Source organism: Streptomyces sp. NPDC052101 (assembly GCF_040680235.1).
Taxonomy (GTDB): domain Bacteria; phylum Actinomycetota; class Actinomycetes; order Streptomycetales; family Streptomycetaceae; genus Streptomyces.
Genome location: NZ_JBFAWH010000004.1, coordinates 1 through 112,665, shown reverse-complemented (window position 1 = coordinate 112,665; position 112,665 = coordinate 1). Strand labels below are relative to the sequence as shown.

Genomic DNA, 112,665 nt, shown 5'->3' with positions numbered 1-112,665 from the left:
GGTATGCCGCCCCACCTGGTCCGTTGGCATTCCGGCTGGCGTCGGTGCAGGCGCCGCTCTGGGCCATTGGCTCAGCGATTCGAATCACACTTGAGCCACTGACCTCGGTGATGCTCTTATGGACATGTCGATGGCGCTGCGGGTCCCCGCGGCGCCTTTTCTGTGCCGGTGTTCCATGGGGAGGGCAGCAGTGCTGAAGAGGATGTTCGTGGCTCCGGACCCGGGCCGGGCGCGGTTGCGCTTCGCCGCGCGGGCCGTCCTCGGCATCGGCCTGGCGGTCGTGGTCTGCCTGCTCGCCGGACACTCCCTCGTCGGCGCGGTCACCGGCGGGCTCGCCGCCCTGCTCACCCTGTTCACCGTCACCGACCCGACCGTGCGCGGACAGGCGGTCACCACCGCGCTGCTGCCCGCCGTGGGCGTCCCGGTACTCGCCGCCGCGGCCGAGCTGCACGACGTCCCCGTCGCGCGCGACCTCGCCTTCCTGGCCGTCGTCGGCGCCGGGGTGTACGCGCGCCGCTGGGGCCCGCGCGGGCACAGCCTCGGCGTATTCGCCTTCATGACCTTCTTCGTGGCCCAGTTCCTGCACGCCACCCCGGCGCAGCTGCCCGAGCTGTACGTCGCCGTGCTGCTGTCCGTGCTCAGCGCGGCCGTGGTGCGGTTCGGGTTGTGGTGCTACGAGCGCCGGCTGCCCCCGGCCGCCGTACCTTCCCCCACTCTCGGCTCCGCTCGAGCGGGGGGACCCGCATCGCTCGCCGGGAGCGGCCTGGCCCGGGTGACCACGCGGCAGGCCGTGCAGGCGACCGCGGGCGCGGGCTTCGCGCTGGTCGTCGGCCAGCTGGTGTCCGGACAGCGCTGGTACTGGGCTGTCGGCGCGACCTGGTGGATCTTCGTCAACACCGCCTCGCGGGGCGAGACGCTGGTCCGCGGCTTCCGCCGGGTCCTCGGCACGCTGATCGGTATCGGCCTGGGCTTCCTCGTCGCCGTACCCCTGGACGGCGCGCCGGTCGCGACGGCCGTTCTCGTCGCCGTGGCCGTCTTCGGCATCTTCTACACGGCCGCCGTCTCCTACACCTGGATGATGCTCTGGGTGACCCTGCTCGCCGAACTGCTCTACGGCCTGCTCGGCGTCCTGAGCCCCGGCCTGCTCGCGCTGCGCGTGGCCGAGACCGGGGTGGGCGCGCTCGGCGCCGCGCTCGCCGTGCTGTTCGTCCTGCCGGTCACCACCCACGCCATCACGGACGCCTGGATCCAGCGCGCCCTGCGCTGCGTGCACGTCTGTACGGCCGAGGCCGCGGCCCGGCTCGCGGGCTCCCCGACCGCCGACCCGGCGCCGCACGTGGCCGAACTGGAGCAGCTGCTCGGCCGGGTCCGGCTCTCGGTGGCCCCGCTGGTGCACCCGCTGAACCCGATGCCGGCCCGCAAACGGCGCGCCCGCCGCGTGCTCGCGCTGCTCGACGACTGTGCCCGCGAGGTGCGCGGCCTGGTCGCGGTCGCGGCCGACCCCGAGGCCTCGCACGACGCCCGGCTGGCTGCGGCCTGCTGGCGCGTGGAGGCCGCGGTCGAGGCGCTGATCGAGGGCCGCGCCGAGCCCGTCCGCAGCCCCGCCGAGCCGCCCACCGAGCCGGCCCTGGCCCACCTGCACGGCCTGGAGCAAGCCCTCGCCGACCTGGCCGAGCCCCTCCGAGCACCGTCGGGGTCACGACCGGTGGATGCCTGAGACGGCTGAGGGAATGGGCGCCTGAGACGGCCGAGGGCATGGGTGCGTGAGACGGCCGAGGGAAGGCGAACGGCCGGCGATGGGTCTGCACCGGTGAGCGCAGCGGCCGGGCGGCTGGGCATCTGGGCGGCTGGTGGGGTCTGAGCCGGTGAGCGCGGGGGCGCGGCTGGTGGGGGCTGAGGCGCTCCGGCGCGGGGGCGCGGCCGCTGCGGGCCTGGGTGGGGGCGGTGTCACCCCAGGGCCATGGAAGGCGGTCGGTCTCAGGGCGCGGCTGTCCGTGGCTCTGGGCCGGTCATCGTCGTAGGGCATGGCTGTTAGGGGGATCCGCGCCAGCATCGCCAGAGGCGGGGCTGGCGCGGGCGTGATGCGGTGCTCGGCTGGAGACCGGGCGGGGAGGAGCGGCGGCAGGCAAGCCGTGCACTGCCCAGGACCCCACACGCCCGAACGAAAACGACCCCAGGCGCGTTCGCCGCCCTTGGTCTAGACCGGCTTGATCGACTGCTACCGTCGGCCTTGGACGGGCTCGACCGAGAGGGGACAGCGGTGGCACAGGGCGGCAGAGCCGGCAGGCGCCGGGCGTTCATCGGCTCGTTCACGGCGGCGGGCGGTCCCGGCCTGGTGACCGCCGAGGTCGCGCCGGACGGCGGCGCCCTCACTCTCGCCGCCGCCGCGAACGACGTACGCGACCCGTCCTATCTGGTCCTGTCGCCGGACGGGAGGACGCTCTATGCGGTCAGTGAGATCGCCGAGGGCGCCGTCGCCGCCTACCGTGTCGACGGCGACCGGCCGGAACTCGCCGGACCACCCGTACCGGTGGACGGCAGCGGACCGACCCACCTCGGCCTGTACGCGGGGCACGTGCTGACCGCGAACTACGGCTGCGGCAGTGTCACCGCCGTACCCCTGCGTCCGGACGGCGCGCTCGCCGCCAAGCCCTCCGGACGGCTCCAGCACAGCGGCTCCGGCCCGCACGACCGGCGTCAGCGCGGCCCGCACGCCCACCAGGTACAGGCCGACCCGAGCGGCCGATGGGCCGTGAGCGTCGACCTCGGCACGGACTCGGTGCGGGTCTGCACCCTCGCGGACGGCGCCCCCGCCCTGCATCGAGAGTTCGCCCTGCGCCCCGGCTCCGGCCCCCGCCATCTGGCCTTCCATCCGGACGGCGGGTACGCCTACGTCGTCAACGAACTCACCCCGACGGTGACCGTATGCCGCTGGGACGCCGAGGCGTGCTCCCTCAGGCCGCTGACCGAGGTCCCGGTGCTGCCCGGCGCCCCGGCAGGCGACGCCTATCCGTCCGGGATCGCGGTCTCGCCCGACGGCCGCTTCGTATGGACCGCCACCCGTGGCGAGGACGTCCTGTCGGTCCTCGCCGTCGAGGGCGGGGGACTCCGGCTGATCGGCACGGTGCCCTGCGGCGGACGCTGGCCGCGCGCGCTCACCGAGCACAACGGCTATCTCTATGCGGCCAACGAGCGTTCCGGCGATGTGACGTGGTTCGACGTGGACGAGGCGACGGGGCTGCCCCGCTACGACGGGTCGGTACAGATCCCCGCGGCCTCGTGCGTGGTCTTCGGCTGAGGCGCGACCCTCCGGGACTCACGGGACTCACCGGACATCCGGGCTTCCGGGGCGCGGCGCCGTCGGCCCAAGGCGCGGGGCAAGACGAAGGGCCCGCTCCGGAGTGGGGAGCGGGCCCTGTGTCGTACGGGTGCCGTGGGGTGCCGGCGTGTGGTCGGCTCGGGTCAGCGGACCGGCATGCCCTGCGGCTGCGGCGGCGCGATGCCCAGCGCCGTCGTGTACTTGGCGAGGGCGAGCTTGCCGATCGTCGGGTACGCGCCCAGCGCCTCGGCCGTGGCGCAGCCCGCCTCCTCGGCGGCCGCCGCCAGCAGCGCCGGGTCGATCTCCGGGCCGATCAGATACGGCGCCAGGGCCAGCTGCTGCGAGCCCGAGGAGCGCAGCTGTGCGGCGCCGGAGGCGATCGAACCCTCCTGGTCCAGGGCCGCCGCCATCACCGGTACGGCCAGGCGCGCGGCGAGCAGCATGCCGGTGATCCCGGCCGCCTGCACCGCCTCCTCGCCACCCACGGACGCCAGGATGATGCCGTCCGCGGCCGTGGCCACGGTGAACAGGCGCGCACGGTCGGCACGGGCCAGACCCGCCTCGGACAGCCGCACGTGCAGCGCCTCGGCGAGCAGCGGGTGCGGACCGAGGACGTCGGTCAGGTCGGCGGCGACCCGGCTGTCCATCACGGACTGGCGGATCTGCCGCAGCAGGGCGCTGTCCGGACCGGCCAGCAGCGGGACGACGACGGCGACCGGGCCGTCGGGCTCCTTGACCCCTTCGATGCCGACCGCGACGGCCTGCTCGTAACGGGCCGTCCGCTCGTCGGCGGCGCGCACCAGCACGGACCGGAGCGTGGGGAACTCGGCGTCGTCCCCGTCCAGGTACCCGATCCGGGCGTCCAGGCCGGGCAGCTCGGAGCGGGCGATGCTCACGACCTCCTCGGCGAGGGCGCGCGAGGCGGCGCTGGGCGCACCGGGCACCGCGAGGGCGAGCGCGGGCGCGCCCTCGGGAGCCACCAGCGGTTCCGGCCGGCGGTGCCGTCCGGGCTGGCGGGGTCGCGGCATTCGAACTGGCAGGCCGGACTCGGGTCCAGTGGGGGAGCTCATGGCGCCGCATGTTACTGGCTTCGGGGGTTCCCCCGTTCGGGGAGGGTGCAGGTGAGCGGTATCCGTCCTGTTTTGTCTGATGAGTTACGCAAGGAGAACGCGTGCACGACACATGTTCCGGGCACGTGCCGAGAACATGGGACGACAAAGGCTCCCCAAGGGGGAACAATCCGCTTTTGCGAGGAACTCAATCTCGTTGTACGGAGATCACATGGAGCATGGTCGGTTCACCCGGCAGGGTGAGCCGGTCGACCGCCAGGTCCGTCGCGATCCGTACCGAGCCGTGCAGCGGATCGCCCTCGGCCGGCACTTGCAGGGCGTGCGGCAGCCTGGCAGCCAGCTCCTCCCGCAGGGGTTCGAGGAGGGGGCCGCCCAGGCGGAGCAGCCCGCCGGTGAGCGCCACCGGGGGCGTCCCGGCCACCGGGCACACGGCCGCGGCGGACTCGGCCATGTGCCGCGCCGCGGCGCGCAGGATGCCCGCGGCGACCGGGTCGTGCGCGGCGCACGCGGCCACCTGGGGCGCGAACGACGCCAGTACGGCGGGCCGGTCGGAGCGGGGGTAGAGCTGCCCCGGCAGACCGCGCACCGGGCCGAACTGCTCCTCGGCACGGCTCAGCAGCGGTGCGGAGCCGCCGTCCCGGCTGTCGTGGGCGCGCAGCGCCGCCTCCAGGCCGGCCCGTCCGATCCAGGCGCCGCTGCCGCAGTCACCGAGCAGATGCCCCCAGCCGTCGGCCCGCCGCCAGGACGTCAGATCGGTGCCGACGGCGATCAGCCCGGTGCCCGCGGCGAGCACCGCGCCCGGCCGCGGCCCGAGGGCGCCGACATAGGCGGTGACGGCGTCGGCGGCGAGCGCCACGCGCCGTACGCCCAGCTCCCGGGCGAGGGCGCCGGGCAGTTCGGCGCGCAGGCCGTCGCCCAGGGAGGCGAACCCGGCGGCGCCGACGACGGCCGTGGCCGGCTCGCCCACTCCGGCCTCCGCGGCGCAGGCGCGGGCCAGCGGGACGAGCTGGGCCATCAGATGCTCGGGATCGATACCCCGCGCGCCCGTGCGGACCGGTTCCCGTGACTCCCGCTGGGCCGCGGGCGTCCGGCCCGGCACGCCGACGGCGACCCGGAGACCGGAGCCTCCGGAGTCCACCGCCAGATAGCCGGGGACGGTCACGGCAGTCGCCAGTCCACCGGCTGTCCGCCCTGCTGGACCAGCAGGTCATTGGCGCGGCTGAACGGGCGCGAGCCGAAGAAGCCGCGGTCGGCCGACATCGGCGAGGGATGCGCGGACTCCACCGCGGGCAGGCTGCCCAGTAGCGGCCGCAGATTGCGGGCGTCCCGGCCCCACAGGACGGACACCAGCGGCTTGCCGCGGGCCGCCAGCGCCCGGATCGCCTGCTCGGTGACCTCTTCCCAGCCCTTGCCGCGGTGGGCGCCCGGGCTGCGCGGCGCCGTGGTCAGCGCCCTGTTGAGCAGCAGGACGCCCTGCCGGGTCCACGGCGTGAGGTCGCCGTCGGCCGGCTGGGGCAGCCCCAGGTCGGTGTTCAGCTCGCGGAAGATGTTGATCAGGCTGGGCGGCAGCGGGCGTACCTCGGGCGCGACCGAGAACGACAGGCCCACCGCGTGCCCCGGGGTCGGATACGGGTCCTGACCGACGATCAGGACCCGTACGTCGTCGAACGGCTGCTGGAAGGCCCGCAGGACGTTGGGTCCGGCCGGGAGGTAGGTGCGTCCCGCGGCGATCTCCGCGCGCAGGAAGTCGCCCATCCCGGCGATCCGTCCGGCGACGGGTTCGAGGGCCTTCGCCCAGCCCGGTTCGACGATTTCATGCAAGGGTCGTGGTGCCACGGGCATCACCCTACTGCCGCACCCGGGCACGTGATCAACCGATGGCCGAAGGTCGGCGGAGGCGCCGCCTGCGGCCCGCACGCGTGTGTCAGCCGATCACCGCCGCCCGCACGCACAGCACGTCCGGCAGATGTGCGGCCAGCTGCTGCCAGCTGTCGCCGTCGTCGGCCGACGCGAACACCTCGCCGTTGCGGTTGCCGAAGTACACGCCCGCCGGGTCTGCGTCGTCCGTGTACAGGGCGTCGCGCAGCACCGTGCCGTAGTGATCCTCCTCCGGCAGGCCCTTGGAGAGCGGCTCCCAGGTGCGGCCCGCGTCCGTGGTGCGGAAGACCCGGCACCGGTGCTCGGCGGGCACCCGGTCCGCGTCGGCGTTGATCGGGAAGACGTACGCCGCGCCGGCCCGGTGCGGATGGGCGGCCACGGCGAAGCCGAACGTGGACGGCAGATCGGCGCCGATGTCGGTCCAGTGCGCGCCCGCGTCGTCGCTGCGGTACACCCCCCAGTGGTTCTGCAGATACAGCCGGTCCGGGTCGCCCGCGTCCTTGGCGATCTTGTGCACGCACTGGCCGAACTCCGGGTTCGGATCCGGCAGGAACACCGCGGACACCCCGGAGTTGGACGGCGCCCAGCTCGCGCCGCCGTCGGTGGAGCGGAACACCCCGGCCGTCGAGACGGCCACGGTCACCGCGGCGGGATCGCGGGCGTCCGTGATCACGGTGTGCAGGCCCTCACCGCCGCCGCCCGGCACCCACCGCGAGCGGGTCGGATGCTCCCACAGCGGTCTGACCAGCTCGAAGCTCTCGCCGCGGTCCTCCGAGCGGTACAGCGCCGCCGGTTCCGTGCCCGCGTAGACCACGCCGGGCTCGGCGGCGGCCGGGTGCAGCTGCCAGACGCGCTCCAGGGAGGCGCCGGTGTCCTTGGGGAACTTGACGGCCGGCCGCGGCGGTTCGGTCCAGGTGCGGCCGAGGTCGTCGGAGTGGAAGACCGACGGGCCCCAGTGGGCGCTGTCGCCGCCCGCCAGCAGGCGCGGCCGGTCCTGCCGGGTGTCGATCGCGACCGAGTAGACGGCCTGTGCGTTGAAATACGGGGCGTCGTCGAACTCCCAGGCGTCGCGGCCCTTTCGACGCCCGATGAACAGGCCCTTGCGGGTGCCCACCGCCAGCAGTACCTCGGTCATGCCGATCACCTCCGGGACGCCTTCGTCCAGGTAGTCGTGAGACAGGTAGTCGTCGGTTATCGGCCAGTCTGCACCCCACCACTGACACTCTGCCCTGGACCGCGCGTTCTCGCAGGTCACAGAGGTGTCGTCGGGATCTGACGCAGATCGTCCACGGCCCGTTGCGGCATGCGCCTGCGCGAAGGCGGGCTCTCGTGCGAGGGTCGAGGGAACGGCTCCGTGAGCAACGGGGCGACCTCCCGCGTATGGGAGGGCGTTCCGGCCGGTCGGTGCGCTCGTGAGGAGGATGCCTTTGAAGGCGTTCCGTGGTCCGAAGGTGTGGCTGTGGCGCTGGCGGCGGAATCCGCTCAGACGCCGGGCCGACGTGCTGGAGGCGTGGGTGGTGCTCGGCGCCTGGCTGCTGACCGTCCTCGCGGGGGTCGCGGCCGGTCTCGTGGCGGCCCGGTCGGTGGAGCACGGACTCGCGCAGGAGCGGGCGGACTGGCGTCCTGTCGTGGCCCGCGTCGTGGGACGGGCGCCCGGAACCTCCCCTGCGCACGGCCACAGCTCCGCCGGTGAACGGGTCTGGGCCAAGGTCCGGTGGACCGTGGCCGACGGCTCCGCCCACACCGGACAGGTCCGGGTGCGGCCCGGCGGCAAGGCCGGTACGCCGGTCACCGTCTGGACCGACCCGCAGGGCCGGCTCGTCGGTCGTCCCACCTCCGTCTCCGAGGCCGCCTTCCGCGGCGCCCTGATCGGCTGCCTGGTGGGTGTCGGTGCGGCGGCCGTCCCCTTCGTCGGCGGCCTCGCCCTGCGCGGCCGTCTGGAACGGCGCCGCATGAACGCCTGGGACACGGAATGGGCGCGGCTCGGACCACAATGGGGCGGATGGTCCGATCATGGCCGGAGATCCGGCTGAGGTGAGGCCCACGGCCGCGGGTCTCGCCGAGTGCCGCGGCCGGAGGTGCGGCCGAGCCCCGTCGTATGCCCGGCGGCGGCCTGCTCCGCGCGGGCGCGAGAGGCCGACCTGGTCCTTGTGGGCTGACGAGTTCCCGGCGCGCGGTGAACAGCCGCGTACCCCGAACTCCCTTGCCCGGGCCGGTGTCTGCTCTGTTGTAGCCCTTACATCGCCGCAAGCGCCTTCCGGCACGCTCTCAGCAGCGCCTCGTCCTCCGGGATGCCCCGGCCGCCGAATCCGCCCGTGTGGGCCTGGTGGCGGCGCGGGTTGGTCAGTTCCGCCACCACCAGGTGCTGCAGCGGCGCGGCGGCCGGGCCCATCGCCGTGAGGCAGCGGGCGATCTGGCCGCGGGTGCGCGGGTCCTCGGCCCAGGCCGACCGGAACACGGGCAGGACCGGCTCCGGATCCGCTTCGATGCGCCACAGCGCGCACGCGGCCGCCACCCCCTCCCGCGCAGGCCACGACCGGGCCGTCCGGCGCAGCGCGGGCAGCGCGGCACGCGCGGCCGGACCCAGTCTGCCGAGCTGCCCGGCGGCCAGACACCGGTTCGAGGCATCACCGTGGGCCAACTCCCGCTGCAGCACGGGCAGGACGACCGAGGTGTCCCGCTGCGCCGACCAGAGCGCGCCGGCCGCGGCGGCGGCGTGCCGGGTGTGCAGCAGCGCGAGGAGCGCCCGGGTCGCCTGAGCGGCGGCGCCCAAGGTCTCCAGCGTCCCGATGGCCCGGCCCGCGACCGCGTCCCGTCCCCCCAGCCCGTCGGCGGCGCCCGACAGCAGCCGCAGCACCTCCGGAACCGCGTCCTCGTCCCCGACAGCCGCGATCGCGGCCAGCAGCGGGGCGGCCAGCCGGGCGGCGGAGGGGGCGGCCAGAGGGATCCGGCCGAGCCGGTTCCGTAGCGCCGGGGCGAGCGGGGCCGCCGCGGCTCCCAGGTGGGCCAGTTCGAACCCCAGGTCCACCGGCGCGGCCGGGCCGGCCAGCAGCTGGGCCAGGGCTGTGACCGCACGCGGATCGCCGCTCCTGGCCAGCGCCTTGAGCGGGCCGCCCAGCGTGGGGGAGTCGCGCTCGAAGCGGTGCGTCCACAGGTCGGGCCGGGCACACACCAGCGCGTGCAGGGCGTCCGCCGCGGGAGCGGCCGATGTGAACAGCTCCGCCAGGACCGCCACCGCCGCGTCCTGCAACCGGTCCTGCTCCGCGCCCAGTTGGGTGCCGAGCAGCCGGACCGTTCTGCTGTGGTCGCCGCGCCAGCCGCGCAGCAGCGCCCCCGCCATCCACACCGCGTTGCACCGGTCCACCGGGTCGGGACTGGTCAACTGCCCGCTGAGCAGCGCGGTCCGGTCCTCGACGCGGTCGCCGAGCGCGGTGTGCACCGTGCGCAGCAGCCGGGAGCCCTCCTCGTCGGACGGGCGCAGCCGCCGCAGGCGCCCGACGAGGGTGTGGGCGGCGGAGGGATCCGGCATCCGGGCGCGTTGCGCCGAGCGCTCCCGCAGGAGCCGGACCGCCGTCGGCACCGGATCGGCGGGCAGCCGGGCGGGCGCGACAAGTGCGAGCTGCCCGAGGGCGGCGAGCCGCAGCCCCGGCGGGTACGGCGGCGCGCTCTGCTCGGCCAGGAGGCCCACCGCGCCGTCGGCGTGCACGGGATAACGGCGGACGAACAGGCCGAGCGCCTCCGTGAGGGCGAGCAGCACGCGGTCGTCCCGCTCGGCCCGCAGCCGCTGCCGCAACAGGCCCAGCACCCGCGCGGGCGCGGTCGGGAAGTGCACGAGGGCCCGGGCGGTCGCCCGGCGCACCGCGGAGTCCGGGTCCTCGGCGAGCCGGACGAAGACCTCGGCACCCGCGCCCACCGCCTCCCGTGCGCGCGGGTCCCCGTCCGCGCTCTCGGCGCCGATGCCGATCAGCAGTTCCACGATGCCGCCCCGGTCCGGCAGCTCCTCGCGGGCCACGAGCGAGAGCAGGAAGGGGACGCAGGCCAGCGTCGAGTCGTACACATACCCCTGGTGGTGCAGTGCGCCGTACATCCCGTCGAGCGCGGTCGCCCGCTCGGCGGTGTCCGCGGAGGCCAGGGCCCGTAACCATCCGGGCACGTCCTCCGCGCTGCCGTGCGCGTGCTGCAGCGAGGCCCAGTCCACCTCGTCGATCCCCGTGAACACGTTGTCCTCCCCAGACGAGTGCCACCTGATCGCGAGTGTGCACCACGGCACTGACAACGGTGCGGAACCGCGCGCTGACTGTGTGCGATCCGTCGGCTGTCACCGGCCAGGGCGCGAGCGGCCCGTACCGGGTCGGCGGGAGGAGCGCCCGGGGCTCGTACTCGCCCCGGGCAGGGGTCAGTTCAGGCCGGGCAGCGCGCGTTCCAGGATCGTGTCGAGGCCGGCTCCGGCGGGCAGGGTGCCGAACGCGTGCCCCCAGTCGCCGCCCAGCCGGCTCGCGCAGAAGGCGTCCGCGACCGGGTGCGGGGCGTGCCGGACCAGCAGCGAGGCCTGCAGGGCGAGGGCCATCCGCTCGACCAGCCGCCGCGCGCCGACCTGGTCGGTTTCGGTCAACTGGCCCTTGAGCGCGGCCACGGCCGCGTCCAGGCGGGTGTCCGCCCCGCGCGCGAGGGCGAGTTCCGCGAACAGGGCCTCGGCAGTGGCCGGTTCGCGGCCGAGGGCGCGCAGCACGTCCAGCGCGTTGACGTTGCCGGAGCCCTCCCAGATCGACAGCAGCGGAGCCTCCCGGTAGTGCCGGGGCATGCCGGAGTCCTCGACGTAGCCGTTGCCGCCCAGGCACTCCAGCGCCTCCGCGGTGAACGCCGGGCCCCGCTTGGTGACCCAGTACTTGCCGACGGCGGTGGCGATCCGCCGGAAGGCCTGCTCCCCGGCGTCCCCGCGCACCGCCCGGTCGGCCGCACCGGCCAGCCGCAGCGTGAGCGTCGTCGCCGCCTCCGACTCCAGCGCCAGATCGGCCAGGACGTTGCGCATCAGCGGCTGCTCGGCGAGACGTGCGCCGAACGCGCTGCGGTACCGGGCGTGATGGCCCGCCTCGACCAGGGTCTTGCGCATCAGCGTCGCGGAGGACATCACACAGTCCAGCCGGGTGCAGTTGACCATCTCGATGATGGTCTTCACACCCCGCCCCTCAGGGCCCACCACCCAGGCCACGGTCCGGTCGAACTCCGGCTCCGAGGACGCGTTGGAGCGGTTGCCCAGCTTGTCCTTCAGGCGCTGGATGCGGAAGGTGTTGCGGCTGCCGTCCGGCAGCACGCGCGGCACGAGGAAGCACGACAGGCCCCCCGGGGCCTGCGCGAGCACCAGGAAGACGTCGCACATCGGCGCCGACGTGAACCACTTGTGGCCGCGCAGGGTGTACACCCCGGGCTCACCGGTGGGCGTGGCCACGGTGGTGTTCGTGCGGACGTCCGACCCGCCCTGCTTCTCGGTCATGCCCATCCCCGCGAGCAGGCCCGGCTTCTCGGTGGGCACGCGCAGTTCCGGGTCGTACTCCCGGCTGGTGAGCAGCGGTTCGTAAACCTTGGCCAGATCCGGCTGTGCGCGCAGTGCGGGCACGGCGGCGTACGTCATCGACGTCGGGCAGCCGTGCCCGGCCTCCGTGTGCCCCCACACCAGTCCGCCCGCCGTACGGGCCACATGGGCGCCGGGTCGCTCGTCCGCCCACGGCGCCCCGGCCAGCCCCTCGGCGACCGCCGTCCGCATCAGGTGGTGCCAACTGGGGTGGAACTCCACCTCGTCGACCCGGTGGCCGTAACGGTCATGGGTGCGCAGGACCGGCTCGTACCGGTTCGCCAGCTCGCCCCACTCCTGCGCCTCCGCGCTCCCGGCGCGCGCCCCCAGCCGCCGGATGCCGTCCTCGGCCCACCCGGCGCCCTCCCGGCGCAACCCCTCCAGCAGGGCCGCGTCGGCGGAGGCGTCGTACGGAGCCAGGGGCGGGGGCTGGTTGGTGACGTCGTGGGTGGCGTACTGAGACTGAGGTTGCGGCGGCACCTGTGACTGCGACTGTGCGGGAATCGAGACCATGTGAGCATGTTGCACTCTCCGTGCGGCTGTAACAATAGTGCAACAACAAGGCGGCACGTACAGTACGTGCCCATGCGCATGAACGTCTCGCCCGAACCGGAGGAGGCAGGCCTGCGGCCGCTGTCCGCGCGATCGGTCGTGCTGAGCCTCCTCCTCGGCGCGCACCCGGCGGAGCTGCCGGTGAAGGACCTGGTCCGGCTGGTGGAGCCCTTCGGCGTCGGCGGCTCCACGCTGCGGGCCGCGCTGAGCCGGATGGTGACGGCCGGGGACCTCCGCCGCACCGACGCCGTCTACCGGCTCAGCGACCGGCTGCTGGCCCGTCAGCGGCGCCAGGACGAGGCACTGCACCCCGGCACGCGCGCGTGGAGCGGCGACTGGGAGATGGTGGTGATCACGGCGACCGGCCGCGGCCCCGCCGAACGCGCCGATCTGCGCGCCCGGTTGACCGCCCTGCGCCTCGCCGAACTCCGCGAGGGCGTGTGGCTGCGCCCGGCCAACCTCGACCGCGCCCTGCCGGACACGCTGAACCCCGTCACCCGGACCTACGCCGCGCGCCCCGACGAGCCCGCCTCCGACCTGGTCGCCCGGCTATGGCTCCTGGACGCCTGGGCGGCCACCGCCCGGATGCTGCTCTCCCGCACGTCGGCCGCCCGGACCCCGGCCGACCGCCTCACCGCCTACGCCGCGGCCGTACGCCACCTGCTCACCGACCCGGTCCTGCCGCCCGGACTCCTCCCCGCCGACTGGCCGGGCGAGGCCCTGCGCACCGCCTACGCCGGCTACCAACGGGAGTTGGCCGCGTCGGTGGGGCGAAGAGAGCGTGCCGCATGACGGCCTCGGCCCTCGAACGGTTTCTGCGCGCCCGGTTCCAGGAGGAGGAACGGGTGGCCCGGGACGCGATCGCCGGTGCGCCCGGCGCCCTCTGGGGCGTCATGGCCGACGAGATCGAGCAGGTGCTCACCTCCTGGGACGGCCCGACCACGCACACGCCGATGGTGCAGTTCGGCGCCGACGACCCGGTGCGGCTGCTCACCCATGTGGCCCGGCACGATCCGGCCCGCGTGCTGCGCGAACTCGGGGCAAAGCAGGCGCTGTTGGAGGAGCACCGGATACGGGACGACGGCAGGTGCGGCACCTGCCGCGAGGAGGCGAGCCCCCGCTCGCCCTGCACCACACTGCGCCTGCTCGCGGTGCCGTTCACCGGTCATCCCGGATACGACGACTCCTGGCGCCCCTAGGCCCTGTCGTCAAACTCCCGCCTGCTCGGCGGCGTTTGGCACGCACTCCCCCACGCTCGGCTTCGCTCGCGCGGGGGGACCCCCACGCGGCGTTGCCGAACGGGCGCCGACCGGTGGCCCGCGGTCCCCTACGGGGAGGAACGGTCCTGCGCGAGTGCGCCGGGTCCGGAGTCGGCGACGTCGCCGAGGGGCGCGGCGGAGTCCTCCCCGGCGGCGCCGGATCCGAAGCCCAGCCGGGTCTGTTCCTCCGCGACGATCCGGCGTGCCATCTCCGAGTCAGAGACGTCGACGGCGTCCGGGGTCGCCTCCGCCACCTCGCTTCGGCGCGCGTATCGGTCGAACAGGCGGGCCTTCCGCTTCAGCATCTCCACCAACTGCTCGTCCACGCCGCCCGGAGCCAGCAGGCGGTGCACCCGGACCGGCCGCACCTGGCCCATGCGGTGGGCCCGTGCCACCGCCTGCTGTTCGACGGTGGGCTTGATCTGGGGCTCGCAGATGATCACGACGGAGGCGGCCTGGAGGTTGAGCCCGACGCCCGCCGCCTGGATCTGGGCCAGCAGCACCGCGGGACCGGACACGGCCGTGAACTCGTCGACGAGCAGCTGGCGCCGCTCGGGCGGCACGCTCCCGGTGAGCGGGCCGACCACGGGGGCGCCGGCCCGCGCCCCGGCGTCGAGCGCGTCCTTCACCACGCCCAGGACATCCCGGAAGTTGGAGAACACCACCACCTTCAGCCCGTTCTCGCCCGCCTCGTGCACGATCTCGCGGAGCCGGACGAGCTTGGCGGACTTCTCCGGGCGGGCGTAGGCGGCCCTGCGCATCGCCATGAAGTTGCCGGAGCGCACCGCCTCGCGGTACGCCTCCTCGTCCGAGGCACTCGGTTCCTCCCACTCGTCCGTCTGCTGCAGGGCGGGCAGTTCGGCGAGCACGTCCACCTGGTTGCGGCGCAGATAGACGGGGGCGACCGCCTTGCGGAAGGCCACGGAGCCGGGCAGCCCGGCCTGGTCACCGACGCGGCCCGCCACGGTCTCGTCGAGCATCCGGACCAGGTTGCGGAACTCGGCCACCCGGTTCTCCATCGGTGTGCCCGTCATGAACAGGACCCGCTCGCACTGCCCGGCCCACTGGGCGACGGCCTGGGAACGCAGGGCCTTGGGGTTCTTCACGGCGTGCGCCTCGTCGACCACCAGCATCCCGATCTCCCCTCCGCCGGGGACCGGGAAACCGCGCAGGGCCTCGAAAGTCGTCACGGCCACGCCGCCGCGCCCCTTCCAGTAGGCGAACGCGTCGCGCCGGTCCGGTCCGTGCAGGGGAGTGACGTGGAGCGGGGTGCGCGACTCGATCTCCCGGGTCCAGTTCACCAGGACGCTCGCCGGGCAGACGACCATGAAGTGGCTGCGGCCCTCGGCGGCCAGATGCGCCAGCGCCGCCATGGCCTGGACGGTCTTGCCGAGCCCCATCTCGTCGCCGAGGATCACCCGGCGCTGCGCCAGGGCGAAGCGGGCGCCGAACGCCTGATAGCCGCGCAGCGACACCCGCAGCCGGGAGTCGTCGAGTTGCTGGTCCCGCACCCGCTCGGCGATGCCGTCGGGCAGGAAACCCTCGGCGGCGGCAGTGTCCGGAGCGCGCCCGCAGACCTCGGCGAGCAGGCCGTAGTACTCGGCCGAGCGCAGCTCGAAGTCCACCCAGGCGGCGAGGTCGTTCGACGTCCCCCGCAGCACGTCCACCGACGCCTGCGCCAGCGCCTCGGGGGTGCCGGCCTGCGCCGCCCGGGCCATCAGCGCCCGCAGCTCCTCGACCGCCTCCAGCGCGCGGGCCTTCCTGGCCTGCCCGGCCATCACCATGCTCAGCCGCCCGGCGGCGGGCCGGGCGTCGGCGAGCAGGGGGCCGAGCCGCTCGGCCAGCACGGCGGCCGCCTCGACGGCGCGCCGCGCCTGCGGTCCGGCCTCCACGAGCACATGCAGGGCCGTGACGAGCGCGGTCGTGCGCGGCTCCGGGTGATCGACGTCGATGTGTACGGCTACGGTGTCGTGCACGGCGTCGGACAGCCGACGAGCGGCGGCGACGATCTGGTCCGCGGTGAGCTGACCGACCCCGGGGATCTGCCGCAAGCGGTACGGACCGGCGTCCAGCACCTGGCGGACCGTACGCAGTCCGCTCTTCTCGACGCTGCCCAGCCGCAGCCGTCCGCCGGTGGCGTCCTGCAGCCGTGTCACCGGTATGGCGTCGAGCGCCTGCTCCACCGCCGCGTCCTGGATCGGCCTGAGCGCCGCTCGTACCGCCTCGACGGCCTTGCCGTGGTCGTCGGCCAGCGCCCGCGCCGCCTCGTACAGCCCGGCCGCCCGCGCGACCGCCTCCCGCTCCCTACGCCCCATCCGCCCTCCCTGCCGCCACATCCTCGCATCGCGCGGCTCGGGCCCGAGAAGACGGCAGGGAAGAGATGGCAGGGTGAAGGCCGGGGTGGTGTCCGGGGATGGGTGTGTCTGGGTGGTGCGGGTGACGGGCGTGGTCCGGGGCGTTCCCCGGCAGGGGGACTCTCGGGAGAAACGGGGGATGACCAGCGTGGTAAGGGGCACTCGGTGAGGTGCGTAAGGCGATCTCACCCGAGGAGAGTCATGGCTGAGCAGAAGCCGTCAGCAGCCCTCACGGCGCCCCTGCGCGGCGCGGCCTCGGTACTGCGCAGGGTGCCCGGCGCCGAGCTGGTGACCAGGGCTGCCGACGAAACCCTGGACAAGGTCGGCGCGGTCTCGCCCCGCGGCCGGCGCATCGCGGTGTACGCCGGGGCCGGACTGCTCGGTGCCGCAGGCGTGGTGGAGTGGCCCGTGGCCCTCACCGGAGCGGCCGTGGCCTGGCTCACCCAGCCCCGGCCCGCCCATCCGGACGACAGCGAGGACGCGACCGCACACCGCCCCGAACCTGCCCATGACCTGGGCACCGCGACCCTCAGGTCCGGCCACCGCGCCGATGGCGCGGAAGGCACGGGAGGGGCGGCGTCGGCGGGAGCAGGGGCACCCGGCAGCGGGGCGACGGGTGACACCTGGGCGGCTGACGGAGCCCAGGAGGCCGCAAGCCGCCGGGCATCCAGGAGAGTCAGGAAACACAGCGTGACCAGGGCATCTGGCCGTGCCAGGGGGTCCGGTGCCGGCCGGACCGCCCGGGACGCCGAAGGCTCCGCGACCGAACGCTCCGCAACCGAAGGCTCCGCGGTCAAGCCGTCGTCCACGAGGACCGGGCCGCTCGGTCCTACGGCGCGGCCCGGTCGCACCGTGATCTGAGGTGAGCGATGGGGCTCGGACTGCTGACACTGCCCGCGGCGGCCGGCCGGCTGCTGGCGCCGGCGGTTGGGGTGGCCGCCGGTGCCGCGGCGGAAACGGCGCGCGCCGGAGTGCGCGGCGCGGACGCCGCCGTACGGGTGGCCCGGGTCGCGCGGAACGCGTTCCCCGGCGCCGATGGCCACTGGCGGGCCGGCGCCCGCGCCCACCTGGCGCTGCGGCCCGTGGAGAAGGAGCGGGTGCGGCGTGCGGGCGGCACGGCGCGGCTGGCCCGCCGCGTGGCGCGGACGCTGGCCGAGCGACCCGATGTGCTCGTCGCGTACTGGGACCAGGGGCTCGCGCGGCTGGTGGTGACCGCGACCGGGGAGGAGGCCGCCGACCGGGTCCTGGAGCACGCCGCCGACCTGGCCGAGCGGCACGGACTGGCGCTGTCCGGCGGCGATGTGGACGAGACCACACATCCGGCCGACCCGGCAGGGGCCCGCGCGGCCGTGATCGCGCTCGCTGCCGATGCCGTGGGCATCGGCGGCGCGCTCACCGCGTACGCGCTCCGGTTGCCGCCCTCGCCCCGCCTGGCGACCGCGGTGGTGACACTGCTGCGCGAGAACCCGCACTTTCGCGCCCGGCTGCGCGCCCGCCTGGGCGACTCCCGCATGGACCTGGTCCTGGCCTGCGCGAACGCCGCCGTCCACGGGGCCGGGCAGACCCCCGCGTCGCTCGTTCTGGACGGTGCCCTGCGGGCCTGTCAGGTGGCCGAGACGGTAGCCCGTGCCGCCGCCTTCGACGCGGTGCACGACCAGTTGTGCGCACCCGGTCGCATCAGCCTCCCGGAGGACGGCGCTCCCCGCCCACCGCTGCGGGAGTCCCCGGCCCAGGAGTACGCCGACCACGCCGCCGCGGGCAGCATGCTGGGCGCCGCGGCCACCCTGCTGGTCAAGCACGACGGCACCGAGGCGGCGGAGGCGGTCCTCGCCGGCTCGCCGAAGGCCGCCCGCTACGGTCCCGCCGCCTTCCACGCCGTACTGAGCGCCGCGCTCGCCCGCACCGGCGTACTGGTCCGTGATCCGGACCGGCTGCGCCGGCTGGAGATGGCCGGCACGGTCGTCCTGCACCCCGGCGTGCTGCGCACCGACGAGGGCGAGGTGGACCCGTGGGCCGAACCGGTGCTGGACGCGGCCCGCCGGGCCGGCCTCCGGGTGGTGCTCGTGGACGACCCGGCCCTGGAGGACTTCACCGGTCTCGCCGACGAGGTCGTCGACGCGCGCCGGCCCTTGGACGACGTGGTGTGCCAGGCGCGCGGCGACCCGGGTGCGGTGCTCGTCGTCGCCCGGGTGCGCGGGGCCGACGAGCACGCGGTCATGGCCGGGCTGCGCGCCGCCGACATCGCCCTCGCCGTCACCGACCACGACGGCGCCGTGGCCTGGGGCGCGGACATCCTGGCCCTGCACGGGCTGCCCGATGTGTGGCGGGTGCTCCTCGCGATCCCGGCCGCCCGCACGGTCGGCCGGCACGCCCAGACGCTGGCCCGCTCCGGCGCCGCACTGTCCGGCCTCCTCGTGGCCGTCGGCGAGTCGGGCCGTCGCCGGGGACGCCGCGCCGCTCTGCCGGGGCTGCGGCACGCCCCCGTCGATGCCTGCGCCGGAACCGCCCTGCTGTCCGGGGTGCGCGCCGCGCTCGGCGTGGCGGCCGCCCGGCCCCCGCACCCGCGTCCGCGCGTGCACTGGCACGAGCTGGACCCGGAGCAGGCCCGGGAGCGGCTGGAGCACGAAACGGCCGACGAGGGCGGCGCGTCCGAAGCGCTGACCGCCCGCGTGCGCAAGGCCGCCGCCGGTGTCGCCCGGTATCCGGCCGCCGCGCCCGTGCGCTGGTCCTACAGGCTCGGGCGGGCCGTACACGGCGAACTCCAGGACCCGCTGACCCCCGTCCTCGCGGTCGGCTCGGCGGCGTCGGCGATCCTCGGCTCGGTCGTGGACGCCCTGCTCGTCGTCGGCGCCCTCGACCTCAACGCCCTGGTCGGCGGCTTGCAGCGGCTGCGCGCGGAACGGGCGCTGTCCGGGCTGGTCGCGGAGCAGCAGCAGAAGGCGAGGGTCGTGCCACCGGAGGCCGAGGCACCGGCCGGCGGCACCCGCACCGTGGAGGCGGGCGAGCTGGATCCGGGCGATGTGATCCAGCTGAAGGCGGACGACGTGGTGCCCGCGGACGGCCGGCTGCTGTGGCAGGACGGCCTGGAGGTCGACGAGTCGGCCCTGACCGGCGAGTCGCTGCCGGTCGAGAAGCAGACGGATCCGACCCCGCACGCCCCGGTCGCCGACCGGCGCTGCATGGTCTTCGAGGGTACGACCGTGGTGGCGGGCGAGGCCCGGGCCGTCGTGGTCGGCACCGGTGAGCGCACGGAGGCCGCCCGCGCCGTCCACCTGGCCGCCCGCACACCCCCGGCCGGTGGTGTCCAGGCCCGGCTGCGCGAACTCACCCGCGAGGCACTGCCGTTGACCCTGGCGGGCGGCGGGGCGGTCACCGGACTGGCGCTGCTGCGCCGCGCCCCGGTCCGGGATGCGGTCAGCGGTGGTGTGGCGGTGGCCGTGGCAGCCGTACCGGAAGGGTTGCCGCTGGTGGCCACGGTCGCGCAGCTGGCGGCCGCCCGGCGGCTGAGCCGCGGCGGTGTCCTCGTCCGCACCCCGCGCACCCTGGAGGCGCTCGGCCGCATGGACACCATCTGCTTCGACAAGACCGGCACGCTCACCGAGAACCGGCTGCGCCTGGTGCGCACCGCCGATGCCGACGGCACGGTCCGCGGGGCGCAGGACGCCGGTTCCGCCGACACCGTCTGCGCCGCCGCCCGTGCCTGCCCGCATCCGGACGGCGATGCCGGGCAGCCGGTGCACGCCACCGACGAGGCCGTGCTGGCGGCGGCGGGCTCCGACCCGGACTGGACGCCGGTCGCGGACCTGCCGTTCGAGGCGGCGCGCGGATACGCGGCCGCCGTCGGCCGCAGCGGTGACGGTCCGCTCGTGCTCGTGGTCAAGGGCGCCCCGGAGACCGTGCTGCCCGCCTGCCGCGGGCTGCCCGCACAGGTCTCGGAGGCGGCGCAGACGCTGGCGGGGGACGGCCTCAGGGTGCTGGCGGTGGCCGAACGGCCGCTCGGCGCCGACGAGCAGGAGACCCACGAGCAGGAGGCCGGCGTGCTCGAACAGCCGCTGCGGGAGCTGGAGTTCACCGGTCTGCTGGCCCTGTCCGACGTACCGCGCGAGACCTCCACCGCGCTGGTGGAGGGGCTGCGCAAGGCGGGCGTACGGCCGGTCATGCTCACCGGCGACCATCCGCAGACCGCGCGGGCCGTCGCCGCCGATCTGGGCTGGCCCGCGGAGACCGTCGTGGTCACCGGGGACGAGCTGGCGGCGGCGGACCGCTCGGCCCGGGCCCGGGCGCTGCGGGACGCGGGTGTGGTGGCGCGCGTGGCGCCCGAGCAGAAGCTCCACGTCGTCGAGGCGCTGCGGGAGGCGGGACGGGTGGTCGGGATGGTCGGCGACGGCGCCAACGACGCCGCGGCCATCCGCGCCGCCGACATCGGCGTCGGTATCAGCGCGCGCGGCTCGGCCGCCGCGCGCAACGCCGCCGACATCGTCCTCACCGACGACGATCTGACGGTCCTGATCGACGCGGTCGGTGAGGGCCGGGCGCTGTGGCACAGCGTGGCCGACGCGATCGCCATCCTGATCGGCGGGAACGCGGGCGAGGTCGGATTCGGGCTCCTCGGGGCGCTGTTGTCCGGCCGGGCGCCGCTGTCCACCCGGCAGATGCTCATGGTGAACCTCTTCACCGACCTGTTCCCGTCGATGGCGGTGGCGGTGACCGAGAAGCCGGACGAGCCCGGCGCGGTACGGGCCCGCGGCGGTGCGCCCGAGGACGCCTCCGCCGTCCTCGGCGCGCCGCTGCTGCGGCAGATCCGGCACCGGGCGCTCACCACCTGCCTGGGCGCGGTGACGGCATGGCTGATCGGTCGCTTCACACCCGGCACCGCACGCCGCTCCAGCACGATGGCGCTGTGCGCGGTGGTCGGCACCCAGCTGGTGCAGACGCTGCTGGACCGGCGCGAGAGCCGTCTGGTGCAGGTGACCTGCCTGGGTTCCGCCGTGGCGCTGGTCGCGGCGGTGCAGACCCCGGGCGTCAGTCACGCCGTCGGGTGCACCCCGCTCGGGCCGCTGGCCTGGGCCGGGGTCCTCGCCGCGGTCGCCCTGGCGCCGGCGGGGCAGCGGGTGCTGCCCCGCCTGGAGGAGACGGTCGGGCGGCTGCTGCCCGGCTGACCGGCCGGGCTCAGACCGAACGGTGGTACTGGTCCGGCACGTTGACCTCGCCGCCCAGCTCGCGGGCCGCGTGCCGGGCCCAGGACGGGTTGCGCAGCAGCTCACGGCCCAGCAGCACGGCGTCGGCCTCACCGTTGGCGACGATCTTCTCGGCCTGCTCGGCCTCGGTGATCAGTCCCACGGCGGCGACGGGCAGCGGCGTCTCGGCCTTCACCCGGGCGGCGAACGGCACCTGGTAGCCCGGCCCGGTCGGGATGGTCGCCCCGGAGGCGTTGCCGCCGGTGGAGACGTCCAGCAGGTCGACACCGTGGGCGTGCAGATCACCGGCGAAGCGGACGGTGTCCTGCGTGGTCCAGCCGCCGTCCTGGAGCCAGTCGGTGGCCGAGATACGGAAGAACACCGGCTTGTCCTCGGGCCACACCGCCCGTACGGCGTCGACGACCTCCAGGGCGAACCGGGTGCGGTTCTCGTACGAGCCGCCGTAGGCGTCGGTGCGGTGGTTGGAGTGCGGCGAGAGGAACTCGTTGATCAGATAGCCGTGGGCGCCGTGGATCTCGGCGATCTCGAACCCGGCGGCGAGCGCCCGGCGCGCGGCGGCGGCGAACTGGCCGACGATCTCCTGGATCTGGTCCACCGTCAACTCGTTGGGCACCGGATGGCGTTCGTCGAAGGGCAGCGCGCTCGGGGCGACCGGCTGCCAGCCGCGCGCCTCCGGTCCGACCGGGGCGCCGCCCTTCCAGGGCCGGTCGGTCGACGCCTTGCGTCCGCCGTGGGCCAGCTGGATCGCCGGTACCACGCCCTGGGAGGTGAGGAAGCGGGTGATCCGGCGGAAGGCCTCCATCTGTGTGTCGTTCCACAGGCCGAGGTCGTAGGGGGAGATCCGGCCCTCCGGCGAGACCGCGGTGGCCTCCACGATGATCAGACCGGTGCCGCCGGTGGCGCGCGCCGCGTAGTGCGCGAAGTGCCAGTCGTGCGGGGCGCCGGCGAGCGGCCCCTCCGGCTCGGCCGAGTACTGGCACATCGGGGGCATCCACACCCGGTTCGGGATGGTCACTTCGCGCAGAGTGATGCTCTCGAAGAGCGCGATCACGACAGACTCCGTTCGTCACGGGACCACTGTTCGACTCATACGATAATCCTCGTACTACGAGGAATGTCAAACTACGATGTGTCTCGTACAATGGCATCCTGTCGACCCATGGCATCCTGTCGACGATTCCCGTGACGAAGGGCAGCCGCCGTGACCGACACCGCCGCCACCGGCCGAGCACTGCCGCACCCGGCGCGCGAGGAGATCCGCCTGGAGGCCGTGCTGCACGCGCTCTCCGATCCGATGCGGCTGCGGATCGTGCGTGAACTGGCCGCCACGGAGGCCGAGTTGTCCTGCTCCCAGTTCGACGTGCCGGTGACCAAGTCCACGACCACCCACCACTTCCGGGTGCTGCGCGAGAGCGGCGTCATCCGGCAGGTCTACCGCGGCACGGCCAAGATGAACGCCCTGCGCCGGGACGACCTGGACGGCCTCTTCCCGGGACTGCTCGACAGCCTCCTCGCGGCCGCGGACCGACAGTCCACCCGCCTCAGCCACGGCACCTGATCCCAGCGCGACCTAGGCGGCCCCTTCCGCCTCGGCGACCGCGGGCGAATCCGAACTCGCCCTCGAAGGAAGGTGGTTGAAGAGCAGGTTCAGCGCGATCGCGGACAGGCAGCCCGCGCTGATGCCGCTGTTCATCACCGTCTGGAACCAGTCCGGGAACTTCTCGTAGACCGTCGGGACACCCACCGGCAGCATGCCGATCGCGACCGAGACGGCCACCACGGTGAGGTTGTTGTTGCCGTTGAAGTCGACCCGGGCCAGCGTCCGCAGCCCGCTCGCCGCGACCGTGCCGAACATGACGAGCCCGGCGCCGCCCAGCACCGGTGCCGGGATCGCCGCGACCACCGCGCCCAGCTTGGGCAGCAGGCCGAGCAGCACCAGGATCCCGCCGGCCGCCGCGACCACCCAGCGGCTGCGTACCCGGGTCATCCCGACGAGGCCCACGTTCTGTGCGTACGCCGTGTACGGGAAGGTGTTGAACACCCCGCCCAGCACCGTCGACAGACCGTCCGCGCGCAGCCCGTCCGCGAGCGAGCGCGGCTCGACCTTCCGGCCGGTCAGCTCGCCGACCGCGATCAGGTCACCGGTCGTTTCCGTCATCGTCACCAGCGCCACCACCAGCATGGACACGATCGCTGACGCCTTGAAGTCCGGCGCACCGAAGTGGAAGGGCGTGCTGATGCCCACCCAGTCGGCATCACCGACCCCGCCGAAGTCCGTGAACCCGAACGGCACCGCGACCGCCAGGCCCACCGCGATGCCGATCAGGACGGCGATCCGGCCGAGGGCGGCGGGCGCGAACCGCTGCACGGCCAGCACCACCAGCAGCACGAAGGCCGCCAGTGCCAGGTTCCCGGGCGCCCCGAAGTCCTTCGCGCCGGCCCCGCCCGCCGCCCAGTTGCCGGCGACCGGCAGCAGCGAGACCCCGATGATCAGGATCACCGTGCCCGTCACCAGCGGCGGGAAGTAGCGCAGCAGCCTGCCGAAGACCGGCGCCAGCAGCATGATCGCCAGACCCGCGACGATCACCGAGCCGTAGATCGCGGGAAGTCCGCCGCCCGTCGTCCCGATGAGCACCATCGGTGACACGGCCGCGAACGTACAGCCCTGCATGATCGGCAGCCGTACGCCGAACCGCCAGAAGCCGACGCACTGGATCAGCGTCGCGATCCCGCACACCAGCAGGTCGGCGGTGATCAGATACGCCAGGTCGGCGGGCGACAGCCGCATCGCGCTGCCCACGATCAACGGCACGGCGACCGCACCCGCGTACATCGCGAGCACGTGCTGCAGCCCGAAGGCGGCCAGCTGCCGTACCGGTGGCATCTCGTCGACGGGGTGGACGTCTCGGGTGGTGGCCATGGGGACTCCAACGGTGCCGGGAGGAAGGTGACTTCCGAACAGGACGAGACCGTAAGCTTCTTGAACAGTTTGTTGATTTCCGGCCTGTTGCCGCTGTGTGTCCTGCCCGCCGGGCCGCCGGGGATTCCCCGGCCGCCGGACCTACGCCGACCGGGCCGCCGAGAGCAGGGCGTCCCAGTCGGCCAGCTTGACCACGCCGCGCCCGAGCCGGGCACCCAGCGCGGCCTCGGCCCGCTCGATCGCCAGCCACCCCGTCCAGGTCACGGGGGCGATCCCGGCCGCCCGCAGCGCCGCCACCGGATCCTCGGGCACCGGCTTCGTGAGCAGCGCGGGAGCGTCCGCGAGGAGGGAGGCCACGGTCTCCTTGGCGCAGGGCCGGTTGGTGCCGATCACACCGGTCGGGCCGCGCTTGATCCACCCGGCCACGTACTCGCCGGGGGAGGGGGCGCCGTCGCGTACGACGCGCCCCGCCGCGTTCGGCACCGTGCCGCTCGCCGCGTCGAACGGAAGCCCGTCCAGCGGCACTCCGCGATAGCCCACCGAGCGCAGCACCACCTGGGCCGGTACGTCCTCGAACCGGCCCGTGCCGCTCACCCCGCCGTGCCCGTCCGGCGCCGTCCGCTCGAAGCGCACGGCGCCCACCCGGCCCGCGTCGTCCGCGAGCAGTTCCACGGGGCGCAGGAAGAACCTGAGGCCGATCCGGCGCGCGGCGGCGGCAGCGGACCGGCCGGCCCAGCCGCGCAGCACCTCCAGATTGCGGCGCTGCACGGCGGGCAGGGTGGCGGGGTCGGCCGGATCCAGCTCCAAGTCGGCCGCATCGACGGTGACTTCGGTACCGGGCAGCACGCCCAGCTCACGCAGCTCCTTGGTGGTGAACCGGGCCTGCGAGGGGCCGCGTCGGCCCACCATGTGCACCTCGGTGATCCCGCTCGCCGCCAGCGTGTCCAGCGCTGCCTGCGGAATGTCCGTCGGGCGCAGTTCGGCGGCACCCCGCACCAGCATCCGCGTGACGTCCACCGCCACATTGCCCACGCCGATGACGACGGCCGACCGCACGCCGTGCAGGAAGCCGGCGTCGGCCGCGTCCGGATGCGCGCTGTACCAGGCCACGAAGTCGGTCGCCGACCAGCTGCCCGGCAGCTCCTCGCCCGGTATCCCCAGCCGGCGGTCGGTGGCGGCGCCCACGCAGTACACCACCGCGTGATACAGCTCCCGCAGCCGTGCCACCGGCAGCCCGCCGGGGCCGCCCACCCGGACCCCGCCGAGGAACCGCACCCGCTCGTGCTCCAGAACCGTCCTGAGGCTGCCCTGCAGGGACTTGATCTTCTCGTGGTCCGGGGCGACGCCGTAACGGACCAGGCCGTACGGGCAGGGCAGCCGGTCCAGGACGTCCACGCACACCGCGGGATCCTGCTGAACCAGGCTCTGGGCGGTGTAACACCCGCTCGGCCCCGAACCGACGACGGCGACACGCAGCACAGCGGTACTCCTCGCCCGAAGGAGATGGTGTGCGGACGGCTCCAGCATGGCACCCCCGGGCCCACGACGGCAGGGGCCGGCGGGGTGACTGCGACGCGTGTCCGTTCGTATGGAATGCGATCATGCGGTTACGTTGCGTGTGTGCTAGAAGCATCCTTGCTTAATCTTTCCGATCGGAACACGGAGGACGGCGCGGTGTCCGTGTGGCCCGCGTGGAAGGTGCGGGAGCACGGCGGCACCACCTCCTGGTTCCAGGTCCAGCTGGCCTTCCCCGACGGCGCCCGGGTCGACGCCCTGGCCGTCCTGCACGCCGGATGCGTGTCCATCGAGGACGTCAGCGCGCAGCCGGCCCTGTCCCTCGCCGACCTGACGGCGCTCGCGCACTGGCTGGAGGGCCCGCTCTTCGAGTCCTGCGGGGTGGCCGCCGAGCCGCCGCACGAAGCCGCCCGCGACGAGTGCCCCGAGGAACGGCACGAAAGTGAGTGCCTGCGGGGGCCGCACGAGGGCGAGCCCCCGGTGATGCGGCACGTGAGCGAGCAGCCGGAGGAACGGTACGCCTGCACGCGCCCCGAAGTGGCGCACGCAGGCGAGCCTCCGGAAGGTCTGCGCGAAGTCCATCCCCTGGAGGGTCTGCGGGGAGTCGAGGCACCGGAGGAGCCGCGCGAAGGCGGGCGTCCGCAGCGGCGGCCCGAGCCGGAATCCGGCGGTGCGCAGGTGATCGTGCTCGGCGCGGGTCCGCGGCGCGCGCGGGCGGGCTGGCCGCGTGGCGTCGAGGGCCGTCGGCTCGTCGCGCGGGAGTACCGCGCCGCGCAGCAGGGAGGCGTCGACCCGGTCCTCGCCGTGATGAGCGCGACCGGACGCAGCCGCCGCCGCTCCCTCCGGCTGATCGCCCAGGCACGGGACGCGGGTTTCCTGACGCCGCGTCACGCCCGCCGCCGCTGAGACGAGTTGCCGCCCGGACAGCCCTCAGTGGTCGCTCGGGCGCTCCTCCGTGGCGAAGAACCGGGACAGATCGCGCACCGGCGTCTCGGTGCCCGTCTCGCTCTCCGGCGGCACCCCCGACTCCCAGTCGAGTCCGTACCGCCGGAACAGCTCGGCCCGCAGCGCCGGGACGGGCATCGGCGCCCCCGGGATCAGCGCCGCGTACACCGCGCCCATCAGCAGGGCCCGCAGCATCGGGTAGTCGGCGGTGACGTCCTCGGAGCCGTACCGGGCGACGGTGTCGCCGAGCAGCTCCGCCAGCCGGCGCTGCTCCGGGCACTGCACGAAGCCCTCCGCCTGCAGCAGCCCCGCCATGTGCTGCCGCATGAGCACCGGATGGTCGCGGGCCAGGCCCAGGATCGCGTCGATGGCCCGGGCCAGCCGCTCCCGGCCGTCCTCGGTGTGCGGTTCCCGCTCCAGCGCCTCCTCCAGCGTGCGGTGCATCAGCCGGTGCACGGCGGACTGCACGAGCTGGCGCTTGCCGGGGAAGTAGTACGACACCAGTCCGCGCGCCGAACCGGCCCGGTCCGCGATGTCGCCCAGGGTGGCGGCCTCGAAACCGCGCTCGTCGACCAGTTCCACCGCGGCCTGCAGCAGCCGCTCCCGGGAACGCCGCCGCAACTCTTCATTGACCGAGGCGCTGCGCGGGGACATCCTGAAACTCCTGCGTTGACTGGCTGCCAGCCAACTATACTCAACGCATCGGGCACCGCCTTGTGCGGGCCTGGTCCAGGGCTGCCGTCCGTCTGGGGCGACGCGGGGGATCGTCTCAGGCGGACGGCGCACGGGCGAGCCGTTTTCCCGCGCAGGTCAGGGGGACGGGTGCGCCCCGCCACCCGGGTCGGCGGCCACCAGGGCCGACGGCTCCGCGGGCGGCCGTCGCCCGGGCTCAGCCGGCCGGGTCCACCAGGTCCAGCACGGGCAACAGCGCGTCGGGCCGGTCCGCCACCGGCAGATGGTCGACGAAGTGCACCCGGCAGCCGAGCGCGGCCGCGCCACCGTCCGCCTCCTTGCTGTCCCCGACCATCACCACCTGCCGCGGATCGGCACCCAGCGCCGTACAGGCGACCGAGAACAGCCGCAGGTCCGGCTTCTGCACGCCGTGTTCGTACGACAGCACATACGCGTCCACATACCGGTCGAGCCCGTGCGCGCGAAAAACCGGGCGCAGATCCCAGCCGATGTTGCTGACCACGCCCACGCCGATCCCGCGCTCGCGCAGCGTGCGCAGCACGTCGGCGGCGTCCGGGTAGGGGGCCCAGGCGGCGGGGGACTTGTGCCGTTCGTACAGCGCGTCGTGCAGCCCGGGATCGGGCAGCGGCACCCGCCGGGACAGGCCCGTGTAGGCGGCCCGGTGCAGCTGCGCGCTCTCGTCCCGCACCGCCCACACCCCGGCCAGCTCCTCGGGCAGCTCCACCGGTGACGCACCGCCGGGCAGCGCGCCGGCCGCCTCCAAGGCCCGTGCGGTCGCCCGAAGTTCGGGTTCGGGCAGGGCGTGCCCGGTCTCGCGCAGTACCGCGCGGAGCCAGGACTCGGTGGACTCGACGCGGAACAGCGTCCCGGAGAAGTCGAACAGTACGGCAGTCATGCGCCCGACCCTATCGAGGGTGGCCGACAGGCATGCCGGGCCGGGCAGGTCGCGGCCACTCGCGGACCACGCTCACATCGTCAGCAGCATGGCCACCATGCCGATCCCCATGGACAGCCGGCAGGCCCGCGCCAGCTCCGGCCGGTCGCCCCAGCGGGCGGAGCCGCCACCGGCTCCGGCCACCGTGGCGGCGGCCGGCACCAGACGGGCGCCGGCGAGCAGCACGTAACCCGCGAAGTACACCAGCAGAGCGCCGGTCAGCAACGGCACACCGGTGCCGCCGTGCGCGTGGTGCGGGCCGGGCGGGGCCACGGCCACCGCCACCGACATGTAGACCATCGCGGACGCGCCCACCAGGTGGTGCAGATGATGCGGGGCGGCGCGCGCGGCCCACAGTGCGCGCAGTGCGGCCGCACCGAACACGGCCGCGTACACCGGCCATGCCCACCGTGGCGGCGCGAACACCGCCGCCGGTACGGCCATCACGGCCATGCCGAAGCCCATGAGCGCCTCCCCGCCCGCGGACCGGCGCTGCTCCTCGACACCGCTGCGCATCCGCAGCACGCAGTAGGCGCCGGTCGCCGCGCAGAGCGCGACCAGCAGCCACGCTGCCGACACCGGTCCGTGCACGCGCGCACCTCCCCGCTCGACGGTCGGTCGAGGGATGCGATGCCCACGCCGGGTGGAGCGCACGCGAGCGCAAGGGTGTACACGGGGAGCATTCGGCGGAGCGCGGCAGGTGAACGCGCCCCGTTGAGGCCTCTGGGGCGCAGGGGACTCATAAATTTCACGAGTAAAACACATGCTAAATTGACGATATGAGCAGTGCGACTCTCCATCGACCCCGCCGACTTCCCCTCGCCGGAGTGCTCCGTCTCGGGCGGCCCTCCGACATCTGGTTCAAGCCCGCGCTGAGCGTGGTCGCAGCGGTCGCCCCGCCCAACCTGATCCTGCTGGCCCTCGGCCGTCTCGACCTCGCCATGTACACCATGGCCGGATCGCTCTGCGCGCTCTACGGCCACAACCGTCCCTACGCCGCCCGCGCCCGCCTCCTCGCCTGGGTGGTGCTCGGCATGGTCGGCGGCCTCGCCGTCTCGCTGATCACCGCGTCACTGACGAGCGACGCCGTCGTCCTCGTCGCCGTCGGCGCCGTCATGGCGGCAGCCCAGAAGGCCGTGTGCGATGCCACCCGGCTCGGGCCGCCCGCGAACGTGGTCCTGACCTTCATCAGCTCCGCCTCCCTGTTCGCGCCGCAGACCCCTGGCCAGGTGCCCGGACACACCGGGCTGGCCCTCGCGGCCGGCGCCTGGGCCTGGCTGGTCGGCATGGCACCCGGACTGTTCCGCCCGCACGGCCCCGAGCGCCGCGCCACCGCCCAGGCCCTGAACGCCGCCGCTGCGTACGCCGACACACGCGGCACCGCCGACGGCCACGCCCGGGCCCGTGGCACGGCCGCCGCGGTGATCCACGCGGCCCGGCAGGCACTGCCCGCCACCGGTGCCCGCCCCGACCGCACCCGAAGCGCCCTCGAACGGCTCCTCGTGCGCGCCGAGGTCGCCCTCGCCGCCCCCGCCGACACCGACCCCGTACGGCTGCGCGCCTGGGCCCGCGAACTGCGCGGCACCGGACGGATACCGCGCGTCGCGTCCCCGCGCGAGACCGCCGACGAACTCCTCGGCGCGAACATCGAACTCGCCCACCCGCTACGGCCGTTGCGACACCGCCTGGCCCCCCTCGCGCCGATCGCCGTGCGCACCGCGACGGGCTGCGCCCTCGCCGGCTACGCCTCCCTCGCGCTCGGGGTCGGCCGTCCCTACTGGGCGCTGGTCACCGCGGCTTCCCTCTATCAGGCCAACGTCACCCTCACCTGGAGCCGCGGCGTCCAGCGTGTCGTCGGCAACGTCGTGGGCGTCCTCCTCTTCGCCGCCCTCGCCCCGCTCGCCCATCTCCATCCGGCCGCGCTGGTGCTGTGTGCCCTCGCCCTCAACTTCGGTGCCGAGGCGCTGATCGGCCGCAACTACTGGCTCGGCAGCGTCTGCGTGACCCCGATGGCCCTGCTCGTCACCGAGTTCGCCGGCGCCCAGAACCAGGCCGAGCTGATCACCGAGCGGGTCGCGGACACCCTCGTCGGTGCGCTGGTCGGCTTCGTCGCGGCCGTCGCGGTCACCAACCGGCGCGCGGGCGACCGCCTCGAACACGCGCTGACCACCGCGGAACGCGCCCGCGAGGACGCCGCCCGGCTGCTGGCCGAGCCGCATCCGGCCCCCCGCACCCTGGAATCCGCCCACCGTGCCCTCGCCGCCGCCCTCGTCGACCTGCGTGCCACGGCCGACGCCGCGTCCGGCGAGTGGTGGCAACGCACCCTGCCCGAGGAGCGGGTCGTGCACGCCGAGCAGACCGGACACCGTACGCTCGCGACGACGGTACGACGCCGGGGCCTCGTACCGCAGGACCAGCACCAGCACGAGGACGGCCACCAGGGCCAGGACCAGCACCGGGACGAGTGCCAGGGCCAGGGGCAGGACCCGGGCAGGACGACGGAGGGCATACGGCCATGACGGCGACGAACGGCGGACGGGCGCCGGTGGACCACGCGGCCGACGCGGCCCCGACGAGTGGCCGCGCCCCGGCCGACGCACGCCCGGAAACCAGCGACGCCACGACCACCCCCCGAACCCACCCCGCCAACCCACCCACGCCCGGCACGACCCCCACCACGGACACCGCCCGCGACACGGGCACCGACCCTGGCACAGGCAGGGGTCGCGGCACCGAGACCGGCCGCGGCACGGGCACCGACTGCGGCGCAGGCACAGGCCGCGGCCCTGGCACCGGCACCGGCCCTGGCACCGGCACCGGGACCGGCCGGGGCGCGGACGCCGACCCCGGCACGGGCACCAGTTCCGGCACGGACGCTGCCCCCGGCGTGGAAGCCGCCCCGGGCACGGCCGCCGCTCGTGGCATGGACGCCGACTCCGGCATGGACGCCGACTCCGGCACGGATGCCAGCCCCGGCACAGCCACTGGCCCTGGCACCGGGACCGACCCCGGCACAGGCACCGGCCCTGGCACCGGGACCGATCCCGGCGCGGGCACCGATCCCGGCGCGGGCACCGGCCGCGGCACGAACGCCAGCCCCGGCACAGCCACCGGCCGAGGCGCGGGCGCCGCCCCCGCCCCAAGCGCTGCCCCCGCCGCAGGCACCCACCCCGCCACAGCCCCCGCCGCCCTCTCAGCCCCCGGCGCCCACACGCCCCCCGGCGCAGACAGCGGTGCCGGTGCGCGGCAGGACACCGTCGCCGTGGTGGTTCGGCAGTGGCGGGCCGTGCACCCGGAGTTGGACACCGGGCCCATGGAGGTCATCGGGCGGATCAACCGCTGTGCCGCGCTGCTGCAGCAGGCCGAGGACGCGCCGCTGCGCCGGGCCGGGCTCAGCCGTCCCGAGTTCGACCTGCTGGGCGCGCTGCGCCGCACCGGCCACGAGCTGACCCCGGGGGACCTGGCCCGGGAGACCTTCTCCTCCGGGGCCGCCGTCACCAAGCGGCTCAAGCAGCTGACCGAGCGCGGACTGGTCGAGCGGCGCGGCGACACCCGGGACCGCCGTGTCGCCCACCTCCGGCTCACCGACGCCGGGCGCGACCTGGTCGACGGCATCCTCCCGGAGCAACTCGCCTACGAGACCGCCGTACTGTCCGTCCTCGCGCCCGAGGGGCAGGGTGAACTCGCCGGCCTGCTCGCCGAGTTGCTCGGCCGCCTGGAGGGCAGGATGGGTTCGCTGCGAACGTAGGGGCCTGCGGCAGCAGTTCACCCTCCGGGGTGTGCTCCAGCGGGCTGTGGCGCAACTGCGAGCCCGCGAACGCCGTTCAACCCCGCAGCTCCGCCAGGGTGTTGGCCCGCGCGACCTCCCAGGCCGGCCAGCCGCCGCAGGCTCTCCTCGACGGACCGTGCGAGGTTCTTGCGGTGGTTGGGGGTCAGTCCTCCTCGCCGGCCCGGTGCACCCCGAAGGCAGCCCCCTGCGGATCCCGCAGCACCGCGATGCGGGGGCCGTCCGGCACCGAGACGGGGGCCAGGACGACGGCTCCGCCCGCCTGCTCGGCGACCTCGGCCGTCGTGTCCACGTCGGTCACCGCGAAGTACGGCAGCCAGTGCGGCGGCACCTCGGGCGGGAACCGGTCGCCCATGTCGGCCATGCCGCCGAAGTCGTCGCCGTCGATGCCCCACTGCGTGTACCACTCGGAGGCGGTGACGCTCCAGTCGAACACCGTGGTGTAGAAATCCTGGGCCCGCTCGGTGTCGCGGGTGGCCAGCTCCACCCAGCCGAGGGCGCCGGGCGCGTTGAACAGCCCGGCGCCGGGGAAGGACCGCGCCTGCCACAGCTGGAACACCGCCCCCGTCGGATCCAGGACCACCGCGAACCGGCCCACGTCGAAGATGTCCATCGGGCCGAGGATCACCGTCCCGCCCGCCTCCTCCACGCGCCGTACCGCCGCGTCCGCGTCCCGCACCGCGAAGGAGACGTTCCAGGCCACCGGCTGGGACTCCTGGTACAGCGGGCTGAGCGCGGCCACCGCCGCGTCCCCCAGGTGCGCCACCGTGTACCCGCCCGCCTCGGGCCGCGGATCGGTCTCCGGCCGCCACCCGAACAACTCGGTGTAGAACCGCTTGGCCCCCTCCAGATCACTGGTCCCCAGCTCGGTCCAGCACGGTCCGCCGGGCACCGGCTTGTCGAACTTCATCACGGTTCCTTCCGGCCGGGGACGGGCCTGCCACGCCGTACGGCGCGCTCTTCCGGCACGCTAACCCCGGCCTCCTGCCCCGGCCATCCGGGACGGTCCCCGCGGGCGCGGAAGCGGGGTACGCGAGGGTTCCGGTCATGGACACCGGGGACCGCACGGCGCCCTCCCTGGCCCCTCCCGGCCCGGCGAACCGGTCCGCATCGACGTCAAGCACCTCGGCCACACGCCGGTCGGCCGCGCCATCGACCTGTCCGAACCGCACACTAGATCCCCGGCCGGTACCGCATCGGATGGTCCGCCGGGACCTCGACCAGCGCGATGCGGACGCCGTCCGGGTCGGCGATCCACATCTCGATCAGGCCCCACGGCTCCTTCACCGGCGGCCGGACGACGTCGACGCCCCGCGCCCGCAGCTCCTCGTGCGCGGCCGTCACGTCGTCGACCTGCAACCACAGCCGGACGGGGGCCGACGGCGGGGTCTCGGAGCGCCCGGAGACTTCCAGGAAGCCGCCGCCGAGGAAGTAGACCGTCCCGCGCTCGGGCCCCGTACCGAACTCGCGGTAGACGGACAGGCCCAGTTGCTCGCCGTAGAAGGTCCGGGAGCGTTCGGGGTCGGTGGGGGTGAGCAGTGTCCGGCTGCTGAGTACGTGCACCATGCAGGCGGAGCCTAGTGGCAGGGTTACCCTCGACCCTGGCCGAGCCACGCCGAGATCGGAGTCCGCCCCATGAAGATCCCCGCCGCCGGATTCAGCTTCCGCGACGCCACCGACGCCGACGTAGACGCACTGGTCGCGCTGATCGAGTCGGCCTATCGCGGAGACGCCAGCCGAGCCGGGTGGACCACCGAGGCGGACATCCTGGACGGCCGGCGGATCGACCCCGAGGGCGTGCTGGAGGTGGTCAAGTCACCCGGCAGCCGGCTGCTGACGGTGGAACAGGACGGCCGGATCGTCGCCTGCTGCCAGCTCGAACACCGCGGTGACCACGCCTACTTCGGCATGTTCGCGGTCAGCCCGGCCCTGCAGGGCGCCGGCCTCGGCAAGCAGATCATGGCCGAGGCCGAGCGCCAGGTCCGCGAGGCCTGGGGCGTCACCGAGATGCACATGACGGTGATCTCCGTACGGGACGACCTGATCGCCTGGTACGAGCGCCGCGGCTACCGCCGTACGGGACAGATGTCGCCCTTCCCGTACGGCGATGAGCGCTTCGGCATCCCGCAGCGCGACGACCTGCAGTTCGAGCTGCTGGTGAAGAAGCTCGCCTGAGCGCCTCCGGGTGGCCGCGGCGGCGCGTGACCGCTACGCCGTGAAGCGCGCCCAGCGCTTCATCTCCGGGAAGTCGGTCGTCGCGCCGTCCAGCTCCAGGGCGCGCACCAGCCGCAGATGATCGTGGGTGTTGACGACCCAGCCGATGATCCGCAGCCGGGACGCGCGCGCGTGCTCGACCACCTCCAGGGTGAGCCGGCGGATGTCGAGGCAGAGGGTCGCCGCGCCCACGGCGACCGCGCGCTCGGCCACGTCGGTGCCGTAGCGGCTGCCGATCAGCGCCGTGCGCACCCCCGGCACCAGCCGGGCGATCTCGGCGATCGCCTCGTCGTGGAACGAGGACACCTCCACGCGCCCGACCAGGTCGCGCTCGTGCATCACCGCTGCCAGTGCCCGGGCCGCCGCCACATCCTTGATCTCGGCCTGCACCGGTGTGCGGACCTTGTCCAGCACCTCCTCGAACACCGGGACCCGCTCCCCGCGGCCCGCGTCCAGGGACCGCAGCTCGCCGAGGGTCTTGTCGGCGATCGGCCCGGTGCCGTCGGTCGTACGGTCCACCTCGGCGTCGTGCATGACGACGAGGGCGCCGTCCTTGCTCAGATGCAGATCGAGTTCGATCACGTCGAGGCCGGCGTCCTGCGCGGCGACGAAGGAACGAAGGGTGTTCTCGGGCTCGACACCCATGACCCCGCGGTGACCGATGGTAAGAAAGTTCAAGGTTCGACTCGCTTCCGTCGACGGCGGCTCGGCACGCGCGTGACGGGCGGACGCCGTCGTCCGCGCGGGCAGAATCGCAGCCTAGTGGCCGGGACCCGCGATGAACCCGCGCGTGCATGAGGCATCCGGGGCGTCGCCCGCTCCCAGCTGGCCGGTATCCGCCCCCGCCGTCACCCTCTCGTGGGCGAGTCCCCGCGCCCTTGACCGACCGGAGCGCTATGACACCGGGATGCGGGGTACTCGACGGAAGTGAGCGTCGTCACGGTGCACGGCAGGAAAAACATCGGTGACCAAGGGGCCGGGCAGAAGAATTTCCCGAGTAGCCTCTTGCTGGCGGAAACCGGGTATGCATACGGTGTCCATACGCGAGGTTCTCCCGTGGAGGATGGGACATGACGGAAATTCTTGTGCAGGCGGCTACGGAGGGACACCTTCCTTCGGCGACCAGGGTGATTGGGCACCCGGCCTGGCCGGTGCTCAAGGATGCCGTGGAGCAGATCCGGCCATGGCAGTCGAAGGACGGATCGATCGACTTCGAGGCCGAGGGCGCCCCGGCCCGGGCCGACGCCGAGGCCGTCGTACGGCGTGTCGTCGACGCGGTCGAGGAGCTGTCCCCGCTGCTCGCGCACGACGAGGCCTACCACCAGGCCCTGGTGAAGGATTTGCGCCGCTGGGCCGAGGGCGGCTTCCAGGTGCCGGACTTCCTGGACTCCCTGCTGGCCTTCCAGCCCGCCGCGCAGCGCGCGGACGGCCTGCAGCACCTGGTCGTCTTCCCGATGTACACGCAGAACGGCAACCCGGACCGCAACCTGGAGGCGGTCGTGCTGCGCATGGTCTGGCCCCAGTGGCTGGCCGAGCTGGAGCGCACCCGCTACGACAACCCGCTGTTCTGCGGCATCACGTTCGAGGACTTCACGGCCGGCTACGACACCAACTCCGCGGTCCTCTTCCCGGAGACCATCGCCGTGCGCGAGGCGCCGGAACGATTCTCCTGGGGTGGCATCTTCTGCGACCGCGAGGCCGCCCGCTTCCGCCGGGTCACCGACGCGGCCGTCGACATCCTGGGCCTGGACCTGCCCGAGGACATCGCCGCGATGGTCCACGACCAGAAGCGCTGCGAAGAGGCCTTCGTCCTGTGGGACATGGTCCACGACCGCACCCACAGCCACGGCGACCTGCCGTTCGACCCGTTCATGATCAAGCAGCGTCAGCCGTTCTGGATGTACGGCCTGGAGGAGCTGCGCTGCGACCTCACCGCCTTCAAGGAGGCCGTGAAGCTCCAGGCCGACGGCGTCCCGCAGGCCCGTGACGTGCAGTACGCGGTCCTCTTCGACCGCATGTTCCGCTTCCCGCTCACCGGTGACCGCGTGCGCAACTACGACGGTGTTGGCGGCCAGCTGCTCTTCGCCTACCTGCACAAGCACGAGGTCATCCGCTGGACCGACAACAAGCTCTCCATCGACTGGGAGCGCGCCCCGCAGGTCACCAACCAGCTGTGCGCCGAGATCGAGAAGCTCTACAAGGACGGCATCGACCGCCCGAAGCTGGTGCACTGGTTCGCGGGCTACGAGCTGGTCTCGACCTACCTCGCGCCGCACCCCGGCTCCAAGTGGGCCAAGGGCCCGGACGCCCTCGACCTGACCCAGCCGCCGCGCAAGCTCGTGGACGACGTGCTTCCGGACGAGTTTCCGCTGAGCATGTTCTTTGAGGCCCTGTCCAAGAAGCTGAAGAATGTGATCGCGTCCACCAAGGGCATCACGGCGGACAGCGCCGAGCGGATCGCCGCGTGAGCGACCGCAGCCAGGACACTACTCAAAAGGGGAAGAACGTGGTGGGGAACAACGGGTCTCTCAGTGGTGCGGTGATCGCGGTGGCGGGGGCGGGCGGTCCCGCCGGACGTGCCACCCTGGTCCGGCTCGCCGAGGCCGGCGCGGTCGTCGTCGGCGCCGACAACAACCCCGAGCGCCTGGCCGAGGCCGTGGACGCGGCCCGCTATGCCCGCGGTGGCGCCACGGTCACCGGCGAGACCGTGGACCTGCTGGATCTGCAGTCGACCCGCGACTGGGCGGCGCGCATCGAGAAGGACCACGGCCGGATCGACGGCCTGGTCCACCTGGTCGGCGGCTGGCGCGGCAGTGCGAGCTTCGCCGAGACGGATCTCGCCGACTGGGAGCTGCTGGAGAAGCTGCTGATCCGCACCGTCCAGCACACCTCCCTCGCCTTCTACGAGGGCCTGCAGCGCAGCGAGCGCGGCCGGTACCTGCTGATCAGCGCGGCCGGCGCCTCGAAGCCCACCGCGGGCAACGCGGCGTACTCGGCGTCCAAGGCCGCCGCCGAGGCCTGGACGCTCGCGATGGCGGACGGCTTCCGCAAGGCCGGGGGCGAGGAGGGGCCGCGCGCGGCGGCTGCGATCCTGGTGGTGAAGGCGCTGGTGCACGACGCCATGCGCGCCGAACGCCCCAACGCGAAGTTCGCGGGCTTCACGGACGTCAAGGACCTCGCCGAGGCCATCGAGGGCGTCTGGAGCAAGCCCGCCGCCGAAGTGAACGGAAACCGTCTGTGGCTGACCGAGAAGCCGTGAACCCTCCCAAGACCGACGCGCGTCGCCACCACGACCCGCAGGTCCGCGGTTTCGCCAGTGACAACTACGCCGGCGCGCATCCGGAGGTGCTGGCCGCCCTGACCCTGGCCAACGGCGGCCACCAGGTGGCCTACGGCGAGGACGAGTACACCGAGAACCTCCAGCGGATCATCCGCAGCCATTTCGGGGCCGCCGCGGAGGCGTTCCCGGTCTTCAACGGCACCGGCGCGAACGTCGTCGCGCTCCAGGCGGTCACCGACCGCTGGGGCGCGGTGATCTGCGCCGAGAGCGCGCACATCAACGTCGACGAGGGCGGCGCGCCCGAGCGCATGGGCGGCCTCAAGCTGCTCACCGTGCCCACGCCCGACGGCAAGCTCACCCCCGAGCTGATCGACAGGCAGGCCTGGGGCTGGGAGGACGAGCACCGCGCGATGCCGCAGGTCGTCTCGATCACCCAGAGCACGGAGCTGGGCACGCTCTACACGCCCGAGGAGATCCGCGCGATCTGCGAGCACGCCCATGCCCGCGGCATGAAGGTGCACCTGGACGGCTCCCGGATAGCCAACGCGGCCGCGTCCCTGAACGTGCCCATGCGGACGTTCACCAACGCGGTCGGCGTCGACATCCTCTCGCTGGGCGGGACCAAGAACGGCGCCGTCTTCGGCGAGGCGGTCGTGGTCCTCAACCCGGACGCGGTGCGGCAGATGAAGCACCTGCGCAAGATGTCGATGCAGCTGGCCTCCAAGATGCGCTTCGTGTCGGTGCAGTTGGAGGCGCTGCTGGCGAAGGACCTGTGGCTGCGCAACGCCCGGCACGCCAACGAGATGGCCCAGCGGCTCGCCGAGGGCGTGCGCGCGGTGCACGGCGTGGAGATCCTTCACCCGGTGCAGGCCAACGGCGTCTTCGCGAAGCTCCCGCACGACGTGAGCGTGCGCCTGCAGCAGCGCTTCCGCTTCTACTTCTGGGACGAGGCGGCCGGAGTGGTGCGCTGGATGTGCTCCTTCGACACCACGGAGGAGGACGTCGACACCTTCGTGGCCGCGGTCAAGGAGGAGATGGCGCACTAGCCTCCCGGTGTGCATAGATATGCGATCGCTCGAAAAGTCATTGACCGACGCGCGATCGCATTCCTATGCTCGGCAGCCATGGAGCTGATCCAGAACACCGCCGACCTCTCCGCGTACCTGGCCGCGGACGAGGCCATCGACCATCACCATCCCGTCGTCCGCGAGACGGCCGCACGGCTGGCCGCAGAGGCGGCCGACTCGTATGCCTATGCGCAGGCCGCCTTTGAATTCGTACGGGACGCCATCCCGCACTCCCAGGACTCCGGAGACCCCCGCGTCACTTGGCGAGCCTCCGACGTGCTGGCCCTGGGCACCGGCATCTGCTACACCAAGTCCCACGCGCTGGCCGCCCTGCTGCGCGCCGAGGACATCCCCACGGCCCTGTGCTACCAACGCCTCGCCCACGACGACGGCAGTGGCCACGCCCTGCACGGCCTGGTCGCCGTCCGCTTCCGCGGCGCCTGGCACCGACAGGACCCGCGCGGCAACAAACCCGGCGTGGACGCCCGGTTCTCCCTCGACGGCGAGCGACTCGCCTGGATCCCCGACCCTGCGGCCGGCGAGGTGGACCATCCGGTCCTGTACGCCGCACCGCCCCCGGTCGTCCTCGACGCCCTGAAGGCGGCCCCCGACCGGTCGTACCTGTGGCAGACACTCCCCGACGCACTCTGAGGCCCGCCGCCCTCCCGGTCATGAGCAATGGCAGCACTGCGGAAGGAGGGCCGGGTGCCGTCGTCTCCGAAAGGCGGTTCACCCGGCCGCGCAACCGGCGCATAGGACGACTCGTGCAAGCAACCGCCCACCACAGGCAAGTTGGCGAAGGCCCCAGTGTCGGTCACCAGCAGGAACTCAAGGACGCCGAGCCGGGGGTGTGCTGTCCTGTCGGCCCCGCGAAGTGGGCGCCGTCGGCCGCGAGTTCGCGCTTCGGAAGGGAGGGCGCCGTCGCAGGCGGTGCGTACCGGCCACCGGTCCTTCGGACAGGGTGCGGCGATCCAGCCGGTCAGGGTCGGCACGGCCGCCAGATGACGCCGGGTGCGTTACGCAGGGCCCCGGCTGACGCTCCGCAGGTCAGCGCGCCTCGGCTGCCCGCAGCTGCTCCACCGTCGGTGCCGTACCGCCCAGGTGGGCCGGCAGCCACCAGGAGTCCTCCAGGCCCTTGGGGCGGCCGGGGTAGGCGCGCTGCGCCGCATCCAGCACCTCCTGGACGGCCTCGCGCAGCCGGCGGGTGATCGCGCCCGCGTACTGGTCGCGGGGTGCCTCGACGGCCTCGCCGACCCGGATCGTGACGGGCAGGTGGTTGCGCTTGAAGTTGCGGGGCTGGCCCTTCGTCCACAGCCGCTGGGTGCCCCACACCGCCATCGGGATCAGCGGGACGCCGGCGTCCTGGGCGAGGCGGGCCGCACCGGACTTGAAGCTCTTCAGTGTGAACGACTGCGAGATGGTGGCCTCCGGGAAGACCCCGACGACCTCGCCGGAGCGCAGCGAGTCCAGCGCGTGCGTGTAGGCCGCCTCGCCCTGCTTGCGGTCCACCGGGATGTGCTTCATGCCGCGCATCAGCGGACCGGAGATCCGGTGACGGAAGACGGACTCCTTCGCCATGAAGCGCACCAGCCGCTTCTGCGGCAGGGCCGCCAGGCCGTTGAAGATGAAGTCCAGATAGCTGATGTGATTGCTCACCAGCACGGCGCCGCCCGAGCGCGGGATGTTCTCCGACCCCTGGCAGTCGATCTTCAGGTCCCAGACCTTGAACAACGTCTTGGCGAAACCGACGACGGGACGGTAGACCAGCTCTGCCATGGGCGGGACGGGCCCTTTCTGCTCTGCTCGGGAAAGGGGGCTCCCGGCGGGAAGTTACGCAGCCGTAGGTTTACGGCGTCTCGCAGATCGTGCCCGAAGAACGGACGGGGAGCCAGTCCTGGTGCCCCGGAGCGGCGAGATCCTCGTCACGTCGGCCTACACCCCACCTTTGATCTTTAAGTCGCCTTTACTCCGCCCGTACCGTGGCCCTCTTCAGAAGCAGGAACATCTCGCACCCGAGGCAGTACCCGAACGCGGCGTTCAGGAACGCGGCGGCGAGCGCCGCCCCGGTCGCGGCCAGCCCCAGCCACTGCGGCCCCACGGTGAACCCGACCAGCCCGAGCCCCGCGAACACCAGCCCCACCGCCTGCGCGAACCGCGGCGGCTCCGGCGCCTCGAACTCCGTCGGCGGCCCGAGCCGCGGCCGTACGGCGGTACGGAACGCCCAGCCGTAGGGCGAGCGCTGCACACCCGCGGCCGCGCCCAGCGCGAACGCCAGTGTCTGCCAGCCCAGTACCCAGGCGCTCTGCAGGCTCAGGGCGGCGGCCAGTACGGCCGTCGTCACGGCCGCCGCGAACCGCGGCCCCCTCACATCGATGTCCATGAACCAAGCATTCCGCAACGCGATCCCCTGCGGGAGTCGGGAATCTTTGCAGTCTCGTGAATGCTTCAGCACATGATGACCGGACTGGTGGTGTGCGTAGCGGTGCTCGTCGTGGCGAGCGCCGCCGGAGTGCTGTACAAGAGGCGGAGCGGAAGAGTGCGGGTGCGCGGACGGGACGACGGCAAGCGGCTGGTGGCGGCCGAGCTGGGCGGCGAACTCGGTGAGCGGGCCACGCTGGTCCAGTTCTCCAGCGCCTTCTGCGCGCCCTGCCGGGCCACCCGGCGCGTGCTCGGCGAAGTCGCCGGCATGGTCCCCGGGGTGACTCATGTGGAGATCGACGCCGAGGCCCATCTGGACCTTGTGCGCCGGCTGGAGATCCTGAAGACACCCACCGTGCTGGTGCTGGACGCCGAGGGGCGGGTGGTGCGGCGCGCCACCGGACAGCCGCGCAGGGCCGACGTCATCGCGGCGCTGGGGGAGGCCGTGTGAGGGGGTTTCAGACGGCCGTGGGACATCTCCCAGATCGCGGAACGTGCTTGACTGTGCGCGCCATCTATCGTCAGCCTGACCGTATGCCGACCGAACTCCTTCTCCACGGGCGGGTCCACGTCGACCTCGCCCGCACCGCGAGCGCCACCTGTCCGGACCGCTGAGCACCGACGGCCCCGCTCGCGCCCCCCAGCAGAAGGACAACTCGATGACGGCCTCGCCCGACCTCGGCACCGTTCAGCTCGCCTCTCCCGACCTGTTGCGCTCCACCTTCCGCCGGCATGCCGCCGGTGTGGCGGTGATCACCGCGCGCGGTGGCTTCGGCCCGGTCGGCTTCACCGCCACCTCCCTCACCTCCGTCTCCGCCGAGCCTCCGCTCCTCTCCTTCGGCATCGGCACGGGCGCCTCCAGCTGGCCCGCGATAGCCGAGACGGACCACATAGGCGTCCACATCCTCGGCGAGCACCAGAGCGAGCTGGCCGCCACCTTCGCCCGCAGCGGCGCCGACCGCTTCGGCGCGCCGACCGTCTGGCGTGAGGGCCCGCAGGGCGTACCGGTGCTGGACGGAGTGCTGGCCTGGCTGGTCTGCCGGATCGTGGGCCGTGTCCCGGCCGGCGATCACCGCATCGTGCTCGCCGAGGTCGTTCTGGGCGACCCCGCCGGCTCCGGCCGCCCGCTCCTGTACCACCAGGGCCGCTTCAACGGCCTGCGGGATTGATCACGCCGCCGTCTCCTGCGGACCCGTCGAGTTCCGGTTACGCTGCGTTGCGAAGGTCACAGTTCAAAGCGCTTGCTTAGCGGGCATGAACTGGGTGTACTGACGAGTAATATTTCGGTCGGAGCGCGCGGACGCCCCGATCGGGATCGGCCGCTTGAGGCGCCTATGCTGCCTGCAAGAGGCAGCCCGGAAATGACGATGCAGTAGGAGAGCCGGCGTGAGCTTGAGGATCGTTGTCACTGTGAAGTACGTGCCCGACGCCACTGGCGACCGGCACTTCGCCGATGACCTGACCGTCGACCGCGACGACGTGGACGGTCTGCTCTCCGAACTCGACGAGTACGCGGTCGAGCAGGCGCTGCAGATCTCCGAGGACGCGGACGACGCCGAGGTCACCGTTCTGACGGTGGGCCCCGAGGACGCCAAGGACGCGCTCCGCAAGGCCCTCTCCATGGGCGCCGACAAGGCCATCCACGTCGAGGACGACGACCTGCACGGCACCGACGCCATCGGCACCTCCCTGGTGCTGGCCAAGGCCATCGAGAAGGCCGGTTACGACCTGGTCATCTCCGGCATGGCGTCCACCGACGGCACCGGCGGTATCGTCCCGGCCCTCGTGGCCGAGCGTCTCGGCGTCCCGCAGGTCACCCTGCTCTCCGAGGTCTCGGTCGAGGACGGCACGGTCAAGGGCCGCCGCGACGGCGACGCCGCCAGCGAGCAGCTGGAGGCCTCCCTGCCGGCCGTCGTCTCCGTGACCGACCAGTCGGGTGAGGCGCGCTACCCGTCCTTCAAGGGCATCATGGCCGCCAAGAAGAAGCCGGTGGAGTCCTGGGACCTGTCCGACCTGGACATCGAGGCCGAAGAGGTCGGCCTGGCCGGCGCGTTCACCAAGGTCGACGAGGCCAACGAGCGTCCGGCCCGCACGGCCGGCACCATCGTCAAGGACGAGGGCGAGGGCGGCAAGCAGCTCGCTGAGTTCCTCGCGAGCCAGAAGTTCATCTAGGGCTCGCACCCGCTGACCGCCCCTCAACTTCGTTACGCAGGAGAGCAATCCCATGGCTGAAGTCCTCGTCTACGTCGACCACGTGGACGGTGCCGTCCGCAAGCCCACCCTGGAGCTGCTGACCCTGGCCCGCCGCATCGGCGAGCCCGTCGCCGTCGCGCTGGGCAACGGCGCCGCCGACACCGCCGCCGCGCTCGCCGAGCACGGTGCGGTGAAGGTCCTCACCCACGACGCCGCCGAGTACGGCGACTACCTGGTCGTCCCGAAGGTGGACGCCCTGCAGGCCGCCTACGAGGCCGTCTCCCCGGCCGCCGTCCTGGTCCCGTCCTCTGCCGAGGGCAAGGAGATCGCCGCCCGCCTGGCGCTGCGCATCGGCTCCGGCATCATCACGGACGCCATCGACCTGGAGGCCGGCGACGAGGGCCCGGTGGCCACCCAGTCGGTGTTCGCCGCGTCCTTCACCACCAAGTCCCGCGTCATCAAGGGCACCCCGGTCATCACGGTCAAGCCGAACTCGGCCGCCGTGGAGGCCGCCCCGGCCGCCGGTGCGATCGAGGCGCTCGCCGTGACCTTCTCGGACAAGGCGACCGGCACCAAGGTCACCGCCCGCACCCCGCGCGAGTCGACGGGCCGCCCGGAGCTGACCGAGGCCGCGATCGTGGTCTCCGGTGGCCGCGGTGTGAACGGCGCCGAGAACTTCTCGATCATCGAGGCCCTCGCCGACTCCCTCGGTGCGGCCGTCGGCGCCTCGCGTGCCGCCGTCGACGCCGGCTGGTACCCGCACACCAACCAGGTCGGCCAGACCGGCAAGAGCGTGTCGCCGCAGCTGTACATCGCCAACGGCATCTCCGGCGCGATCCAGCACCGCGCCGGTATGCAGACCTCCAAGACGATCGTGGCCGTCAACAAGGACGCCGAGGCCCCGATCTTCGAGCTGGTCGACTACGGCGTCGTCGGCGACCTGTTCGACGTCGTCCCGCAGCTGACCGAGGAGATCAAGTCCCGCAAGGGCTGAGATCCGCCTTCGCTGTACGAGGCCCCCGTGACCGTGCCGACGGTCCCGGGGGCCTCGCCTCATGTCAGCGCCAGGGACGCCTGCACCGGCAGGTGGTCGCTGGGGAACTGGCCGTCCAGCGAGAAGGTGTTGATCGAGACCTGGTGCGCGGTGACGCCCGGGGTGGCGAGGATCCAGTCGATGCGGTCGCCGTCCGGCCGCAGCGGCTTGTAGCCGTGGAAGGTCCCGTACAGCTCGCCGCGCTCGGCCGCCGTCTCCCAGGTGTCGACCAGGCCGGCGCCCAGCATCGTGTCGTAGACCGCGTTCTTGTGGGCGGCGACATTGAAGTCGCCGGTGACGACGAGCGGGAGCGAGCGGTCGAACCCGGCGATGCGCTGGGCGATCAGGGCGGCGGCACGCGCGCGTGCCTTCTGGCTGCGGTTGTCGAGGTGCGTGTTCAGGAAGCAGAACTCGCGGTCGCCGCCCTGCAGATCCCGGAACCGCACCCAGGTCACCATCCGGACGGAGCCGCCGCCCCAGGTGTTGGAGCCGATCACGTCGGGTGTGTCGGAGAGCCAGAAGTGGTCGTACTCCTGCGGGGCGAGCCGCCGGGTGTCGTAGAAGACCGCCATGAACTCGTCGCGGCTGCCGCCGGCGCGTCCGGTGCCGATCCAGTCGTAGGACGCCCCGAGATCGGCCTCGATGTCGCGCAGCTGCTGGTAGAGGCCCTCCTGGGTGCCGATGACATGGAGGCGCTCGCGCTGCAGCAGGGCGCGCATCGCGGGTCTGCGGACGGTCCAGCTGTTGGGCTCTGCGGTGCTCGCGTAGCGCAGGTTGAACGACATGACGCGTAGGGGCTCGCTGTGCCGTTCGCCGGCCGCTGCGGGACCGGCGGAGAGTGCTGTACTGGACACGGACGCGGGGAACGTGACCGCGAAGGCGGTCTTCAGGCCCATACGGCGCGTGACGCGGCTGCGGTTCGGCACGGGCGCTCCTTCTGCGACGGCTGCGGGCGAGGCGTTGCGGATGCGCTGTGACGGTAGGGCAATGCGGCCCCGTACGGTGCCGGACCGACATGAACACACCGGGATGGCCGAGTGGAGCGAACGGAATGCGGTGTTGACCAGCGGGAAGGTTGGCAGATAACTTCGCTATACGGATTGTTGATTCCGTAGTGCGGAAATACTGGAGGATGTGGGATGGGTCAGCAGGAGAAGGTGGCGACGAGTCTCGCGGGCGCCGTCAGCGAGGAGATCAGCGCCTCCCTCGCACCGGTCGACGCGGAGCTGGAGCGCCGCTACCCCGGGGACCCCGGCACCCGGCAGCCCGTCCACACCGTCTACGTCCCCGGCGACGCCTTCGCCGCCGACACCATCCGCTCCTGGGGCGACCAGGCCCTCGCCGCCCTCGACGAACACGCCCCGGACGCCGCCTCCTTCGCGGCGGTCCTCGGCCTGTCCGACGAACTGGCCGAGCCCGTCCACTCCCGCGTCCGCGCCAAGCTGGAACGCGAGCCGATCGAAGACCTGCGCGTCGACTTCGAGGACGGCTACGGCCCCCGGCCCGACGCCGAGGAGGACGAGACGGCGGCCCGCGCGGCCCGGCTGATCGCCCAGGCGTACCGCGACGGCACGGCGGCGCCGTACATGGGCATCCGCATGAAGTGCATGGAGGCGGCGGTACGCGACCGGGGCATCCGCACCCTGGACGTCTTCCTCACCGGCCTGATCGAGTCGGGCGGCCTGCCCGAGGGCCTCGTCCTCACCCTCCCCAAGGTGACCTACGCCGAGCAGGTCAGCGCCTTCGTCCGCCTCCTGGAGGCCTTCGAGAAGGCGCACGGCCTGGACGCCGGCCGGCTCGGCTTCGAGATCCAGATCGAGACCAGCCAGTCCATCCTCGCCACCGATGGCACCGCCACCGTCGCCCGGATGATCCAGGCCGCCGAGGGCCGCGCCACCGGCCTGCACTACGGCACCTTCGACTACAGCGCCTGCCTCGGCGTCTCCGCCGCCTACCAGGCCAGCGACCACCCGGCCGCCGACCACGCCAAGGCGATCATGCAGGTCGCGGCGGCGGGCACCGGCGTCCGTGTCTCCGACGGCTCGACCAACGTGCTGCCCGTCGGCCCGACCGAGAAGGTCCACGACGCCTGGCGCCTGCACTACGGCCTCACCCGCCGCGCCCTCGCCCGCGCCTACTACCAGGGCTGGGACATGCACCCCGGCCACATCCCGACCCGCTACGCCGCCGTCTTCGCCTTCTACCGCGAGGGCTTCGAGCAGGCGGCGGCCCGCCTCACCCGCTACGCCAACCGGGCCGGCGGCGACGTCATGGACGAGCCCGCCACCGCCAAGGCCCTCAGCGGCTACCTGCTGCGCGGCCTGGACTGCGGCGCCCTCGACATCGCGGAGGTCGCCCGCCTCACCGGCCTGACCCGCGCCGACCTGGAGGGTTTCGCGGCGCCCCGGCGCGGCGACCTGACCGCCTCCGCGAAGTAGCGGGCCGGTCACCGCCGCCCCGTACGCTGGACGCCACGCATCGACCAGGCGGACGCGACACAGGGAACGGGGCGATGGTGTCTTCGGGGGAGCAGGGGCCGGCGGAGTACGGGAACCCGCACGGGGCCGGACGGCTGCTCGCCGGGCGCTACCGCGTCACCGCACGGCTCGGGCGCGGCGGGATGGGCGTGGTCTGGCGGGCGGTGGACGAGGTCCTCGGCCGCGAGGTCGCCGTCAAGGAACTGCGGACCTACACCGACGCGGCCGGACCGGAACTGTCCGGTCTCAGGCTGCGCATGCGGCGCGAGGCCCGGGCCGCCGCCCGGGTCCGCCACCCCGGTGTCGTCGCCGTGCACGACGTAGCCGAGGCCGACGGCCGCCCGCTGATCGTCATGGAACTGATCGACGGGCCCTCCCTCGACGGCATCCTGCGCGAGCGCGGCCCCCTCGACCCGTACGAGGCCGCGCGCATCGGCGTGGCCGTGACGGACGCCCTGGCCGCCGCCCATCACGTCGGCGTCCTGCACCGCGACGTCAAACCCGGCAACATCCTCCTCGACCGCACCGGCCGGGTCGTCCTGACCGACTTCGGCATCGCCACCATGGACGACCCCGGCGACGGCTCGGCCACCCGCCTGACCCGCAGCGGCGAACTCGTCGGCTCCCTGGACTACCTGGCCCCCGAGCGCGCCCAGGGCGGCGAGCCGGGCGCGCCCGCCGATGTGTGGGCGCTGGGCGCCACGCTGTACGCGGCCGTCGAGGGCGCCTCGCCGTTCCGCCGTACGTCCACCTACTCGACGCTCACCGCCATCGTCGCCGAGCCCCTCCCCGAGCCCCGCCGGGCGGGCCCGCTGGCACCGGTCCTGCGGCGCCTGATGGACAAGCGCCCGGACGCCCGGCCGGACGCCGAGGAGGCCCGCGATGCGCTCCGCGCGGTGGCGCAGGCGAGCATCCCGGACACCCCGACCACCACCCTGCGCCCGACGCCGCCACGGGCGCCCGAAGCGACGGACCGCACCACGCCGTCCGCCTTGCCGGCCGCCGGACCGGCGGAACCGGAGGCAACCCGGCCGGCAGTCCCCACCGGTCCCATGGAAACGCCATCGGGCTCGCCCCGCCGCAAGGGCCGGGCTCTGCTCGCAGCCGCCGCGGTCGCCGTCGTTCTCGCCGCGGCCGGGATCACCGTGGCCCTGATGCGCGACCAGACGCCGAAGCCGGACTCCGCGTCGGCCGCCAGGCCGTCCTCACCTGCCTCCGCCTCCGCGCCCGCCGAACCCGCCCACAGCACGACCGGGACCGGCGGCGGAGAGGGACACACCGCCAGCCCGGCCGGGGCCTGCCGGTCCATCGGCGGCGGCAGGTCCGACTGCCAGCTCTGGCGCACCGCCACGACCTACACGGCCTCCGGTGCCGCCGCCGGGACCCTGAGCGAGGGCCTCAACTACTTCTACTGCCAGGCCGACCTGGGGCGCCGGGAGACCTACGGCCGGTGGACGAACGTGTGGTGGGCGAAGACCGACGACGACAGCGGCAACACCGGTGTCTACGTCAGCGACGTCTACCTCAAGGGCGGCGACAACGACGCCCCGGTGCCCGGGCTTCCGGTCTGCTGACCGCCGCGGTGGTTCAGTCGGCCGGTGGCAGCTCGCCCGATCCGCGCGTGATCAGGCGGGTGGGCAGCTCGATGCGCTCCGGCGCGATGAGTCCGCCGTCCAGCTGACGGAACAGCCGCTCGGCGGCGGTACGGCCGAGGGCGGCCGCGTCCTGGGCGACGACCGTGACGCCCGGCTGGAGCAGATCGGCCAGCTCGATGTCGTCGAAGCCGACGAAGGCGACCCGGCGGGACTGCTCGGCCAGGACCCGGATCACGGTGACCGTCACCCGGTTGTTGCCCGCGAAGATGGCGGTGACGGGGGCGGGCCCGGACAGCATGTCCTCCGCCGCCCGGCGCACCCGCTCCGGATTCGTCGCCCCGAGGGACATCCAGGCGTCCTCGACCCGTATCCCGGCGTCCTCCATGGCCGCCCGGTAGCCGCGCAGCCGCTCGGCGGCGGTGTGGATGCGCGGCATGTCGCCGATGAACCCGATCCGGCGATGGCCGTGCGCGATCAGATGGGCCACGCCGTCCCGTGCGCCGCCGTAGTTGTCGGAGAGGACCACATCGGCGTCGATGCGTCCCGCCGGACGGTCCACGAACACCGTCGCCACGCCCGCCCTGATCTCCGGCTCCAGATAGCGGTGGTCGTCACCGGCCGGGATCACCACCAGGCCGTCCACCCGCCGTGCGCACAACGCCAGCGCCAGCTCCTGCTCGCGCTCCGGGTCCTCGGCGCTGGAACCGTTGATCAGCAGGGCGCCATGGGCCCGGGCCACCTCCTCCACGGCGCGGCTGAGCGGGCCGTAGAAGGGGTCGGCGAGGTCCTCCAGGACCAGGCCGATGCTCGCCGTACGGCCCTTGCGCAGCACCCGGGCGCTGTCGTTGCGGCGGAAGCCCAGCGCGTCGATCGCCTCCTGCACCCGGCGCTCGGTGTCCGGGGTGACACCGGGCTCGCCGTTGACCACCCGGGAGACCGTCTTCAGGCCGACCCCGGCCCGCGCCGCCACGTCTTTCATCGTCGGGCGGTTGCCGTAGCGGGTGCCGGGAAGGCCGTCTGCGCGGCGGGTGGTCTCGGGCACGATGCGGTGTCCTGTCCTGTCGTCCGTCCGGTCCGCGGAATCGGTGCTTCGGGGGCGTGCGTCGGTGCGCACGAGGTGGTGCGGCCGGGGTGGTGCGCCGATCCGTGGATTGTATGAGGATGTGGCGTCGAGCATAGAGCCTGGACAACGTTGTCAGATGCGCGAGAGACTGTCCACCGTTCTCTGTCGGCCTGCGCCCCCACCGCCTGACCGGCCTGCCCCTCTTTTGGTTCTCACGCTTCAACGGGGAGATCTGACTCTGATGCACACCGACCTCGTGGCGGCCCTGGACATCGGCGGCACCAAGATCGCCGGCGCGCTGGTGGACGACGACGGACGGATCCTGGCCCGGGCCCAGCGCGGCACGCCCGCCCAGCAGGACGGCGAAACGGTCATGCGGGCCGTCGAGGACGTGCTCGGCGACCTCGCCGGGTCGCCGCTGTGGGGACGCGCCGGCGCCGTCGGCATCGGCAGCGCCGGACCGGTGGACGCCTCGGCGGGCACCGTCAGTCCGGTGAACGTGCCGGGCTGGCGAGACTTCCCGCTGGTCGAGCGGGTGCGCGCGGCCACCGGTGGCCTCCCGGTCGAGCTGATCGGCGACGGCGTCGCGATCACGGCCGCCGAGCACTGGCAGGGTGCCGCCCGTGGTCACGACAACGCGCTGTGCATGGTGGTGTCGACCGGTGTGGGCGGCGGCCTGGTCCTGGGCGGCCGGCTGCACCCCGGTCCGACCGGCAACGCCGGGCACATCGGGCACATCAGCGTCGACCTCGACGGCGACCCGTGCCCGTGCGGTTCGCGCGGTTGCGTGGAGCGGATCGCGAGCGGGCCCAACCTCGCCCGCCGCGCCGTGGAACAGGGCTGGCGCCCCGGCCCCGACGGCGACACCTCGGCCGCCGCGGTGGCCGCGGCGGCCCGCGAGGGCGACCCGGTCGCCGTGGCCTCCTTCGAGCGGGCGGCGCAGGCGCTGGCCGCCGGCATCGCGGCCACCGCGACCCTGGTCGAGATCGACATCGCGGTCATCGGCGGGGGCGTCGGCAACGCCGGCGACATCCTCTTCACGCCCCTGCGCAAGGCGCTCACCGACTACGCGACCCTCTCCTTCGTCCAGCGGCTGACGGTCGTGCCCGCGCAGATGGGCACGGACGCGGGGCTGGTCGGGGCGGCAGCCGCCGCGCTGTCCCGCCGGCCGGACGCGACCGCGGGGGTCTGAGCGGGGTCGCGCGGCGCTGCTCGCCGGCAGCTGCCTCCCCCACCGCCCACCCGCGCCGCCCCGACGGGTGGGCGCCGCCGTCAGCAGCTCACGCGGGCGTCGGCCCAGTCCGCGTGGTCGGAGTCGTTGCCGTCTCCGGCGTCGGTGACGACGAGGTGGACCACCTGGGCGCCGGTGATGTCGGCGCTGAGGGGCTGGGCGGGCATCGCGTTGGTCAGGACGCCGGTCGAGGCGACCTTCGTGCCGTCCGCCCAGATCTCGAAGGTGACGGTGCCCTTCGTGCCCTTCTCGTCGTCGACGCCGACGTCCGCGGTGACCTTCTCGCAGGCCTTGCCGGTGTAGAAGGCGACGTCGCTCGGCGCGTGGGCGCCGAGGCCCTTGGCGTACACCGTGCCGCCGATGGTGATCGGGTGGCCGTCGCCCGCGTCGCTCTCCCCGTTGCTGGTGTCGCGTTCCACCGGCCCCCAACCGCTGGTCGCCGACAGCCACTTCAGGTCGCTGAGGTACGACGTCCCGGAGGGCGGCCGTGCCACGACGGACGCGGTCAGCGGAAGGGTGCTGGTGACGCGCTGTCCGGCCGGTGAGCGGTAGTGCGCCTGGAGGGTGAGGCCGTAGGAGCCGGTGGGGGTCCCGGCGGGCGCGGTGACGCTCCAGCCGGTGCGCAGGGCCCTGCCGGTGGCGAGGGTGGCGGCCGTGGTCGCCGACGTGGGCCGTACGGTCCATCCCCCGGGGCCGGTCAGGGACACGGACACCCGGAGTGCGGGGGTGCGGCCGAGGTCGGTGACGGTGCTGGTCAGCGTGGCCGGGGTGGCGGCCTCCAGCAACGGGCTGCCGTCCAGGCCCAGTTCGCCGGCGGGCGGGTTGTCCGCCCAGTGGGGGTCGGCGGAGACGCGCAGCAGGACCGTGCCGTGCGCGGGGACGGTGGCCGCGATGGTGCCTGCGGTGTTGTAGCCGCTGTGCTGCCACAGGTCACGCAGGGTGTAGGCGGGTGCTTCGGGCAGGCCGACGGCGGCCGCGCTGGTGGCGATCCGCTGGGCGGTGCCGGACTCGTTGAACAGGGCGACGGCCCGGCTGCCGTCCTTCATCTCCTTGGCGATCACCCAGCGTCCGCCCGCGGAGGAGACGACCGTGCCCTGCTTGCCCAGCGGGTCCTGGTCGACGGCGATGACCTCCTTGTTGTCCAGGATGTCGAAGGTCGCGGGGGAGGCCTTGCGCAGATCGGTGCCGATGAGCAGCGGCGCCGCCATGACCGACCAGAGGGAGAAGTGCGAGCGGTACTCGGTGTCCGTCATGCCGCCGTTGCCGACCTCCAGCATGTCGGGGTCGTTCCAGTGGCCGGGTCCGGCGTACGGCGCGAGCGGGAGGTTCTGCTTGAGGATCGACAGCATCGAGCCCCAGTCGTCGCTGATGTCACCGGTGGTGCGCCAGAGCTGACCGACATCCGAGGCCCACTCCCAGGGCCTGTTCTCTCCCCATTCGCAGATGCTGTAGACGATGGGCCGCCCGGTCGCCCTGAGCGCGTCGCGCATGGTTGTGTAGCGCTTCTTCGCGTCTACACCCTGGTTATTGCAGTTGTCGTACTTCAGGTAGTCCACGCCCCAGTCCGCGAACTGCCGGGCGTCGCTGTACTCGTGGCCGAGCGCGCCCGGGAAGCCCGCGCTGTTGCAGGTCTTGCTGCCGGCGCTGGTGTAGATGCCGAGTCTGAGCCCCTTGGAGTGGACGTAGTCGGCGACGGCCTTGATGCCGTTCGGGAAGCGGGCCGGGTCGGGCACCAGCTTTCCGCCGGCGTCGCGCTGCGGCAGCGCCCAGCAGTCGTCCAGGTTGACGTACTGGTACCCGGCGTCCTTCAGGCCCTTGGCCACGAAGAGGTCGGCGATGCCCTTGACCATGCTCTCGTTGAAGTCGGCACGGCAGTGCGTGGAGTTCCAGTTGTTGAAGCCCATCGGCGGGGTGAGGGCGAGGCCGTCGGCCAGGGCGGGGGCGGCGGGGGCCTGGGCGGGGGCCGCCGGCGCGGGGGTGGCGAGGGCCGCCGCGCACAGCAGTCCCGCGGCGAGCGCTCCGAGCACTCTTCGGGGGGTTGTGCGGGTGTGAGGGTGACGCATCGTTGACGTTCCTCCGACTCGCGAAAGGTGGATGACGACAGGGCGCCGCCTGGGCGTCCATCTGTGTGTCGGCTGTGCGCGATTACGGTAGGACGTGTCGGACTGTGTTGGAAGAGGCGCGACCTGACTGTTCGATATCCCGTCAAAAACCTTGACTGTAGGACTGTTTCGCCTCGTCGGCGTGACCCGACGTTCGGATCTGTTGGCTTCCGAAGCTTCCAAGGCCTCGCGAGCTGCCGGAGTGTCCGGGGCTCAGGCCTCGTCGCCGACCCGGCCCCAGCCGGGCAGTGGAGGCTGGGGCCAGGCGGGCGGGCGGGGCAGGTCGGGTGCCGGCCGGTCGATCGTCAGCGCGTCGGCCGGGAGCCGGCCGCTGAGCCAGCCGAGCACCTGGTGCCCGGCCCCGGCGACCGAGGGGCCCCGCGCGGCCACCGGCCAGCGCCGGCCCAGATCCACGGCCTCCACCGAGGCGAGCGGAAAGCCCTGGGCGCGCAGCGTGGCGAGGGTGTCGTCCAGCGCCCAGGAGACATACGTGTCCGGCCACTGGCCGGTGCCGTATCCGACGCCCAGGTCGAGGTGATGGGTCTCCGACTCCCGCAGACAGCGCAGCAGGAGATACCAGGCCGGGTGGCGCCAGCCGGCCAGCGCCGGGACCAGGCGGTCCCAGGCGGGAGCGGGCGTCGCACGCGCCTCGGCGGCGAACCGGTCCAGGCTCTCCCGCAGCCCAGCCACGAGCAGCTCCGCGGAGAGCGCCGCGTCCCGCTCGACCGCTGCGGACAGCGTCGCCGCGTCCGCACGCGGGCCCGGTTCCCGTCCCGTTCGCGCGAGTCGCAGCAGCCATGTATAGGCCTCGATGCTGTGGGCGACGTGGGCGAGAGTATGGCTGCGTGTCCAGTCGGGCAGTCGGGACGGGGTGCGTAGTGCGGTGTCGGGCAGTGTGGCCGCGGCCTGGACCAGCCGGTGGCCCGAGCGCACGACGTCCGCGATGCGCTCGACGACGGCGCGGGCGGCCGCGGGCCCGCTCACCGGAACTCCCGCACGACCTCGATACGGCCGACGATATGGGCGTTGAACTCGTCCAACTCCTCGGCCGGCACCCACAGTTCCAGGATCGTCCGGCCGCCCGCCTGCCGTACCGGATAACGGCCGACGAACTCCGTGTCGACCTCGAAACGGGTCACGAAACCGGCGCCGTCGTGCTTGACGTTCCAGTCGCGGGCGATCCGGATCGCGTAGTCCTCGTTGAGGACGGGGTAGAAGATCGGCTGCTCGGGGAGCCGGGGCGGCCAGGCCCGCCAGTCGAGCGCGCGGACCAGTTCCAGCTCCTTGGGGCCGGTGGGGCGCCAGAGGGTCGTGGTCAGGGGCGGTCGGCCGGTCATGACGTCGCATTTCTGGTCGGTGCCCGCCTCGGGAGCGGGCGGGCCGGGACGCCGGACGATACCGGCGCCGCGCAGGAGCGGGCCAGCGGATTCCGGTACGGCCGCCACCCGCACGGCACCGCGAACCGCCGTGCCGGCTCCCGGTGATGGGTCCCGTCCCGCTCCGCCCGTATCCGTCGGACTTCTCCCGGCCCTCTCTGCCGGGACGGTGTCCGGAGTCGTCCGCTTGCCGGTATCCGCGTGACTCCTGGGCGGATCCGCAGTTGGTCAGGGCATGAAGAAGCGCAGCATGCTCGCCCTCGCCACCCTGGCCACCGGATTCGTCGTGGCCGCCGTCACCCCCTCGCACGCGGCGGACAAGGGCCCTGCCGGGATGTCCTTCGACGGCCTCAACGTCTCGGACACGCTCGACTCGGCCGGCGGTCACCCGGTCACCCTGGACAGCTTCGGCTTCGACGACACCGGCACCAGGGAGAAGTAGATCCGACGCCTTGCGGTGACAGTGCCGGTGTCCCCGCCCGAGGGGGGCACCGGCATTGCCGTTCCGGCGCCCTCACCGGGGCGGGGTTTCCGTGGCAGGGTGGAGCGGGCAAGCCTCAGGGGGCCAACAGAAGAGGGGGAGTCCGTGACCGTCGTCTGGATCAACGGCGCGTTCGGAGCGGGGAAGACCACCACCGCACGGGAACTGATCGAACTGATCCCGAACAGCGCGTTCTTCGACCCCGAGGTCGTCGGCGGGACGCTCACGCAGCTGCTGCCGGCCAAGCGCCTCGCGGAGGTCGGCGACTTCCAGGACCTGCCGATCTGGCGCCGGCTCGTGGTCGACACGGCGGCCGCGATCCTCGCCGAGCTGGGCGGGACCCTGGTGGTGCCCATGACCCTGCTCCGCCAGGAGTACCGCGACGAGATCTTCGGCGGCCTCGCCGCCCGCAGGATTCCGGTGCACCATCTGCTGCTCGCCCCGGCTGAAACGATCCTGCGCGAGCGGATAGCCGGGCGGGAGGTTCCGCCGGACCTGCCCGACGGCGAGATACGGCAGCGGCAGTGGGCCTACGACCACATCGAGCCCTACCGCGCCGCCCTCGCCTCCTGGCTCACCGCCGACGCCCACCTCGTGGACACCAGCGCCCTCACGCCGTACACCACCGCCGTCCGCATCGCCGACGCCATCGGCAGCGGCGCCGCACCGCCCTGCGACATCGTGCAGACCCCCCAGCCGACCGCCGAGACCCTCGCCGCCGGGGTGCTGCTCTTCGACGAGCACGACCGGGTCCTGCTCGTGGACCCCACCTACAAACCCGGCTGGGAGTTCCCCGGCGGCGTGGTGGAGCGCGGCGAGGCACCGGCCCGCGCCGGGATGCGCGAGGTCGCCGAGGAGACCGGGATACGGCTGCAGGAGGTGCCCCGGCTGCTCGTCGTCGACTGGGAGCGGCCGGTGCCGCCGGGCTTCGGCGGGCTGCGGCTGCTGTTCGACGGCGGCCGGCTGGAGCCCGGCGAGGCGTCCCGGGTCCTGCTGCCCGGCCCGGAACTGCGCGGCTGGCGCTTCGCCACCGAGCAGGAGGCCGCCGGGATGCTGCCACCGGTCCGCTACGAGCGCCTGCGCTGGGCGCTGCGGGCCCGCGAGCGGGGGACCGCGCTGTATCTGGAGGCCGGGGTGCCGGTCGGCTGAGTCGCCCGGCGCGGGGCGGCCGAGGGCCCTGCCCGATGGTCAGTGAGCGTCCGCCGCCCGGCGCAGCGCGGCGGCCGCGCCCCCGACGACCGCGTCTCCGTGGCCGAAACACGCCACGTCCGCGTCCAGCTCGGCCAACCGGCCGAGTGAGGCGAGGAGTCGGGGCCGGTCGAGGTTGAAGACGCCCGGGATCACCGTGCCGTCGACCGGCGAGGCCGCCACCGTGTCCCCCGTGAACAGCACGCCCTGCGCGGGCAGGAACACGGCGATGCTGCCGTCCGTGTGGCCGGGTACGTGGAGCACCCGGGCGCCGCCGCCGAAGTCCAGTACATCGCCGTCGGACACCGCGGTGACCGACGCCGGCGGCAGCGGTGTGCCCGCGGGCAGGCGCTCGGCCGCCGCCGCGTGGATCGGCAGCTCCCACTCCTCGAACCGCGGGGGCAGGCCGGGGAGTTCACCCCGGATGAAGGGGGCGTCCAGCGGGTGCGCCAGCACCTCGGCACCGCTGAGCGCGGCGAACTCGCCCGCGCCGCCCACGTGGTCCTCGTGGAAGTGGGTCAGCACGATCCGCCGTACGTCCCCGGGCGAGTGTCCCAGCGCCGTCACCGTGTCGGCGATCGCGCGGCCGGCGCCGATCGTGCCCGCGTCGATCAGCGTCAACGCGTCGTCGTCGCGCCAGAGATAGGCCTGGCCCACCGGGAAGCGGAGGAGGTGCAGGCGGGGGAGCAGTTCGATGACGTCCATGCGCCGACCCTAGGCAGCGCCCCCGCCCGTGGGCGAGGGCGCTCTGCCGTCGGCAGAAGGACTCAGCCCGCCGCGTAGTTGCGCAGGAACAGCGCCTCGGCGACCGACAGGCGCTCCAGCTCCTGAGGGGAGACGCTCTCGTTGACCGCGTGGATCTGTGCCTCCGGCTCGCTCAGCCCGATGAGCAGGATCTCCGCCTGCGGGTACAGGCCGGCGAGGGTGTTGCACAGCGGGATGGAGCCGCCCTGGCCGGCGTACTGCATGCTCTCGCCGGGGTAGGCGACCGCCATCGCGTCGGCCATCGCCTGGTAGGCCGGGCTGGAGGCGTCGGCGCGGAAGGGCTGGCCCTGGCCGATCTGCTCGGTGGTGACCCGGGCGCCCCAGGGCGTGTGCGCCTCGATGTGCGCCTGCAGCAGCTTGGTCGCCTCCGCCGCGTCCATGCCCGGCGGCACCCGCAGGCTGATCAGGGCGCGGGCGCTCGACTGCACGGACGGGGTGGCGCCGATGACCGGCGGGCAGTCGATGCCGAGGACGGTGACCGCCGGGCGGGCCCAGATGCGGTCGGCGACCGAGCCCGAACCGATCAGCTCGACCCCGTCGAGCACCTTGGCGTCCGCGCGGAACTGCTCCTCGGTGTACTCCAGGCCGTCCCACCGCGTCGCGGCGTCCAGACCGTCGACCGTGGTCGAGCCGTCCTGCGCGCGCAGCGAGTCCAGCACCCGGATCAGCGCGGCCAGCGCGTCCGGGGCGGCGCCGCCGAACTGGCCGGAGTGCAGATTGCCCGCGAGGGTGTCGACGGCCACCCGGACCAGGGTCATGCCGCGCAGCGTGGTGGTCACCGTCGGCAGTCCGACGCGGAAGTTGCCCGCGTCGCCGATGACGACGGTGTCCGCCGCGAGCAGCTCCGGGTGCTCCTCGGCGTACCGCTCCAGGCCACCCGTGCCCTGCTCCTCCGAGCCCTCGACGATCACCTTGACGTGCACCGGGACGCCGCCGTTCGCCTTCAGGGCGCGCAGTGCGAGCAGGTGCATGAGGAAGCCGCCCTTGCAGTCGGCGGTCCCGCGGCCGTACCAGCGGCCGTCGCGCTCGGTCAGCTCGAACGGCGGGGTGGTCCAGCCGGCCTCGTCCAGCGGCGGCTGCACGTCGTAGTGCGCGTAGAGGAGAACCGTTTTTGCGCCCTCGGGGCCCGGCAGGTGGCCGTAGACGGACTGCGTGCCGTCCGGGGTGTCCAGGAGGGCCACGTCGACGAAGCCCTCGGTGCGCAGGGCGTCCGCGACCCAGTTCGCGGCGGCCTCGCTCTCGCTCTTCGGGAACTGCGCGAAGTCCGCCACCGACTTGAAGGCGACCAGTTCGGCCAGCTCCTCCTTCGCCCGGGGAAGCAGCGAGGCGACGGTCTCGGCGACCGGATTCGACGACATGGGCACGCTCCTCGTGGGTGCGACGTTGAACAGCTTGAACAGGGTTGTGCCCTCGATACTCCCACAGTGGCCTGCGACGACGGCCGCCGTAGGATGCGAGGGACACCACGGCAGCGGCTTGATCGGAGCGGTAGACCATCGTGAGCGGCGAGAACTCTTCGGCGGACGACGTGCAGCGGGTGTGGGACGTCGTCGTGGTGGGCGCGGGACCCGCGGGGGCCTCGGCCGCCTACGCGGCCGCGGTCGCGGGACGGCGCGTGCTGTTGCTGGAGAAGGCCGAGTTGCCCCGCTACAAGACCTGCGGCGGCGGCATCATCGGCCCCTCGCGCGACGCGCTGCCCCCCGGCTTCGAGCTGCCCTTCCGCGACCGGGTGCACGCGATCACCTTCTCGAACAACGGCCGCTTCACCCGCACCCGCCGCTCCAAGCAGATGCTGTTCGGGCTGATCAACCGCCCCGAGTTCGACCAGCGGCTGGTGGAGCACGCCCAGAAGGCGGGCGCCGAGCTGCGTACGGGCGTCACGGTGCAGCGGGTCGAGCAGCACGGCTCGGCGGTCCCCGACCGGCGCACGGTCGCCGTCGTCCTGCAGGGCGGCGAGACGGTGCTGGCCCGCGCGGTCGTCGGCGCCGACGGCAGCGCCAGCCGCATAGGAGCCCATGTCGGTGTGAAGCTGGACCAGGTCGACCTCGGCCTGGAGGCGGAGATCCCGGTCCCGGAGTCGGTCGCCGATGACTGGAAGGGGCGGGTCCTCATCGACTGGGGCCCGATGCCGGGCAGTTACGGCTGGGTGTTCCCGAAGGGGGACACGCTGACGGTCGGTGTGATCTCCGCGCGCGGTGAAGGCGCCGCCACCAAGCGGTACTTGGAGGACTTCATCGCCCGTCTCGGCCTGTCCGGCTTCGAGCCGGCCGTCTCCTCCGGGCATCTGACCCGCTGCCGTGCCGACGACTCGCCCCTGTCCCGGGGCCGGGTGCTGGTCTGCGGTGACGCGGCCGGGCTGCTGGAGCCGTGGACCCGGGAGGGCATCTCCTTCGCGCTGCGCTCGGGTCGGCTCGCGGGGGAGTGGGCGGTCCGCATCGCCGAGGCCCACGACGCGGTCGACACCCGCCGCCAGGCCCTGAACTACGCGTTCGCGATCAAGGCCGGGCTCGGCGTCGAGATGAGCGTCGGCAAGCGCATGCTGACCGTCTTCGAGAAGCGTCCCGGCCTCTTCCACGCGGCCCTCACCGGCTTCCGCCCGGCATGGAGGGCGTTCCGGGACATCACGCAGGGCTCGACCTCGCTGGGCGAGATCGTCCGCTCCCACCCGTTCGCCCAGCGCGCCCTGACCGCGCTGGACCGGGGGCAGGCCGTCCCGGCGGAGGAACCCGTCAGTTCGTGACGGTTCAGTCCGTGACCGTGATCCGGAAGACGGGGTGGTCGCCGGCGCAGGCGACGATCTCCTCGTCGGAGGACTTGGCGGTCACCCCGTCGAAGTACTGGTTGACCTCCCAGCCCCACTTCTCCAGGTAGGTCCGCAGCAGGGGGGGCTTCTCGGCGTCGGGAAGCTCCACCGCGGTGAAGGTGCGCACCTTGCGTCCGACGCGCAGTTCGCCGCCGCCGGCGACTCGCATGTTCCGCACCCACTGCGAGTGGCCGCGCGCCGAGACCAGGTACTGCCCGCCCTCGAAGGTGTGCGGGTTGACCGGGATGCGCTGCATCTGACCGCTCTTGCGGCCCCGCACGGACATCTCCGCCGAGCCCGCGAGGCTCAGACCGTGCCGGGCGAGCCAGCCGATGACGCTGTTCAGCCGGACGTTCATCGGGCTGCCCTTGAGGTAGTACGGCGAGGACGAGGACGACGACATGGTGACCCCCACAGTTTGGGAGAGCAGTGCTCTCGGTTGACTCCAGTGTGGGGCAGGTCGGCGCGAGAAAGCAAGAGCGGTGCTCTCTTTTGTGTGCACTGCTCTCCTTCGTGGCAGACTGCCGTCATGAGCACCCCGCAGGGCGCCCGCGCCAGGGCCAGGACCGAAGTCACCGCCGCGATCAAGGAAGCGGCCCGCAGACAGCTGGCGGAGGAGGGCGCGGCCAAGCTCTCGCTGCGGGCCGTCGCCCGCGAGCTGGGCATGGTCTCCTCGGCCCTGTACCGCTACTTCCCGAGCCGCGACGAGCTGCTGACCGCCCTGATCATCGATGCCTACGACTCCCTCGGCGAGGCCGCGGAGACGGCCCACGACGCCGCCGCGGGCGCCGCCCCCGTGGACCGCTGGACGGCCGTGTGCGAGGCGGCCCGCGGCTGGGCGCTCGCTCACCCCCACGAGTACGCCCTCATCTACGGCTCGCCCGTGCCCGGCTACTCCGCCCCCGAGACCACGATCAGGGCCGCGGCCCGGGTCGGCCTGGTCCTCATCGGTATCGTCCGCGACGCCCACGAGGGCCCCGGCCTCGCCGAACTGCCCCTCCCTGCGGCGCTGCGCCCCGAGGGCGAGCGCATGGTCGCCGCATTCGCACCCGGGCTTCCCGCCGAGGCGGCCGTGGCCCTGGTGACGGCCTGGGCGGAGCTGTTCGGGCTGCTGGGCTTCGAGCTGTTCGGCCAGTTCAACAACGTGGTGGAGGACCGGGAGGCGTTCTTCCGCCACGCGGCCACAAGGCTGGCGCACAGCGTGGGCCTGCGGTAGACGCGGGGCGCGCGTCGCACTCGGCCCGTCTTGGGCGTCGTACTTCCCGGGGAGTACGAGTGATCGCCTCGTCCGGCTGACGCCCGCCCGTGCCGCCTGCGTCTAGCGTGGCGGTCATGGACGAGCAGCGCGCCCCCTCGCACTGGTGGCGGCACGGGCCTTTGTGGCGCGGCGCCCCGGACGACGACGGAGCGGAGCCGCAGCACGCCCGCCGCCTGCCCTGGCGCTCGACCGTGCTGCTCACCGCGTTCGTCCTGATCGGCACCAACTTCGCCGCGCAGGACCAGCCCCACCGCGTACCGCTCGACCCGTACGCGCGCGTGCTGCTGCTCGTCGCCTCGGTGCTGCTGCTGTGGCGGCACCGGTACCCGGTGGCCGTGGCCTTCGGCACCGCGACGGCGACCCTCGGCTACCTGGCCGCGGGCTACCCCTACGGGCCGGTCCTCCTGACCGTCGCCGTCAGCTGCTTCAGCGCGGTCGTGGCCGGGCACCGGCGGGCCGCCTGGGCCTCCGTCGGCCTGCTGTGGACCGGGCACGCCCTGGTCACGCTGTGGCTCTACCGCTGGCTGCCGCCCCCGGGCGACAAGAGCGCGGGCCTCACCCAGGAGACCGTCATCGCCACCTGGGTGCTGGCCATCGTCGCCCTCTCCGAACTGGGCAGGGTGCGGCGCGAGCAGTGGGCGCGGGAGCGCGCCGACCGGGCGCAGGCGGCGCGTCGCCGCGCGGACGAGGAACGGCTGCGGATCGCCCGCGAGTTGCACGACGTCCTCGCGCACAGCATCTCCGTCATCAACGTCCAGGCCGGCATGGGGCTCGCGCTGCTCGACAGTGATCCCGAGCAGGCGCGGGCGGCGCTCACCACCATCAAGGCCGCCAGCAAGGAGGCGCTCGGCGAAGTGCGCCAGGTCCTCGACACCCTGCGCACGTCCGGCGCCGCGCCCCGCGCCCCCGCCCCCGGTCTGGACCGGCTGCCGGAGCTGGTGGAGCAGGCGGCCGCGGCCGGACTGACCGTGCGGATCGAGGGCGCCCCGCCGCGGCTGCCGCCCGGCGCCGACCTCGCCGCCTTCCGTATCGTCCAGGAGGCCCTGACCAACGTCGTACGGCACTCCGGATCACGGCACGCACGCGTGACGTTCGCCCAGGACGGCGACGCGCTGCGGCTGCGTATCGACGACGACGGGCCGGCCACCGGCGCCGACGCCGGGGGCAGCGGCAACGGGCTGGCCGGGATGCGGGAGAGGGCCGCCGCGCTCGGTGGCACCATCGAGGCGGGCCCGCGCCCGGACGGCGGCTTCCGGGTGCTCGCCGTACTGCCGTCGCACACCAGGGAGGACCAGTGATCCGGGTACTGCTCGCTGACGACCAGTCGCTGGTGCGGGCCGGTTTCAGGGCGCTGCTCGACGCACAGCCGGACATCGAGGTGGCCGGGGAGGTGGCCGACGGCGAGGAGGCGGTGCGCCTGGTGCGCGAACTGCGGCCGCACGTCGTCCTGATGGACATCCGCATGCCCCTGCTGGACGGGCTCGCCGCGACCCGGCGCATCACCGGCGACGCGGAGCTGCAGGACGTGAAGGTGGTCATGCTCACCACCTTCGAGCTGGACGAGTACGTCTTCGAGGCGATCCGCTCCGGTGCCTCCGGGTTCCTGGTCAAGGACACCGAGCCGGACGAACTCCTGCGCGCCGTGAGGGCGGTGGTCCAGGGTGACGCCCTGCTGTCGCCGGGCGTCACCCGCCGGCTGATCGCCGAGTTCGCGGCCCGCTCCAAGGAACCCACGGCGGCCGACGCCCTCGCCCGGCTCACCGAGCGGGAGCGGGAGGTGATGGCGCTCGTCGGCATCGGACTGTCCAACGAGGAGATCGCCCGCCGGCTGGTGGTCAGCCCGCTCACGGCCAAGACCCATGTGAGCCGCACGATGGTGAAGCTGGGCGCGCGGGACCGCGCCCAACTCGTCGTACTGGCCTACGAGTCGGGGTTGGTGAGGCCCGGCTGGCTGGGCTGAGCGCGGTCCGCGGGACCCGGTAGCACCGTCGCGCAGGCATGCGGTCGGCGGATCCGGCCACGACGGGCCCGCGGACGATCGACGGCCCGTCACGGCACGTCCCGCGGAGCGCTCAGTCGCGGACCGCCACGCGCTCCGCTTCCGCCTCCTCCACCTCCTCCACAGTGGACCTGGCGACCACGAAGGACGGCCGGGTACGACGGCTGCGCAAGCCGGTGAGGGTGATCAGCAGGCCGACCGCCGCGATGCCGGTGACGACCATGAAGCCGGGCCGGTAGCTGTCGAGGACGGCCTGCGGGGTGGCGTGCGCGGGGGCACCCGCGGTCACCACCGCGGTGACCACCGCCAGGAAGATCGCGCCGCCCACTTGCACCGAGGTGTTGAGCAGCCCGGAGACCATGCCCTGCTCGTGGTCCTCGACCCCGTTGGTGGCCTGGATGTTGAGCGACGGGAAGACCAGCGCGCAGGCCGCGCCGATCAGCAGCATGGACGGCAGGATCACGGCCGCGTACACCGGGTCCAGGTCGACGCGCAGGAACAGCGCGTAGCCGAGGACCATGAGGGCGAAGCCGGTCGCGATCAGCCGTGGCGTACCGAACCGGTCGACGATCGCGCCGACCTTCGTGGAGGACACCGCCACCAGCGCGCCCGCCGGCAGGAACGCGAGCGCCGTGTGCAGCGCCGACCAGCCGAGCAGGGACTGCATGTAGAGCGTCGTCAGGAACTGGAAACCGACGTACGAGCCGAAGAACGCGATCGCGCCGAGCTGGGCGCGGACCTGACTGCCCGAGCGCAGCACGCCGAGCCGGATCAGCGGGCTCGGCGAGCGCCGCTCGACCAGGATGAAGGCGGTCAGCAGCACGGCGACGGCGACGAAGGACAGCAGTGTGCGGGCCGAGGCCCAGCCGGCCTCGGGGGCCTGGACGACGGTGAAGACCAGCAGCAGCATCGAGGCGGTGCCCAGGACGGCGCCGGGGATGTCGTAGCCGCCGTGGTTCTCCTCGCGGGCGCTGCGCGGCAGCAGCCGCAGGCCGGCGAGGAGGGCGAGCAGGGCGATCGGCGCGGGCAGCAGCATGGTGAAGCGCCAGCTGGCCTCGGTGAGCAGGCCCGAGAGCACCAGGCCCATGGAGAAGCCGGTGGCGGCGCAGGTGGTGTAGATGGACAGGGCGCGGTTGCGCAGCGGGCCCTCCGGGAACGTCGTGGTGATGATCGACAGGCCGGCCGGTGCCGTGAAGGCCGCGCTCAGGCCCTTGATGAACCGGCTGGCGATCAGCAGCGGACCCGAGTCCACGAGCCCGCCGAGCAGCGAGGCGAGCGCGAAGACGCCGAGGGCGACGAGGAACACCTGACGCCGGCCGAGCAGGTCGGCGGTGCGGCCGCCGAGGAGGAGCAGGCCGCCGTACCCCAGGATGTAGCCGCTGACGATCCATTGCAGCGTCGACGTGGACAGATGGAGGTCGGAGCCGATGGACGGCAGTGCGACGCCGACCATCGACACGTCCAGCGCGTCCAGGAACATCGCCGCGCAGAGCACCAGCAGGGTGCCCCACAGCCGGGGGGTCCAGCGGACCGCCGGGGACGGGACCGCGGAGGGGGTGAGCGGAGAGGTCATGCTCCAGACACTACATGCGCACGCATTGATTGCAAGCGCATTTAATTCCGATGCAATAATCTTGTTTCTCTGCTACGGTGCGCGCATGGCGTCGAACAGGGCCGAGCGGGCGCTCGTGGAGCAGTGGCGGGACATCCTCGCGCTGCATGCCCGCACCCAGTGCGAGCTGGACCGGGCGCTGCACGGACACGGCCTGTGCGCCAGCGACTTCGAGGTCCTCGACCTGCTCGCCGAGGACGCGGCGGCGGACGGCGGCTGCGCCTTCCGCGTGCAGGAGATCTCCGAGCGCATTCACCTCAGCCAGAGTGCGCTGTCCCGGCTGATCGGCCGTCTGGAGAAGGACGGCCTGGTCGAGCGTGCCATGTGCGCCGAGGACCGGCGCGGGGTGCGGGTCGCGCTCACGAACAAGGGGCGCGCGCTGCACGGCGAGGTACGGCCCGTGCAGCGCGCGGTGCTGGCCCGGATGCTGGCCGACGCCGGCTGACCGGGTGTCAGAAGCCGCCCTTCTCCCGCCACAGCGCGGCCAGTGAGGGGTCACCGGACACGCTCGGCACGGGCCTGCGGTTCCACAGGGCCAGGTACAACTCGTCGGCGGGACCGGACAGTTCGGCCTCGGCCGCGTCATCGGCGTACGGTACGGCCACCGGCGGCTCGGCCGTGAGCCGTACGGTCCACACCGCGTCCGCCTCCGCCCCCGCGTTCAGCGCGCGCACCCGCAGCGTCCGCGGCTTGTCCGTGCGCAGGCGGCTGCGCTCGCGGGCGTGGAAGCCGCGCAGCAGTTCGTCGATGCCGTCCACCGCGAAGTCCGGGGCGATCGGTGACGGCGTACCGCCGCGCGCGGCCTCGGCGTCGTAGCGGTGGACGGCCGTCTCGTGCGCCTGCCGGCGCGTCCAGAACGCCAGCGGTGAGGGGTTGGGCGCCGGGTGGAAGGTCCAGCACCGCACGTCGGCGGGTGCGGCGGCCAAAGTGTCGACCAGCAGGCGGTGGCTGTCCCGGTACCAGTCCACCAGCGCGGTGCCGTCCAGGTCCGGCGCGTCGCCGAGCGGGCGGGGCTCGGGGTGCCCGTCGGCGACGAAGGCCGCGGCCCACCGGTGCACCGCGCCGGTGTGCCGCAGCAGGTCGCGCACCTGCCACTCCGGGCAGGCGGGCACCTTGGCCTCGGTACCGGCCGCGGCGGCGGCCGCCGCGAGCAACCGGCCCTCCCGGTCCAGGGTCTGAAGGAAGTCAGAGGTCTCCATGGCGTGAGTGTGCCGGACCGGGCGTGCCCGCGGGCCGGTATTTTCACCCGTCGGGCAAGCCGCGCCGGCCTCAGGCGCCCATCGTCCGCCGGGTGGCCACCCCGATGACCGCGGCGACGGCGGCCAGCGCCGCCACGCTGGTGAGCGCGGTCGCCAGGGAGAACCAGTCGGCCATGAACCCGATCGCGGGCGGTCCGAGGAGCATGCCGCCGTAGCCCAGCGTCGAGGCTACGGCCACGCCGGACGGACCCGTCAGCGAGCCCGCGCGCTCCACCGCGACCGGGAAGAGGTTGGCGAGCCCGAGCCCGGTGACGGCGAAGCCGATCAGCGCGGCCCAGGCGGACGGCGCGAGCGAGCCGAGCAGCATGCCCGCCGCCGCGACGGTGCCGCCGGCGATCACCGTGCGGGCCCGGCCGAGCCGCTCCAGCAGCGTCGTGCCGGTCGCCCGGCCCACGGTCATGGCCAGCGCGAAGCACGAGTACCCGGCCGCCGCCACACCGGACGACGCCGCGAGGTCCTGCTGGAGATGGAGCGCGCCCCAGTCGGCCATGGCGCCCTCGCCGTAGGCGGTGCACAGCGCGATCAGCCCGAAGACGAGGACCAGCCCGCGGCTGCCGGTCCGCCGCGGTGCGGCGCGGTCCGCCTCCATGGGCGAGGACGGGAGCCGGTCCGCGGGGGCGGGCGGCTCCTGCAGCAGGGCGCGTCCGGCGGCGGCCGTGACGACCAGCCCGATCAGGGTGAGGCCGAGCAGATGCCGGGTGGGCGAGAGCACGCTGGCGACCAGTCCGCCGAGGCCGGCGCCGATCATCCCGCCCAGGCTGAACGCGGCATGGAACGTCGGCATGATCGGCCGCCGCAACGCGGCCACCAGGTCGACGGCGGCGCTGTTGAACGCGACGTTGATGCCGCCATAGGCGGCGCCGAAGAGGAGGAGTACGACGCCGAGCGCGGCTGCGGAGTGGGTCAGCGGAGGGAGGCTGACGCTGAGGGAGAGGGCGACGGCGCACACCACGGTGACCGGATGGCTGCCGTAGCGACGGCAGAGCCGCCCGATGAGGGTCATGGTGACGACGGCTCCGGCGGAGACACCGAGCAGGGCCAGGCCCAGATCGCCGGCGGAGGCGTCGGTCTGCTGCTTGATGGCGGGGATCCGGACCACCCAGCCCGCGAAGATGAAGCCGTCGAGGGCGAAGAAGGCGGTGAGCGCGATGCGCAGACGGGTCAGATCACGGCTGGCACCCGGCACGACACTGTGCGTTCGGGGTTTGTTTATTAGCGGCACAAAGTCAGGCTAGGTGGGGGTGCGGGGCGGGGCAAGGGGAAATGGCCGGGATGAGGCGGTCCGGCGGGGCGGTGGAGGCGAGGGGGCGCGCGCAGGGCGGGCGCGCGACAACGGCTCCGGCCTCCACGACGGGCTCTTCCGGCCACTCCTTGACCGGGGTCCGCGTGTGCAAGGGTTGACCGATATCGCCTTGACCTGCGTAGACTTGCGCGCTCCCGAGGCGGCGGCGGTGTCAACACGGCGTGGCGCGTGTCCCGTTCAGGGTGCTTCAGCGGTACGTCCGCCCGGTCTGCTTCCGGATACAGGTCGGTTAATGCTTGCTCACGAGCTGGTTGCCGACGGGTGAGCGGTCCATGATGGGCCCATGACGTTGGCCTCGCGCGCGCTCGCGCAACTGGCGACCTGGCCCGACCTGAGTCAGGCGGTCCCGAGCTGCGGCCTGGGACAGGCGGTGAGTTCGGCCCAGGGCGAGATCGCCCACTTCCACTCGGAGCGCGATGTCGATCTGCGACTGACCGACCGGGCGATCAGGCGGTTCGCCAAGGATCTGCGGGCCTCGGGTGCGATCAGGATCGTGCCCGGCTCGCAGTGGGTGACGCTGCGGCTCGACGCGGCCAGCGACGTCGACCTGCTGCTGACCCTGGCGAGCGTGGCGCTCCAGGCCCAACAGGCCTGGCCCGACCCGCTCGACAGACCGCCGACCGGCTGCAACGACCAGCGCGGCGCGGGATTCGTGAAGGCCGACCTCAGCGGCATCTGAGCCGGGCACCCGCAACGGCTTGTCGAGTCACACGGCGGTGATGACCGGCGCGGCCGTGGGTGCGGCGCGGGCCGGCCGTATCCGCGCCGCCTTCTGCCCGCCGCGCCGGCCTCCCGTCACACCGTGACGACCCGGACGCCCGCCTCCTCGAAGCGGCGTACCGTCTCCTGGTCCACCGCCGTGTCCGTCACGAGCGTGTTCACCAGGTCCGTGCCGCAGATCCGGGCGAACGCCCGCTGGCCCAGCTTGCTGGAGTCGGCGGCGACCACGACCCGCTCGGCGCGCTCGCACAGCAGCCGGTTGATCGCGGCCTCCGCCTCGTCATGGGCCGCCGCGCCGTGCGTGACGTCGAAGGCCACGACACCGAGCACGGCCACGTCGAGCGTGATCTGCCCGAGCACCCCGTCCGCGAGCGGGCCGATGAGTTCGTACGACTGCGGGCGCGCCACCCCGCCCGTCACCACGATCTTGAACTGGGGCCGTACGGCAAGCTCGTTGGCGATGTTGAGCGCGTTGGTGACCACGGTCAGCGCGGGCGAGCCGGTGGCCAGGTCGCCGCGTACGGCGAGGGCCCGGGCCACCTCGGTGGTGGTCGTACCGCCGGTCAGCCCCACCGCCTCGCCGGGGGCGACGAGTTCGGCCACCGCCTTGGCGATGCGCTGCTTCTCCGAGGCGCGGCGGGCCGTCTTGTAGCGCAGCGGGAGTTCGTACGACACCCCGTGCACCACCGCTCCGCCCCGGGTGCGCACCAGCATCTGCTGCTCGGCGAGCTGGTCGAAGTCCCGGCGGATCGTCGCCGCCGACACCGCCAGCTCGGCCGCCGCCTCCTCGACGTCCAGCCGGCCGCGTTCGACGAGCAGTTCCAGCAGTGCCTTCCAGCGGGCGTCCCGGGACATCCGCACCTCCGCTCTTTGACCGTTCCCCGGTCGTACCCCGGTCGCTCGCCGACCGCACTCCGATTCCTCGGCGACCCTAGCGCACCCACTCTGCGCTCAAATGCTTGATTGTGCTCGAAAGCTCGCTATATCTTGCAGGAACAATCAGCGAGGGGGAGGGTGTGGGCATGACGCATGTCGAGAACGAGCTGAACAGCCAGCCGGAGTGCTGGGCGCGGGCGGCCGAGGAGGCGCCGCGGCACCGGGACGCGCTGCCGGGGCCGGGGGAGCGGGTCGCGATCGTGGGGTGCGGGACCTCGTACTTCATGGCGCAGGCGGTGGCCGGCCTGCGGGAGGGCGCCGGCCAGGGCGAGACCGACGCGTTCGCGGCCTCCGAGTTCCCGTACGGCCGGCCGTACGACCGGGTCGTGGCCCTCACCCGCTCCGGCACCACCACCGAAGTGCTGGAACTCCTCGGGAAGGTGCGGGGGCGGACCCGCACCACCGCCGTCACCGCCGATCCCGGCACTCCCGTCATGTCCGCCGCCGACGGTCTCGTCGTGCTGGACTTCGCCGACGAACGCTCCGTCGTCCAGACCCGGTTCGCCACCACCGCCCTCACCCTTCTGCGCGCCCACCTCGGCCTGCACACCGACTCCGTCGTCGCCGACGCGCGCACGGCCCTCTCCGCTTCTCTTCCCGAAGACCTGCTCGCCTGCACCCAGTTCACGTTCCTCGGGCGCGGCTGGACCGTCGGGCTCGCAGGCGAGGCCGGGCTGAAGATGCGCGAGGCCTCGCTGTCCTGGACCGAGGCGTACCCGGCGATGGAGTACCGGCACGGCCCGATCAGCATCACCACCGAGGGCACGGCCACCTGGATGCTCGGCGCGGCACCCGCGGGGCTCGCCCAGCAGGTGCGCGCGACCGGCGGGTTGTGGATCGACGGCGGACTCGACCCGCTCGCCGAACTCGTCCGGATCCACCGGCTGGCGGTCGCCGTCGCCGCCGCCCGCGGACTCGACCCCGACCAGCCCCGCCATCTGACCCGCTCGGTGATCCTCGCCCCCTGAACCCGGCCCGCCTCCCGGAAGGACACCTCACGTGCCCCTTGCGTCCACCGGCGAGCTGGTCACCACAGCCGCCGCCACCAGATCCGCCGTCGCCGCGTTCAACATCATCACCCTCGAACACGTCGAGGCCGTCATCGCCGGCGCCGAGTCGGCCGGTACGCCCGTCGTCCTCCAGGTCAGCGAGAACGCCGTCAAGTTCCGCTACGGCCGGCTGCTGCCGCTGGCCCGCGCGGCCGTCGCCGCCGCCGAACGCGCCACCGTACCCGTCGCTCTGCACCTGGACCATGTGCAGAGCGACCACCTGCTGCGCCAGACGCGCGACGCCGGCTTCAGCTCGGTCATGTACGACGCGGCCCGGCTGCCGTACGCCGACAACCTCTCCGCGACCCGGGCCGCCGCCGACTGGGCGCACTCCCAAGGGCTCTGGATCGAGGCCGAGTTGGGACAGGTCGGCGGCAAGGACGGCAGGCCCCCGCTGGACGCCCACGCACCCGGCGCCCGCACCGACCCGGACCAGGCGCGCGACTTCGTGGCCGGCACCGGCGTCGACGCGCTCGCCGTCGCCGTCGGCAGCGTGCACGCGATGACCACCCGCACCGCCACCCTCGACCACGGCCTGCTCAAACGGCTGTCCGCCGCGCTGCCCGTCCCGCTCGTCCTGCACGGCTCCTCGGGCGTGCCGGACGACGCACTGGTCGCGGCGGTCGCCGGCGGCATCGCCAAGGTCAACGTGGGCACCGCCCTCAACATCGCCATGACCGGCGCGATCCGGGAGTTCCTCGCCGCCCACCCGGAAGCCGTCGACTCACGCAAGTACCTGAGTGTCGGCCGCGAGGCGATGGCCGACGAGGTCCAGCGGATCATCGGGGTGCTCGCCAGGGCGGCCTAGTGCCCCGGCACTAGTCCTTCCTGACCGCCCTCAGCACCACGAACTTCGGGTCACCGGCGACCAGTTCGCAGTTCCCGAACAGCCGCTTCAGCTTCACGTGGTACCCCAGGTGCCGATTCCCGATCACCCACAGCTCACCGCCGGGCCGAAGCGCGCGCCGCGCGCCCGTGAACATCCGCCACGCCGTCGCGTCGGTCGTCGCCTGGTGGGAGTGGAACGGCGGATTGTTCAGGACCAGGTCCACACTGCCCGGCGCGACCCCGGCCAGCCCGTCACCGACCCGGAACTCGGCGTGCCCGGGCACGCCGTTGGCCTTGTACGTCGCTTCCGCCGAGGCCACCGCCTGGAAGGACTCGTCCACGAACAGCACCTCGGCGGACGGGTCCGCCAGCGCCACCGCCGTACCGACGACGCCGTTGCCGCAGCCGAGGTCCACCACGCGGCCCGCGCCCGGCCCCGGCAGGTGCCCCAGGAAGAACCGGGTGCCGATGTCGAGCCGGTCGGCGCAGAAGACGCCCGCGTGGTTCACGACCGTGCGCCCGGAGACCGCCCCGATCCCGTCCGGGAGCGCGTAGCTGTACGGCCACGGGTTCGCCGGCCGCTCCAGCGCCGGGTCCGGGGTGCAGAAGATCAGCCGGGCCTTCTGCCGGGCCAGCGAGGTCCGGGTCGGACCGAGGATCCGCTCGAACAGCTGGAGCGTGGAGGTGTGGATCTCCTTCACCATCCCGGTGCCGACGACCACCGTGCCCGCGTGCACGGCGGGCGCCAGCCGCAGCAGCTGGTCCTCCAGCAGCGCCAGGCTCTTCGGTACCCGCACGAGCAGCACGTCCACCCGCTCCGGCGGCGGATCCTGGGTGGTCAGCAGCCGCACCGCACCGGGCTCGACCCCGGCCCGCGCCAGATTCGCCCGGGTCGCCTCCTGGCTCAGGAAGGAGTCGGTGAGCTGCGTCGGCCGGTGCTCCGCGAGTGCCGTGACCAGCGCACCCCAGCGGTCCCCGACCACCACGACCGACCCGGTGAGCGGCACCCCCTCCTCGGCCAGATGACGCAGCAGATACGCGTCTGAGGCGTCCCAGGCACGCAGCCGGTCGCGCGGGTCCTCGGGGAAGCGGGCCAGCTCGACCTCGCCCCACGGTGTCGTCATACGGTCGCTCATCGTGCCTCCCAGGCTAGCGGAGCCGCAGCTCAGGGACGGTGGGGCGGGCATGCGGCACGATGGAGCGCGTGGACGCGGAGCTGTTTCCCCGGGAGCGCGCGGAGGTCGCGCCGGGCGCCGTGCACGTCCCGGACTGGCTGGACGCCGACCGGCAGCGCGACCTGCTCGCCGCCTGCCGGACGTGGGCGCGGCCGCCGGCCGGCCTGCGCACGGTCCGCACCCCGGGCGGGGGCACCATGACCGCCCGGCAGGTCTGCCTCGGCTGGCACTGGTACCCGTACGCCTACGCCCGCACCGCCGTGGACGGCGACGGCGCCCCCGTCAAACCGTTCCCCGGCTGGCTCGGCGAACTGGGCCGTCGCGCCGCCGCCGACGCGCTCGGCTCGCGGCCGGGGTACGCCTACGACATCGCGCTGATCAACTTCTACGACGGCGACGCCCACATGGGCATGCACCGCGACAGCGACGAGCAGGCCGACGCGCCGGTGGTCTCCCTCAGCCTCGGCGACACCTGCGTCTTCCGCTTCGGCAACACCGAGACGCGCGCGAAGCCGTACACCGACCTGGAGCTGCGCAGCGGCGACCTGTTCGTCTTCGGCGGCCCCTCCCGCCTCGCCTACCACGGCGTACCCCGCGTGTACCCGGGCACGGCCCCGCCCGCGCTGGGCCTCACCGGCCGGCTGAACATCACCCTGCGGGTGAGCGGCCTGTAGGCACCGTAGGCCTGTCCGGCAGACCGGATCGGGCCGGATCGCGGCCGCTGGGGCCGACCTGATGGGGCGGACAGGCCCTGGCCAGGCGGCGCAGGCCACCCTGGGTGCGGATCATGGGAGACTCGCCCTCATGAGCGGCAAGTCGGAGCCCCGGACAGCGGGGGAGAGGACCACCTCGAGAGCGCGGCTGGACCGAGGGCGCGGCGCGCTCGGACCCGCGCTGGAGCTGGTGCACACCGGGCGGGCGCCGACCCGCGCCGTACTCACCGCGGAACTCGGCGTCACCCGGGCGACCGCGGGCGCGGTGGCCGCCGAGCTGGAGGCGCTCGGGCTGATCCGGGTGGACGCCCGGCCGGCCGCCGCGGCCGGCTCCCAGGGCCGGCCCTCGCACCGCCTCGAAGTCGCCGAGGACGGCCCGGTGGCACTTGCCGCGCAGGTCCACGCCGACGGCTTCCGGGCGGCCCTGGTCGGCCTCGGCGGGCGGATCGTGGCGACTTCGCCCGGCTGCGAGACCGTCGACGCCGACCCGGCGAAGGTGCTCGGCTCGGTCGTCGAGGCGGGCGCGGAACTGCTCCGTACGACCGGCCGCCGCTGCGTCGGCGCCGGACTCGCCGTACCGTCCGCCGTCGCCGAACCCGACGGCCTCGCCCTCAACCCCCTGCACCTGGCCTGGCCCGTGGGCGCCCCGGTCCGCCGGATCTTCGCGGAGTGCGTACGCGCGGCCGGCATCACGGGGCCGGCCTTCGCGGGCAACGACGTGAACCTCGCCGCGCTCGCCGAGCACCGGCACGGTGCCGGCCGGGGCGCCCGGGACCTGCTGTGCGTGGCCACCGGACACCGGGGCGTCGGCGGCGCCCTGGTTCTCGACGGCCGCCTGCACACCGGCAGTTCGGGCCTCGCCCTGGAGGTCGGCCATCTCACCGTGAACCCGGAGGGCCGGCCCTGCTTCTGCGGCAGCCGGGGCTGTCTGGACGTCGAGGCCGACCCGCTGGCCCTGCTGGTCGAGGCAGGCCGCGCGCCGGGCCCCGAGGTGTCCCTCCTCCAGCAGGCCAACGACCTGCTGCGCACCCAGTACACCGACCCGGCCGTCCGCAGTGCCGCCGAGGCCCTGATCGACCGCCTGGGCCTGGGCCTGGCCGGGCTGGTCAACATCCTCAACCCCGACCGCATCATCCTCGGCGGTCTGCACCGCACCCTCCTGGACGCCGACCCCGGGCGGCTGCGTGCCGTCGTGGCCGACCGCAGCCTGTGGGGCCAGAGCGGCGGTGTGCCGATCCTGCCGTGCACACTCGACCACAACAGCCTGGTCGGAGCGGCCGAACTGGCCTGGCAGCCGGTCCTGGACGATCCGCTGGGAGCGCTGCGGTGACCGCTGCGGCCGTGGAGATCCTGCCCGCCGGTCGCATCCGCCTGGTCGAAGGGCCGCACGTCGACTGTCTGTGACCGGTTGTGCGGCGGTAAACCGGGGCCTGACCGGTTGTACGTCGTTGTGTACGTCGATCACGCCGGGGCCTGAGCCGTCAGGCTCCACAGCGCCGCCACCAGGGGGCGCCGCAGGTCGGCTCTGCGGACGCACAGTCCGATCGGGAACCGCTCCGGAGCCGGGTCCGCGGGAAGGACGGTCAGCCGGTCGCGGACCGCGCTGCTCTCCAGCACCAGCCGTGGCACCAGGCCCGTGCCGCAGCCCAGGGCGACCAGCGTCAACAGGCCCTCGTGACCGTCCGGTTCGCAGGCCACGTCCGGCAGTCGGCCACGCGTGCGGAACCAGCGGTCCGCCGCGTCGCGCACCAGCCCCCGGTGGGGCAGCACGAACGGCCCCGCGAGGTCGGGGTCCGGGCGGTCCCGGGCGGTCACCAGCACCAGATCGGTCACCGCGACCGTCCGGCTGACCAGCGGATCCGGCAACCGCGCCGGAACACCGGCCACGGCCACGTCCACCTCGCCCTCGTCCAGCCGGGCCAGCGCCGCCGCGGCGTCGCCGGTGCGCAGATCCAGGCGCACCTGGGGATGCGCGGCACGGAACGTCCCCAGCAGGTCGGGCAGCAGTGCCTGACAGGCCGTCACCGTCGCGAACACCGCGAGACGGCCGGTGAGTTCGGCGGGATCCGGGTGCTCCTCGCGATAGGCGCGCCACAGCTCCAGCGCGTCCAGCGCGTACTGGCGGAACCGGTGGCCCTCGGCCGTCAGGGACACCCCGCGCGGACCCCGGTCGAACAGCCGGTGCCCCAGCTCCGCCTCCAGCCGCTGCACGGTCCGGGTCAGCGTCGCCGGGCTGACATGACAGTCCATGCTCGTCCGGCCGAAGTTCAGCGACTGCGCGAGATGGAGAAACAGCCGCAGCTCCCGGTGCTCGTCCCGCACTCGCTGACCTCCTCGTTTCGCTTCCCGCAACGCTCCGCTGCACATCTTGCGCTTGCCGCAACACCCGGCCGGAGCCTACAACTCGACCATGACCGAGACCACGTACGCCTCCCGACTCTTCCCTCTCGAGACCATGGACGTGCCCGGCGGCACCGAGACGATCCTGCGCGGCGGCCGGCACCTCTTCCCGCTGCTGCCGCAGGCCTTCGCCGGGGTCCGCCGGATCGGCGTGCTCGGCTGGGGACCGCAGGGCCGCGCCCAGGCCCGTAACCTGCGCGACTCCCTCGCCGGCAGTGGCATCACGGTCGCCGTCGGCCTGCGCCCCGGCTCCGCCTCGGCCGCCGACGCCCGCGCCCACGGCTTCACGGAGGAGGACGGCACCCTCGGCGACTGGCTCGCCGTGGCCGCCGACAGCGACCTGGTCGTCCTGCTCCTCGCGGACGCCGCGCTGGCCGCCCACCACCAGGAGATCTTCGCCGCGCTCAGGCCCGGCGCCGTGATCGGCCTCTCGCACGGCTTCCTCCTCGGCCATCTGCGCGAGACCGGCGGCGACTTCCCGGCCGGCCACGGCGTGATCGCCGTCTGCCCCAAGGGCATGGGCGACTCCGTGCGCCGCCTCTACGAACAGGGCGCGGAGGTCAACGGCGCCGGGATCAACAGCAGTTTCGCCGTGCACGCCGACCCCGACGGCCGGGGCACCGACCTCGCCCTCGGCTGGTCGGTCGCGCTGGGCTCGCCGTACACCTTCCGCACCACGCTGGAGAGCGAGTACCGCTCCGACATCGTCGGCGAGCGGGCCATCCTGCTCGGCGCCGTGCACGGCATCGTGGAGAGCCTGTACGGCCGCTACCGGCTCGCCGGGGACGACACGGTGACCGCGTACGAGCGCTCCTGCGAGAACATCACCGGGCCGATCGCCCGCACCATCTCGCGCTCCGGTCTGCGCGCCGTCCGCGACGGCCTCGACACAGCAGGGCGGGAGGTCTTCGACCGGGCGTACACGGCGACGTACGGCCCGGCCCGCGAACTCGTCGCCGAGATCTACGACGAGGTCGCCGACGGCACCGAGCTGCGCAGCGTGATCCTGGCCGAACAGCGGCTCGGCACCCGGCCGATGAGCCGGATCGGCGGCTCCCCGATGTGGGCGGCGGGCGAGCGGGTGCGGGCTCGTCGTGCCGAACGCACGCTGTCCGCGGAGCCGTTCACCGCCGGTGTCTTCGTCGCCACCATGACCGCCCAGATCGACGAGTTCGCCGACCGCGGCCACCCCTGGTCCGAGATCGTCAACGAGTCGGTCATCGAGGCCGTCGACTCCCTGCTGCCGTACATGCACGCCCGCGACGTGGCGTACATGGTCGACAACTGCTCCCGCACGGCCCGCCTCGGCGCTCGCCGCTGGGGCCCGCGCTTCCAGTCCGCCTTCGAGCAGATCGCCTACCCGGCCGCCGAACAACCGGCTGATCAGCGCCTTTTGGCAGCGTTCGCCGAGCATCCCGTGCACGAGGCCTTGACCGCGGCGGCGAAACTCCGCCCGTCGGTGGACATCTCGGTGGCGTGAGCGCGCCCCCAAGAGGCGCCGGCAGCCGCCGGCAGCCGGGCGCGGCTCACCAGTGCCTGCCGTGCCGGAGCCGGTCGCGGCCGGGCGCGGACAGGTGCAGCACCTGGTAGACGTCCCCGTCGGCCTTGGGTGTGTCGTGCTCCCAGAGCGAGAAGTGGACCAGCTCCCACGCGCGCGTGTCCACCGCGGCCGCGGCCAGCACCGCACCGTCCTCGGCGGCCAGCCGCCCGGTCTCGGCCGCCGCGTCCGTCATGAAGGCCGCCAACTCCACGCCCTCCGGCACCGGTTGGCGCCGACGCACGGCGTACGCGGGAGCCGACCCCGTGGCGGTGCCCTCCTCGAAGGCGAGGCCGGTCCACTGCCGTATCGCCGGCCGCCCGAAGGCGTCGATCGGCCCCTGGAAGGTGCCTCCCCACAGGAAGCTGTTCATGCCCTCCATGGTGTTCCAGAGGTAGAACGGCCCGTACTGGTTGACGGGGGAGCCGTTCACCCCGCGCTCGCGCAGTACGTACGTCTTGATACCGAGGCCGTCCCAGTCGTCCAGCAGATGCGCCACGCGGGCGACGCGGGAGCGGATGACCCCCATGTCGTAGTCGGCGGGCAGGGTGAACTCGTACTGCATGGCGTGCATGTCGTGATTCCCTTCTCGGGGTCTCGGCGGCCTCCGCGACCGCGAGACAGGTCATGAAGGTGCGGGCGAGGCGCCGTGCCGGTGCCGTTCGCCCGTGACTCAGTTCTCCTGTCCGGTCTCCTGCCCGGGAGTCCGGGGTGCGAGCAGGGAGAGCAGGCCGCGGACTCCGGCGTCGAAGGCGGCCGGGGAGCCGGAGGCGCGGGCCAGGACATAGCCGCCCTGCACCGTCGCGAGGACGGCCGAGCCGATCTCCTCGCCGTCCAGCGAGGACGCGAACTGCCCCTGCCGCTTGCCCTCTTCGACGATCTCCGCGATCCGCTCCCGGATCCACGCGATCGTCTCGTCCACCGGCGCGCGCAGCTCGTCGCTGGCGATCACGTCCGGGTCCATGGTCAGCCGGCCGATCGGGCAGCCGCGCAGTACGTCACGCTCGCGCAGCAGATACGCCTCGATGCGCTCGTACGGCGTGCCCGGTCCGGCCAGGGCCCGCTCGGCGGCCGCCCGCAGCTCCTGCGCGGTCCGCCTGATCGCCGCCAGGGCGAGGTCCGGCTTGCCCTTGAAGTGGTGGTACATGCTGCCCTGGCCGGCGCCCGCGCGCTCCAGGATCGCCTTGGGGCTCGTGCCCACGTACCCGCGCTCCCACAGCAGCTCGCGGGTGGACTCGATCAGTCGTTCCGGGGTGCTCATGCACCTACTGTACATACTAGTAGTTACAGTCCGCCAGTCCGTGCCGCGCAGTCCGTCGGGAGCAGTTCGCCGCCCGCGCCGTACTCCCCGGGAGGTAGCCGCACTGCCGCCGGCCGCACGACGACCCGGACCCCTCGCCGGAGGGAGTCTCGTGGCATCCCCGAAGACCGCACAGCAGACGACCCGTTCGACAAGGGAGATGACCCGAGATGCAGACCCTGGCCACCTGGGACGGCGGACCCGGCCCATGGATCCTGTTCTTCCCGCTGATCTGGGCGGCCGTCGTGTTCGGCGCCGTCACCCTGCTGCGCCGCACCGTCCGGCGCGGCCGCGGCGGACCCTGGCGGCTCATGGACGGCTCACGCCCCGCGGGCGACTCGCCGCTCGCGGTCCTCGGCCGCCGCTTCGCCTCCGGCGAGATCGACGAGGACGAGTACTGGCGCCGTATGTCCGTCCTGGAGGAGCAGTTCGGCCGCACGGGCAAGGGAGGCGCCGCATGACCACGACCACCGCACCGCGGGCCGCGGCCCGCGTGGTCGACGCGGTGAAGGTGTACGGCGGTGGCGACACCGCCGTACACGCCCTGGACGGCGTCGACGTCTCCTTCCCCGCCGGACGCTTCACGGCGATCATGGGCCCCTCGGGCTCCGGCAAGTCCACCCTCATGCACTGCGCGGCCGGCCTCGACACGCTCACCTCCGGCGCCGCCTACATCGGCGACACCGAACTCGGCGCGCTGGACGACCGGCGGCTGACCCTGCTGCGCCGCGACCGGGTCGGCTTCGTCTTCCAGGCGTTCAACCTGGTGCCCACGCTGACCGTCGCGGAGAACATCACCCTGCCCCTGGACCTGGCCGGCCGGCGCGGCGACCGGGAGTGGATCGACGCGCTCGTCGACGTCGTCGGGCTGCGCGACCGGCTGCACCACCGGCCCTCGGAACTCTCCGGCGGACAGCAGCAACGCGTCGCCGTGGCACGGGCGTTCGCCGGACGCCCCGACGTGGTCTTCGCCGACGAGCCGACCGGAAACCTCGACTCCCGCTCCGGTGCGGAGGTCCTCGGGCTGCTCGGCCGGGCCGTACGGCAGATGGACCGTACGGTCGTCATGGTCACGCACGACCCGGTGGCCGCCGCCCACGCCGACGAGGTGCTCTTCCTCGCCGACGGACGGCTGGTCGACCGGATGGAGGCGCCGACCGCGGACCGGGTCCTGGACCGGATGAAGGCCTTCGAGGTGCGGACATGAACGCCTCGCTCCGGCTCAGCCTCACCTCCCTGCGCGCGCACCGGCGCCGGTTCGCCGGCACCTTCCTCGCTGTGTTCCTCGGCGTCGCCTTCCTGACCGGCACCCTCGTCATGGGCGACACGCTGCGCGCGAGCTTCGGCAGCATGTTCGGCGAGGCCACCAGCGGCACGGACGCCGTCGTACGCGGCGCCGACGCCATCACCACACCCGGCGAGGCCCAGGGCGTACGAAGGCCGGTGGACACCTCGCTGCAGAAGGCCATCGAGCGGGTCCCCGGGGTGGCGGCCGCCGCCCCGAACATCCAGGGCGCGGGCCAGCTCGTCGGCTCCGACGGCAAGCCCGTCGGCGGCCAGGGACCGCCGACCCTCGCCGGCAACTGGATCACCGACGCGCGGCTCAACCCGTACCGGCTCGCCGAAGGCCGCGCTCCCGCCCGGCCGGGCGAGGTCGTGGTGAACCGGGGTGCCGCGAAGAAGGGCGGCCTGAAGATCGGTGACACGACCGTCCTGCGCACCCCGGACCCGGTGAAGGTCACCGTCGTCGGCCTCGCCACCTTCGGCGGCCAGGACGGCATGGCCCAGGTGACGTTCACCGGCATGACCAGGGCCGACGCCGAGAAGTACCTCACCGCGCGACCCGGCCTGGCCGCGGCCATCGAGGTGCGGGCCGGGTCCGGAGTGAGCCAGCAGGACCTGGTCCGGCGGCTGACTCCCGTGCTGCCCGAGGGAGTCGAGGCCATCACCGGTCAGCAGTCGGCGCAGGAGAACACCGACATGATCTCCAGCCAGTTCCTGACCCTCTTCACCACCTTCCTGCTCGTGTTCTCCGGTGTGGCCCTGCTCGTCGCCACCTTCTCCATCCACAACACGTTCGCCATCGTGGTCGCCCAACGGACCCGCGAGAACGCCCTGTTGCGGGCCCTCGGCGCGGCCCGCCGCCAGGTGACCGCCGCCGCGCTCGCCGAGGCCTGCCTCGTCGCGCTCACCGCGTCCCTCACCGGGCTCGCGGGCGGCATCGGCATCGCCGCCGGCCTGCAGGCGCTGTTCCCGGCGATCGGATTCCCGTTCCCCGACGGCGACCTGGTGATCAAGACCCTGTCGATGGTGCTGCCGCTCGCGGCGGGGATCGCGGTCTGCCTGGGCTCCGCGCTGCTGCCGGCCCGGCGCGCCGGACGCACCGCACCGCTCGCCGCGCTGCGCGAGACGGCCGTCGACACCTCCGGTGCCTCCCGCGTCCGTGCGATCGCCGGGGGCGTCCTCGGTGCGCTGGCGCTCGCCACGACCCTGACCGGCGTCCTCGTCTCCCCGTCGGTGTGGCTGGCGGGAGTCGGCGCGCTGCTCGCCCTGGCGGCGTTCGTCGTCCTCGGCCCGGTCGCCGCCACCACGGCCGTACGACTGCTCGGCGGCCCCCTGGACCGGCTGCGCGGGGTCACCGGCTCGCTGGCCCGGCGCAACGCCCTGCGCAGCCCGAAGCGGACCGCGGCGACCGCGAGCGCCCTGATGATCGGGGTCGCCGTCGTGTCGCTGTTCACCGTCTTCGGCGCGTCACTGAAGGCCACGATGGACCAGACGGTGTCCCGGTCCTTCGCCGGTGACGTCGCCGTCAGCAGCCCGTCCTTCGGCGCGGGCGGCAGCGGACTCAGCCCCCGGCTCGCCCCCGCCCTGCAGCGGCTGCCCCAGGTGGAGACGGCCGTGGGACTCGGCCGGGGAGTGGCCGAAGTCGAGGGCAGGGGGCGGGCGCTGACCGTCACCGATCCGGTCGCGCTCGCCCGCACCTTCGACCTCGGCACGGTCACCGGCTCGCTGCGCGACCTCGGCAGCGACGGCATCGCACTCACCCGGAAGGAGGCGGACCGGCAGCATCTGCGCACCGGCGACACGGCCACGCTGACCTTCACCGACGGCAAGACGGAGAACTTCACCGTCCGGGCCGTGTACGGCCGGTCGGAACTCGCGGGCGACTACGTCATCACCCGCGCCGCCTGGGCCCCGCACCGCACGCAGGACGCGGACACCCTGATCGCCGTCACCTTCCGGCACGGGGTGGGCGCCGACGCGGGCAAGGCGGCGGTGCGGCAGGTCGCCGCCCGGTACGGCAACCCCGAGGTGCAGACCCGCGACGAGTACGCGCAGTCCTCGGCCGGCGGCATCGACATGATGCTGACCCTGGTCTACGCGCTGCTCGCCCTCGCGGTGGTCATCGCCCTGCTCGGCATCGCGAACACGCTGACCCTCGCGGTGCACGAACGCACCCGGGAACTGGGCCTGTTGCGAGCCGTCGGCCAGACCCGCGCCCAGCTGCGGGCCATGGTCCGCTGGGAGTCGGTCCTGGTCGCCGCGTTCGGCACGGCGGGTGGGCTGGGGCTCGGCGCCTTCCTGGGCTGGGTGCTGGTGAAGGCCTCCGACGGCGCGAGCGACACCGCGTTCGCCTTCGCCCTCCCGCCCGCGCGGCTCGTGGTGGTGGCCCTCGTGGGCCTCACCGCCGGCGCCTTGGCGGGCCTCCGTCCGGCCCGCCGCGCGTCCCGCCTGGACGTCCTGCGCGCCATCGCGACGGAGTGACGGGGCCGACGACACTGGGCCCGCCCACCCACCGGCTCGGCACCTGCCCGCACGCACCTGCGGCTCCGTCGTGGCTGGTCGCGCAGTTCCCCGCGCCCCTGCGGGGTTGCGGCCGGCCGTGCTCGCGGTGGTGCCGCGGCTGTGGGTGCCTATCGGTCGGGTCGCGTGTGTCCGTGTGCGAGTGCGGCTTCGTTGTGGCTGGTCGCGCAGTTCCCCGCGCCCCTGGGGAGTTGCGGCTGGCCGTGCTCGTAGTGGCGCCCCAGCTGCCAGCAGCCTTGTGCCGCCGGCAAGCGAGACGCCCCGTTGCCAGCCGCTGCGCGCCGCCAGAGCGGGCTGGTGAGCCCCTCGTAGGCCCATGGGCAGCCGGAGCGCAGCGGAACGTCACCGCCCGGTCAGCCGGAAACGGCTGACCGGGCGGGAGCCTGTGCCCTGGTCGTGGCGCTCGCCACGGGCACGCCGACGCCGGCGCCGACAGGAGCCGCGGCCACGGGCACCGCGGTCCGCACCGGGGCGGACTGCGTCACCCGCCGTGGCTCGGTCGTACGGCGCGGCACGCCGGCCGGATGCGGTCGTGCCGCCGTCGGCGCCGACAGCGTGAACCACACGACCTTGCCGTTCTCGCCGTCCGGCCGGGCGCCCCAGCTCTCGCTCACCGCCGCCACCATCGCGAGCCCCCGGCCGCAGGTGGCGAGCGGTGTGGCATCCAGGGCGTGCGCGACGTCGGCCAGCACCGGCAGCCGTGGATCGTTGTCGCGCACCGAGACGGTGAGCCGGTCCGGCGCCAGCTCCAGCTCGACCGTGCACGACTTGTCGGGCCTGGCATGCCGGTGCACATTGCTCAGCAGCTCCGTCACACCGAGCGCGGCCCGGTCTATCAACGGGTCCATATGCCAGTAGCGCAACTGCGCAGATACGATTCTGCGGACCTGGCCGATCCGCGACGGCAGGGCTTGGAGCTCCACCGTGCAGTGCCTGCTTGGGTGACCGATCACGGCTGCGACTCCCCGATGTAGAGGTCCGAAGGGACCGGAAGAACACGGAGAACAACGGATCCAGCAGGGTGCTTGCGTCCAAACGGCCGCCTGCTGTCGTGGCCGGCGGGCTGGTTCGCAGCGTTATCGCCGGTAAACCCAGAGTGACGTGTGACCAGCGTGACGCAGTGGATGCGCTCCCGCAACTCGCCGCGACGGTCGGCTGCTCGGAGTACGCCACCGGGGTGATCCGGGTCGGCTGTCGGCTGTCGTCTCCCGCTCAGCCGCCGCGTCGGGCGGCCTGGCGCACCGCATCGATGAACCGCCGTGCCGCGGGCGGCCCCGGCTCGCCCGGAGCGGGGTCCTGCTCGCCCAGCGTCAGCAGGTACCGGTTGCCGTTGATGTCGGCCAACGCCTTGTCGTGCGGCCCGAACCACGGCTTGGACGCGCGCACCGCCTGCACCGGCGCGCTGTCGATCTCGCTGCCGTAGCTGGTGAGCAACTCCACCCTGCCGTCGTTGATCCGGACCTGCCCGGCGCGGGTGAGCGAACGCAGTCGCTTGCCGATCCGCACGCCCGTGGCCGTGAACTCCGGCTCCGCCATGCCTCGCCGCCCCCTTGCCCGTGTGCTCCCGCGATCCAGTGTGCGCCCCCGCCGGGGCCAGCCCCGGGGACGATCGTCCCGTCGCGTGCAGTCTGCCCCGATGCGGCCGGGAGCACCAGTGCACGCGGAGCGCGTACCACAGTCGCCCGGAGCACTCCCGCCAATGCGCCCCCGGATGCCCCGTGCACCTCTGCCTCAGGGGGTCTTTGAGGGGCTCAAAGATGCGTTTATGCAGGTGGGAAGCGGTGTGAAAGATGCCTATGCTCAAGATGCCGGGCGCGTGAGGCGTCCTCGGCGCCCAGCGTAAGGAGTATCGCCGTGAGCACCCCCCACCAGACCACGACCGGCGCCACCCTCGACGTCGACCGCAGTGACGCCACCTACCGTGACTGGCTGAAAGAGGCCGTCCGCAAGGTGCAGGCCGACGCCAACAGATCGGCGGACACGCACCTGCTGCGCTTCCCGCTCCCCGAGCACTGGGGCATCGACCTCTACCTCAAGGACGAGTCGACGCACCCCACCGGCAGCCTCAAGCACCGCCTCGCCCGCTCCCTGTTCCTCTACGGCCTCTGCAATGGCTGGATCCGCCCCGGCCGCCCGGTGATCGAGGCGTCCAGCGGCTCCACCGCCGTATCCGAGGCCTACTTCGCCAAGTTGATCGGCGTGCCCTTCATCGCGGTCATGCCGCGCACGACCAGCGCCGAGAAGTGCCGCCTCATCGAGTTCCATGGCGGCCAGTGCCACTTCGTGGACGACTCCCGGAAGATGTACGAGGAGTCCGCCCGCCTCGCGGTGGAGACCGGCGGCCACTACATGGACCAGTTCACCTACGCCGAGCGGGCCACCGACTGGCGCGGCAACAACAACATCGCCGAATCCATCTTCCGTCAGCTGGAGTTGGAGCGGTTCCCGGAGCCGGCGTGGATCGTCGCCACGGCGGGCACCGGCGGCACCTCGGCGACCCTCGCGCGCTATGTCCACTACATGCAGTACGACACCCGTGTCTGTGTGGCCGATCCGGACAACTCCTGCTTCTTCGAGGGCTGGACCACCGGCGATCCGGACGTCACCTGCGACTGCGGCTCGCGGATCGAGGGCATCGGCCGGCCGCGCATGGAGCCGAGCTTCGTGCCCGGCGCGATCGACCGGATGATGAAGGTGCCGGACGCGGCCAGCGTCGCCGCCGTACGCGCCCTGGAGGCGGCCATCGGCCGCAAGGCGGGCGGCTCCACGGGCACCGGACTGTGGAGCGCGCTCAAGATCGTCGCCGAGATGGTGGCCGAGGGCCGCCGGGGCAGCGTCGTCACCCTGCTCTGCGACCCGGGCGACCGCTACCTCGACAAGTACTACTCCGACGCCTGGCTCGCGGAGCAGGGCCTCGACATCGCGCCGTACGCCGTGGCGATCGAGTCGTTCTTGGCGACGGGTGTGTGGCCGGAATGAGCCGGTCCCGCCCCGTCGGCTGCCGCTGCGCAACGGGCAGATGACGGGGCTGTGTGGGTTTGGTGACGTCTCAAATGGGGCTCTGGGCAAGCCGGTTGTCTCTGAGTGACTGATAAGATCATCCCACTTTTCAGTGGGCTGACGGCGTGTCAAGTTGCATGCCAGGGGGACAGTCTCAAAGGCACCGTCGCGCTCGTATGCTTCCGGCGCGATGCGACTTGAAGAGAGTCTCATGACGTCATTGACCCAGGATCCACTCCTGTGGATCTTGCTGGTGGTGCTCATCGCTGCGGTCGCCGCAGTGATGCGGGCCCGGAGAACCAACATGGCTCTCCGAAGAACGAGAAAGGACCTGGAGACAGGACTGGGGGAGGCTCGCGGCGACGTCGGCCAGCTCCACACGCACATCGCCGCGCTGACCGCACAGCATCAGCGCGACCTCGCGGACGTACGGGCGGACGCCGAGGCGGGGACCAAGGCGGTGCTGAAATCCGCGATGGGCACGCTGCAGTCGCTCGCCGAGGAGCAGCAGGTCCTGCTGGACAGCCTGCTCAGGAAGTACGGCGACACCACGGACGTCCTCGCCGACCTGATGTCCGTCGACCACACCGGCAGCCAGTTCGGCCGCCGTGCCAAGGGCATCTCCGTACTGTGCGGCGGATGGCTGGGCAGGCGTGACGGCGCCGCCACCGTCTACGACGTGGCCCGCAGCGCGCAGGGCAGGATCAAGGACTTCAACCGGGTCGGCGTCCACTCCCAGGTCAACGTCTCGCTCGTCGGCAAGGCGGTCGAGCCGGTGGCCGTCGTGCTGGCCGAACTCCTGGACAATGCGACGAACTACAGCGCGCCCGGGACGCCCGTCGAGGTCAACATCCAGACCGTACCCACCGGTGTCTGCTTCATCGTGGATGATGCCGGACTGGGTATGGACCAGGAGACCAAGGACCGGGCGGCGGCTCTGCTGTCCGTCGACGGTCCCGTCGACATCACCGGTCTCGGCGATCCGCCGCGGTTCGGCTTCGCCGTGTGCGGCATGCTCGCCACCCGCTACGGCTTCGCCGTCTCCGTCGGCTCCGTGTCCCCCTACGGCGGAGTGCGTGCAGTGATTCGTGTGCCCGAAAATCTCCTCGCGGCCGACGTTCCTTCCCCTGCGGCCGACATCCAGGACACCGCCGCGGGCCCGGAGGCGGCCCCCCAGCGACTGGCGTCGGTCCCGCCCGTGGGCCCTTCGCACGTGGTGGGAACGACCCAGGGAGGTCTGCCCAAACGCCGCCGGCGGGAACGCCCCGTCACGGTCGTCCCGGCCCTCGACACCGCCGGCCAGGAGGGGACCCTCGAACCGGCCAGCGAGGTGACGGCGTCGCGGCTCGGGGCGTTCGCGCGCGGAACCCACCTCGGGCGCACCACGAACACCACGGAAGGATCTGACAAGCAGTGAAGATCGACCTGTCCTGGGTGCTGAACGATGTGCTCGAGGTACGCGGAGCCCGGCATGCGGTCCTTGTCTCGGGCGATGGTCTGCTGCTGCAGCGCTCCGACGACATCGCACGCGACGACGCCGAGACGAACGCCGCCGCGATGAGTTCGATGCAGTCGCTGAGCCGCGCCGTCGCGGGGTTCGTGGGGGCGGGGCACGGCATCTGGAAGCAGACGCTGCTGGAGTACGACGGCGGCTGGATCTTCCTGATCGCCGCCGGCCAGGGCTCCTACCTCGCCGTCTCCGCCGCGCTGGACGTGGACATGGAAGCCATGTCGTTCCGTATGCAGAAGACCGTGGCCGGCCTGAGCAAGGCGATGAGCGTGGCGCCGCGCTCGGACAACGGCGTGGGCGCATGAGGACGCCCGGCGAGGAAGCCTCCGTCACCAGCGAGTTCGTCCGCTCCTACGTCATCACCGGCGGCCGCAGCCTGCCGGCCTCGGACGATCTGGCGCTGCACACCCTGGTCACCCTGGCTCCCGAGCGGATCCCTCCGCTGGGGGCCGGTCCCGAGGTGATGGCGATCTGGCAGCTGATCGCGGGCGGCTACCTGTCGGTCGCCGAAGTGGCCGGCCACGTGGGGCTGCCCGTCGGGGTGGCCCGGCTGCTGCTGACCGATTTATTCGAGCAGGGACACCTCCTGCGCCGCGCCGAGCCGCCCCGGGCTCAGAACGTTGACAGAGCGACCCTCGAGAAGGTTCTGAATGGACTCCAATCCCTCATCGGCTGAGACGGCCCCTGGATCCATCTACGTCTCCAGCGCGGTGACCAACGCCGCCAAGATCCTCGTCGTCGGGCACTTCGCGGTGGGCAAGACGACCTTCATCGGCTCGCTGTCGGAGATCACCCCGCTGCGGACCGAGGAGAAGATGACACAGGCGTCCCTGCACGTGGACGACCTCAGGGGCGTGACGGACAAGACCACCACCACCGTGGCCCTGGACTTCGGCCGGCTGACCCTCAGCGACGAACTGGTGCTGTATCTGTTCGGCACCCCCGGGCAGCAGCGCTTCATGCAGCTGTGGGAGGACATGGCCCGCGGCGCGCTCGGGGCACTGCTCCTGGTCGACCCCGTCCGGCTGGAGGAGACCTTCCCCGTCATCGACCTCGTCGAGCGGTACGGCCTGGAGTACGCCATCGCGGTCAACAGCTTCCAGTCGGGCCGGGTGTACGAGGAGGCGGAGGTGCGCGAGGCACTCGATCTGCTCCCGGACACCCCCGTCGTCTACTGCGACGCCCGCGACCGGCAGTCCTCCGCCCACGCACTGATCGCGCTCGTGCGTCATCTGCTCACCCGAGCCGCCTGACCTGCCCCTCCCCGCCCCCACCCCCGCCCCCTCTCCGCCCGGACCCTCGGCCCGGAGCCAGCAGAAGGATCCCCATGGACCGCCAGTCAGCCCCCACCTCCGCCGGGGCCAGATGCCCCATGCACGACGCGGCGTTCGCCGCCGACCCCCACCAGGTCTACGACCGGTTGCGCGCCCACGGTCCGGCCGGACCGGTCGAACTCGCACCCGGAATCGACGCCACCCTCGTCGTCGGCCACGAGACGGCCCTGCGCGTGCTGCAGAACTCCACGCTCTTCGCCCGGGACGCCCGCCGCTGGAAGGCCCTGGGCGAGGGGCGGATCGGGCTGGACCACCCGGTGCTGCCGATGATGGCGTACCGGCCCAACTGCCTGTTCACCGACGGCGCCGTGCACCTGCGGCTGCGCAAGGCGGTCACGGACAGCCTCGCCCGGCTCAACATCACCCGAATACGGCGCGACGTCGAGCCCCTCGCCGACTACCTCATCGACCGGTTCAGCGAGCGGGGCCGCGCCGACCTCCTCAACGACTACGCCAAACTCCTGCCGTTGCTGCTGTTCAACAAGCTCTTCGGCTGCCCGGCGGACATCGGTGACACCCTGACCAGCTCCATGTCGGCGATCTTCGACGGCAAGGACGCCCTGCGTGCCAACGATGAACTCAACGCCTGCCTCATGGAGTTGATCGCCCTCAAGCGTCGTACGCCCGGCGACGACATGACCTCCTGGCTGATCCAGCACCCCGCCGGGCTCACCGACGAGGAACTCAAGGACCAGCTGGTCATGCTGATGGGCGCCGGTGTGGAACCCGAGCGCAATCTGATCGGCAACGCCCTGCTCCTGCTGCTGTCGCCCGACAGCAGCGGACGCGACTCCGGGCTGCTGATCGAGGAGGCGATCGATCACGTGCTGTGGAACCAGACGCCGATCGCCAACTACGCCACCCACTACCCGGTCCGGGACGTGGACCTCGGGGGAGTGGTGGCCGAGGCGGGCACACCGGTCGTGATCAGCTTCGCCGCGGCCAACAGCGATCCCGCGCTGATCGAGGCCCGCCGGATGCACAGCAAGGGAGCCCACCTGGGCTGGGGGGCCGGACCGCACGCGTGCCCGGCCAAGGACCCGGCGCAGGTCATCGCCGTCACCGCGATCGAGAAGATCCTCAACGCCCTGCCCGACCTGATCCTGTCCGTCCCGGAGAAGGACCTGGAGTGGCGGCCGGGCCCGTTCCACCGGGCGCTGGTCGCGCTGCCCGTGGCCTTCAGCCCGACTCCGGCCACCCGCATGGCCTCCGCACTGCAGAGCCGGAGCGCCCCCGCCGCGGCGGAACAGCCGCTGCCCACGGCACCGGTCCCCGCGGCCCGCCAGGAGCCGGCCAGGAAGAAGGGCTTCTGGAGTTCCTTCCTGGACATCTTCCGGGTCTGACGCCGGGGGATTCCTGCGGGGTTGATGTGCGCTTTTTGTGGACATCTTCCGGGACTGGTGTGCGGCATGTGACGGGAGCAACACTGTCGGGTGCATGACGAAGGAGAGAGGAAGGGTAGGTTCCGGCGGTATCGGTAACGCCCAGCCGCAGAGGAGCTTCGCGTGACCGCCGTTGGCGTCATACGCGGCATCACCACCGACCGCCGAGCCGTCATCCCCCTCCTTCGTCGCCTCCGCTCGGACGAGGGACAGGCCAATCCCCTTCCCGTCTGGGACGAGCTGCGCGCACTCGGTGAGGTGGTGCCCGCCCCCTGGGGCGGGTACTTCGTCACAGGATTCGACACCTGCAGCGAGATCCTGCGCGGCAGGAACTGGCTCGTACCGGACTTCGCGTGGCAGGAACGGCGGTCCGACATGACACGCTGGCAGGACCCGGCGACGCGGGAGATGACACGGACGCTCTCCCGCCTCAACCCGCCCGAGCACACCTTCCGGCGCCGCGCCCTGGGCAACCTCTTCGACCGCGACACCCTCGAGATCATGCGGCCCCGGATCACCGCCCACGTCACCGGGCTGCTGGACCGCCTCGACCTGGCGCTGCGTGCCCACGGCGAGGCCGACTTCGTCGCCACGGTCGGCGACCAGCTGCCCGTCCACACCGTCGGGCAGTGGCTCGGTATCCCGGCCGAGCACTACCCCCGCATCCTGGACTTCACCCACCGTCAGGTCCACGCCCAGGAACTGATCCCCACCCGAAGCGAACTGGCGATCTCGGCCCAGGCGACCCTGGAGATGCAGGACTTCTTCACCGGCCTGGTCGCCCACCGCCGCGCCCACCCCGGTGACGACGTCCTCACCGGGTGGATCCGCTACTGGGACGCCCAGTACCCCGACGACCGGGCGGCGGCGGACCAGCTGCTGTACGACCTGACGATGTTCATCACCATCGCCTCGCTCGAGACCACGACGACCCTGCTGACCAATGCCGTGTGGTTCGTGACCCAGGACCCTGCCCGGGCCGACTGGCTGCGCCGGCACCCCGAGCACGTCGACGACGCGATCGACGAGGCGCTGCGCTACGACCCGCCGATCCACCTCAACTCCCGCTTCGCGGCCGACGACACCGTCCTCGCCGGCGTCCCCATCGCCAAGGACACCACCGTCCACGTCCTCTACGGCGCCGCCAACCACGACCCGCGCCGCAACCCGGACCCCCAGGTCTTCGACATCCGCCGCAAGGGCGGCCACCTCACCTTCGGCGGCGGCGCCCACTACTGCCTCGGCACGGCGCTGGCCCGCCTGGAGGCCCGCATCCTGCTCACCCAGCTGCTGGATCGATTCCCCACCCTGCGGCCGGCCGCAGGCCCGACCTATGCGAACCGGATGGTCTTCCGGCGCCTCACCTCGCTGAAAGTGACGACATGACAGCCCTCCCCCTGACGACCCTCCCGACCGCGACCGCGACCGCGACCGCGACCGCGACCGCGACCGCCACCGCCGCCGCCGCACGGCGGACCCTGCGGACCCACAGGGAGGGCCCCGTCCTCACCGTCGAACTGAACGATCCCGAGCAGGGCAACGCGGTTACCGACGCCCTGCTCGACGACCTGCTGACGGTCCTCCAGGAGCAGGACCCGGACGTCCGGGTGCTGGTGCTCGCCGGGAGCGGCGACGACTTCTGCCTCGGCGGGGACCGCGGCGAGTTCACCCGACAGCTCGCCCACGACCCCCGGGGCGGCGACATCCGCCTGACGGGGCTCAAGGCGCGACGCGTCTGCGACGCCCTGACCACGAACCCGGCCGTCACCATCGCGCGCGTCCACGGCAAGGCCATCGGGGCGGGCTTCGCCCTGGCACTCGCCTGCGATCTGCGGGTCGGATCCGAGGACGCGACCTTCCGGCTCCCCGAACTCGCGCTCGGCCTGCCCACCGCGTGGGGCGGCCTGCTGCCCCGCCTCATCAGCGAGGTCGGCGCCGCCCGGGTCCGTGACATCGTTCTCACGGGCCGGGCTATCACCGCCGCGGAGGCCCAGTCCCTGTCCATCCTGCAGCGGGTCGTCCCCGCTCACGAGCTGGACGCGGCCGTCGCCGAGTGGGCCAGGCCCATCGTCCGCCGCCCCCAGGCGGCCCTGCGTGTCACCAAGACACTGCTCAACTCGCTGTCCGCGGCCTCGCGTCTGGCCGACGTCTCCGCGCTGGACGCGGAACTGATGGCCGCGGTCGTGACCGAGTCGCACCATGCCCGCGGCACCGGCTGATCACCGCCTCGCCAGGCGCCGGTCCAGGGAGGTCACCGCGTCACGGAAGGCGCGCCCCAGGCCCGGCCGGGCCAGCCGCAGGACGAACCGGAACGGCGCCGTCCCGTCGGCGGCGAAGGTCCACCGCACCAGCGTCCCGGTGCCCCGAGGCGCGAGGCGCCACTCCTCCACCAGGGCATGGGCACCCGGCGCGTTGGTGGTGTCGACGCGGTAGGCGTACACCTCGGGCGCCTTCGCCACGAGCACGGTCTCCTCGAACCGCGTTCCGCCCCTGAGCCGGATCTCCCGCCCGGCGCCGCCCTCGGTGGCCCGGGCGAGGGTCACCGCCGAGAACCACTGCGTCCAGCCGGGCACGTCCTCCGCGAGCGCGTGGAAGACCTGCTCGGGGGACGCGGACATCTCCCGCGCGAACACCAGACGGACGGGCGCGGCCCCGACGAAGTCGATCTCCACCGGGCGCAGACGACGAGCCATGGACGCAAACCCCCTTGTCCCACAGGGAAGTTGACCGAGGGGATCACCATAGCTGACGACCCCTCAGATGTCTGTGTCGTCTTCCCCGGGCTCGCCCGCCACGACCACCCGCAGATGCTCCGAGATCTCCGCGCGCGCCTCGCCCGGCAGACCCGCGTCGGTGACGAGCGTGTCCACCTGCTCCAGCGTGGCGAAGGAACTCAGGCCCACCGTGCCCCACTTGGTGTGGTCGGCGACCACCACGACCCGGCGCGCGGAGTGCACCAGCCGCCGGTTCGTCTCCGCCTCCGCGAGGTTCGGCGTGGACAGACCGGCCTCGACCGATATGCCGTGCACCCCGAGAAACAGCAGATCGAAGTGGAGGGCGGCGATCGCCTGGTCGGCGACCGGCCCCACCAGCGAGTCCGACGGGGTCCGCACCCCGCCGGTCAGCACCACCGTGGCCGCGCCCTGCCGCTGGCCCGAGGTGCGCTGCGCCGCGTGGAAGACGTCCGCGACCCGCACCGAGTTCGTCACGACGGTCAGGTCGGGGACCTCCAGCAGATGCTGGGCGAGCGCGTACGTCGTCGTACCGCCGGACAGGGCGATCGCCGTGCCCGGGGTGACCAGCCGGGCGGCGGCCCGTGCGATGTCCTCCTTGGCCGTCAGCTCCAGACCCGACTTGGCCTCGAAACCCGGCTCATGCGTGCTGGCCTCGACCACGGGCACCGCGCCGCCGTGCACCTTCTCCAGCACACCCTGGCGGGCGAGGGCGTCCAGATCACGGCGGACGGTCATGTCCGACACACCGAGCTTGCGGGTCAGTTCGTTGACGCGCACACCGCCCCGGCGCCGGACCTCGTCCAGGATCAGGGCGCGACGCTGCTCCGCGAGGAGGTTCTGATTCTCGCTCACGTACGCTCCGGTCCTTTCGCCGCCATCCGTCCGACACGCCCGCCGCACCGCCTCCGACCAGGAGACACCGTCCGTCCGGAGATGCGCGGGCGTCCCATCTTTTCACGGGTCGACACGGGTTGCGCCACCACCTGTCATGATGCGCACGAGCCGCGCCCGCCCCCGCCGTCCCGGCGCCCGTCACCCGGATCGGGGAGATTCCGTGACGAGAGGTGTACGCCCGCACGGGAGCGGAGAGCCTGAAGCCCGCATCGACACATGCCTTCGGCCCGTCACGGGGGTGCGAGAACAGTGGACCGCGCACAGGAACGCCCTGCCGGACAGCGGACTGACAACGATGCCACGCCGGAGCCCGGCCATGAACGCCGGCCCGCCGGCGCGGAGGCCGAGCTGGAGCTGCTGGTGCACGGGGTGGGCGGCACCACCCCCGAGAAGATGCTCGGCGACCCGCGTACCGTCCGGGTCACCGGCGACGACACGGCCGCCGTCTTCCGGCGCGCCGAGGACGTCGGGGCCGAGGATGCCGAGGCCGGGGACGCTGGGGCCAGGGAAGGCCCCCGGGACGCGCCCGTCCAGGAGGCGTACGTCTGGTGCAACCTCACCTCCGGCGACAGCAGCCGCGCCCTGTGGCTGGTGCTGCTGCCGTTCATGGTGGTCAACCTCGCCCACTGGATGCGCCCCGCCGCACCCGGCCGGCGCCGCGCCGTCCGCCTCTACGGCCTCCTCGTCCGGCTGGCCGCCCTCACCCTGACCGTGCTGCTGGTGGCCGCCGCCTGCGAGGTGGCCCTGGACCTCGTGGCCTGGCAGTGCGCCGGCGTCCACGACTGCACCCACCGCCACTCCTGGCTCAGCTTCCTCGCCCCACGGATGTCCGAGGCCCCCGGCGGGCACGGCAGCTGGTGGAGCCTGCCCGGCCGCCGGCTCGCCCTCGCCGCGCTGGTGCCTGCCGCGCTGACCTGCCTGCTCTGGTATCTGTCGCACCGCACATGGAGCGCCTACGAGTCCCACCGGCCGATGTCCCACGACCCCGAAGGGGACACCGACGGCAGCGCACTGGCCCTGCCCGGCTTCTGGTACGGACGCCGCCTCGTGGCCCGGCTGCGCGCGGCGCACACCGCCGCGGCCCTGCTGACCGTCGCCGCCGCCGTGGCCACCCCGGCGGCCCGCTTCGACCACCGGCCCGGCGGCCCCGCCGTCCTCGACGTTCTGAGCTGGCTGCTCACCGCGGCCCTGCTGGCCTGGGCGGCGGCAGCGGTGGGTGCCGTCTGCCGCCGCGGCCGCAGCGAGAACCGTCTCGACCAGCGGCTCGACCGGCATCTCGTACGCGGCCTGCCGCTCGGCGCGCTCACTCTGCTGCTGCTCACCGCGGTCTACGCCGGCTGGGCGCGGCCGGGCTGGCGATCCACCGGGCGGCTGCCGGGCGACCCGGCCTTCGGCGCCCTCATGCTGGCCCAGGGGCTGCTGGTCGTCGCGCTGGCCGTGGTGGCTCAAAACCTCTACCGCCGCGGCCCCGATCCGCGCACCGGGATGCGCGGCCTCAGCGGACCGGCCGTCGCGCTGCTCGCCTGCGCGCTCGGCGGCGTGATGTCCGGTGGGGTCGCGCAGCGCGTGGCCGACTGGCTGGACGGCCCCCGCGCCCTGCTGCCGGGGCCGCCGGTCCTGCTGAGCTGGCAGGCGTCCACGATCCCGCCCGTCCTCGCGGCCCTGCTGGTCCTCGCCGCCGGCCTCGGGATCCGCACCGCCCGGCTGGCCCGCACCGAGCGTGACCGGATCAGCCATGAGCATCCCGGCGAACCCGAGGACCCAAGCCGTACCCGCGCCATCGCCCAGGTCCGCGCGATGGCCACCCTCACCGACCGCGCACCCCTTGTCGTCGCCGTGCTCGCCGTCACCACCCTGGTCCTCGGGGCCGTGGCGCTGGCCGGGGCGCTGGCCACGGGCAAGACGCCCGACGGGGCCGCCCGCCGCACCTACGACGCCGTACAGTCCCTCGCCGAGACCTCGCAGGCACTCGGCTCCTGGCTGGTCGGCCTCGGCTTCGTGCTCTTCGTGACCTGGGGCAGGCGCGCCTACAAGGACGCCTCGGCGCGCCGCACGATCGGCATCCTCTGGGACGTCGGCACCTTCTGGCCGCGTGCCGCGCACCCCTTCGCACCGCCCTGCCACGCCGAGCGCGCCGTGCCGGACCTGACCTGGCGCATGGCCACCTGGACCCGCCGCACCGGGGGCCGACTCGTCCTGTCCGGCCACTCCCAGGGCAGCGTCCTCGCCGCCGCGGCCGCCTGGCAGCTGCCCCTGTCCGTCCGCGGCCGGACCGCGCTGCTCACCTACGGCTCGCCGCTGGAGCGCCTGTACGGCCGCTGGTTCCCGGCCCACTTCGGACCGCCCGCGCTCGCCGCCCTGCACCGCGACGTCGCCTGCTGGGGCAACCTCTACCGGCGCACCGACCCCATCGGCGGCCCCGTCCGCGTCCCCGACGAGGCCGGCTCCGCGGTCGACCACGCCCCGCTGCGGGATCCGCTCGCCTACGGCCGTACGGCCGCGCACCCGCTGCCCGCGCCCATCCTCGGCCACTCCGACTACCAGGCCGATCCGGCCTTCGCCCGGGAGCGAACCCGTCTGCTGAGCCGCCTGCGCCCGGCCGTGCCAGGACCCCGCCCTGAACGGCACGGGCGGGGCTGAGGGCGTGGCCGCTGCCGTTGCTCAGCGCAGTTCCGGCAGGTCCTGCGCGAACAGCAGGGTCAGGTCGTCGGTGCTGGGATCCGCCAGCTGCGCGACACGGCTCGCGTGCCGCTCCACCATCGCCTCGAACGTCTGCCGTGCGGTGCGGCCGTTGCCGAACGCCGGGCCCTTCGGGATGGCAGTGAAGTACTTCAGCAGCGCCTCGGACGCCCCCGGCGTCAGCCGGTACTCGTGCTCGTCGGCCTGCTGCTCCACGATCCGCAGCAGTTCGTCGGGGCCGTAGTCGCCGAAGGTGATGGTGCGCGAGAAGCGGGAGGCGACACCGGGGTTGACGGAGAGAAAGCGCTCCATCTCCACCGTGTATCCGGCGACGATCACCACCACCGCGTCCCGGTGGTCCTCCATCAGCTTCACCAGCGTGTCGATGGCCTCCTTGCCGAAGTCACGCCCGGCGTCCTCCGGGGACAGCGCATAGGCCTCGTCGATGAACAGCACACCGCCGCGCGCCTTCTCGAACGCCTCCTGGGTGCGGATCGCCGTGGAACCGATGTGCTCACCGACCAGGTCGACCCGGGACACCTCCACCAGGTGCCCCTTCTCCAGCACGCCGAGGGAGGCGAGGATCTCGCCGTAGAGCCGGGCCACCGTCGTCTTGCCGGTGCCGGGTGAGCCGGTGAAGACCAGATGCCGCTTGACCGAGGCCGCCTTCAGGCCCGCCCGCTGCCGGCGCCGGCCCACCTCGATCATGTCGGTGAGCGCCCGCACCTCCCGCTTCACGCTCTCCAGGCCCACCAGCTCGTCGAGTTCCCCGAGCACGTCCTTCGACGTCCGCGCCGGCTTCCCGGGCTGGGCGGCCGCGATCAGCGGCTCCTGCTCCGTGCTGCGCTGCCCGGGAATCGAGCCGAGCAGACCGGGGGAGTGCGACATCGTCTGCACGGCGGTCTCGCGGATCGCGGGCGGGCGCAGGCCGGCGCTCTCGTCGCTGGTGCAGTCCTCGACGACCGGGCCCGTCCCGGACGCGGCGCCGGGGCCCGCGTCGGCGAACTCGTAACCGCCGCGTGCGCAGCGCTCCGTACGGCACTTGCGCAGTGTCGCCCGGCAGCCGTCGATCACATGGAAGCCATAACCGGCGCTGCCGCTGACCCGGCAGTTCAGGAAGCTGCCGCGGCCGCCCGCGGAGACGTAGAAACCGGCCTCGGCGGGGGAGTCGACCGTGCACCGCTCGATGACCGGGTCGGCGCCCTTGGTGACGATCACACCGGTCTGGGTGCTGTCCAGGGTGCAGTTGTTCAGCGTGCCGCCGCTGCCGTGATCGCGGAACCACGCCCCGGTCGCCGCTTCCCGGATCCGGCAGTCGTCGAGCTGCGCCGTCGCCCCGTCGCTCACCGACACCGCCGTGTTGCGCACCTGCGACAGATCGCTGTCCACGACGTCCGCGCGCGAACCGCGGTCCAGCACGAACAGGGCGTCGGGCACGTCGCGCACCCGGCACGAGTCGAGGACGGCGGTGGCGCCGTCGCTGACCCACACCGCCGGATAGTCGCCCGTGCTGTCGAAGATCTCGCACTGGTTGGCGTCCACCCGGGTCCCCGGGTCCCACACCGACAGGCCGTTGCGCCCGAACTGACGGACCGTCGTCCGGGTCAGCGTCAGTACCGAGCGGGAGCGCAGGTCGACCGCGTTCTCGGGGATGTCGTGGATGCGGCAGTCGGCGAGGGTGAGCACCGCGTCCGTGTCCATGGTGACCCCGTCGGCTGTGGTGCGGTGCACATCGCAGTCGGTGAGATGCGCCGTCGCACGCTGGGTGACCTGCACACCGGAGCCGCGGACCTCATAGATCTCACAACCCACCGCCTCCAGCGAGGAGTTCTCGCCGGTCGCGCTCAGCCCCGGGCCCGAGGCGTGGTGCACCCGGCAGCGGTCCAGGCGCGGATGCGCACCGCCACGGACCGCCACGCCCGCCTGCCCGGCCGCGACGACCTCGCACTCCTCGAACACCCCGCTCCCGCCGTCGAGTACGGCGATGCCGATGCCGGCCGGGTTGTCGACGGTGCAGCGGCGCACGGTCGGACGGGCACCGCCGCGCACCTCGATGCCCACGGCGGACCGGGTGACGATCCGCACGTCCGTCAGCTCGGGCGTGCCCTCCTCGACCAACAGTGCGGGCGCCGCCGCGTCCTGGCCCTCCACATGCAGGTCCTGCACCACGGCCGAGGCACGCACGGTGAGTGGCACACCGTCCACGGGCGCGATCCGCACCGAGCCGGGCGAACCCTCGGGCCCACGCAGTGTCACCGCCCGCTGCACCACGAGGTTTTCCCGGTAGGTGCCCGGGGCGATGGTGAGAACGTCACCGTCCGCGGCGGCCTCCAGGGCGGCGGCGAGCGAAGCGTACTCACCTGTGCGGCGCCGCCACCGCGACGTACCGGTGTGCGTCACCTGGACCGTGCCCTGTGCCATGGCGTTGCTGTGCCCCCACCTCGTCGTACTGATGACTCGCTCCCGTAGGGGCCCCACCTGCGCGCCCGTGCGGTTCGCTCATCCGCGGGTTGTCGCCGAAAGCGCTTCGGCCGGTCCACCGTAGCGTGTGCGTGCACGGTGGGTTGACCAGAGCCGGAAGGCGGTCAGCAGCCGGTGCCCGCCTTGCCCCAGTCCGGGCCCGCCCGGTCCCACGCCTGGTCCCAACGTGCGTACCGGCTGCGGACCATGCGCCACACGGCCAGCCGGCGGCCGCACTCGACCAGGCCCGCAACCAGCAGGGCCGCGCCGATTCCGGCCAGTACCGCGTGGGTCGTCGCGGTGGGGGAGTCCAGCGGGCGGGCCGCTATTCGGCCGTGCGGGTCGGTCCAGAGTCTGAAGTGGTCCCCCGGGTGCGGGGACTTGAGGGCGGCCAGGGCCGGGCCGTGCCGATGGGTGCCGTCCGGCGCGGTCCAGTCCGCGAGGACACGGCTGTGGGTCTCGCGTACCGTCGTGGAGTCGGGGTCGGACTCCAGCGGGGCATCACCCAGGTCACGCACCACCGTGGCGGTGACGAGATGGCGCGTGTGGTGCTGCTCGCGCACGGAGCGCTGCAGCGAGTCCTGGGCGGCGACGCCGACCAGGCAGCCGGTCACGGGCGCGGCCACGGCGATCAGCACCAGCGCCACGAGAGCCACCCAAGCCTCGGCCAGATCGGTCGCGCGGCGCAGCGGATTGTGCCGCCAACGCCACAGACCACTGACAACCCGCATCTCCCCACCCCCTTCCGCTCCGTCATGACTCCCGGCCTGCGCACGTGTCCACGGCCCGGAGCAAGAGAGAGCGACATCATGTCCACCGCGGATGATCACGCACGCGGCTTTCATGAATCTCTCATGCCCTCCAACGACCGTGACCCGTCTCCGGTTCCCCGTCCGCCGGGCGGTTGTCGCGGGCTAGTCCAGCACCCGGACCGGGTCCCCGACCCTGATCGTGCCGGGCGTGAGGGGCACGAGATTCTGGCCGAAGACCAGGCGCGTGCCGACTCTGCGATGGCGCGCCAGCGTGCGCAGGGGCTCCCGCCCGCGTACGGCGGTGTCCTGGTCGACGGTGGTGACGACACAGCGTCCGCTCTCCCTCGCGACCCGGAAGACCACCTCGCCGACGGAGATCCGCGACCAGTGGTCCTCGGCCCAGGCCTCGGTGCCGGCGACGACGACGTTGGGCCGGAAGCGGTTCATCGGCAGCGGGCCCTCATGGGCGTGCGTGCCCTCGGCTATCAGGGAGTTCAGGGCGCCGAGGGAGGCCGTCGTGGTGACCAGCAGGGGGTAGCCGTCGGCGAAGCTCACCGTCTCGCCGGGCAGGGCGTACTCGGGGTCGATCGGGCGTCGGCCGACCGGATCGTCCATGTGCACCAGGCGGACGTCCGCCCCCAGATAGGCGCTGCACCAGGCGTGTGCGGCCGGCGCGGCCGGGACCACCTCGACCTTCGTGCCGAGGACGTCGGCCGGCTCGGTGCCGACCGGCTCGGGCACGGACACCGTCAGCGGTGCTCGGCCGGGTGCGGACAGACGAACACCGCCGCCGGGCAGCAGCTCGGCGGCGGCCAGCGCGAGGCGCGGCTGTTGGCGCTGGGTGACGACCTTTCCCCCGTCGTCGATCAGTGTCCAGCGCCGGTCTCCGGCCAGGCCCCAGGGCTCCACCACAGCCTCCCGGGGCGCGTGCCCCTGGAACGCCTTGACCGGATGGACGTGAATCGACTGCACTTCGGCGTTTCCCATACCGCCATCGTGTCAGCAGACACTGACAGCGGTCGGGCGCCGATCAGTAGCCGCGGTACTGCTGGTTGTTGTACGGGTCCTGGTAGGGAGCCGGTGCGGGCCGCGGCGCGGCCGGGCGCATGGCCTCGTAGCCGGTGCCCATGCCCATCGGGCGCTGCTGCTGCGGCGCCTGCGGGCCGGGATAGCCGCGTGGGGCGCTCGCCTGCTGCGGGATGTACGCCGTGGGTGCCTGCTGCAGCGGCGCGGGCTGATGCATCTGCGGGTAGCCGTAGGCGGGGGCCTGCGGGGAGGGAGCCGCCGGGAGGGCGGGCAGTGCCGACGGCAGGGCGGGCAGGCTGCTGCCCGTGTCGTAGGCGGCGGGGACCCGGATCGGGGCGATCTGCGGAGTGCCACGCTCGGCCACGAGCGAGTCGTAGATCGGGGTGTCCGGGAAGGAGGCGGAGTAGTAGCCGCCACCATAAGTGGAGCGGGGGGAGGTCATGGCACATAAGTTAAGCCCACGATGTGCTCGTTGGGGAGACCGATAAGAGGGTTGTTTTGCGTGTCCGCAGTGACGGGGGATCCCCAATCCGAGCGAACTCGGCAAAAAAGGACGTCGCTCGACGTTCTGATCGTGTAAAGGGCGAGTTCCTGCGGGGTTACCGGCAGTTGGACGTCGATCTTCCTGTGCCGGTCATGGGCGTTCGCCGTACCCGGGAATAGGGTCTGCGGGTAGGGATGACCGGAACGGCCGGGGTGCCCGGAAGCGGACACGGATGGGGGCGCACATGTCAATGCCGAAAGGGTCCAACACGCCGGTACCGACGACGGGCCTGCGCGTCGAACTGGGCTGGCGGTCGGGACCCGGCGTGCCCGACGCGGACGCCTCCGCGCTGCTGCTCGCGACGGGGAAGGTCCGCTCCGACGGCGACTTCGTCTTCTACAACCAGCCCGGGCATGCCTCCGGCGCGGTGCGCCACGAGGGCAAGAGGACGACCGGCGGGGGCGTGACCGACACCCTTTCCGTCGACCTCGCGCGCGTGGAGGGCGCGATCGAGCGGATCGTCCTCGCGGCCTCCGCCGACGGCGGCACCTTCGGGCAGGTCCCCGGCCTCTACATCGAGGTGACCGACGCCGCCAGCGGCCGGTCGGTCGCCCGCTTCGACAGCCCCGGAGCGACCGTGGAGACGGCCTTCGTGCTCGGCGAGTTCTATCGCCGCCAGGGCGGCTGGAAGTTCCGCGCCGTCGGCCAGGGCTACAGCAGCGGACTCGAAGGCCTGGCCACGGACTTCGGGATCACCGTGGACGAACCCCAGCACTCGGCACCGCCCACCGGGACGACCCCGGCGCCGTACCCGGCGCCGCCCGCCGCGGCGGCCCCGGCGCCACCCCCCGTGACGCCACACCCGGTGACGCCGCCCCCGCCGTCCGTGACCATGCCGCCCCCGCCCCTGACCGCGCCCATGCCCCCGCCCACGGCTCCGCCGGCCCCCGCGCCCCAGCCGGTCCGCCTGTCCAAGGTCACCCTCACGAAGGCGGCGCCGTCGGTCTCGCTCGCCAAGCAGGGCGGCACCTCCGGCGCCCTGCGGGTGAACCTCAACTGGCAGATGCGGAAACAGCCGTCCGGCTGGGGCAGCCGATGGGGAGGCGGGGCGGGAGACGTCGACCTCGACCTGTGCGCCCTGTACGAACTCGCCGACGGCCGCAAAGGGGTCGTCCAGGCCCTCGGCAACGCCTTCGGATCGCTGAACCGGCCGCCGTACATCCACCTCGACGGCGACGACCGCACCGGTGCCGTGGCGAGCGGTGAGAACCTCACCGTCAACCTCGACCGCACGCAGGACTTCCGGCGCATCCTCGTCTTCGTCACCATCTACGAAGGCGCCAGCTCCTTCGCCGATCTGCACGCCACCGTCACCCTCCAGCCGCAGCACGGCGCCCCGATCGACTTCTCGCTCGACGAGTGCACCGTCCCCTCCACGGTGTGCGCGCTCGCCCTGATCACCAACACGGGCGGCGACCTCGTCGTGCAGCGCGAGGCGCGCTATCTGGTCCCGGAGCGCGGCGTGAGCCCGCAGCGGACCATAGACCGCGCCTACGGATGGGGCATGAACTGGACGCCCGGCCGCAAGTGACCCGGCTCAGCCCTCGTCGGGCACGGCATCGGGACGCGCGTACGTACGGCCCTTCCAGGCGGCCCCGCGCCCCCGGTAGTGCTGCACGGCCGAGTCGACGGTCATCAGCAGGTACAGCAGCGCGGTGAACGGCAGCAGCGGAGCCGGCCACATCGGCTGCCGGTAGTAGCGCAGCATCGGCACGTACGTCCCCGCCATCAGCGCCCACGCCAGAGCGCCGAGGACCGCGGTCGCCGTACCGCCGTCCGCCGCCCCCGCGACCACTGCGGCGGGCGGCACCAGGTAGACCAGCGCGAGCCCGGCGACCGTACCGAGCAGCAGCAGCGGGTTGTGCCGCAGCTGGGCGTAGGCGCTGCGCGAGACCATCCGCCACAGGTCGTGCAGGCGCGGATACGGGCGCACGCTGTCCACCCGGTCGGCGAGGCCCAGCCAGACGTGTCCTCCGGCGCCCTTCACCGCCCGAGCGAGCGCGACGTCGTCGATGACGGCGTGCCGGATGGCGTCCGGGATGCGCGCCTTCTCCGCCATCTCCGCGCGCAGCAGCACACAGCCGCCCGCCGCCGCGGCCGTACGCGACCCTTTCCGGCCGATCCACCGGAAGGGATACAGCTGCGCGAAGAAGTACACGAACGCCGGGACCACCAGCCGCTCCCACACGCTCTCCACCCGCAGCCGCGCCATCTGCGACACGACGTCGAAGCCCCCGGCGTGTGCCGCCGCGACCAGCGCGCGCAGGCTGTCCGGCGCGTGCGCGATGTCCGCGTCCGTCAGAAGCAGATACTCGGGGTCACGCGCGCGTGCCAGGCCGATACCGTGCCGTACCGCCCACAGCTTGCCCGTCCAGCCCGCCGGCGGCTCGCCCGGCGAACCCACGGTCAGCGGCAGTCCGCCCTGCCGCCGGGCCAGCTCGCGGGCCAGCTCACCGGTGCCGTCGGTGCTGCCGTCGTCGATCAGGAAGACCTCGGCCCGCCCCGGATAGTCCTGCGCCAGCAGCGACGGCAGGCTCGCGGGCAGTACGGCGGCCTCGTCACGGGCCGGTACGACCACACAGACCGACGGCCAGGCCTCCGGTTCCCGCCGCGGTGGAAGCCGGACGTCCGTGCGCCAGAAGAAGCCCTGGCCGAGCAGCAGCCAGCACCAGGCGGCCAGTGATACGACGGTGATCCACAACAGGGCGCTCACGCCCGCAGTCTGCCCCACGCCACGGGGCCGCACGTCCCGATCGTCTATCGTGACCGGGTGAAGATCGCGCTCATGGACTCCGGAATCGGCCTCCTCCCCGCCGCCGCGGCGGTACGGCGGCTGCGGCCCGACGCGGATCTCGTGCTGTCGTGGGACCCGGACGGGATGCCCTGGGGACCGCGTACGCCGGACGACATCACCGAGCGGGCCCTCGCCGTGGCCGAGGCCGCCGCCGCCCATGAGCCCGAGGTCCTGATCGTCGCCTGCAACACCGCGTCCGTGCACTCGCTGCCGGAGCTGCGGGCCCGTTTCGAACCGGACCTGCCGATCATCGGCACGGTCCCGGCGATCAAGCCGGCCGCGGCGGGCGGCGGCCATGTCGCGATCTGGGCGACCCCCGCCACCACCGGAAGCGCCTACCAGCGCAATCTGATCGAGCAGTTCGCCGCCGGTGTGCGCGTCACCGAGGTGCCCTGCCCGGGCCTCGCGGACGCGGTGCACCACGCCGACGAGAGCGCGATCAACGCCGCGATCGCCGCGGCCGCGGCCCGCACCCCCGGGGACGTGACCACCGTCGTCCAGGGCTGCACCAACTACGAGCTGGTCGGCGAGCGCATCCGGGCAGCCGTCCAGCGCCCCGGCCGCCCGCCGCTCATACTGCACGGCTCCGCCGGGGCGGTCGCCGCACAGGCCCTGCGCAGGATCGGCGCCGAGCCGGCCCCGGACGCCGTCGCCGACACCACCCTGACGGTGCTGCTCAGCGGCCGCGAGGCCACGCTCCCGGACACGGCGCTGTCCTACGACGAAGGCCGTTTCCTCCAGGCGGTCAGCCCCGTCCGCTGACCGGCCCGGCACCGGCGGACCGCGGCCGGGCGCCCGGTCGCCGACCCGGGCCAGTCACCCTCCGCGACGCCCTCCCCGCGCAGCGAAACCTGAGTAACCTCATAAACATGAGGGACCACCTCCACGCCGACGACAACGCCGAGGTCTGGACCGGGCGCGCCACGAACCGGATCCAGTGGCTGCTGGCGCTGGTCGGCGCGGCCTGCATGGCGCTCGGCATCGAGCTGGCCGTGGACTCGGCCTGGACCTCCGGCATCGCCCCGCTGGTGATGTCCGTCGTGGGCTGCATCGCCGCCGGACTGCTGGTCCTCTTCGGCACCCTCGCCTTCGTGCACGTGGACCTCAAGCTCGACAAGGAGTCCCTGGAGGTGCGCTGCGGCCACATGGGACTGCCGCGCCGCCGCATCCCGCTCTCCCATGTGGCGGGCGCCGACTTCACCGCCCTGGTCACACCGCGGCACTGGGGCGGCTGGGGCTACCGGTGGCGCCCCGAGAAGGGCACCGCCGTCGTCGTACGCCGTGGTGAGGGCATCGTGCTGCGCCTGTGGGACGGCCACACCTTCACGATCACCGTGGACAACGCGGAGTCGGCGGTACGGGCCATCAGAGCCCGGCTGCGCACGATCACATCCGGTCCGGCCCACTGACGCCCGCGCCGCGTATCGGCGCGGGGCAGGACGCCGCTCAGGGCCGCGGCTCCACGCCGTCGGGCGCCCACGGCCGCGCCGTGGCCCACCCGGCCAGCAGTCCGGCGCCCACGGTCACCGTGGTGAAGCTGAGCGCGTTGCTCACGGTGGCGAGCGCGGCCAGCGCCGTCAGGGCGGCGCCGGCGGTCAGGGCGACCGGGGTGGAGCGGGGGCTGCGCCACAGCGCGTGCAGCACCCAGCAGTACGCGGCGACACACAGGAACACCCCGACCAGGCCCTGCTCGGTGGCCAGCTGGAGCAGGGCCGAGTGCGGCTTGCCGTCGGCGGCGAGCGTCTGCGGCGCCGAACCGCCGAACTCGCCGAAACGCCCCGGACCGACCCCGAACCCCCGGTTGCGGCCCGCCAGCCGCAGGGCGTCCTGCCACAGCGCCACCCGGTGCGCGGTCAGTCGGCCCTCCAGGACCCGGGCGAGGCCGTCCGGCAGCGCGCCACCGGCGAGGGCCCAGGCCGTGCCCGCCGGCAGAGCCGCCGCCACGGCCGGACCCAGCAGACACACACCCCGGCGGGACACCGAGCCCACGGCGAGCGACCACAGCAGTACGGCCGCACTCGCCAGGAAACCGGCCGCCGACCCGAGTACGGCCCCGGTCAGCACGATCCCGGCGGCCAGCACCCGCAGCACCAGTCGCAGCCGCGGTACGGGCGTCGCCCAGGCGGCACAGCACGCGGCTCCCGTGGCAAGCGCCAGCAGGGCGGCCGTACCACCGGCGTGGCCGAGCGGGTCGGCGTACCGAGGACCGGCGGACAGACCGGGAAGTGCCACGGCCAGCGCGAGCCCGGCCGCCGCACCGCCGCAGGCCGCGGCCACCGGGAGCAGCGCCCCGGAGACCCGGCCGACCGCATGACCGGCGGCCACGGCGAGCACCGCGAGCAGCACGCCTTCCGGCCGTCCGTCATGGACCGCCGCGGTGATCAGCGACCAGCCCGCGCAGGCGCCGAGCAAGATCATGCCCGCCCCGTCAGAAACGTTTCGCCTGACGCTGGCCACGTCCATGTCCACACCGGCGCCCACACCGGCCGCCGTCCTCGTCCCCGTCGACCCCACCCGCCGCCCCTCGTCCCCGTTCCCCGACCCCGTCGCAGGCCACGGCTCGGCACGGCGCCGCATCCGGCCGCACCGCCGAGGCTGGGCACACCGTAGCGGCTCATGACCGGTTTGGGTACGAGATGCGACGGAACGTCGCGGCGGACGTGGGTGGAATGCCGCTTGTGTGCGGCCGGTGCCGGGGCGGGCGCTCGCGGGGCGGGCGCGGGGCCCTGGGACGAGGGACCCGGGCCGGGCAGGGCGGCGACCAGCGACAACCGCGTCGGCGCAGCCGATGCCGGCCTTCGTACCGCGCTGTCGGGGCCCAGGAAGCCGCCGTACACTCACCCGGGTGACCGTCACCGCAACTTCCGTGGACCAGCCGGACCAGCTCCAGTCGCCCTCCGCCTCCGGCGTGCGCGGCGGCCGGCTGCTGCGCCTGGTCCCGGCCGTCGCCTCCGCGCTCTGCGGAGTGCTGCTCTACGTCAGCTTTCCGCCGCGCCCTCTGTGGTGGCTGGCGCTGCCCGCCTTCGCCGGCTTCGGCTGGGTGCTGCGCGGTCGTGGCTGGAAGGCGGCCCTCGGCCTCGGCTACCTCTTCGGGCTCGGCTTCCTGCTGCCGCTGCTGGTGTGGACCAGCGTGGAGGTCGGTCCCGTTCCCTGGCTGGCCCTCGTCGCCGCCGAGGCGAGCTTCATCGCCCTGGTCGGTGTCGGCATCGCCGCAGTCTCCAGGCTCCCCGCCTGGCCGCTGTGGGCCGCCGCCGTCTGGATCGCGGGCGAGGCGGTACGCGCGCGTGCGCCCTTCCGGGGCTTCCCCTGGGGCAAGATCGCGTTCGGGCAGGCGGACGGTGTCTTCCTGCCGCTCGCCGCGGTGGGCGGCACGCCCGTGCTCGGCTTCGCGGTCGTGCTGTGCGGATTCGGCCTGTACGAGGCCGGCCGGCTGATCGCCGACAAGCGCAGGTCGCGCGTCGTGCGACGAGGGGCGGCGGCCGCGGCGCTGCTGAGCGTGGCCGTACCCGTGGCGGGCGCGGTCGCGGCCCGGCCGCTCGTGAGCGACAAGGCCGAGGACGGCACCCGGACCGTCGCACTCATCCAGGGCAACGTGCCGCGGTCCGGGCTGGAGTTCAGCGCACAGCGCCGGGCCGTACTCGACTATCACGTACGCGAGACGCTGAAGCTCGCCGCCGACATCAAGGCGGGCAAGGTCCCGAAGCCCGACTACGTGCTGTGGCCGGAGAACTCCTCCGACATCGACCCCTACAGCAACCCGGACGCGGCCGCCGTCATCGACGAGGCGGTCAAGGCCGTCGGCGTGCCCGTCTCGGTCGGCGCGGTCGTCGAGAAGGACGGCAAGCAGCTCAACGAACAGGTGCTGTGGGACCCGGTGAAGGGGCCGACGCAGACCTACGACAAGCGGCAGATCCAGCCGTTCGGCGAGTACCTCCCGCTGCGCGGACTCGTCGGCGCGATCAACAAGAACTGGACCGGCATGGTCCGGCAGGACTTCAGCCCGGGCAGCAAGCCCGGCGTGTTCGACATCGACGGCGCCAAGGTGGGCCTCGCCACCTGCTACGAGGCCGCCTTCGACTGGGCAGTCCGGGACACGGTCACCCATGGCGCGGAGATGATCTCCGTGCCCAGCAACAACGCGACCTTCGACCGCAGCGAGATGACCTACCAGCAGCTCGCCATGTCCCAGGTCCGCGCCGTCGAGCACAGCCGGACCGTCACCGTGCCGGTGACCAGCGGCGTCAGCGCGGTCATCATGCCGGACGGGAAGATCACCCAGAAGACCGGCATGTTCGTGCCCGCCTACCTGGTCCAGAAGGTGCCGCTGCGCACATCCACGACGCCGGCCACCGAGCTGGGCATCCTGCCGGAGATCGCGCTGGTGCTGGTCGCCGCCGGCGGTGTCGGCTGGGCGATCGGCGCCGGGCTGCGCGCTCGGCGCGAGGGTGGCGTGTAGCCGTACGACCGGCATACGCCCTCTGAACCGAGGCGCAGGCTCACCGAACCGCCATGAGAGCGCGGGCCCGGCCGGTTAGGGTCGGGCCCATGGCTACTCCTGACTTCATCCACACGCTCCGGGCTTCCGCCGGTCAGCAGCTGCTCTGGCTGCCCGGCGTCACCGCGATCGTCTTCGACGACGAGGGCAGAGTGCTCCTGGGCCGGCGGTCCGACACCCGCAAGTGGTCGGTGATCGGGGGCATCCCGGACCCCGGCGAGCAGCCTGCGGCCTGTGCCGTGCGGGAGGTCTTCGAGGAGACGGCGGTGCACTGCGTCGCGGAGCGGGTCGTCCTCGTCCAGGCCCTGGAGCCGTTCACCTACCCCAACGGTGACTGCTGCCAGTACATGGACATCACCATCCGCTGCCGGGCCGTGGGCGGCGAGGCCCGGGTCAACGACGACGAGTCCCTGGAAGTGGGCTGGTTCGCGGTGGACGCGCTGCCCGAACTCCATGAGTTCGGCCGCTTCCGGATCAAGCAGGCCATGTGCGACGCACCCACATGGTTTGACCCTACGACTGCCGGCTGAAGTATGGGTGGTCACCATATGTGGTGGCGGGTGGGCTCCGCCTAGGGTCGGCACATGACCTCGTCCAGCCCCCCAACCGGCCCGCACCCCCAGCCCCCCGCCCTGGACCTCGGCGGCCGCACCGCCCTCGTCACCGGTGCCGCCGGCGGCATCGGCCGCGCCTGCGCGCTGCGCCTCGCCGCCGCCGGCGCGAAGGTGCGGGCCGTCGACCGGGACGCGGCCGGCCTGGCCGAGCTGGCCCACCAGGCGGAACGGGTCGGTGACCTCCCCGGCGCCCTCGTACCGCAGGTCCTGGACCTCACCGACCTCGACGCCGCAGAACGCGCCGCCGCCGGCACCGATGTGCTGGTCAACAACGCGGGCCTGCAACTGGTGCGTCCGCTGGAGGAGTTCCCGCCCGAGGTCTTCCACACCGTGCTGACCGTGATGCTGGAGGCGCCGTTCCGCCTCATCCGCGGTGCACTGCCCCACATGTACACGCAAGGCTGGGGCCGGATCGTCAATGTGTCCTCCGTCCATGGTCTGCGCGCCTCCGCTTTCAAGTCCGCGTATGTGGCCGCCAAACACGGCCTCGAAGGCCTGTCGAAGACGGCCGCGCTGGAAGGCGCCCCCCATGGGGTGACCTCGAACTGTGTGAACCCCGCCTATGTGCGCACACCCCTGGTGGAGAGACAGATCGCCGACCAGGCGCAGGCCCACGGCATCCCCGAGGAGCAGGTGCTGTCCGAGGTCCTGCTGAAGGACAGCGCGGTCCAGCGGCTCATCGAACCGGAGGAGGTCGCCGAGGCCGTGGCCTACCTGTGCAGCCCCCAGGCGTCCTTCGTCACCGGCACCTCGCTGGTGCTCGACGGTGGATGGACGGCCCACTGAAGCGCCCGGTGCCGCCCGGTGCCGCCCGGTCCGGGAGTTTTCCACAGGCCTGACGGGCCGGGCGGCCGATGCGGAATCCTGTGACCATGTCTCGCGATCACGTTCAGCCGGCACCCAGCGGCGGCATCGAGGTCCCGTACCTCGAGCTGCTGGCCCGCGATGCCTCCGCGGAGGCGTACGAGCAGCCGGTGCTGCTCACCCGCGCCGAGGGCGGACCGGCCGACCGGATCGCCGCCCTGGAAGAGGCCAAGCTGCTCGCCCTGCGGGTCCGGGCCGAGCTGGAGGGGCGCCGGCGCCGCGAGGCGGAGCTGTCCGCGCTCTTCGAGACCGCCCACGACCTCGCGGGCCTGCGCGACCTGGACGCTGTCCTGCAGGCCATCGTGCAGCGCGCCCGCTCCCTGCTCGGCACGGACGTCGCCTACCTCACCCTGAACGACCCGGGGCGCGCGGACACCTACATGCGGGTGACGGAGGGCTCCGTCTCCGCCCGCTTCCAGCAACTGCGCCTCGGCATGGGCGAGGGACTCGGTGGACTCGTCGCCCAGACCACCCGGCCGTACGTGACGGACGACTACTTCAAGGACGCCCGCTTCCAGCACACCCTCACCATCGACGCCGGCGTGCGCGACGAGGGACTGGTCGCCATCCTCGGTGTCCCCCTCATGCTCGGACCGCATGTCATTGGTGTCCTCTTCGCCGCCGACCGCAGAGCACGTGTCTTCGAACGCGCGCAGATCGCCCTGCTCGGCTCCTTCGCCGCGCTCGCCGCCGCCGCGATCGACGCCGCCAATCTGCTCACCGAGACCCGCGCGGCCCTGGCCGGCCTGGAGCGTGCCAACGAGATCATCCGGGACCGCAGCGCCGTCATCGAGCGCGCCTCCGACGTCCACGACCGGCTCGCCGAACTCGTCCTGCGCGGCGGCGGGGTGCACGACGTGGCCGCCGCCGTCTCCGAAGTCCTCGATGGCACCGTCGAGTTCACCGAGGCCGACGCCGCACCGGCCGAGGCGCTGGAGACGTCCCGCGCCGAGGGACACGCGGTCCGGCACGGCAGCACCTGGATCGCCGCGGTCGCCGCCGGCGGTGAACTCCTCGGCGCGCTGGTCCTGCGCGGCCACCCCGGCCTGGACCCCGTCGACCAGCGCACCCTGGAACGCGCGGCGATGGTCACCTCCCTGCTCCTGCTCGCCCGCCGCTCGGCGGCCGAAGCCGAACAGCGCGTGCGCGGCGAACTGCTGGACGACCTCCTCGACGCCCGCGACCGGGACCCGCGCCTGCTGCGCGAGCGTGCCACCCGGCTGCGCGCCGAACTGGACGCCACCCATGTCGTCCTCGCCGCACGCCTCGACGGCCCTGCGGCCGACGCCGAGGAGGAGGCCGCGGCCCGCCGTCGCCTGTGGTCGGCCGCCTCCCATCTCGCCGCGACCCGGCAGGGCCTGGCCGCCGCACGCGACGGCGGAACCGTCCTGCTGCTGCCCCTCGGCACCGAGGACAGCGCGACCGACCTGGCCGGTCGTACCGCCCGCCAGCTGGGCACGGCCGTCCACCAGCCCGTCACGGTCGGCGCCTCCGCCCCCGTCACCGACCTCGCCACCCACCCCGAGACCGTCGCCGTCGCCTATGCCGAGGGCCGCCGCTGCCTGGACGCGCTGCGCCTGCTGGGCCGCGCCGGGGACGGCGCGGCGGCCGAGGACTTCGGCTTCCTCGGCCTGCTCCTGGCCGGCGAACGGGACGTCGCCGGCTTCGTCGACCGCACCGTAGGCCCGGTCGTGTCGTACGACGAGCGGCGCGGTACGGACCTGCTGCGCACCCTGGACGCGTACTTCGCGAGCGGGATGAGCCCGGCCCGCACCAAGGGCGCGCTGCACGTCCATGTGAACACGGTCGCACAACGCCTGGAGCGGGTGGGCCGGCTGCTCGGCGAGGACTGGCAGACCCCGGCCCGCGCCCTGGAGATCCAACTGGCCCTGCGACTGCACCGGTTGGCGTCCCCCGAAAGACGCTGACCCCCGTACGGACCTGCCGCACGGGGGCCGTTCGACGGTTACGACGGCGCCGATAGGGCTGTCGCGGCCGCGCCGCTCAGACGGCCTCCGCCCCCGCCCCCGTCTCCGCGGCCGCGGCCGCGCCGGCACCGGCGGACTGGCCGTCCGCGGCCTCGATGCGCGCGAGGTCCCGGTGCCGCGTCTCCCGTGCCACGCCCACGGCAATGAGCGTGAGCACCGCGGCCGCGATCACATACAGGGCGATCGGGGTGGAGCTGCCGTAGTCGTCGAGCAGCGCGGTGGCGATGAGCGGGGCCGGCGCACCGGCCGCCACCGAGGCGAACTGAGCGCCGATGGACGCACCCGAGTACCGCATCCGGGTGGCGAACATCTCGGCGAAGAACGCCGCCTGCGGCGCGTACATGGCGCCGTGCAGCACGAGCCCGACGGTGACGGCCAGGACCAGATTCCCGAACGACCCGGTGTCCGTGAGCGAGAAGAACGGGAACATCCACAGGCCGATACCGGCCGCGCCGAACAGGTAAACCGGCCGCCGCCCGACCCGGTCGGACAGTGCGCCCCAGGCCGGGATCACGGCGAAGTGCACGGCGGAGCCGATGAGCACGGCGTTGAGCGCGGTCTGCTTGGAGACGCCGACCGAGGTGGTGGCGTAGACGAGGATGAAGGCGGTGATGACGTAATAGCCGATGTTCTCCGCCATACGGGCGCCCATCGCCACCAGGACGTCCCGCCAGTGGTGCCGCAGCACGGAGACGAGCGGCAGCTTCTCCGCCTCCTTTGCCCGTCGGGACTCGGCGCGCTCCAACGCCTCCTTGAAGACGGGCGATTCATCGACCGAGAGACGAATCCACAGACCGATGAGCACGAGCACCCCGGAGAGCAGGAAGGGGATCCGCCAGCCCCATGCCGCGAAGGCGTCGTCGGAGAGCACCGAGCTGAGCAGCGAGAGCACACCGGTCGCGAGCAACTGCCCGGCCGGCGCACCGGTCTGCGGCCAAGAGGCCCAGAACCCGCGCCGCCGTGCGTCCCCGTGCTCCGACACCAGCAGAACGGCACCGCCCCACTCGCCGCCGAGCGCAAACCCCTGTACGAGCCGCAGTGCGGTGAGCAGCACGGGAGCTGCGGATCCGACCGTGGCATACGTGGGCAAAAGCCCGATGGCGAACGTGGCCCCGCCCATCATCACCAGGCTCAGCACCAGCAGCTTCTTACGCCCCAGCCGGTCACCGTAGTGCCCGAACACGAGCGCCCCCACCGGGCGGGCCGCGAACCCGACGGCATAGGTCAGAAACGACAGCAGCGTCCCGACCAGCGGGTCGGAGTCCGGGAAGAACAGCTTGTTGAACACCAGCGCGGCGGCGGAGCCGTAGAGGAAGAAGTCGTACCACTCGATGGTGGTGCCGATGAGGCTGGCGGCGACGATTCTGGGGAGGCTGGCAGGGAGTGGGGGAGTGGTGGTTCCGGAGGCCATGTGCGCCACTTCCTCGTGTGCGGTGGGGACGGATACGTGTCGGCACACCGTAGAAACATGCAGGTCAGGCATACATGTGGCGGGGCAACATAGTTCGAGGGTTGGCTATGCGTGTGGCCACCATGCCGGCTCGCGGAAGGGCGGTTCAGGGGCTCGAAGGTGGTCGAAACGAGCGCCGTCCGGGACGCATGGTTCGGGGTGATTCGGCGGGTCGGTGCTGACTCCCGTGCTGGTTTGGTGCTGACGAAAAGCCCACGTCATCACCCGTGCTCACCCCTCCCGTGCTGACTTGGTGCTGACTACGCTCCGTGGAACTCGGACATCTTGTGGCCGATCGGCTCAGGGCAGTTGCGTGGTAGGCGACCTGACCGAGAGATCGACCCGGCTTTGCCGCTCAGCTCGGCGGGCGGGCACGGACAAGGCGTTGCGCCTGCGAGTGGTACGCGTTCGGCCCAGCAGATTCTTCGTCTGCTGGTGGTACAGAGGCGGCGCATCGCTGGCCAGCGCGAACAGCGCCGCTTTGGGCCTTGGCAGGATCGCTGGCCCAGGACCGGTCCGGATCTTGGACGATGCGGTTCCTCGGGTCGAGTGGCGGCCCGGCGCCACGCAGCGGTAGGAGCCGAAAAAAGGGGGAGCACCTGCTGTATCCGCTCATACTCTGGTGTGAGGTGGTCATGGGCCCATACCGCCCTGTACGCCGAAGCCCGCACGCTGAGCCGGTCCACCATCGCCGTGGCGAGGGTCTTGGGCATGATCTCGTCGAAGCCAAGGGCGGAGGTCGCTGCTGACGGCGACGCGGACGGGGGTTCCGAGGTCCTCGATGGGGAACCAGGTCGGGGGGAGTGGCGGGGTGGACAGAGCAAGGAACGACAGAGGATCCGGATCACGGAGCTCTTTCAGCGTTGCCGCTCCAGCATGAGGACGGCAGCGGCGATTGACGTCATTCGATTCGGGCTGCACCGGGATCGGCGGAAGATGCGCCAGGACTTCAAGCGTGCGACCCCGCGCTCG

The 112,665-nt window shown here is 73.1% G+C and carries 101 protein-coding genes and 2 pseudogenes; 56 read left to right on the top strand and 47 right to left on the bottom strand.

What is annotated here, in order from left to right; all coding sequences use genetic code 11:
- Positions 1 to 190 precede the first annotated feature (190 nt).
- On the top strand, positions 191 to 1,717 hold the full coding sequence (locus tag AB0L75_RS10670) for an FUSC family protein (protein ID WP_365178360.1): 1,527 nt from the start codon (positions 191 to 193) through the stop codon (positions 1,715 to 1,717).
- Positions 1,718 to 2,260: 543 nt separating this feature from the next.
- On the top strand, positions 2,261 to 3,298 hold the full coding sequence (locus AB0L75_RS10665) for a lactonase family protein (protein WP_365178358.1): 1,038 nt from the start codon (positions 2,261 to 2,263) through the stop codon (positions 3,296 to 3,298).
- Positions 3,299 to 3,462: 164 nt separating this feature from the next.
- Here AB0L75_RS10665 and AB0L75_RS10660 read toward each other — a convergent pair whose 3' ends face one another.
- The 4 genes from AB0L75_RS10660 to AB0L75_RS10645 form a co-directional block, all read right to left on the bottom strand.
- The gene (locus AB0L75_RS10660; RefSeq protein ID WP_365178355.1) at positions 3,463 to 4,389 is read right to left on the bottom strand and encodes a hypothetical protein; all 927 of its coding nucleotides are present in this window, start codon (positions 4,387 to 4,389) and stop codon (positions 3,463 to 3,465) included.
- A 187-nt stretch (positions 4,390 to 4,576) separates the two neighbouring features.
- Positions 4,577 to 5,551, bottom strand: coding sequence for a BadF/BadG/BcrA/BcrD ATPase family protein (locus tag AB0L75_RS10655; protein WP_365178352.1), 975 nt, complete (start codon positions 5,549 to 5,551; stop codon positions 4,577 to 4,579).
- Entirely contained in the window at positions 5,548 to 6,225 is a 678-nt protein-coding gene (locus tag AB0L75_RS10650; RefSeq protein ID WP_365178349.1) for a uracil-DNA glycosylase, read from the bottom strand. The genes AB0L75_RS10655 and AB0L75_RS10650 overlap by 4 nt, the downstream gene beginning before the upstream one ends.
- Positions 6,226 to 6,313: 88 nt before the next feature.
- Positions 6,314 to 7,402 carry an exo-alpha-sialidase gene (locus tag AB0L75_RS10645; RefSeq protein WP_365178345.1) on the bottom strand — a complete coding sequence of 363 codons (1,089 nt, stop codon included), beginning with the start codon at positions 7,400 to 7,402 and terminating at the stop codon, positions 6,314 to 6,316.
- A 286-nt stretch (positions 7,403 to 7,688) separates the two neighbouring features.
- On the opposite strand from AB0L75_RS10645, the gene AB0L75_RS10640 reads away from it, so the two are divergent.
- Positions 7,689 to 8,300, top strand: coding sequence for a hypothetical protein (locus AB0L75_RS10640; protein ID WP_365178342.1), 612 nt, complete (start codon positions 7,689 to 7,691; stop codon positions 8,298 to 8,300).
- Between the two features lie 203 nt (positions 8,301 to 8,503).
- Here AB0L75_RS10640 and AB0L75_RS10635 read toward each other — a convergent pair whose 3' ends face one another.
- Both AB0L75_RS10635 and AB0L75_RS10630 read right to left on the bottom strand, forming a co-directional pair.
- Positions 8,504 to 10,486: a HEAT repeat domain-containing protein gene (locus AB0L75_RS10635; RefSeq protein WP_365178339.1), complete on the bottom strand. Its 1,983-nt coding sequence runs from the start codon at positions 10,484 to 10,486 to the stop codon at positions 8,504 to 8,506.
- A 177-nt stretch (positions 10,487 to 10,663) separates the two neighbouring features.
- The gene (locus tag AB0L75_RS10630; RefSeq protein ID WP_365178336.1) at positions 10,664 to 12,349 is read right to left on the bottom strand and encodes a DNA alkylation response protein; all 1,686 of its coding nucleotides are present in this window, start codon (positions 12,347 to 12,349) and stop codon (positions 10,664 to 10,666) included.
- Positions 12,350 to 12,421: 72 nt separating this feature from the next.
- On the opposite strand from AB0L75_RS10630, the gene AB0L75_RS10625 reads away from it, so the two are divergent.
- Positions 12,422 to 13,180, top strand: coding sequence for a PaaX family transcriptional regulator C-terminal domain-containing protein (locus AB0L75_RS10625; RefSeq protein WP_365178334.1), 759 nt, complete (start codon positions 12,422 to 12,424; stop codon positions 13,178 to 13,180).
- Positions 13,177 to 13,587: a DUF6221 family protein gene (locus AB0L75_RS10620; protein WP_365178331.1), complete on the top strand. Its 411-nt coding sequence runs from the start codon at positions 13,177 to 13,179 to the stop codon at positions 13,585 to 13,587. Before AB0L75_RS10625 ends, AB0L75_RS10620 begins: the two co-directional genes overlap by 4 nt.
- 128 nt (positions 13,588 to 13,715) lie before the next feature.
- Here the strand turns inward: AB0L75_RS10620 and AB0L75_RS10615 are convergent, their stop codons facing one another.
- Positions 13,716 to 15,962, bottom strand: coding sequence for a DEAD/DEAH box helicase (locus AB0L75_RS10615; protein ID WP_365178328.1), 2,247 nt, complete (start codon positions 15,960 to 15,962; stop codon positions 13,716 to 13,718).
- Between the two features lie 240 nt (positions 15,963 to 16,202).
- Here AB0L75_RS10615 and AB0L75_RS10610 point away from each other — a divergent pair, with 240 nt between their 5' ends.
- Entirely contained in the window at positions 16,203 to 16,862 is a 660-nt protein-coding gene (locus AB0L75_RS10610) for a hypothetical protein (RefSeq protein ID WP_365178325.1), read from the top strand.
- An 8-nt stretch (positions 16,863 to 16,870) separates the two neighbouring features.
- Positions 16,871 to 21,160 carry a cation-translocating P-type ATPase gene (locus AB0L75_RS10605; RefSeq protein ID WP_365178322.1) on the top strand — a complete coding sequence of 1,430 codons (4,290 nt, stop codon included), beginning with the start codon at positions 16,871 to 16,873 and terminating at the stop codon, positions 21,158 to 21,160.
- A gap of 10 nt (positions 21,161 to 21,170) precedes the next feature.
- On the opposite strand, the gene AB0L75_RS10600 is transcribed toward AB0L75_RS10605, so the two are convergent.
- A complete protein-coding gene (locus AB0L75_RS10600) occupies positions 21,171 to 22,250 on the bottom strand; it encodes an NADH:flavin oxidoreductase/NADH oxidase (protein WP_365178318.1) in 1,080 nt (359 codons plus the stop codon).
- Positions 22,251 to 22,400: 150 nt separating this feature from the next.
- Here AB0L75_RS10600 and AB0L75_RS10595 point away from each other — a divergent pair, with 150 nt between their 5' ends.
- Positions 22,401 to 22,757, top strand: coding sequence for a helix-turn-helix domain-containing protein (locus tag AB0L75_RS10595; protein WP_365178315.1), 357 nt, complete (start codon positions 22,401 to 22,403; stop codon positions 22,755 to 22,757).
- Between the two features lie 12 nt (positions 22,758 to 22,769).
- Here the strand turns inward: AB0L75_RS10595 and AB0L75_RS10590 are convergent, their stop codons facing one another.
- Entirely contained in the window at positions 22,770 to 24,119 is a 1,350-nt protein-coding gene (locus AB0L75_RS10590) for a nucleobase:cation symporter-2 family protein (protein ID WP_365178312.1), read from the bottom strand.
- 141 nt (positions 24,120 to 24,260) lie between these two features.
- Entirely contained in the window at positions 24,261 to 25,598 is a 1,338-nt protein-coding gene (locus AB0L75_RS10585) for an FAD-dependent oxidoreductase (RefSeq protein WP_365178309.1), read from the bottom strand.
- Between the two features lie 24 nt (positions 25,599 to 25,622).
- On the opposite strand from AB0L75_RS10585, the gene AB0L75_RS10580 reads away from it, so the two are divergent.
- Positions 25,623 to 26,540: a DUF6214 family protein gene (locus AB0L75_RS10580; RefSeq protein ID WP_365178307.1), complete on the top strand. Its 918-nt coding sequence runs from the start codon at positions 25,623 to 25,625 to the stop codon at positions 26,538 to 26,540.
- A 24-nt stretch (positions 26,541 to 26,564) separates the two neighbouring features.
- On the opposite strand, the gene AB0L75_RS10575 is transcribed toward AB0L75_RS10580, so the two are convergent.
- The 3 genes from AB0L75_RS10575 to AB0L75_RS10565 form a co-directional block, all read right to left on the bottom strand.
- On the bottom strand, positions 26,565 to 27,233 hold the full coding sequence (locus tag AB0L75_RS10575) for a helix-turn-helix domain-containing protein (protein ID WP_365178305.1): 669 nt from the start codon (positions 27,231 to 27,233) through the stop codon (positions 26,565 to 26,567).
- 235 nt (positions 27,234 to 27,468) lie between these two features.
- Positions 27,469 to 28,167 (bottom strand): HAD-IA family hydrolase, encoded by a 699-nt coding sequence (locus tag AB0L75_RS10570; RefSeq protein WP_365178302.1) that lies wholly within the window; start codon positions 28,165 to 28,167, stop codon positions 27,469 to 27,471.
- A gap of 72 nt (positions 28,168 to 28,239) precedes the next feature.
- Entirely contained in the window at positions 28,240 to 28,797 is a 558-nt protein-coding gene (locus tag AB0L75_RS10565) for a DUF5134 domain-containing protein (protein WP_365178299.1), read from the bottom strand.
- A 188-nt stretch (positions 28,798 to 28,985) separates the two neighbouring features.
- On the opposite strand from AB0L75_RS10565, the gene AB0L75_RS10560 reads away from it, so the two are divergent.
- Entirely contained in the window at positions 28,986 to 30,725 is a 1,740-nt protein-coding gene (locus AB0L75_RS10560; protein WP_365178296.1) for an FUSC family protein, read from the top strand.
- A 743-nt stretch (positions 30,726 to 31,468) separates the two neighbouring features.
- Positions 31,469 to 31,954 carry a MarR family transcriptional regulator gene (locus tag AB0L75_RS10555; protein WP_365178901.1) on the top strand — a complete coding sequence of 162 codons (486 nt, stop codon included), beginning with the start codon at positions 31,469 to 31,471 and terminating at the stop codon, positions 31,952 to 31,954.
- Between the two features lies 1 nt (position 31,955).
- Here AB0L75_RS10555 and AB0L75_RS10550 read toward each other — a convergent pair.
- From AB0L75_RS10550 to AB0L75_RS10540, 3 genes and pseudogenes are all read right to left on the bottom strand, one after another.
- Positions 31,956 to 32,133: pseudogene (locus AB0L75_RS10550) on the bottom strand (aldo/keto reductase); the annotation flags it as partial.
- Between the two features lie 5 nt (positions 32,134 to 32,138).
- The gene (locus AB0L75_RS10545; protein ID WP_365178293.1) at positions 32,139 to 32,903 is read right to left on the bottom strand and encodes a VOC family protein; all 765 of its coding nucleotides are present in this window, start codon (positions 32,901 to 32,903) and stop codon (positions 32,139 to 32,141) included.
- 263 nt (positions 32,904 to 33,166) lie between these two features.
- Positions 33,167 to 33,559: a VOC family protein gene (locus AB0L75_RS10540; protein WP_365178291.1), complete on the bottom strand. Its 393-nt coding sequence runs from the start codon at positions 33,557 to 33,559 to the stop codon at positions 33,167 to 33,169.
- A gap of 69 nt (positions 33,560 to 33,628) precedes the next feature.
- On the opposite strand from AB0L75_RS10540, the gene AB0L75_RS10535 reads away from it, so the two are divergent.
- Positions 33,629 to 34,168 carry a GNAT family N-acetyltransferase gene (locus AB0L75_RS10535; protein WP_365178289.1) on the top strand — a complete coding sequence of 180 codons (540 nt, stop codon included), beginning with the start codon at positions 33,629 to 33,631 and terminating at the stop codon, positions 34,166 to 34,168.
- A 33-nt stretch (positions 34,169 to 34,201) separates the two neighbouring features.
- Here AB0L75_RS10535 and AB0L75_RS10530 read toward each other — a convergent pair whose 3' ends face one another.
- Complete coding sequence (locus AB0L75_RS10530) at positions 34,202 to 34,885, bottom strand: glycerophosphodiester phosphodiesterase family protein (RefSeq protein WP_365178286.1); 684 nt, start codon at positions 34,883 to 34,885, stop codon at positions 34,202 to 34,204.
- A gap of 392 nt (positions 34,886 to 35,277) precedes the next feature.
- Here AB0L75_RS10530 and AB0L75_RS10525 point away from each other — a divergent pair, with 392 nt between their 5' ends.
- The 4 genes from AB0L75_RS10525 to AB0L75_RS10510 all read left to right on the top strand — a co-directional run bounded on the left by AB0L75_RS10525 (position 35,278) and on the right by AB0L75_RS10510 (position 39,205).
- Positions 35,278 to 36,675, top strand: a complete 1,398-nt coding sequence (locus AB0L75_RS10525) for a DUF6421 family protein (protein WP_365178283.1) — start codon at positions 35,278 to 35,280, stop codon at positions 36,673 to 36,675.
- Positions 36,672 to 37,466 (top strand): SDR family oxidoreductase, encoded by a 795-nt coding sequence (locus tag AB0L75_RS10520; protein ID WP_365178281.1) that lies wholly within the window; start codon positions 36,672 to 36,674, stop codon positions 37,464 to 37,466. Before AB0L75_RS10525 ends, AB0L75_RS10520 begins: the two co-directional genes overlap by 4 nt.
- Positions 37,463 to 38,533, top strand: a complete 1,071-nt coding sequence (locus AB0L75_RS10515) for a low specificity L-threonine aldolase (protein WP_365178278.1) — start codon at positions 37,463 to 37,465, stop codon at positions 38,531 to 38,533. The genes AB0L75_RS10520 and AB0L75_RS10515 overlap by 4 nt, the downstream gene beginning before the upstream one ends.
- 78 nt (positions 38,534 to 38,611) lie before the next feature.
- Positions 38,612 to 39,205 carry a transglutaminase family protein gene (locus tag AB0L75_RS10510; protein ID WP_365178275.1) on the top strand — a complete coding sequence of 198 codons (594 nt, stop codon included), beginning with the start codon at positions 38,612 to 38,614 and terminating at the stop codon, positions 39,203 to 39,205.
- Positions 39,206 to 39,601: 396 nt separating this feature from the next.
- Here AB0L75_RS10510 and AB0L75_RS10505 read toward each other — a convergent pair whose 3' ends face one another.
- Both AB0L75_RS10505 and AB0L75_RS10500 read right to left on the bottom strand, forming a co-directional pair.
- Entirely contained in the window at positions 39,602 to 40,330 is a 729-nt protein-coding gene (locus AB0L75_RS10505; protein WP_365178272.1) for a lysophospholipid acyltransferase family protein, read from the bottom strand.
- Between the two features lie 187 nt (positions 40,331 to 40,517).
- Positions 40,518 to 40,934 carry a DUF4395 domain-containing protein gene (locus tag AB0L75_RS10500; protein ID WP_365178269.1) on the bottom strand — a complete coding sequence of 139 codons (417 nt, stop codon included), beginning with the start codon at positions 40,932 to 40,934 and terminating at the stop codon, positions 40,518 to 40,520.
- A gap of 75 nt (positions 40,935 to 41,009) precedes the next feature.
- Between AB0L75_RS10500 and AB0L75_RS10495 the strand changes: the two genes are divergently transcribed.
- The 5 genes from AB0L75_RS10495 (at position 41,010) to AB0L75_RS10475 (ending at position 44,159) form a co-directional block, all read left to right on the top strand.
- Entirely contained in the window at positions 41,010 to 41,423 is a 414-nt protein-coding gene (locus AB0L75_RS10495) for a thioredoxin family protein (protein ID WP_365178898.1), read from the top strand.
- Positions 41,424 to 41,506: 83 nt separating this feature from the next.
- Complete coding sequence (locus AB0L75_RS10490; RefSeq protein WP_362615633.1) at positions 41,507 to 41,587, top strand: putative leader peptide; 81 nt, start codon at positions 41,507 to 41,509, stop codon at positions 41,585 to 41,587.
- 44 nt (positions 41,588 to 41,631) lie between these two features.
- Positions 41,632 to 42,141, top strand: coding sequence for a flavin reductase family protein (locus AB0L75_RS10485; protein WP_365178267.1), 510 nt, complete (start codon positions 41,632 to 41,634; stop codon positions 42,139 to 42,141).
- Between the two features lie 217 nt (positions 42,142 to 42,358).
- Positions 42,359 to 43,144, top strand: a complete 786-nt coding sequence (locus AB0L75_RS10480; RefSeq protein WP_365178264.1) for an electron transfer flavoprotein subunit beta/FixA family protein — start codon at positions 42,359 to 42,361, stop codon at positions 43,142 to 43,144.
- 52 nt (positions 43,145 to 43,196) lie between these two features.
- Entirely contained in the window at positions 43,197 to 44,159 is a 963-nt protein-coding gene (locus AB0L75_RS10475) for an electron transfer flavoprotein subunit alpha/FixB family protein (RefSeq protein WP_365178261.1), read from the top strand.
- A 59-nt stretch (positions 44,160 to 44,218) separates the two neighbouring features.
- On the opposite strand, the gene AB0L75_RS10470 is transcribed toward AB0L75_RS10475, so the two are convergent.
- The gene (locus AB0L75_RS10470; RefSeq protein ID WP_365178258.1) at positions 44,219 to 45,124 is read right to left on the bottom strand and encodes an endonuclease/exonuclease/phosphatase family protein; all 906 of its coding nucleotides are present in this window, start codon (positions 45,122 to 45,124) and stop codon (positions 44,219 to 44,221) included.
- Between the two features lie 213 nt (positions 45,125 to 45,337).
- Between AB0L75_RS10470 and AB0L75_RS10465 the strand changes: the two genes are divergently transcribed.
- Complete coding sequence (locus tag AB0L75_RS10465) at positions 45,338 to 46,636, top strand: aldolase (RefSeq protein ID WP_365178255.1); 1,299 nt, start codon at positions 45,338 to 45,340, stop codon at positions 46,634 to 46,636.
- Between the two features lie 74 nt (positions 46,637 to 46,710).
- Entirely contained in the window at positions 46,711 to 48,249 is a 1,539-nt protein-coding gene (locus AB0L75_RS10460; protein ID WP_365178252.1) for a serine/threonine-protein kinase, read from the top strand.
- A gap of 13 nt (positions 48,250 to 48,262) precedes the next feature.
- Here AB0L75_RS10460 and AB0L75_RS10455 read toward each other — a convergent pair whose 3' ends face one another.
- Positions 48,263 to 49,312, bottom strand: coding sequence for a LacI family DNA-binding transcriptional regulator (locus tag AB0L75_RS10455; RefSeq protein ID WP_365178250.1), 1,050 nt, complete (start codon positions 49,310 to 49,312; stop codon positions 48,263 to 48,265).
- A 262-nt stretch (positions 49,313 to 49,574) separates the two neighbouring features.
- Between AB0L75_RS10455 and AB0L75_RS10450 the strand changes: the two genes are divergently transcribed.
- A complete protein-coding gene (locus tag AB0L75_RS10450) occupies positions 49,575 to 50,525 on the top strand; it encodes an ROK family protein (RefSeq protein ID WP_365178247.1) in 951 nt (316 codons plus the stop codon).
- 80 nt (positions 50,526 to 50,605) lie between these two features.
- Here the strand turns inward: AB0L75_RS10450 and AB0L75_RS10445 are convergent, their stop codons facing one another.
- The 3 genes from AB0L75_RS10445 to AB0L75_RS10435 form a co-directional block, all read right to left on the bottom strand.
- The gene (locus tag AB0L75_RS10445; RefSeq protein WP_365178245.1) at positions 50,606 to 52,627 is read right to left on the bottom strand and encodes an NPCBM/NEW2 domain-containing protein; all 2,022 of its coding nucleotides are present in this window, start codon (positions 52,625 to 52,627) and stop codon (positions 50,606 to 50,608) included.
- A gap of 252 nt (positions 52,628 to 52,879) precedes the next feature.
- A complete protein-coding gene (locus AB0L75_RS10440) occupies positions 52,880 to 53,650 on the bottom strand; it encodes a maleylpyruvate isomerase family mycothiol-dependent enzyme (protein WP_365178242.1) in 771 nt (256 codons plus the stop codon).
- Entirely contained in the window at positions 53,647 to 54,003 is a 357-nt protein-coding gene (locus AB0L75_RS10435) for a hypothetical protein (RefSeq protein ID WP_365178239.1), read from the bottom strand. Before AB0L75_RS10435 ends, AB0L75_RS10440 begins: the two co-directional genes overlap by 4 nt.
- A gap of 274 nt (positions 54,004 to 54,277) precedes the next feature.
- Here AB0L75_RS10435 and AB0L75_RS10430 point away from each other — a divergent pair, with 274 nt between their 5' ends.
- Positions 54,278 to 54,484: a hypothetical protein gene (locus AB0L75_RS10430; protein WP_365178236.1), complete on the top strand. Its 207-nt coding sequence runs from the start codon at positions 54,278 to 54,280 to the stop codon at positions 54,482 to 54,484.
- Between the two features lie 144 nt (positions 54,485 to 54,628).
- Positions 54,629 to 55,672, top strand: a complete 1,044-nt coding sequence (locus tag AB0L75_RS10425; protein ID WP_365178234.1) for an NUDIX domain-containing protein — start codon at positions 54,629 to 54,631, stop codon at positions 55,670 to 55,672.
- Between the two features lie 39 nt (positions 55,673 to 55,711).
- Here AB0L75_RS10425 and AB0L75_RS10420 read toward each other — a convergent pair whose 3' ends face one another.
- Both AB0L75_RS10420 and AB0L75_RS10415 read right to left on the bottom strand, forming a co-directional pair.
- Positions 55,712 to 56,416, bottom strand: a complete 705-nt coding sequence (locus AB0L75_RS10420) for an MBL fold metallo-hydrolase (protein WP_365178231.1) — start codon at positions 56,414 to 56,416, stop codon at positions 55,712 to 55,714.
- A 62-nt stretch (positions 56,417 to 56,478) separates the two neighbouring features.
- Positions 56,479 to 57,834: a dipeptidase gene (locus AB0L75_RS10415; protein WP_365178228.1), complete on the bottom strand. Its 1,356-nt coding sequence runs from the start codon at positions 57,832 to 57,834 to the stop codon at positions 56,479 to 56,481.
- A 140-nt stretch (positions 57,835 to 57,974) separates the two neighbouring features.
- On the opposite strand from AB0L75_RS10415, the gene AB0L75_RS10410 reads away from it, so the two are divergent.
- Positions 57,975 to 59,216, top strand: coding sequence for a geranylgeranyl reductase family protein (locus tag AB0L75_RS10410; protein ID WP_365178225.1), 1,242 nt, complete (start codon positions 57,975 to 57,977; stop codon positions 59,214 to 59,216).
- A gap of 4 nt (positions 59,217 to 59,220) precedes the next feature.
- On the opposite strand, the gene AB0L75_RS10405 is transcribed toward AB0L75_RS10410, so the two are convergent.
- A complete protein-coding gene (locus AB0L75_RS10405) occupies positions 59,221 to 59,682 on the bottom strand; it encodes a nitroreductase family deazaflavin-dependent oxidoreductase (RefSeq protein ID WP_365178222.1) in 462 nt (153 codons plus the stop codon).
- A gap of 126 nt (positions 59,683 to 59,808) precedes the next feature.
- Between AB0L75_RS10405 and AB0L75_RS10400 the strand changes: the two genes are divergently transcribed.
- The 3 genes from AB0L75_RS10400 (at position 59,809) to AB0L75_RS10390 (ending at position 62,497) form a co-directional block, all read left to right on the top strand.
- Positions 59,809 to 60,495 carry a TetR/AcrR family transcriptional regulator gene (locus AB0L75_RS10400; RefSeq protein WP_365178219.1) on the top strand — a complete coding sequence of 229 codons (687 nt, stop codon included), beginning with the start codon at positions 59,809 to 59,811 and terminating at the stop codon, positions 60,493 to 60,495.
- Positions 60,496 to 60,602: 107 nt separating this feature from the next.
- Positions 60,603 to 61,835, top strand: coding sequence for a sensor histidine kinase (locus AB0L75_RS10395; protein ID WP_365178216.1), 1,233 nt, complete (start codon positions 60,603 to 60,605; stop codon positions 61,833 to 61,835).
- Complete coding sequence (locus AB0L75_RS10390; protein WP_365178213.1) at positions 61,832 to 62,497, top strand: response regulator transcription factor; 666 nt, start codon at positions 61,832 to 61,834, stop codon at positions 62,495 to 62,497. The genes AB0L75_RS10395 and AB0L75_RS10390 overlap by 4 nt, the downstream gene beginning before the upstream one ends.
- 112 nt (positions 62,498 to 62,609) lie before the next feature.
- On the opposite strand, the gene AB0L75_RS10385 is transcribed toward AB0L75_RS10390, so the two are convergent.
- The gene (locus tag AB0L75_RS10385; RefSeq protein WP_365178210.1) at positions 62,610 to 64,109 is read right to left on the bottom strand and encodes an MFS transporter; all 1,500 of its coding nucleotides are present in this window, start codon (positions 64,107 to 64,109) and stop codon (positions 62,610 to 62,612) included.
- Between the two features lie 85 nt (positions 64,110 to 64,194).
- Here AB0L75_RS10385 and AB0L75_RS10380 point away from each other — a divergent pair, with 85 nt between their 5' ends.
- Entirely contained in the window at positions 64,195 to 64,593 is a 399-nt protein-coding gene (locus AB0L75_RS10380; protein WP_365178207.1) for a MarR family transcriptional regulator, read from the top strand.
- 7 nt (positions 64,594 to 64,600) lie between these two features.
- On the opposite strand, the gene AB0L75_RS10375 is transcribed toward AB0L75_RS10380, so the two are convergent.
- Together AB0L75_RS10375 and AB0L75_RS10370 are read right to left on the bottom strand one after the other, a co-directional pair.
- Entirely contained in the window at positions 64,601 to 65,347 is a 747-nt protein-coding gene (locus tag AB0L75_RS10375) for a maleylpyruvate isomerase family mycothiol-dependent enzyme (protein ID WP_365178204.1), read from the bottom strand.
- A 70-nt stretch (positions 65,348 to 65,417) separates the two neighbouring features.
- Positions 65,418 to 66,593, bottom strand: coding sequence for an MFS transporter (locus AB0L75_RS10370; protein ID WP_365178201.1), 1,176 nt, complete (start codon positions 66,591 to 66,593; stop codon positions 65,418 to 65,420).
- 400 nt (positions 66,594 to 66,993) lie between these two features.
- On the opposite strand from AB0L75_RS10370, the gene AB0L75_RS10365 reads away from it, so the two are divergent.
- Entirely contained in the window at positions 66,994 to 67,389 is a 396-nt protein-coding gene (locus AB0L75_RS10365; protein WP_365178198.1) for a luciferase family protein, read from the top strand.
- A gap of 116 nt (positions 67,390 to 67,505) precedes the next feature.
- On the opposite strand, the gene AB0L75_RS10360 is transcribed toward AB0L75_RS10365, so the two are convergent.
- Complete coding sequence (locus AB0L75_RS10360) at positions 67,506 to 68,285, bottom strand: DeoR/GlpR family DNA-binding transcription regulator (protein WP_365178195.1); 780 nt, start codon at positions 68,283 to 68,285, stop codon at positions 67,506 to 67,508.
- Positions 68,286 to 68,452: 167 nt separating this feature from the next.
- Here AB0L75_RS10360 and AB0L75_RS10355 point away from each other — a divergent pair, with 167 nt between their 5' ends.
- Together AB0L75_RS10355 and AB0L75_RS10350 are read left to right on the top strand one after the other, a co-directional pair.
- Entirely contained in the window at positions 68,453 to 69,334 is an 882-nt protein-coding gene (locus tag AB0L75_RS10355) for a sugar isomerase (RefSeq protein ID WP_365178193.1), read from the top strand.
- A gap of 31 nt (positions 69,335 to 69,365) precedes the next feature.
- Entirely contained in the window at positions 69,366 to 70,223 is an 858-nt protein-coding gene (locus AB0L75_RS10350; RefSeq protein ID WP_365178190.1) for a class II fructose-bisphosphate aldolase, read from the top strand.
- 10 nt (positions 70,224 to 70,233) lie between these two features.
- Here the strand turns inward: AB0L75_RS10350 and AB0L75_RS10345 are convergent, their stop codons facing one another.
- A complete protein-coding gene (locus AB0L75_RS10345; protein ID WP_365178895.1) occupies positions 70,234 to 71,367 on the bottom strand; it encodes a methyltransferase in 1,134 nt (377 codons plus the stop codon).
- Between the two features lie 80 nt (positions 71,368 to 71,447).
- Between AB0L75_RS10345 and AB0L75_RS10340 the strand changes: the two genes are divergently transcribed.
- Both AB0L75_RS10340 and AB0L75_RS10335 read left to right on the top strand, forming a co-directional pair.
- Entirely contained in the window at positions 71,448 to 72,092 is a 645-nt protein-coding gene (locus tag AB0L75_RS10340; protein ID WP_365178187.1) for an alpha-ketoglutarate-dependent dioxygenase AlkB, read from the top strand.
- Positions 72,093 to 72,222: 130 nt separating this feature from the next.
- Positions 72,223 to 73,461, top strand: a complete 1,239-nt coding sequence (locus AB0L75_RS10335; protein WP_365178184.1) for an ROK family protein — start codon at positions 72,223 to 72,225, stop codon at positions 73,459 to 73,461.
- Positions 73,462 to 73,592: 131 nt separating this feature from the next.
- On the opposite strand, the gene ilvY is transcribed toward AB0L75_RS10335, so the two are convergent.
- Positions 73,593 to 74,453 carry an HTH-type transcriptional activator IlvY gene (gene ilvY / locus AB0L75_RS10330; RefSeq protein ID WP_365178182.1) on the bottom strand — a complete coding sequence of 287 codons (861 nt, stop codon included), beginning with the start codon at positions 74,451 to 74,453 and terminating at the stop codon, positions 73,593 to 73,595.
- An 88-nt stretch (positions 74,454 to 74,541) separates the two neighbouring features.
- Here ilvY and AB0L75_RS10325 point away from each other — a divergent pair, with 88 nt between their 5' ends.
- Positions 74,542 to 76,011: a ketol-acid reductoisomerase gene (locus AB0L75_RS10325; protein ID WP_365178179.1), complete on the top strand. Its 1,470-nt coding sequence runs from the start codon at positions 74,542 to 74,544 to the stop codon at positions 76,009 to 76,011.
- Positions 76,012 to 76,057: 46 nt separating this feature from the next.
- On the opposite strand, the gene AB0L75_RS10320 is transcribed toward AB0L75_RS10325, so the two are convergent.
- Together AB0L75_RS10320 and AB0L75_RS10315 are read right to left on the bottom strand one after the other, a co-directional pair.
- Positions 76,058 to 76,642: a DUF4865 family protein gene (locus AB0L75_RS10320; RefSeq protein ID WP_365178176.1), complete on the bottom strand. Its 585-nt coding sequence runs from the start codon at positions 76,640 to 76,642 to the stop codon at positions 76,058 to 76,060.
- A gap of 99 nt (positions 76,643 to 76,741) precedes the next feature.
- Positions 76,742 to 77,344, bottom strand: coding sequence for a TetR/AcrR family transcriptional regulator (locus AB0L75_RS10315; protein WP_365178173.1), 603 nt, complete (start codon positions 77,342 to 77,344; stop codon positions 76,742 to 76,744).
- Positions 77,345 to 77,538: 194 nt separating this feature from the next.
- Here AB0L75_RS10315 and AB0L75_RS10310 point away from each other — a divergent pair, with 194 nt between their 5' ends.
- The 3 genes from AB0L75_RS10310 to AB0L75_RS10300 are packed head-to-tail and all read left to right on the top strand — an operon-like array spanning position 77,539 to position 81,133.
- The gene (locus tag AB0L75_RS10310) at positions 77,539 to 77,829 is read left to right on the top strand and encodes an SHOCT domain-containing protein (protein WP_365178170.1); all 291 of its coding nucleotides are present in this window, start codon (positions 77,539 to 77,541) and stop codon (positions 77,827 to 77,829) included.
- Positions 77,826 to 78,575 carry an ABC transporter ATP-binding protein gene (locus AB0L75_RS10305; protein WP_365178167.1) on the top strand — a complete coding sequence of 250 codons (750 nt, stop codon included), beginning with the start codon at positions 77,826 to 77,828 and terminating at the stop codon, positions 78,573 to 78,575. Before AB0L75_RS10310 ends, AB0L75_RS10305 begins: the two co-directional genes overlap by 4 nt.
- The gene (locus AB0L75_RS10300) at positions 78,572 to 81,133 is read left to right on the top strand and encodes an FtsX-like permease family protein (protein ID WP_365178165.1); all 2,562 of its coding nucleotides are present in this window, start codon (positions 78,572 to 78,574) and stop codon (positions 81,131 to 81,133) included. The genes AB0L75_RS10305 and AB0L75_RS10300 overlap by 4 nt, the downstream gene beginning before the upstream one ends.
- 392 nt (positions 81,134 to 81,525) lie before the next feature.
- Here AB0L75_RS10300 and AB0L75_RS10295 read toward each other — a convergent pair whose 3' ends face one another.
- Positions 81,526 to 82,125 (bottom strand): ATP-binding protein, encoded by a 600-nt coding sequence (locus AB0L75_RS10295; protein ID WP_365178162.1) that lies wholly within the window; start codon positions 82,123 to 82,125, stop codon positions 81,526 to 81,528.
- Between the two features lie 259 nt (positions 82,126 to 82,384).
- On the bottom strand, positions 82,385 to 82,708 hold the full coding sequence (locus AB0L75_RS10290) for a hypothetical protein (protein WP_365178159.1): 324 nt from the start codon (positions 82,706 to 82,708) through the stop codon (positions 82,385 to 82,387).
- Between the two features lie 318 nt (positions 82,709 to 83,026).
- On the opposite strand from AB0L75_RS10290, the gene AB0L75_RS10285 reads away from it, so the two are divergent.
- From AB0L75_RS10285 to AB0L75_RS10250, 8 genes are all read left to right on the top strand, one after another.
- Positions 83,027 to 84,151: a PLP-dependent cysteine synthase family protein gene (locus AB0L75_RS10285; RefSeq protein ID WP_365178157.1), complete on the top strand. Its 1,125-nt coding sequence runs from the start codon at positions 83,027 to 83,029 to the stop codon at positions 84,149 to 84,151.
- A gap of 232 nt (positions 84,152 to 84,383) precedes the next feature.
- Positions 84,384 to 85,589: an ATP-binding protein gene (locus AB0L75_RS10280; RefSeq protein WP_365178155.1), complete on the top strand. Its 1,206-nt coding sequence runs from the start codon at positions 84,384 to 84,386 to the stop codon at positions 85,587 to 85,589.
- On the top strand, positions 85,586 to 85,987 hold the full coding sequence (locus tag AB0L75_RS10275) for a roadblock/LC7 domain-containing protein (protein ID WP_365178152.1): 402 nt from the start codon (positions 85,586 to 85,588) through the stop codon (positions 85,985 to 85,987). The genes AB0L75_RS10280 and AB0L75_RS10275 overlap by 4 nt, the downstream gene beginning before the upstream one ends.
- On the top strand, positions 85,984 to 86,358 hold the full coding sequence (locus tag AB0L75_RS10270) for a DUF742 domain-containing protein (protein WP_365178150.1): 375 nt from the start codon (positions 85,984 to 85,986) through the stop codon (positions 86,356 to 86,358). The genes AB0L75_RS10275 and AB0L75_RS10270 overlap by 4 nt, the downstream gene beginning before the upstream one ends.
- Positions 86,333 to 86,935 (top strand): ATP/GTP-binding protein, encoded by a 603-nt coding sequence (locus tag AB0L75_RS10265; protein WP_365178148.1) that lies wholly within the window; start codon positions 86,333 to 86,335, stop codon positions 86,933 to 86,935. Before AB0L75_RS10270 ends, AB0L75_RS10265 begins: the two co-directional genes overlap by 26 nt.
- Before the next feature lie 119 nt (positions 86,936 to 87,054).
- Positions 87,055 to 88,359: a cytochrome P450 gene (locus AB0L75_RS10260; protein ID WP_365178892.1), complete on the top strand. Its 1,305-nt coding sequence runs from the start codon at positions 87,055 to 87,057 to the stop codon at positions 88,357 to 88,359.
- A gap of 162 nt (positions 88,360 to 88,521) precedes the next feature.
- Positions 88,522 to 89,784 carry a cytochrome P450 gene (locus AB0L75_RS10255; RefSeq protein ID WP_365178145.1) on the top strand — a complete coding sequence of 421 codons (1,263 nt, stop codon included), beginning with the start codon at positions 88,522 to 88,524 and terminating at the stop codon, positions 89,782 to 89,784.
- Positions 89,781 to 90,617, top strand: a complete 837-nt coding sequence (locus tag AB0L75_RS10250; protein WP_365178142.1) for an enoyl-CoA hydratase/isomerase family protein — start codon at positions 89,781 to 89,783, stop codon at positions 90,615 to 90,617. Before AB0L75_RS10255 ends, AB0L75_RS10250 begins: the two co-directional genes overlap by 4 nt.
- Here AB0L75_RS10250 and AB0L75_RS10245 read toward each other — a convergent pair whose 3' ends face one another.
- Together AB0L75_RS10245 and AB0L75_RS10240 are read right to left on the bottom strand one after the other, a co-directional pair.
- Positions 90,618 to 91,091 carry an SRPBCC family protein gene (locus tag AB0L75_RS10245; RefSeq protein WP_365178139.1) on the bottom strand — a complete coding sequence of 158 codons (474 nt, stop codon included), beginning with the start codon at positions 91,089 to 91,091 and terminating at the stop codon, positions 90,618 to 90,620.
- Between the two features lie 63 nt (positions 91,092 to 91,154).
- On the bottom strand, positions 91,155 to 91,985 hold the full coding sequence (locus AB0L75_RS10240) for a DeoR/GlpR family DNA-binding transcription regulator (RefSeq protein WP_365178136.1): 831 nt from the start codon (positions 91,983 to 91,985) through the stop codon (positions 91,155 to 91,157).
- Between the two features lie 390 nt (positions 91,986 to 92,375).
- On the opposite strand from AB0L75_RS10240, the gene AB0L75_RS10235 reads away from it, so the two are divergent.
- Positions 92,376 to 94,667, top strand: a complete 2,292-nt coding sequence (locus AB0L75_RS10235) for a hypothetical protein (RefSeq protein WP_365178890.1) — start codon at positions 92,376 to 92,378, stop codon at positions 94,665 to 94,667.
- Between the two features lie 21 nt (positions 94,668 to 94,688).
- On the opposite strand, the gene AB0L75_RS10230 is transcribed toward AB0L75_RS10235, so the two are convergent.
- The 4 genes from AB0L75_RS10230 to AB0L75_RS10215 all read right to left on the bottom strand — a co-directional run bounded on the left by AB0L75_RS10230 (position 94,689) and on the right by AB0L75_RS10215 (position 99,386).
- Entirely contained in the window at positions 94,689 to 97,127 is a 2,439-nt protein-coding gene (locus AB0L75_RS10230; RefSeq protein WP_365178134.1) for a right-handed parallel beta-helix repeat-containing protein, read from the bottom strand.
- A gap of 164 nt (positions 97,128 to 97,291) precedes the next feature.
- Entirely contained in the window at positions 97,292 to 97,897 is a 606-nt protein-coding gene (locus tag AB0L75_RS10225; RefSeq protein ID WP_365178131.1) for a hypothetical protein, read from the bottom strand.
- Positions 97,898 to 98,080: 183 nt separating this feature from the next.
- Positions 98,081 to 98,905 carry an MOSC N-terminal beta barrel domain-containing protein gene (locus AB0L75_RS10220; RefSeq protein WP_365178128.1) on the bottom strand — a complete coding sequence of 275 codons (825 nt, stop codon included), beginning with the start codon at positions 98,903 to 98,905 and terminating at the stop codon, positions 98,081 to 98,083.
- A gap of 43 nt (positions 98,906 to 98,948) precedes the next feature.
- The gene (locus tag AB0L75_RS10215) at positions 98,949 to 99,386 is read right to left on the bottom strand and encodes a DUF6643 family protein (RefSeq protein ID WP_365178126.1); all 438 of its coding nucleotides are present in this window, start codon (positions 99,384 to 99,386) and stop codon (positions 98,949 to 98,951) included.
- A gap of 286 nt (positions 99,387 to 99,672) precedes the next feature.
- Between AB0L75_RS10215 and AB0L75_RS10210 the strand changes: the two genes are divergently transcribed.
- Entirely contained in the window at positions 99,673 to 101,019 is a 1,347-nt protein-coding gene (locus AB0L75_RS10210; protein WP_365178123.1) for a TerD family protein, read from the top strand.
- Positions 101,020 to 101,025: 6 nt separating this feature from the next.
- On the opposite strand, the gene AB0L75_RS10205 is transcribed toward AB0L75_RS10210, so the two are convergent.
- Entirely contained in the window at positions 101,026 to 102,201 is a 1,176-nt protein-coding gene (locus AB0L75_RS10205; protein ID WP_365178120.1) for a glycosyltransferase, read from the bottom strand.
- 57 nt (positions 102,202 to 102,258) lie between these two features.
- On the opposite strand from AB0L75_RS10205, the gene AB0L75_RS10200 reads away from it, so the two are divergent.
- Both AB0L75_RS10200 and AB0L75_RS10195 read left to right on the top strand, forming a co-directional pair.
- Positions 102,259 to 103,044: an aspartate/glutamate racemase family protein gene (locus AB0L75_RS10200; protein ID WP_365178117.1), complete on the top strand. Its 786-nt coding sequence runs from the start codon at positions 102,259 to 102,261 to the stop codon at positions 103,042 to 103,044.
- Between the two features lie 107 nt (positions 103,045 to 103,151).
- Positions 103,152 to 103,691, top strand: coding sequence for a hypothetical protein (locus tag AB0L75_RS10195; RefSeq protein WP_365178114.1), 540 nt, complete (start codon positions 103,152 to 103,154; stop codon positions 103,689 to 103,691).
- Positions 103,692 to 103,728: 37 nt separating this feature from the next.
- Here AB0L75_RS10195 and AB0L75_RS10190 read toward each other — a convergent pair whose 3' ends face one another.
- Positions 103,729 to 104,700 (bottom strand): O-antigen polymerase, encoded by a 972-nt coding sequence (locus AB0L75_RS10190; protein WP_365178111.1) that lies wholly within the window; start codon positions 104,698 to 104,700, stop codon positions 103,729 to 103,731.
- A gap of 427 nt (positions 104,701 to 105,127) precedes the next feature.
- Here AB0L75_RS10190 and lnt point away from each other — a divergent pair, with 427 nt between their 5' ends.
- The 4 genes from lnt (at position 105,128) to AB0L75_RS10170 (ending at position 110,183) form a co-directional block, all read left to right on the top strand.
- On the top strand, positions 105,128 to 106,738 hold the full coding sequence (gene lnt / locus AB0L75_RS10185; RefSeq protein WP_365178108.1) for an apolipoprotein N-acyltransferase: 1,611 nt from the start codon (positions 105,128 to 105,130) through the stop codon (positions 106,736 to 106,738).
- An 89-nt stretch (positions 106,739 to 106,827) separates the two neighbouring features.
- On the top strand, positions 106,828 to 107,307 hold the full coding sequence (locus AB0L75_RS10180; RefSeq protein WP_365178105.1) for an NUDIX domain-containing protein: 480 nt from the start codon (positions 106,828 to 106,830) through the stop codon (positions 107,305 to 107,307).
- Positions 107,308 to 107,361: 54 nt separating this feature from the next.
- On the top strand, positions 107,362 to 108,177 hold the full coding sequence (locus tag AB0L75_RS10175) for a 3-hydroxybutyrate dehydrogenase (protein ID WP_365178103.1): 816 nt from the start codon (positions 107,362 to 107,364) through the stop codon (positions 108,175 to 108,177).
- Positions 108,178 to 108,263: 86 nt separating this feature from the next.
- The gene (locus tag AB0L75_RS10170) at positions 108,264 to 110,183 is read left to right on the top strand and encodes a GAF domain-containing protein (protein WP_365178100.1); all 1,920 of its coding nucleotides are present in this window, start codon (positions 108,264 to 108,266) and stop codon (positions 110,181 to 110,183) included.
- A 76-nt stretch (positions 110,184 to 110,259) separates the two neighbouring features.
- Here the strand turns inward: AB0L75_RS10170 and AB0L75_RS10165 are convergent, their stop codons facing one another.
- The gene (locus AB0L75_RS10165) at positions 110,260 to 111,654 is read right to left on the bottom strand and encodes an MFS transporter (RefSeq protein WP_365178097.1); all 1,395 of its coding nucleotides are present in this window, start codon (positions 111,652 to 111,654) and stop codon (positions 110,260 to 110,262) included.
- Positions 111,655 to 112,550: 896 nt separating this feature from the next.
- Positions 112,551 to 112,665, bottom strand: a pseudogene (locus AB0L75_RS10160) (IS5/IS1182 family transposase); the annotation flags it as partial.

Excerpts from the sequence above, each read along its gene's own strand:
- AB0L75_RS10660 (WP_365178355.1), bottom strand. The coding sequence starts at position 4,389 with ATGAGCTCCCCCACTGGACCCGAGTCCGGCCTGCCAGTTCGAATGCCG.
- AB0L75_RS10645 (WP_365178345.1), bottom strand. The coding sequence starts at position 7,402 with ATGACCGAGGTACTGCTGGCGGTGGGCACCCGCAAGGGCCTGTTCATC.
- AB0L75_RS10640 (WP_365178342.1), top strand. The coding sequence starts at position 7,689 with ATGCCTTTGAAGGCGTTCCGTGGTCCGAAGGTGTGGCTGTGGCGCTGG.
- AB0L75_RS10630 (WP_365178336.1), bottom strand. The coding sequence starts at position 12,349 with ATGGTCTCGATTCCCGCACAGTCGCAGTCACAGGTGCCGCCGCAACCT.
- AB0L75_RS10625 (WP_365178334.1), top strand. The coding sequence starts at position 12,422 with ATGCGCATGAACGTCTCGCCCGAACCGGAGGAGGCAGGCCTGCGGCCG.
- AB0L75_RS10620 (WP_365178331.1), top strand. The coding sequence starts at position 13,177 with ATGACGGCCTCGGCCCTCGAACGGTTTCTGCGCGCCCGGTTCCAGGAG.
- AB0L75_RS10615 (WP_365178328.1), bottom strand. The coding sequence starts at position 15,962 with ATGGGGCGTAGGGAGCGGGAGGCGGTCGCGCGGGCGGCCGGGCTGTAC.
- AB0L75_RS10610 (WP_365178325.1), top strand. The coding sequence starts at position 16,203 with ATGGCTGAGCAGAAGCCGTCAGCAGCCCTCACGGCGCCCCTGCGCGGC.
- AB0L75_RS10605 (WP_365178322.1), top strand. The coding sequence starts at position 16,871 with ATGGGGCTCGGACTGCTGACACTGCCCGCGGCGGCCGGCCGGCTGCTG.
- AB0L75_RS10590 (WP_365178312.1), bottom strand. The coding sequence starts at position 24,119 with ATGGCCACCACCCGAGACGTCCACCCCGTCGACGAGATGCCACCGGTA.
- AB0L75_RS10580 (WP_365178307.1), top strand. The coding sequence starts at position 25,623 with ATGGTGTGCGGACGGCTCCAGCATGGCACCCCCGGGCCCACGACGGCA.
- AB0L75_RS10575 (WP_365178305.1), bottom strand. The coding sequence starts at position 27,233 with ATGTCCCCGCGCAGCGCCTCGGTCAATGAAGAGTTGCGGCGGCGTTCC.
- AB0L75_RS10570 (WP_365178302.1), bottom strand. The coding sequence starts at position 28,167 with ATGACTGCCGTACTGTTCGACTTCTCCGGGACGCTGTTCCGCGTCGAG.
- AB0L75_RS10560 (WP_365178296.1), top strand. The coding sequence starts at position 28,986 with ATGAGCAGTGCGACTCTCCATCGACCCCGCCGACTTCCCCTCGCCGGA.
- AB0L75_RS10545 (WP_365178293.1), bottom strand. The coding sequence starts at position 32,903 with ATGAAGTTCGACAAGCCGGTGCCCGGCGGACCGTGCTGGACCGAGCTG.
- AB0L75_RS10540 (WP_365178291.1), bottom strand. The coding sequence starts at position 33,559 with ATGGTGCACGTACTCAGCAGCCGGACACTGCTCACCCCCACCGACCCC.
- AB0L75_RS10535 (WP_365178289.1), top strand. The coding sequence starts at position 33,629 with ATGAAGATCCCCGCCGCCGGATTCAGCTTCCGCGACGCCACCGACGCC.
- AB0L75_RS10525 (WP_365178283.1), top strand. The coding sequence starts at position 35,278 with ATGACGGAAATTCTTGTGCAGGCGGCTACGGAGGGACACCTTCCTTCG.
- AB0L75_RS10510 (WP_365178275.1), top strand. The coding sequence starts at position 38,612 with ATGGAGCTGATCCAGAACACCGCCGACCTCTCCGCGTACCTGGCCGCG.
- AB0L75_RS10505 (WP_365178272.1), bottom strand. The coding sequence starts at position 40,330 with ATGGCAGAGCTGGTCTACCGTCCCGTCGTCGGTTTCGCCAAGACGTTG.
- AB0L75_RS10500 (WP_365178269.1), bottom strand. The coding sequence starts at position 40,934 with ATGGACATCGATGTGAGGGGGCCGCGGTTCGCGGCGGCCGTGACGACG.
- AB0L75_RS10495 (WP_365178898.1), top strand. The coding sequence starts at position 41,010 with ATGACCGGACTGGTGGTGTGCGTAGCGGTGCTCGTCGTGGCGAGCGCC.
- AB0L75_RS10490 (WP_362615633.1), top strand. The coding sequence starts at position 41,507 with ATGCCGACCGAACTCCTTCTCCACGGGCGGGTCCACGTCGACCTCGCC.
- AB0L75_RS10485 (WP_365178267.1), top strand. The coding sequence starts at position 41,632 with ATGACGGCCTCGCCCGACCTCGGCACCGTTCAGCTCGCCTCTCCCGAC.
- AB0L75_RS10475 (WP_365178261.1), top strand. The coding sequence starts at position 43,197 with ATGGCTGAAGTCCTCGTCTACGTCGACCACGTGGACGGTGCCGTCCGC.
- AB0L75_RS10465 (WP_365178255.1), top strand. The coding sequence starts at position 45,338 with ATGGGTCAGCAGGAGAAGGTGGCGACGAGTCTCGCGGGCGCCGTCAGC.
- AB0L75_RS10460 (WP_365178252.1), top strand. The coding sequence starts at position 46,711 with ATGGTGTCTTCGGGGGAGCAGGGGCCGGCGGAGTACGGGAACCCGCAC.
- AB0L75_RS10450 (WP_365178247.1), top strand. The coding sequence starts at position 49,575 with ATGCACACCGACCTCGTGGCGGCCCTGGACATCGGCGGCACCAAGATC.
- AB0L75_RS10445 (WP_365178245.1), bottom strand. The coding sequence starts at position 52,627 with ATGCGTCACCCTCACACCCGCACAACCCCCCGAAGAGTGCTCGGAGCG.
- AB0L75_RS10435 (WP_365178239.1), bottom strand. The coding sequence starts at position 54,003 with ATGACCGGCCGACCGCCCCTGACCACGACCCTCTGGCGCCCCACCGGC.
- AB0L75_RS10430 (WP_365178236.1), top strand. The coding sequence starts at position 54,278 with ATGAAGAAGCGCAGCATGCTCGCCCTCGCCACCCTGGCCACCGGATTC.
- AB0L75_RS10420 (WP_365178231.1), bottom strand. The coding sequence starts at position 56,416 with ATGGACGTCATCGAACTGCTCCCCCGCCTGCACCTCCTCCGCTTCCCG.
- AB0L75_RS10415 (WP_365178228.1), bottom strand. The coding sequence starts at position 57,834 with ATGTCGTCGAATCCGGTCGCCGAGACCGTCGCCTCGCTGCTTCCCCGG.
- AB0L75_RS10405 (WP_365178222.1), bottom strand. The coding sequence starts at position 59,682 with ATGTCGTCGTCCTCGTCCTCGCCGTACTACCTCAAGGGCAGCCCGATG.
- AB0L75_RS10400 (WP_365178219.1), top strand. The coding sequence starts at position 59,809 with ATGAGCACCCCGCAGGGCGCCCGCGCCAGGGCCAGGACCGAAGTCACC.
- AB0L75_RS10385 (WP_365178210.1), bottom strand. The coding sequence starts at position 64,109 with ATGACCTCTCCGCTCACCCCCTCCGCGGTCCCGTCCCCGGCGGTCCGC.
- AB0L75_RS10380 (WP_365178207.1), top strand. The coding sequence starts at position 64,195 with ATGGCGTCGAACAGGGCCGAGCGGGCGCTCGTGGAGCAGTGGCGGGAC.
- AB0L75_RS10375 (WP_365178204.1), bottom strand. The coding sequence starts at position 65,347 with ATGGAGACCTCTGACTTCCTTCAGACCCTGGACCGGGAGGGCCGGTTG.
- AB0L75_RS10365 (WP_365178198.1), top strand. The coding sequence starts at position 66,994 with ATGACGTTGGCCTCGCGCGCGCTCGCGCAACTGGCGACCTGGCCCGAC.
- AB0L75_RS10360 (WP_365178195.1), bottom strand. The coding sequence starts at position 68,285 with ATGTCCCGGGACGCCCGCTGGAAGGCACTGCTGGAACTGCTCGTCGAA.
- AB0L75_RS10355 (WP_365178193.1), top strand. The coding sequence starts at position 68,453 with ATGACGCATGTCGAGAACGAGCTGAACAGCCAGCCGGAGTGCTGGGCG.
- AB0L75_RS10345 (WP_365178895.1), bottom strand. The coding sequence starts at position 71,367 with ATGACGACACCGTGGGGCGAGGTCGAGCTGGCCCGCTTCCCCGAGGAC.
- AB0L75_RS10335 (WP_365178184.1), top strand. The coding sequence starts at position 72,223 with ATGAGCGGCAAGTCGGAGCCCCGGACAGCGGGGGAGAGGACCACCTCG.
- AB0L75_RS10325 (WP_365178179.1), top strand. The coding sequence starts at position 74,542 with ATGACCGAGACCACGTACGCCTCCCGACTCTTCCCTCTCGAGACCATG.
- AB0L75_RS10320 (WP_365178176.1), bottom strand. The coding sequence starts at position 76,642 with ATGCACGCCATGCAGTACGAGTTCACCCTGCCCGCCGACTACGACATG.
- AB0L75_RS10315 (WP_365178173.1), bottom strand. The coding sequence starts at position 77,344 with ATGTACAGTAGGTGCATGAGCACCCCGGAACGACTGATCGAGTCCACC.
- AB0L75_RS10310 (WP_365178170.1), top strand. The coding sequence starts at position 77,539 with ATGCAGACCCTGGCCACCTGGGACGGCGGACCCGGCCCATGGATCCTG.
- AB0L75_RS10305 (WP_365178167.1), top strand. The coding sequence starts at position 77,826 with ATGACCACGACCACCGCACCGCGGGCCGCGGCCCGCGTGGTCGACGCG.
- AB0L75_RS10300 (WP_365178165.1), top strand. The coding sequence starts at position 78,572 with ATGAACGCCTCGCTCCGGCTCAGCCTCACCTCCCTGCGCGCGCACCGG.
- AB0L75_RS10290 (WP_365178159.1), bottom strand. The coding sequence starts at position 82,708 with ATGGCGGAGCCGGAGTTCACGGCCACGGGCGTGCGGATCGGCAAGCGA.
- AB0L75_RS10280 (WP_365178155.1), top strand. The coding sequence starts at position 84,384 with ATGACGTCATTGACCCAGGATCCACTCCTGTGGATCTTGCTGGTGGTG.
- AB0L75_RS10270 (WP_365178150.1), top strand. The coding sequence starts at position 85,984 with ATGAGGACGCCCGGCGAGGAAGCCTCCGTCACCAGCGAGTTCGTCCGC.
- AB0L75_RS10265 (WP_365178148.1), top strand. The coding sequence starts at position 86,333 with ATGGACTCCAATCCCTCATCGGCTGAGACGGCCCCTGGATCCATCTAC.
- AB0L75_RS10260 (WP_365178892.1), top strand. The coding sequence starts at position 87,055 with ATGCACGACGCGGCGTTCGCCGCCGACCCCCACCAGGTCTACGACCGG.
- AB0L75_RS10250 (WP_365178142.1), top strand. The coding sequence starts at position 89,781 with ATGACAGCCCTCCCCCTGACGACCCTCCCGACCGCGACCGCGACCGCG.
- AB0L75_RS10245 (WP_365178139.1), bottom strand. The coding sequence starts at position 91,091 with ATGGCTCGTCGTCTGCGCCCGGTGGAGATCGACTTCGTCGGGGCCGCG.
- AB0L75_RS10230 (WP_365178134.1), bottom strand. The coding sequence starts at position 97,127 with ATGGCACAGGGCACGGTCCAGGTGACGCACACCGGTACGTCGCGGTGG.
- AB0L75_RS10225 (WP_365178131.1), bottom strand. The coding sequence starts at position 97,897 with ATGCGGGTTGTCAGTGGTCTGTGGCGTTGGCGGCACAATCCGCTGCGC.
- AB0L75_RS10220 (WP_365178128.1), bottom strand. The coding sequence starts at position 98,905 with ATGGGAAACGCCGAAGTGCAGTCGATTCACGTCCATCCGGTCAAGGCG.
- AB0L75_RS10215 (WP_365178126.1), bottom strand. The coding sequence starts at position 99,386 with ATGACCTCCCCCCGCTCCACTTATGGTGGCGGCTACTACTCCGCCTCC.
- AB0L75_RS10210 (WP_365178123.1), top strand. The coding sequence starts at position 99,673 with ATGTCAATGCCGAAAGGGTCCAACACGCCGGTACCGACGACGGGCCTG.
- AB0L75_RS10195 (WP_365178114.1), top strand. The coding sequence starts at position 103,152 with ATGAGGGACCACCTCCACGCCGACGACAACGCCGAGGTCTGGACCGGG.
- AB0L75_RS10190 (WP_365178111.1), bottom strand. The coding sequence starts at position 104,700 with ATGATCTTGCTCGGCGCCTGCGCGGGCTGGTCGCTGATCACCGCGGCG.
- AB0L75_RS10180 (WP_365178105.1), top strand. The coding sequence starts at position 106,828 with ATGGCTACTCCTGACTTCATCCACACGCTCCGGGCTTCCGCCGGTCAG.
- AB0L75_RS10175 (WP_365178103.1), top strand. The coding sequence starts at position 107,362 with ATGACCTCGTCCAGCCCCCCAACCGGCCCGCACCCCCAGCCCCCCGCC.
- AB0L75_RS10170 (WP_365178100.1), top strand. The coding sequence starts at position 108,264 with ATGTCTCGCGATCACGTTCAGCCGGCACCCAGCGGCGGCATCGAGGTC.
- AB0L75_RS10165 (WP_365178097.1), bottom strand. The coding sequence starts at position 111,654 with ATGGCCTCCGGAACCACCACTCCCCCACTCCCTGCCAGCCTCCCCAGA.